At 39.1% G+C, this 115,343-nt stretch carries 115 protein-coding genes, 3 tRNA genes, 1 other RNA gene and 8 pseudogenes (2 of these 127 cut by a window edge); 104 read left to right on the plus strand and 23 right to left on the minus strand.

From position 1 onward, the window contains the following. The 7 genes from E3C75_RS05175 to E3C75_RS05205 form a co-directional block, all read left to right on the plus strand. Positions 1 to 263, plus strand: the 3' portion of a protein-coding gene (locus E3C75_RS05175) for a cysteine peptidase family C39 domain-containing protein (RefSeq protein ID WP_111679382.1). 1,762 nt of this gene lie to the left of the window's left edge; 263 of the gene's 2,025 nt are visible here — the last part of the coding sequence; the start codon falls outside the window, past its left edge; the stop codon is at positions 261 to 263. Between the two features lie 53 nt (positions 264 to 316). Beyond that, positions 317 to 1,225 (plus strand): ABC transporter ATP-binding protein, encoded by a 909-nt coding sequence (locus E3C75_RS05180; protein ID WP_111679384.1) that lies wholly within the window; start codon positions 317 to 319, stop codon positions 1,223 to 1,225. 1 nt (position 1,226) lies between these two features. Continuing rightward, positions 1,227 to 1,982 carry an ABC transporter permease gene (locus E3C75_RS05185; RefSeq protein ID WP_111679386.1) on the plus strand — a complete coding sequence of 252 codons (756 nt, stop codon included), beginning with the start codon at positions 1,227 to 1,229 and terminating at the stop codon, positions 1,980 to 1,982. Next, on the plus strand, positions 1,979 to 2,713 hold the full coding sequence (locus E3C75_RS05190) for an ABC transporter permease (RefSeq protein WP_111679388.1): 735 nt from the start codon (positions 1,979 to 1,981) through the stop codon (positions 2,711 to 2,713). The genes E3C75_RS05185 and E3C75_RS05190 overlap by 4 nt, the downstream gene beginning before the upstream one ends. A gap of 515 nt (positions 2,714 to 3,228) precedes the next feature. Then, positions 3,229 to 3,453, plus strand: coding sequence for a helix-turn-helix domain-containing protein (locus E3C75_RS05195; RefSeq protein WP_111679390.1), 225 nt, complete (start codon positions 3,229 to 3,231; stop codon positions 3,451 to 3,453). Positions 3,454 to 3,724: 271 nt separating this feature from the next. Further along, a complete protein-coding gene (locus E3C75_RS05200) occupies positions 3,725 to 3,973 on the plus strand; it encodes a DUF3173 family protein (RefSeq protein ID WP_000860228.1) in 249 nt (82 codons plus the stop codon). A gap of 2 nt (positions 3,974 to 3,975) precedes the next feature. Next, entirely contained in the window at positions 3,976 to 5,181 is a 1,206-nt protein-coding gene (locus tag E3C75_RS05205; RefSeq protein WP_111679392.1) for a tyrosine-type recombinase/integrase, read from the plus strand. 224 nt (positions 5,182 to 5,405) lie between these two features. Here E3C75_RS05205 and E3C75_RS05210 read toward each other — a convergent pair whose 3' ends face one another. The 4 genes and pseudogenes from E3C75_RS05210 to E3C75_RS05225 form a co-directional block, all read right to left on the minus strand. Beyond that, the gene (locus E3C75_RS05210) at positions 5,406 to 6,662 is read right to left on the minus strand and encodes an ISL3 family transposase (RefSeq protein WP_172451562.1); all 1,257 of its coding nucleotides are present in this window, start codon (positions 6,660 to 6,662) and stop codon (positions 5,406 to 5,408) included. A gap of 451 nt (positions 6,663 to 7,113) precedes the next feature. Beyond that, positions 7,114 to 7,449, minus strand: a pseudogene (locus tag E3C75_RS05215) (integrase core domain-containing protein); the annotation flags it as partial. A 62-nt stretch (positions 7,450 to 7,511) separates the two neighbouring features. Further along, positions 7,512 to 8,186, minus strand: a complete 675-nt coding sequence (locus E3C75_RS05220; RefSeq protein WP_011681376.1) for an ABC transporter ATP-binding protein — start codon at positions 8,184 to 8,186, stop codon at positions 7,512 to 7,514. A 4-nt stretch (positions 8,187 to 8,190) separates the two neighbouring features. Then, a complete protein-coding gene (locus E3C75_RS05225) occupies positions 8,191 to 9,237 on the minus strand; it encodes an FtsX-like permease family protein (protein WP_038694561.1) in 1,047 nt (348 codons plus the stop codon). A 689-nt stretch (positions 9,238 to 9,926) separates the two neighbouring features. Between E3C75_RS05225 and E3C75_RS05230 the strand changes: the two genes are divergently transcribed. The 5 genes and pseudogenes from E3C75_RS05230 (at position 9,927) to E3C75_RS05255 (ending at position 19,322) form a co-directional block, all read left to right on the plus strand. Beyond that, positions 9,927 to 10,214 (plus strand): hypothetical protein, encoded by a 288-nt coding sequence (locus E3C75_RS05230; RefSeq protein ID WP_011680866.1) that lies wholly within the window; start codon positions 9,927 to 9,929, stop codon positions 10,212 to 10,214. 39 nt (positions 10,215 to 10,253) lie between these two features. Beyond that, positions 10,254 to 11,406, plus strand: a pseudogene (locus E3C75_RS05235) (MucBP domain-containing protein); the annotation flags it as partial. A gap of 394 nt (positions 11,407 to 11,800) precedes the next feature. Then, positions 11,801 to 14,740 (plus strand): mucin-binding protein, encoded by a 2,940-nt coding sequence (locus E3C75_RS05245; RefSeq protein WP_111679398.1) that lies wholly within the window; start codon positions 11,801 to 11,803, stop codon positions 14,738 to 14,740. A gap of 1,045 nt (positions 14,741 to 15,785) precedes the next feature. Further along, a complete protein-coding gene (locus E3C75_RS05250; RefSeq protein ID WP_064355459.1) occupies positions 15,786 to 17,522 on the plus strand; it encodes an ABC transporter ATP-binding protein in 1,737 nt (578 codons plus the stop codon). A 12-nt stretch (positions 17,523 to 17,534) separates the two neighbouring features. After that, entirely contained in the window at positions 17,535 to 19,322 is a 1,788-nt protein-coding gene (locus E3C75_RS05255) for an ABC transporter ATP-binding protein (RefSeq protein ID WP_011680872.1), read from the plus strand. A 97-nt stretch (positions 19,323 to 19,419) separates the two neighbouring features. On the opposite strand, the gene queA is transcribed toward E3C75_RS05255, so the two are convergent. Then, positions 19,420 to 20,463: a tRNA preQ1(34) S-adenosylmethionine ribosyltransferase-isomerase QueA gene (gene queA, locus E3C75_RS05260; RefSeq protein ID WP_011680873.1), complete on the minus strand. Its 1,044-nt coding sequence runs from the start codon at positions 20,461 to 20,463 to the stop codon at positions 19,420 to 19,422. A 149-nt stretch (positions 20,464 to 20,612) separates the two neighbouring features. Here queA and E3C75_RS05265 point away from each other — a divergent pair, with 149 nt between their 5' ends. Beyond that, the gene (locus E3C75_RS05265) at positions 20,613 to 21,314 is read left to right on the plus strand and encodes a glucosamine-6-phosphate deaminase (protein ID WP_024704019.1); all 702 of its coding nucleotides are present in this window, start codon (positions 20,613 to 20,615) and stop codon (positions 21,312 to 21,314) included. A gap of 165 nt (positions 21,315 to 21,479) precedes the next feature. Here the strand turns inward: E3C75_RS05265 and E3C75_RS05270 are convergent, their stop codons facing one another. Together E3C75_RS05270 and E3C75_RS05275 are read right to left on the minus strand one after the other, a co-directional pair. Further along, positions 21,480 to 22,775: a sensor histidine kinase gene (locus tag E3C75_RS05270; RefSeq protein WP_024704020.1), complete on the minus strand. Its 1,296-nt coding sequence runs from the start codon at positions 22,773 to 22,775 to the stop codon at positions 21,480 to 21,482. Next, positions 22,775 to 23,485 carry a LytR/AlgR family response regulator transcription factor gene (locus E3C75_RS05275; protein ID WP_064355462.1) on the minus strand — a complete coding sequence of 237 codons (711 nt, stop codon included), beginning with the start codon at positions 23,483 to 23,485 and terminating at the stop codon, positions 22,775 to 22,777. Before E3C75_RS05275 ends, E3C75_RS05270 begins: the two co-directional genes overlap by 1 nt. A 332-nt stretch (positions 23,486 to 23,817) precedes the next feature. Here E3C75_RS05275 and E3C75_RS05280 point away from each other — a divergent pair. The 13 genes and pseudogenes from E3C75_RS05280 to E3C75_RS05340 all read left to right on the plus strand — a co-directional run bounded on the left by E3C75_RS05280 (position 23,818) and on the right by E3C75_RS05340 (position 35,302). Next, a pseudogene (locus E3C75_RS05280) lies at positions 23,818 to 24,950 on the plus strand (ThiF family adenylyltransferase). Further along, on the plus strand, positions 24,947 to 25,858 hold the full coding sequence (locus E3C75_RS05285; protein WP_002950066.1) for an ABC transporter ATP-binding protein: 912 nt from the start codon (positions 24,947 to 24,949) through the stop codon (positions 25,856 to 25,858). Before E3C75_RS05280 ends, E3C75_RS05285 begins: the two are co-directional and overlap by 4 nt. Before the next feature lies 1 nt (position 25,859). Next, positions 25,860 to 26,582 carry an ABC transporter permease gene (locus E3C75_RS05290; protein ID WP_002952657.1) on the plus strand — a complete coding sequence of 241 codons (723 nt, stop codon included), beginning with the start codon at positions 25,860 to 25,862 and terminating at the stop codon, positions 26,580 to 26,582. A 189-nt stretch (positions 26,583 to 26,771) separates the two neighbouring features. Continuing rightward, positions 26,772 to 27,755: an oxygen-dependent tRNA uridine(34) hydroxylase TrhO gene (gene trhO / locus E3C75_RS05295; RefSeq protein ID WP_100273111.1), complete on the plus strand. Its 984-nt coding sequence runs from the start codon at positions 26,772 to 26,774 to the stop codon at positions 27,753 to 27,755. A 178-nt stretch (positions 27,756 to 27,933) separates the two neighbouring features. Then, positions 27,934 to 28,131: a helix-turn-helix transcriptional regulator gene (locus E3C75_RS05300; RefSeq protein ID WP_022096951.1), complete on the plus strand. Its 198-nt coding sequence runs from the start codon at positions 27,934 to 27,936 to the stop codon at positions 28,129 to 28,131. 13 nt (positions 28,132 to 28,144) lie between these two features. After that, entirely contained in the window at positions 28,145 to 28,600 is a 456-nt protein-coding gene (locus E3C75_RS05305) for a DUF6773 family protein (RefSeq protein ID WP_111679400.1), read from the plus strand. 120 nt (positions 28,601 to 28,720) lie between these two features. Further along, positions 28,721 to 29,491, plus strand: a complete 771-nt coding sequence (locus tag E3C75_RS05310; RefSeq protein WP_111679402.1) for a nucleoside phosphorylase — start codon at positions 28,721 to 28,723, stop codon at positions 29,489 to 29,491. Between the two features lie 84 nt (positions 29,492 to 29,575). Next, a complete protein-coding gene (locus E3C75_RS05315) occupies positions 29,576 to 30,265 on the plus strand; it encodes a VIT1/CCC1 transporter family protein (RefSeq protein ID WP_167740658.1) in 690 nt (229 codons plus the stop codon). Between the two features lie 79 nt (positions 30,266 to 30,344). Further along, complete coding sequence (locus E3C75_RS05320; RefSeq protein ID WP_011680884.1) at positions 30,345 to 31,064, plus strand: 16S rRNA pseudouridine(516) synthase; 720 nt, start codon at positions 30,345 to 30,347, stop codon at positions 31,062 to 31,064. A gap of 235 nt (positions 31,065 to 31,299) precedes the next feature. Beyond that, on the plus strand, positions 31,300 to 32,445 hold the full coding sequence (locus tag E3C75_RS05325) for an amidohydrolase (RefSeq protein ID WP_111679404.1): 1,146 nt from the start codon (positions 31,300 to 31,302) through the stop codon (positions 32,443 to 32,445). Positions 32,446 to 32,877: 432 nt separating this feature from the next. After that, positions 32,878 to 33,015, plus strand: coding sequence for an alanine dehydrogenase (locus E3C75_RS05330; RefSeq protein WP_002950088.1), 138 nt, complete (start codon positions 32,878 to 32,880; stop codon positions 33,013 to 33,015). Beyond that, positions 32,984 to 33,328: pseudogene (locus tag E3C75_RS05335) on the plus strand (alanine dehydrogenase); the annotation flags it as partial. The gene E3C75_RS05330 and the pseudogene E3C75_RS05335, both read left to right, overlap by 32 nt. Positions 33,329 to 33,985: 657 nt before the next feature. After that, the gene (locus E3C75_RS05340; RefSeq protein ID WP_111679406.1) at positions 33,986 to 35,302 is read left to right on the plus strand and encodes an FAD-containing oxidoreductase; all 1,317 of its coding nucleotides are present in this window, start codon (positions 33,986 to 33,988) and stop codon (positions 35,300 to 35,302) included. A gap of 268 nt (positions 35,303 to 35,570) precedes the next feature. Here the strand turns inward: E3C75_RS05340 and E3C75_RS05345 are convergent, their stop codons facing one another. Further along, positions 35,571 to 36,134: a nucleotidyltransferase family protein gene (locus E3C75_RS05345; protein WP_014608096.1), complete on the minus strand. Its 564-nt coding sequence runs from the start codon at positions 36,132 to 36,134 to the stop codon at positions 35,571 to 35,573. Between the two features lie 262 nt (positions 36,135 to 36,396). On the opposite strand from E3C75_RS05345, the gene mvk reads away from it, so the two are divergent. The 18 genes and pseudogenes from mvk (at position 36,397) to E3C75_RS05435 (ending at position 52,533) form a co-directional block, all read left to right on the plus strand. Beyond that, on the plus strand, positions 36,397 to 37,275 hold the full coding sequence (gene mvk / locus E3C75_RS05350) for a mevalonate kinase (protein WP_084825837.1): 879 nt from the start codon (positions 36,397 to 36,399) through the stop codon (positions 37,273 to 37,275). Further along, on the plus strand, positions 37,257 to 38,201 hold the full coding sequence (gene mvaD / locus E3C75_RS05355) for a diphosphomevalonate decarboxylase (RefSeq protein WP_100262200.1): 945 nt from the start codon (positions 37,257 to 37,259) through the stop codon (positions 38,199 to 38,201). The genes mvk and mvaD overlap by 19 nt, the downstream gene beginning before the upstream one ends. Continuing rightward, the gene (locus E3C75_RS05360) at positions 38,194 to 39,189 is read left to right on the plus strand and encodes a phosphomevalonate kinase (RefSeq protein WP_100262199.1); all 996 of its coding nucleotides are present in this window, start codon (positions 38,194 to 38,196) and stop codon (positions 39,187 to 39,189) included. The genes mvaD and E3C75_RS05360 overlap by 8 nt, the downstream gene beginning before the upstream one ends. A gap of 49 nt (positions 39,190 to 39,238) precedes the next feature. Next, entirely contained in the window at positions 39,239 to 40,243 is a 1,005-nt protein-coding gene (gene fni / locus E3C75_RS05365) for a type 2 isopentenyl-diphosphate Delta-isomerase (RefSeq protein WP_100262198.1), read from the plus strand. Positions 40,244 to 40,512: 269 nt separating this feature from the next. Further along, on the plus strand, positions 40,513 to 41,895 hold the full coding sequence (gene glmU / locus E3C75_RS05370; protein ID WP_100262197.1) for a bifunctional UDP-N-acetylglucosamine diphosphorylase/glucosamine-1-phosphate N-acetyltransferase GlmU: 1,383 nt from the start codon (positions 40,513 to 40,515) through the stop codon (positions 41,893 to 41,895). A gap of 75 nt (positions 41,896 to 41,970) precedes the next feature. After that, positions 41,971 to 42,519, plus strand: a complete 549-nt coding sequence (locus E3C75_RS05375; protein WP_002947978.1) for an NUDIX domain-containing protein — start codon at positions 41,971 to 41,973, stop codon at positions 42,517 to 42,519. Positions 42,520 to 42,522: 3 nt separating this feature from the next. Further along, entirely contained in the window at positions 42,523 to 42,783 is a 261-nt protein-coding gene (macP, locus tag E3C75_RS05380) for a cell wall synthase accessory phosphoprotein MacP (RefSeq protein WP_011226984.1), read from the plus strand. Positions 42,784 to 42,849: 66 nt separating this feature from the next. Further along, positions 42,850 to 43,542, plus strand: a complete 693-nt coding sequence (locus E3C75_RS05385) for a 5'-methylthioadenosine/adenosylhomocysteine nucleosidase (RefSeq protein WP_002947976.1) — start codon at positions 42,850 to 42,852, stop codon at positions 43,540 to 43,542. A 495-nt stretch (positions 43,543 to 44,037) separates the two neighbouring features. Continuing rightward, positions 44,038 to 44,346, plus strand: a complete 309-nt coding sequence (locus tag E3C75_RS05390) for a hypothetical protein (protein ID WP_100262196.1) — start codon at positions 44,038 to 44,040, stop codon at positions 44,344 to 44,346. Positions 44,347 to 44,460: 114 nt separating this feature from the next. After that, positions 44,461 to 44,931 carry a Spy0128 family protein gene (locus E3C75_RS05395; RefSeq protein ID WP_100262195.1) on the plus strand — a complete coding sequence of 157 codons (471 nt, stop codon included), beginning with the start codon at positions 44,461 to 44,463 and terminating at the stop codon, positions 44,929 to 44,931. Further along, positions 44,891 to 45,352 (plus strand): LPXTG cell wall anchor domain-containing protein, encoded by a 462-nt coding sequence (locus E3C75_RS11590; RefSeq protein ID WP_232693708.1) that lies wholly within the window; start codon positions 44,891 to 44,893, stop codon positions 45,350 to 45,352. The genes E3C75_RS05395 and E3C75_RS11590 overlap by 41 nt, the downstream gene beginning before the upstream one ends. A gap of 130 nt (positions 45,353 to 45,482) precedes the next feature. Next, positions 45,483 to 46,481 carry an LTA glycolipid anchor biosynthesis glycosyltransferase, IagA/BgsA family gene (locus E3C75_RS05405; RefSeq protein WP_198506948.1) on the plus strand — a complete coding sequence of 333 codons (999 nt, stop codon included), beginning with the start codon at positions 45,483 to 45,485 and terminating at the stop codon, positions 46,479 to 46,481. Further along, a complete protein-coding gene (locus E3C75_RS05410) occupies positions 46,482 to 47,804 on the plus strand; it encodes a glycosyltransferase family 4 protein (protein ID WP_100262194.1) in 1,323 nt (440 codons plus the stop codon). Positions 47,805 to 48,135: 331 nt separating this feature from the next. Further along, a complete protein-coding gene (locus E3C75_RS05415) occupies positions 48,136 to 48,459 on the plus strand; it encodes a MazG-like protein (RefSeq protein ID WP_014608106.1) in 324 nt (107 codons plus the stop codon). A 55-nt stretch (positions 48,460 to 48,514) separates the two neighbouring features. Continuing rightward, a complete protein-coding gene (gene thrS, locus E3C75_RS05420; protein WP_002950123.1) occupies positions 48,515 to 50,461 on the plus strand; it encodes a threonine--tRNA ligase in 1,947 nt (648 codons plus the stop codon). A gap of 49 nt (positions 50,462 to 50,510) precedes the next feature. Beyond that, a pseudogene (locus E3C75_RS05425) lies at positions 50,511 to 51,453 on the plus strand (alpha/beta fold hydrolase). Positions 51,454 to 51,472: 19 nt separating this feature from the next. Further along, entirely contained in the window at positions 51,473 to 52,339 is an 867-nt protein-coding gene (locus E3C75_RS05430) for a DUF3114 domain-containing protein (RefSeq protein WP_111679410.1), read from the plus strand. An 11-nt stretch (positions 52,340 to 52,350) separates the two neighbouring features. Beyond that, positions 52,351 to 52,533, plus strand: a complete 183-nt coding sequence (locus tag E3C75_RS05435) for a hypothetical protein (RefSeq protein ID WP_111679412.1) — start codon at positions 52,351 to 52,353, stop codon at positions 52,531 to 52,533. A 91-nt stretch (positions 52,534 to 52,624) separates the two neighbouring features. Here the strand turns inward: E3C75_RS05435 and E3C75_RS12125 are convergent, their stop codons facing one another. The 5 genes and pseudogenes from E3C75_RS12125 to E3C75_RS05460 all read right to left on the minus strand — a co-directional run bounded on the left by E3C75_RS12125 (position 52,625) and on the right by E3C75_RS05460 (position 56,575). Continuing rightward, a complete protein-coding gene (locus E3C75_RS12125; protein WP_370869445.1) occupies positions 52,625 to 52,813 on the minus strand; it encodes a PspC domain-containing protein in 189 nt (62 codons plus the stop codon). A gap of 30 nt (positions 52,814 to 52,843) precedes the next feature. After that, positions 52,844 to 53,521 (minus strand): PAQR family membrane homeostasis protein TrhA, encoded by a 678-nt coding sequence (gene trhA, locus E3C75_RS05445; RefSeq protein ID WP_011680900.1) that lies wholly within the window; start codon positions 53,519 to 53,521, stop codon positions 52,844 to 52,846. After that, positions 53,514 to 53,962, minus strand: a pseudogene (locus E3C75_RS05450) (DUF1836 domain-containing protein). The gene trhA and the pseudogene E3C75_RS05450 overlap by 8 nt, the downstream one beginning before the upstream one ends. 173 nt (positions 53,963 to 54,135) lie before the next feature. Then, positions 54,136 to 55,407 carry a hydroxymethylglutaryl-CoA reductase, degradative gene (locus E3C75_RS05455; protein WP_011680901.1) on the minus strand — a complete coding sequence of 424 codons (1,272 nt, stop codon included), beginning with the start codon at positions 55,405 to 55,407 and terminating at the stop codon, positions 54,136 to 54,138. After that, positions 55,400 to 56,575, minus strand: coding sequence for a hydroxymethylglutaryl-CoA synthase (locus tag E3C75_RS05460; RefSeq protein ID WP_111679414.1), 1,176 nt, complete (start codon positions 56,573 to 56,575; stop codon positions 55,400 to 55,402). The genes E3C75_RS05455 and E3C75_RS05460 overlap by 8 nt, the downstream gene beginning before the upstream one ends. 321 nt (positions 56,576 to 56,896) lie before the next feature. Here E3C75_RS05460 and E3C75_RS05465 point away from each other — a divergent pair, with 321 nt between their 5' ends. The 9 genes from E3C75_RS05465 (at position 56,897) to E3C75_RS05500 (ending at position 63,662) form a co-directional block, all read left to right on the plus strand. Beyond that, positions 56,897 to 57,757, plus strand: coding sequence for a thymidylate synthase (locus E3C75_RS05465; protein WP_084828582.1), 861 nt, complete (start codon positions 56,897 to 56,899; stop codon positions 57,755 to 57,757). Positions 57,758 to 57,864: 107 nt separating this feature from the next. Then, complete coding sequence (locus E3C75_RS05470) at positions 57,865 to 58,368, plus strand: dihydrofolate reductase (RefSeq protein WP_011680903.1); 504 nt, start codon at positions 57,865 to 57,867, stop codon at positions 58,366 to 58,368. Between the two features lie 4 nt (positions 58,369 to 58,372). Next, positions 58,373 to 58,543, plus strand: coding sequence for a hypothetical protein (locus E3C75_RS11120; protein ID WP_002886174.1), 171 nt, complete (start codon positions 58,373 to 58,375; stop codon positions 58,541 to 58,543). 17 nt (positions 58,544 to 58,560) lie between these two features. Then, a complete protein-coding gene (clpX, locus tag E3C75_RS05475; RefSeq protein WP_084828584.1) occupies positions 58,561 to 59,787 on the plus strand; it encodes an ATP-dependent Clp protease ATP-binding subunit ClpX in 1,227 nt (408 codons plus the stop codon). A gap of 9 nt (positions 59,788 to 59,796) precedes the next feature. Then, entirely contained in the window at positions 59,797 to 60,396 is a 600-nt protein-coding gene (yihA, locus tag E3C75_RS05480) for a ribosome biogenesis GTP-binding protein YihA/YsxC (RefSeq protein WP_002950154.1), read from the plus strand. Positions 60,397 to 60,525: 129 nt separating this feature from the next. Continuing rightward, complete coding sequence (locus tag E3C75_RS05485) at positions 60,526 to 61,902, plus strand: amino acid permease (protein ID WP_100273543.1); 1,377 nt, start codon at positions 60,526 to 60,528, stop codon at positions 61,900 to 61,902. Between the two features lie 11 nt (positions 61,903 to 61,913). Beyond that, positions 61,914 to 62,864 (plus strand): homocysteine S-methyltransferase, encoded by a 951-nt coding sequence (gene mmuM, locus E3C75_RS05490; protein ID WP_100273104.1) that lies wholly within the window; start codon positions 61,914 to 61,916, stop codon positions 62,862 to 62,864. A 112-nt stretch (positions 62,865 to 62,976) separates the two neighbouring features. Then, complete coding sequence (locus tag E3C75_RS05495) at positions 62,977 to 63,231, plus strand: DUF1912 family protein (protein ID WP_002950164.1); 255 nt, start codon at positions 62,977 to 62,979, stop codon at positions 63,229 to 63,231. A gap of 71 nt (positions 63,232 to 63,302) precedes the next feature. Beyond that, the gene (locus E3C75_RS05500) at positions 63,303 to 63,662 is read left to right on the plus strand and encodes a helix-hairpin-helix domain-containing protein (protein WP_084828587.1); all 360 of its coding nucleotides are present in this window, start codon (positions 63,303 to 63,305) and stop codon (positions 63,660 to 63,662) included. Positions 63,663 to 63,779: 117 nt separating this feature from the next. Here the strand turns inward: E3C75_RS05500 and plsY are convergent, their stop codons facing one another. Next, entirely contained in the window at positions 63,780 to 64,421 is a 642-nt protein-coding gene (gene plsY / locus E3C75_RS05505; protein ID WP_084828588.1) for a glycerol-3-phosphate 1-O-acyltransferase PlsY, read from the minus strand. 137 nt (positions 64,422 to 64,558) lie between these two features. Here plsY and parE point away from each other — a divergent pair, with 137 nt between their 5' ends. The 13 genes and pseudogenes from parE (at position 64,559) to E3C75_RS05570 (ending at position 77,216) form a co-directional block, all read left to right on the plus strand. Beyond that, on the plus strand, positions 64,559 to 66,508 hold the full coding sequence (gene parE / locus E3C75_RS05510) for a DNA topoisomerase IV subunit B (RefSeq protein WP_011680910.1): 1,950 nt from the start codon (positions 64,559 to 64,561) through the stop codon (positions 66,506 to 66,508). 635 nt (positions 66,509 to 67,143) lie between these two features. Beyond that, positions 67,144 to 69,600 (plus strand): DNA topoisomerase IV subunit A, encoded by a 2,457-nt coding sequence (parC, locus tag E3C75_RS05515; RefSeq protein WP_100262190.1) that lies wholly within the window; start codon positions 67,144 to 67,146, stop codon positions 69,598 to 69,600. A 164-nt stretch (positions 69,601 to 69,764) separates the two neighbouring features. After that, on the plus strand, positions 69,765 to 70,787 hold the full coding sequence (locus E3C75_RS05520) for a branched-chain amino acid aminotransferase (RefSeq protein WP_100262189.1): 1,023 nt from the start codon (positions 69,765 to 69,767) through the stop codon (positions 70,785 to 70,787). A gap of 118 nt (positions 70,788 to 70,905) precedes the next feature. Further along, a complete protein-coding gene (locus E3C75_RS05525) occupies positions 70,906 to 71,136 on the plus strand; it encodes a DUF2969 domain-containing protein (protein WP_002950172.1) in 231 nt (76 codons plus the stop codon). Between the two features lie 60 nt (positions 71,137 to 71,196). Beyond that, a tRNA-Tyr gene (locus tag E3C75_RS05530) sits at positions 71,197 to 71,277 on the plus strand. A 68-nt stretch (positions 71,278 to 71,345) separates the two neighbouring features. Further along, a tRNA-Gln gene (locus E3C75_RS05535) sits at positions 71,346 to 71,417 on the plus strand. A gap of 120 nt (positions 71,418 to 71,537) precedes the next feature. Beyond that, entirely contained in the window at positions 71,538 to 72,740 is a 1,203-nt protein-coding gene (gene rpsA, locus E3C75_RS05540; protein ID WP_084828591.1) for a 30S ribosomal protein S1, read from the plus strand. A gap of 68 nt (positions 72,741 to 72,808) precedes the next feature. Next, positions 72,809 to 72,880, plus strand: a tRNA-Arg gene (locus tag E3C75_RS05545). 294 nt (positions 72,881 to 73,174) lie between these two features. Further along, positions 73,175 to 73,524, plus strand: a transfer-messenger RNA (tmRNA) gene (ssrA, locus tag E3C75_RS05550). 43 nt (positions 73,525 to 73,567) lie between these two features. Next, a complete protein-coding gene (locus E3C75_RS05555) occupies positions 73,568 to 74,188 on the plus strand; it encodes a DUF3862 domain-containing protein (RefSeq protein WP_014621341.1) in 621 nt (206 codons plus the stop codon). Positions 74,189 to 74,451: 263 nt separating this feature from the next. After that, entirely contained in the window at positions 74,452 to 74,943 is a 492-nt protein-coding gene (locus E3C75_RS05560) for a TVP38/TMEM64 family protein (RefSeq protein WP_014727379.1), read from the plus strand. Continuing rightward, positions 74,921 to 76,156, plus strand: a complete 1,236-nt coding sequence (locus E3C75_RS05565; RefSeq protein ID WP_084825857.1) for an aminoacyltransferase — start codon at positions 74,921 to 74,923, stop codon at positions 76,154 to 76,156. Before E3C75_RS05560 ends, E3C75_RS05565 begins: the two co-directional genes overlap by 23 nt. A 98-nt stretch (positions 76,157 to 76,254) precedes the next feature. Next, positions 76,255 to 77,216, plus strand: a pseudogene (locus tag E3C75_RS05570) (Gfo/Idh/MocA family protein). 40 nt (positions 77,217 to 77,256) lie between these two features. Here the strand turns inward: E3C75_RS05570 and E3C75_RS05575 are convergent. The 3 genes from E3C75_RS05575 to E3C75_RS05585 all read right to left on the minus strand — a co-directional run bounded on the left by E3C75_RS05575 (position 77,257) and on the right by E3C75_RS05585 (position 80,428). Next, positions 77,257 to 77,559 carry a DUF1827 family protein gene (locus E3C75_RS05575; protein WP_084825858.1) on the minus strand — a complete coding sequence of 101 codons (303 nt, stop codon included), beginning with the start codon at positions 77,557 to 77,559 and terminating at the stop codon, positions 77,257 to 77,259. Positions 77,560 to 77,568: 9 nt separating this feature from the next. Continuing rightward, positions 77,569 to 78,027 (minus strand): NUDIX hydrolase, encoded by a 459-nt coding sequence (locus E3C75_RS05580; RefSeq protein ID WP_002950198.1) that lies wholly within the window; start codon positions 78,025 to 78,027, stop codon positions 77,569 to 77,571. Between the two features lie 142 nt (positions 78,028 to 78,169). Continuing rightward, complete coding sequence (locus E3C75_RS05585) at positions 78,170 to 80,428, minus strand: ATP-dependent Clp protease ATP-binding subunit (RefSeq protein WP_084828592.1); 2,259 nt, start codon at positions 80,426 to 80,428, stop codon at positions 78,170 to 78,172. 240 nt (positions 80,429 to 80,668) lie between these two features. On the opposite strand from E3C75_RS05585, the gene argF reads away from it, so the two are divergent. From argF to E3C75_RS05720, 26 genes and pseudogenes are all read left to right on the plus strand, one after another. Further along, positions 80,669 to 81,649: an ornithine carbamoyltransferase gene (gene argF / locus E3C75_RS05590; protein WP_100262187.1), complete on the plus strand. Its 981-nt coding sequence runs from the start codon at positions 80,669 to 80,671 to the stop codon at positions 81,647 to 81,649. A 68-nt stretch (positions 81,650 to 81,717) separates the two neighbouring features. After that, positions 81,718 to 81,948, plus strand: coding sequence for a DUF1797 family protein (locus tag E3C75_RS05595; RefSeq protein ID WP_011225686.1), 231 nt, complete (start codon positions 81,718 to 81,720; stop codon positions 81,946 to 81,948). Positions 81,949 to 82,217: 269 nt separating this feature from the next. Next, positions 82,218 to 82,898, plus strand: a complete 681-nt coding sequence (locus tag E3C75_RS05600; protein WP_014608117.1) for an amino acid ABC transporter permease — start codon at positions 82,218 to 82,220, stop codon at positions 82,896 to 82,898. Further along, positions 82,898 to 83,632 carry an amino acid ABC transporter ATP-binding protein gene (locus tag E3C75_RS05605; RefSeq protein WP_002950207.1) on the plus strand — a complete coding sequence of 245 codons (735 nt, stop codon included), beginning with the start codon at positions 82,898 to 82,900 and terminating at the stop codon, positions 83,630 to 83,632. The genes E3C75_RS05600 and E3C75_RS05605 overlap by 1 nt, the downstream gene beginning before the upstream one ends. A 173-nt stretch (positions 83,633 to 83,805) precedes the next feature. Continuing rightward, positions 83,806 to 84,282 carry a ferrous iron transport protein A gene (locus E3C75_RS05610; RefSeq protein ID WP_084828595.1) on the plus strand — a complete coding sequence of 159 codons (477 nt, stop codon included), beginning with the start codon at positions 83,806 to 83,808 and terminating at the stop codon, positions 84,280 to 84,282. Then, positions 84,279 to 86,417 carry a ferrous iron transport protein B gene (gene feoB, locus E3C75_RS05615; RefSeq protein WP_084828596.1) on the plus strand — a complete coding sequence of 713 codons (2,139 nt, stop codon included), beginning with the start codon at positions 84,279 to 84,281 and terminating at the stop codon, positions 86,415 to 86,417. Before E3C75_RS05610 ends, feoB begins: the two co-directional genes overlap by 4 nt. 11 nt (positions 86,418 to 86,428) lie before the next feature. Beyond that, positions 86,429 to 86,569, plus strand: coding sequence for a FeoB-associated Cys-rich membrane protein (locus tag E3C75_RS05620; RefSeq protein WP_002950212.1), 141 nt, complete (start codon positions 86,429 to 86,431; stop codon positions 86,567 to 86,569). 246 nt (positions 86,570 to 86,815) lie between these two features. Beyond that, positions 86,816 to 87,028 carry an alpha/beta fold hydrolase gene (locus E3C75_RS05625; protein WP_084828597.1) on the plus strand — a complete coding sequence of 71 codons (213 nt, stop codon included), beginning with the start codon at positions 86,816 to 86,818 and terminating at the stop codon, positions 87,026 to 87,028. Positions 87,029 to 87,276: 248 nt separating this feature from the next. After that, positions 87,277 to 87,468, plus strand: coding sequence for an alpha/beta fold hydrolase (locus E3C75_RS05630; protein ID WP_002950214.1), 192 nt, complete (start codon positions 87,277 to 87,279; stop codon positions 87,466 to 87,468). A gap of 173 nt (positions 87,469 to 87,641) precedes the next feature. Further along, positions 87,642 to 88,496, plus strand: coding sequence for a bifunctional methylenetetrahydrofolate dehydrogenase/methenyltetrahydrofolate cyclohydrolase (locus tag E3C75_RS05635; RefSeq protein WP_111679416.1), 855 nt, complete (start codon positions 87,642 to 87,644; stop codon positions 88,494 to 88,496). A 3-nt stretch (positions 88,497 to 88,499) separates the two neighbouring features. Next, the gene (locus E3C75_RS05640) at positions 88,500 to 89,336 is read left to right on the plus strand and encodes an NAD(P)H-hydrate dehydratase (protein WP_111679418.1); all 837 of its coding nucleotides are present in this window, start codon (positions 88,500 to 88,502) and stop codon (positions 89,334 to 89,336) included. A 121-nt stretch (positions 89,337 to 89,457) separates the two neighbouring features. Continuing rightward, positions 89,458 to 91,572 carry a penicillin-binding protein PBP2B gene (gene pbp2b, locus E3C75_RS05645; protein ID WP_111679420.1) on the plus strand — a complete coding sequence of 705 codons (2,115 nt, stop codon included), beginning with the start codon at positions 89,458 to 89,460 and terminating at the stop codon, positions 91,570 to 91,572. A 109-nt stretch (positions 91,573 to 91,681) separates the two neighbouring features. Beyond that, positions 91,682 to 92,278 (plus strand): recombination mediator RecR, encoded by a 597-nt coding sequence (gene recR, locus E3C75_RS05650; RefSeq protein WP_011225694.1) that lies wholly within the window; start codon positions 91,682 to 91,684, stop codon positions 92,276 to 92,278. A 141-nt stretch (positions 92,279 to 92,419) separates the two neighbouring features. Continuing rightward, a pseudogene (locus E3C75_RS11125) lies at positions 92,420 to 93,219 on the plus strand (PRD domain-containing protein). 219 nt (positions 93,220 to 93,438) lie between these two features. Further along, positions 93,439 to 93,936 carry an rRNA maturation RNase YbeY gene (ybeY, locus tag E3C75_RS05665; RefSeq protein ID WP_100262183.1) on the plus strand — a complete coding sequence of 166 codons (498 nt, stop codon included), beginning with the start codon at positions 93,439 to 93,441 and terminating at the stop codon, positions 93,934 to 93,936. Then, positions 93,917 to 94,321, plus strand: a complete 405-nt coding sequence (locus tag E3C75_RS05670; protein ID WP_002946201.1) for a diacylglycerol kinase family protein — start codon at positions 93,917 to 93,919, stop codon at positions 94,319 to 94,321. The genes ybeY and E3C75_RS05670 overlap by 20 nt, the downstream gene beginning before the upstream one ends. Positions 94,322 to 94,339: 18 nt before the next feature. Beyond that, a complete protein-coding gene (era, locus tag E3C75_RS05675) occupies positions 94,340 to 95,239 on the plus strand; it encodes a GTPase Era (RefSeq protein ID WP_002950226.1) in 900 nt (299 codons plus the stop codon). A 46-nt stretch (positions 95,240 to 95,285) separates the two neighbouring features. Beyond that, positions 95,286 to 96,107, plus strand: coding sequence for a DNA-formamidopyrimidine glycosylase (mutM, locus tag E3C75_RS05680; RefSeq protein WP_024009805.1), 822 nt, complete (start codon positions 95,286 to 95,288; stop codon positions 96,105 to 96,107). Then, positions 96,104 to 96,697: a dephospho-CoA kinase gene (gene coaE, locus E3C75_RS05685; protein ID WP_014621355.1), complete on the plus strand. Its 594-nt coding sequence runs from the start codon at positions 96,104 to 96,106 to the stop codon at positions 96,695 to 96,697. Before mutM ends, coaE begins: the two co-directional genes overlap by 4 nt. 50 nt (positions 96,698 to 96,747) lie before the next feature. After that, on the plus strand, positions 96,748 to 97,971 hold the full coding sequence (locus tag E3C75_RS05690) for a multidrug efflux MFS transporter (RefSeq protein ID WP_084825862.1): 1,224 nt from the start codon (positions 96,748 to 96,750) through the stop codon (positions 97,969 to 97,971). Further along, positions 97,961 to 98,107, plus strand: coding sequence for a 50S ribosomal protein L33 (gene rpmG / locus E3C75_RS05695; protein WP_084828600.1), 147 nt, complete (start codon positions 97,961 to 97,963; stop codon positions 98,105 to 98,107). Before E3C75_RS05690 ends, rpmG begins: the two co-directional genes overlap by 11 nt. 45 nt (positions 98,108 to 98,152) lie before the next feature. Next, the gene (secG, locus tag E3C75_RS05700) at positions 98,153 to 98,389 is read left to right on the plus strand and encodes a preprotein translocase subunit SecG (RefSeq protein ID WP_011680932.1); all 237 of its coding nucleotides are present in this window, start codon (positions 98,153 to 98,155) and stop codon (positions 98,387 to 98,389) included. A 58-nt stretch (positions 98,390 to 98,447) separates the two neighbouring features. Then, positions 98,448 to 100,901, plus strand: coding sequence for a ribonuclease R (gene rnr, locus E3C75_RS05705; RefSeq protein WP_111679422.1), 2,454 nt, complete (start codon positions 98,448 to 98,450; stop codon positions 100,899 to 100,901). Positions 100,902 to 100,922: 21 nt separating this feature from the next. Further along, positions 100,923 to 101,387, plus strand: coding sequence for an SsrA-binding protein SmpB (smpB, locus tag E3C75_RS05710; RefSeq protein ID WP_002950240.1), 465 nt, complete (start codon positions 100,923 to 100,925; stop codon positions 101,385 to 101,387). 154 nt (positions 101,388 to 101,541) lie between these two features. After that, the gene (locus E3C75_RS05715) at positions 101,542 to 102,948 is read left to right on the plus strand and encodes a Cof-type HAD-IIB family hydrolase (protein WP_002950242.1); all 1,407 of its coding nucleotides are present in this window, start codon (positions 101,542 to 101,544) and stop codon (positions 102,946 to 102,948) included. A 1-nt stretch (position 102,949) separates the two neighbouring features. Then, positions 102,950 to 103,315 carry a S1 RNA-binding domain-containing protein gene (locus tag E3C75_RS05720; RefSeq protein ID WP_002950243.1) on the plus strand — a complete coding sequence of 122 codons (366 nt, stop codon included), beginning with the start codon at positions 102,950 to 102,952 and terminating at the stop codon, positions 103,313 to 103,315. Between the two features lie 102 nt (positions 103,316 to 103,417). Here E3C75_RS05720 and E3C75_RS05725 read toward each other — a convergent pair whose 3' ends face one another. Next, positions 103,418 to 104,503 (minus strand): M24 family metallopeptidase, encoded by a 1,086-nt coding sequence (locus E3C75_RS05725; RefSeq protein WP_100273096.1) that lies wholly within the window; start codon positions 104,501 to 104,503, stop codon positions 103,418 to 103,420. 313 nt (positions 104,504 to 104,816) lie between these two features. On the opposite strand from E3C75_RS05725, the gene ccpA reads away from it, so the two are divergent. From ccpA to E3C75_RS05745, 5 genes are all read left to right on the plus strand, one after another. Next, positions 104,817 to 105,818: a catabolite control protein A gene (ccpA, locus tag E3C75_RS05730; RefSeq protein ID WP_111679424.1), complete on the plus strand. Its 1,002-nt coding sequence runs from the start codon at positions 104,817 to 104,819 to the stop codon at positions 105,816 to 105,818. Between the two features lie 58 nt (positions 105,819 to 105,876). Next, complete coding sequence (locus tag E3C75_RS05735) at positions 105,877 to 106,074, plus strand: MmcQ family protein (protein WP_084828604.1); 198 nt, start codon at positions 105,877 to 105,879, stop codon at positions 106,072 to 106,074. Between the two features lie 105 nt (positions 106,075 to 106,179). Beyond that, the gene (locus E3C75_RS11600; protein ID WP_223899607.1) at positions 106,180 to 106,488 is read left to right on the plus strand and encodes an MmcQ/YjbR family DNA-binding protein; all 309 of its coding nucleotides are present in this window, start codon (positions 106,180 to 106,182) and stop codon (positions 106,486 to 106,488) included. 183 nt (positions 106,489 to 106,671) lie between these two features. Continuing rightward, complete coding sequence (locus tag E3C75_RS11605; protein ID WP_223899608.1) at positions 106,672 to 106,947, plus strand: hypothetical protein; 276 nt, start codon at positions 106,672 to 106,674, stop codon at positions 106,945 to 106,947. Between the two features lie 12 nt (positions 106,948 to 106,959). Continuing rightward, entirely contained in the window at positions 106,960 to 108,075 is a 1,116-nt protein-coding gene (locus E3C75_RS05745) for a glycerate kinase (protein ID WP_022096976.1), read from the plus strand. 38 nt (positions 108,076 to 108,113) lie between these two features. Here the strand turns inward: E3C75_RS05745 and E3C75_RS05750 are convergent, their stop codons facing one another. Then, complete coding sequence (locus E3C75_RS05750; RefSeq protein ID WP_084825864.1) at positions 108,114 to 108,569, minus strand: YueI family protein; 456 nt, start codon at positions 108,567 to 108,569, stop codon at positions 108,114 to 108,116. A 208-nt stretch (positions 108,570 to 108,777) separates the two neighbouring features. On the opposite strand from E3C75_RS05750, the gene eno reads away from it, so the two are divergent. Next, positions 108,778 to 110,082, plus strand: a complete 1,305-nt coding sequence (gene eno, locus E3C75_RS05755; RefSeq protein ID WP_100262180.1) for a surface-displayed alpha-enolase — start codon at positions 108,778 to 108,780, stop codon at positions 110,080 to 110,082. 59 nt (positions 110,083 to 110,141) lie between these two features. On the opposite strand, the gene E3C75_RS05760 is transcribed toward eno, so the two are convergent. The 4 genes from E3C75_RS05760 to E3C75_RS05775 form a co-directional block, all read right to left on the minus strand. After that, positions 110,142 to 111,311, minus strand: coding sequence for a tyrosine-type recombinase/integrase (locus tag E3C75_RS05760; RefSeq protein ID WP_111679427.1), 1,170 nt, complete (start codon positions 111,309 to 111,311; stop codon positions 110,142 to 110,144). Positions 111,312 to 111,452: 141 nt separating this feature from the next. After that, a complete protein-coding gene (locus E3C75_RS05765; protein ID WP_084828607.1) occupies positions 111,453 to 111,881 on the minus strand; it encodes an Ltp family lipoprotein in 429 nt (142 codons plus the stop codon). A 79-nt stretch (positions 111,882 to 111,960) separates the two neighbouring features. Further along, entirely contained in the window at positions 111,961 to 112,329 is a 369-nt protein-coding gene (locus tag E3C75_RS05770; RefSeq protein ID WP_111679429.1) for an ImmA/IrrE family metallo-endopeptidase, read from the minus strand. A gap of 6 nt (positions 112,330 to 112,335) precedes the next feature. Further along, the gene (locus E3C75_RS05775) at positions 112,336 to 112,686 is read right to left on the minus strand and encodes a helix-turn-helix domain-containing protein (RefSeq protein WP_111679772.1); all 351 of its coding nucleotides are present in this window, start codon (positions 112,684 to 112,686) and stop codon (positions 112,336 to 112,338) included. Positions 112,687 to 112,871: 185 nt separating this feature from the next. On the opposite strand from E3C75_RS05775, the gene E3C75_RS05780 reads away from it, so the two are divergent. The 6 genes from E3C75_RS05780 to E3C75_RS05805 form a co-directional block, all read left to right on the plus strand. After that, on the plus strand, positions 112,872 to 113,099 hold the full coding sequence (locus E3C75_RS05780) for a helix-turn-helix domain-containing protein (protein ID WP_111679431.1): 228 nt from the start codon (positions 112,872 to 112,874) through the stop codon (positions 113,097 to 113,099). Positions 113,100 to 113,116: 17 nt separating this feature from the next. Continuing rightward, complete coding sequence (locus tag E3C75_RS05785) at positions 113,117 to 114,019, plus strand: DUF3102 domain-containing protein (RefSeq protein ID WP_111679433.1); 903 nt, start codon at positions 113,117 to 113,119, stop codon at positions 114,017 to 114,019. Continuing rightward, positions 114,012 to 114,560 carry an ORF6C domain-containing protein gene (locus E3C75_RS05790; protein WP_111679435.1) on the plus strand — a complete coding sequence of 183 codons (549 nt, stop codon included), beginning with the start codon at positions 114,012 to 114,014 and terminating at the stop codon, positions 114,558 to 114,560. Before E3C75_RS05785 ends, E3C75_RS05790 begins: the two co-directional genes overlap by 8 nt. A gap of 5 nt (positions 114,561 to 114,565) precedes the next feature. Next, a complete protein-coding gene (locus E3C75_RS05795) occupies positions 114,566 to 114,835 on the plus strand; it encodes an excisionase (protein WP_111679437.1) in 270 nt (89 codons plus the stop codon). After that, a complete protein-coding gene (locus E3C75_RS05800; protein WP_111679439.1) occupies positions 114,813 to 115,121 on the plus strand; it encodes a hypothetical protein in 309 nt (102 codons plus the stop codon). Before E3C75_RS05795 ends, E3C75_RS05800 begins: the two co-directional genes overlap by 23 nt. Before the next feature lie 137 nt (positions 115,122 to 115,258). Continuing rightward, a protein-coding gene (locus tag E3C75_RS05805) for a hypothetical protein (RefSeq protein WP_111679441.1) crosses the window boundary here: on the plus strand, positions 115,259 to 115,343 show its 5' portion. The gene runs 179 nt beyond the window's last position; the window shows 85 of its 264 coding nt (coding positions 1–85); it begins with the start codon at positions 115,259 to 115,261; its stop codon lies beyond the right edge, outside the window.

Consider the following 115,343-nt stretch of genomic DNA (forward strand, 5'->3'; position numbering starts at 1 on the left):
GTGAAAAAATTATTTTTTGGGATGAAGCTTTTAGTAATTTGGACGAAGTGAGTAAAGATAAGATTTATGAAAATGTATTATTGGGAGATTTCTATAAGGAGCAAACAATGTTAATTGTAAGTCACCACTTGGATATTGTGAACTATGTTGGTAGTGTTATCTTTATAAATGATGAAACAGGTGAGGTCATTAAATCAACTCACGAGGATTTAAAAAAGAATAACTTGGACTACAAGAAATTTATTTGTAATAAAAGTGTCTAGTACTTTAGTGTTGGCATTAACAAAAATTTAAAACGAAAGGTATGGATTATACAATGACAGAAGTAATAAAACTAAAAAAATTGAAGAAAATTTTTAAAGGAGTAGCATCAGTTGATATAGAAAGACTTACAGTTAGAAAAGGGGAAATTTATGGTTTCCTTGGTCCTAATGGTGCAGGAAAAACTACGACAATGAAGATGATTCTATCATTAATTGAACCTACTTCTGGTTCAATTGAAGTAATGAACGCTCCAATTAACAAATCAAACGATTACCTAAAATATATAGGGTCAATGATTGAAGAACCTTCATACTATCCAAATTTAACAGGTTATGAAAATCTATTAGTTTTTCAAAAAATGTTAGGTTTTAAAGAAGAGAATATTTTAAAAACACTTGAACTTGTGGGATTATCAGAAGAAAAAAATAGAAAAAAATTAGTAAAAGCCTACTCTTTGGGTATGAAACAGCGTTTAGCCCTAGCATTTGCTTTAGTAAAAGAACCTCAGATATTATTATTGGATGAACCAACAAATGGATTAGATCCCTCTGGTATTCATGAGATACGTGAATTGATTATTCGTTTGGCTAAAGAGGAAGGACTAACAATTTTCATTTCTAGTCATATTCTATCTGAAATTGAGCTGATTGCTGATAGAGTTGGAATTATAAATCATGGGAGATTAGTATACGAGGGAGAAATTGAAAAAATAAATGCTAATAATTGGGTAGAGATTGAAGGAAAATTTGACATTGAAAAATTAAAAAATCTTTTTGGTGATAGTTTTAGTAATAGAAAAGTAGAATATACTGCAAAACTTATTAAAATCTGGAATGCTAATAACGAGCAAATCGCTAATATAGTCCGTTCCTTGGTTGAACTAGACTTTCCAATTTTTCGTGTAGAACATAGAAAAGAAAATCTCGAAGATATATTTTTAGAATTAACTAAGGAGTTATAAAATGGTTAATGCTTTACAAATAGAATTATTGAAAAGTCGTAGGACAAAATCGTTTATTATTACAATATTCCTCATGTTAATTGGATTCTTGTGGAATACAGTTAGTACTGGTAGTGAAATTAATTCAGTAAGTTATGACGGAGTTAGTGTGCTATTTAATAATCAAACAATGAATAGCTTTTTTCTTCCCATAGCTATTAGTATTTTCACTAGCCGTATAGTTTCTAATGAACTTGAAGGACAGACATTTAAGCTACAGGAATCAAACGGAATTACATTAACTCAAATTTTTTACAGTAAATTAATTTTATCAACTGTTTTCTTTTTGATATTGGCTATTTTAGAAACAGTTGCAACGAATGTATTTGCAATGGTTAACGGAGTAAGTGTCCCTCTAACAATCACTATTCTTCAAATTTTAGGACAACTATTGTCAAGTTTCAGTCTCATTTGCCTTTATTTAACTTTCGCAATGTTTACTGATAAACAAGGCTTATTGTTATCATCAGGTTTTATAGGTGGCTTTATAGGTTTAATATTAGCATCCAAATCTACAATATTGTGGACATTCGCTATACCGTGGGTTGGCTGTTCTTATTTGTCTCCTTACAAATTTACTCTAATAAATAATTCAAGCTATCTTTATAAATTTGACCAATCAATATACTTTAGACTTTTAATATATCTAATTTATTGTTTACTGTTATATCTTCTTGTAAGAGGTATATTTTTGAAGAAAGAGAGACAAAGAAAATGAGACATTATATTTCAGCTGAATGGAAAAAGCTGAATAAAATTCAGCTTTTAATAATTGGTGTTGTTTTTGTAGCATTATCAAGTTTTATTGGCTTAGGTACCTATTTTGCTAATCAATCAGTTTTAATTGATGGTACACAGGATAAAGTGATGTGGGGACAATTAACTTTCTATTATACTCAAATTCTTTATCCTCCAATGCTCGCAATTTTTATAGCAATATCTTTAATTCAAGAGTTTGAAAGAAAAAATTTGGAAATGTTACGTTCAAATGCAGTATCTATCAAAAAGTTACTGATAAGCAAGCTATTTACCGTTACTGCATTAGTCATTCCAATTCAATTCCTCGTACTAATTGTTTATATTGTAGCTTTAAAAGTAGCTAATGTTGAACTCTCTTCTTTTGTCCTATTAACTTTAAAATGGACACTTTTATCTATTTTGAGCTCTTTATCAATTTTATGCATACAAGCGTTTGCCTATGCTAAAACTAGAAGTTTTGGTCAATCAATTGGCATTTCAGCTTTAGGCGCTATGGGCGGGTTCGTCTTATTGTTTTTGAATGTAAACTTAAATAAATTTTACCCATATTCTCAACCTATGATAGCATTGAGAAGTAGAGCTTTAGAAGATTTTTCACTATTAGAACTTACTATTTTTATCTTTGTTAATCTTCTGTTTAGTGTGATTTTTTACAGATTAACATGTTATGAACTAGAAAAAAGAGGATGATGTAATTATGTAACTGCCTTAAATTAGACCAATTAATTGATAAATAAAATTTAGTATCTAATTGTTGTTATCTAACAATATACATGTTGCTCGCATGATAGTTAATGCTAGTCGAAAGAGCATTCCTTGTGCGATAACGTTTTAACCGATATAAGCTTTACTAATTCTCAGTCTTACTATCAGTATAAATAAGAATTGTTTCAGTTTTCTCGCTGTATCAATTACAATAAGGCGTTTTCTACTTCGTGAGTTTATTATTTTCTATTACTTTGCTAAATCGGTTTACGTTTTTTCAATTGCGGTCTAGATATTATTGTTTTGTCATTTAGATTGCCTCTAGTTTTTTGTAGTGTAATCAAGTAGTTATAGGATGTTATGAATATATGTTCTAAAATGAATCAATATTTTATAGTCATTAGTTCGCGATAAATAATTTAAAGTGATGTTGTCATATTATGACAATTTTCGAGATTTTTTCTCAAAGTGACATATACTTTTTCTTAGGAGAAAGCTAGATGTACCAACGGATAATAGATTTGAGGGAAGATCATGATTTCACTCATAAGTTTGTTGCAAATTTACTTTCCTTTTCTCATACAAATTATGCAAAAATTGAGAGAGGAGAGGTTGCCTTAACGGCAGATGTTCTTGTGCAGCTTTCTAAACTCTATAACGTTAGTACAGATTACCTATTAGGGTTAACAGATTGTCCAGATAGGATAAAACATAAAATAAAATAGTCTCTCCTTGATTTGTTCATTGACAACTGAATAAACCGAGGTGGGACTTTCTTATTTGTCGAGCAATTTAGTGCGATTCGCTGTGATAGGAGCGATAACAATCAGCTATAAAATAGAGTGGTTCTCTATCTGCCATGACATATCAAATGAGGACAATGATACTTCTGAACGTTCAGGCTGCCAGCGTAAAAGGACAGTGGGTGAGACGCCCATGAGTGATTTAACCAATCATACCTACTGAGGAAATAATTTTTTTGACAGGAGTGGAGGTATGAAAACAGTAACATATAAAAACTTGATGAATATTGGTTTTCCTGAACATACGGCAAGAAACATCATTAGAGAAGCAAAAAGAATAGCAGTAAAAAAGTTTGAAGAAGCTCGCAAAGTTGACCATAATGCGGTACAATTAAGTAAATCGCCCTTTGACAATAGAAGACTTGGTATTGCTCCTAAAGATATAGTAGAAGAGTTAATCGGAATTTCACTCTCTGAAGACAATTTAGAAAGTGAGAATTAAAGATGGCTACAAAAAATCAAAAAAAGTATAAAGGTGTTTATTGTGATAAGAATGGCAAGATATTTTATCAGGCTGATCTTGGTGTTGATCCAGTAACAGGTAAACGAGTTCAAAAGAAAGCTAGAAAGAATCAGTATGGTAAGCCATTTACTACAATGAAAGAAGCGTATGATGAACTGGTTCGAATTAGGTATGAGTTTATTAATAACCTTAGTATTGAAAATTATAATATAACATTTGAAAGTTATATGAATACCATTTATCTAAGAGCTTATAAGCAAAAGGTACAAGCTGTAACTTATAAAACTGCTTTGCCACATCATAAGTTATTTATTCAGTATTTTGGCTCTAAACCTTTAAAAGGCATAACAGCTAGAGATTGTGAATCTTTTAGATTGCACATCATTGAGCATTATTCTGAAAATTATGCAAAGAATTTATGGTCACGATTTAAGGCTTGTATGGGATATGCTGAGAGATTAGGATATATTTCATCTATGCCATGCAAGGCGTTAGATAACCCTAGAGGCAAGCACCCTGATACTCCATTTTGGACTTATATTGAGTTTCAGAACTTTATTAAATCATTTGATTTACAAGATTACGAAGATTTACAAAGATTCACAACTATTTGGTTATATTATATGACAGGTGTTCGTGTAAGTGAAGGTTTATCGTTATGGTGGGAAGATGTCGATTTTGAACATAAATTCTTGAAAGTTCATACAACCTTAGAGAAGGATGAAAATGGAAATTGGTATCGTAAAGACCAAACCAAAACACCTGCTGGAGAACGCCTCATTGAACTGGATGATGTGACAATATCAGTATTGGAAAATTGGCGAAAAAATCAAGTTGCCAATCAAGATACAGATTTCATTATTTCACGATTTGGTGAACCGTTTTGTAAATCAACGATCTGTCGAATCATTAAGAGAAAAGCTAAAGAAGTTGGAGTACCAGTGATAACAGGAAAAGGATTGCGGCACAGTCATGCTTCCTATCTCATAAATGTTTTGCAGAAAGATATTTTATATGTGGCAAGACGAATGGGACATGCTGATAAGTCTACAACCTTAAATACATATAGTCACTGGTTTAATGCATTAGATAAAACAGTATCAGAAGAAATCACCCAAAATGTAATTAGTGCAGGACTGGATTCCATTTTATGCCAAAATTCCTGCCAAACTCTGAGTAAAGGCTAAAAAGCCAATTATACCGCCAACAGAGTAACGTGTGTTATTGTTACTCTTAAATAATAGAGTATCGCAATTTGATTGCGGAAGCCTATTAAATCAAGGTTTTAGAATTGCTTAGAGCGATAAAAAATCGGGGGAATGTTATTATTCCCCACCAACCCCCCCAAGATTTAATCTTGGTGGGGTTTGTTTATAAGGCTCTTTGTCAACTGTAGTGGGTAGATTAAAAGCTAACACCTAGAGAGGACGAACTTCGTCCTCTCTTTCTTTATGTTCAATGCAATCAAAATCCGTTTTTTAAAGTTTTCAAAGTTCCTGAAACCAAAGGCATTTCTCATAATGACTTTGATGAGATTATTGGTAGCTTCCAGTTTGGCGTAGGAATAAGGCAATTCCATGGCGTTTAAAACCTTGTCTTTATCCTTTAAAAATGTCTTAAATACCATCTGGAAAATAGGATTAACAGTGGCTATTTCCTGTTCGATGAGACTGAAGAAATGATCTGAGTTTTTCTCTTGGAAATGGAACAAGAGAAATTGATAGAGTTCATAGTGCTGTCTGAGTTCATCTGAGTAGGATAGGAGTTTTTCGAGTATTTCCTTGTTAGTCAAATGCATTCGAAACATAGGACGATAAAATCGTTTATCGCTGAGTTTACGGCTATCTTGTTGTATCAATTTCCAGTAACGTTTCAAGGCTCGGTATTCCTGCGATTTTCTGTCGAATTGATTCATAATTTGAATACGGACACGGTTCATAGCGCGACTAAGGTGTTGCACGATATGAAAGTGATCGAGTACAATTTTTGCATTCGGAAAAAGCTGTTTAGCAAGTTGATAATAGGGACTAAACATATCCATGGTAATCACTTTGACCCGATTTCTAACTTTTCTAGGATAGCGTAGAAAGTGGTTTCGGATGGTTGCTTGGGTTCTTCCGTCGAGAATGGCGATGACATTTAGGGAGTCGAAATCTTGAGCGATGAAGCTCATTTTCCCCTTCTTGAAGGCATACTCGTCCCAACTCATCACCTCAGGTAGGGCATTCCAATCCGTTTCAAACTTGAACTCATTTAGCTCTCTCATAACTGACGATGTTGAGATAGATAGCCTGTGTGCAATATGTTTCATTGCTTGATTTTCGATGAGTAATTGTGCGATTTTCTGGTTAACAGCGACAGAGATTTGGTGGTTCTTCTTGACAAGAGGAGTTTCAGCGACCGCCATTTTTCCGCAATCTTTACACTTGAAACGACGCTTTCGAAGACGGATAAGTAAAGGGTAGCCAGCAGTTTCTAAGTAGGGGATTTTAGAAGTTTTCTGGTAGTCGTACTTAGCCATTTGTCCCTTGCATTTTGGGCATTTAGGGGCTGTGTGATCCAAGTGACCGTGGAGTTCTAAGTGAGTTCCCATATCATATTCATCAGTGATAGTGATATTTTTGTCTTTAATTCTGAGAAAATTTGTGATAAGATTTAGTTGTTCCATATGAGTCTTTCTAAAATGATAGTTTGAGCACTTTTTATTATAGGTCATATGGGACTTTTTGTATATACTCAAAAAGGCTCCATAATTTCCATGGTGGATTTACCCACTACAGAAATTATAGAGCCGTTTATAACCATCAAGGATTAGATTGCGAAGTAAACTAATTTGCAACAATGAAAAGAGGAAATCAGTGTATTTCTGCCACTTCTTTTTATATGATAGTTTTGTCATTGTCAATTAAAAGTATCAAAGAGAAGATTCTGAAATAATTATTTTTCTTCATCAAACTGAATTATAAATATTGTCTTGTGTTAAAATAATCATAAATAATGCTTAGATAAAATCCTAACTTTTATTATAGTTATAGGAGGGTGATAGAGTGGAATTAAGTTATCGTGGTAGTGGTTCTGTCCTGGTCAAGCATTTTTGTAACACCATTGACTAAATAAAATTATTTCAATCGTTTTTCTAGAGGTGTTAGGTGGTTATTATAAGAATGAGGTCTAATTTGATTATACCAAACATAGGCAAAGTCGTTTATAGCTTGGTCCAGTTCCTCGATGGTATCATACCGATGTTGATAAACTTCTTCAGCTTTTAATGTATTGTAATAACGTTCCATTGGAGCATTATCATACGGAGTACCCGCACGACTCATACTTTGAGAAATGCCCAATGATGAACAAAATCTCGTAAATTCTAGTGAGGTGAATTGTACACCTAGATCTGAATGAAGTATCAGTTTAGATGGATTACAATGCTGAGCATGAATTGCTTTATTAAGGGTTAGTTAATAATATATTCCTTAGTCATAATTATATTTTTGCTGATTTTTAGTCATAAATTAAATTACTTCTCCAGGATTGTCATTTTACCGTCAATTATCTGATAAACTTTGTCTGCCATATCTTTTAACCTTAAGTCATGAGTAACTACAATAATAATTTTATTTCTTTTGTGCGCTAAATCTCTGAGTAACTCGATTACTTTCATGGATCTATCTGTATCTAATGCGGCTGTGGGTTCATCTGCTAAAATATAGTCAGGATCAGTGTATAATGCTCTAGCAATTGCCACACGCTGCTTTTGTCCACCAGAAAGTTGATTAGGATATTTTTTTAGCAGTTCTAAAAGTCCTAAATCAGAAAGAAGCTCATGCAATTTTTGTTCAGTCAAATTTTGTTTTTTTAGTTTATCTACGAATTTAAACTGTTCTTCGACCGTTAAAAATGGGACTAAGTTATAAGATTGTAAAATAAATCCTATTTTTTCCAATCTTAATTTTGTTTGTTGTTTTTTGGACAAACTGTTAATTGTACTGTCATTTATTTTTACGTCACCATTAGTTGGTGTCTGTAGTCCGCCTGCTATAGTCAAAAATGTAGTTTTTCCTGATCCTGATGGCCCTACAACTAAAATAAGCTGACCGCTTTCTGCTTCGAAATTAATATTTTCTAGTGCTACGTACTTACTACCCCCCTCACCAAAAATTTTTGTGACTGAGTCGAAAATGAGATTTGACATGAAATTAACCTCCAATAATTTTGTAAGGATCAACTTTGGCAATTTGGCGAATTGGTATCAACGCACCCAACAAGGACATAATAATAATACCGATTCCAGTTACAATAATATTACTTTTATCGATGACAATGGGTACCTCGCTGGGTAACGTAATAGCTGTTATTTCACCTAATATAATGGCTATAATAACGCCAATAACTGACATAATAAATGATTGAAATAACGTACTCAAAACAAGATATTGCGTTGAGACTCCTTGCGCCTTCAAGACACCTAAGTTAGGTAATTTTTGAACGGTCAGAATATACAAGAAAATTGAAATAACAATTAGAATAATAATATACAAAAAACCAATCATGAAGTTGAATGTGAGTTGTTGTGCACTATATCCGGGTAATTTATTAATAAATGAGTCAATGCTTAACTGAATAGTCCCTTTTGGTATTTTTGAATTATTTAACGTATTCTTGAATACCACAGCATTTGTTACACCTTTATTCAGTGATTGAATAGTGTCTGGTGAAATATAAACCACGGGAAGAGCACTTAAAGTTGCCCTGGGTGTAAAACCTGTAATTTTAATCCTCAATGATGAATTAGCAACTAACAAGTGGTCACCGATTTTGAATCCATCACGTTTGAATTTATCCGATACGACGCCGGCATTGTTTCGGACATTTTTACTACCACTTGTTATTTTCAATTTTTTAAATATGAACGATTTGGAATCAAGAGCTACTAATTGAGTATTCTCTTTTAATCCATTTTCTGATTTTACAAGTGTACTATACTGTGAAATTCTGGTTCCATTATTGGGTAAACTAGCAACCTGATCCTGTGAAAGAAAAGATTGTTGTAAACGTCCTTCAGAATCACTATTTAAGACAATACTTGAAGCATCCCACTCGTTAATTGCCGCTTTGTTTAGGTTAGCTAAACCAGTGGCTAAACCAGTAAGAATAATCAAAAGATAACTTACTAAAAATATAAGTGCCACTATTAGGCTATAACGCAATTTTTCATGTAGCATCTCTTTAATAGCTAAAAACATAATAATCTCCTGTCATTAATTCTATTTATTATTAGTGTATCACTTAATGTGTTGAAAAGGTTTTTAATAGTACTAGTAATTTTTATTGGGGTGTCACATATACTCTTTTTGATAAATCAACGAAGTTATTTTTCATTAATTTTGTGCTGATTTACTATTTTGGAATGAGAAAGAATTTGACTTTTAAGGAAGTAGTCAGGAGAAACAGTTTTAAAACATATATTTGGGATGTGTTTTTCATTTTATCTATAATTATGGTAATATATTTATTATCAAATAATATTAGAATTATTATATAACAATAGGGGCAAATCAATGAATTACGTTATTTTTACTTATTCTATTATTTTATTGCTTTCAACTTACTTTGGACGTAAGAAGAAGCTGGGAGTATCAACTGTTTCAGTGGTCTTAGTTTTTATTTTATGTTTCTAAGCGTTGTTTGGATTATCTTATTCGAATATTTTTCTAAAGCTATCGATATCAATAATTTTGTTATTAGTTTCGGTTAGCTTTTTCTCTGATAGAAAGAAAAGTGAAAAGAAAATTCATTATACTCACCATTGTGTCCGATTTCTTATTCATTTATTAATGATTAGGTGTCTATTTTTATAGTTTTAAAAATTTATGAATGCCATTTTATCTTTTTTCTTTACCTATAAAAAATAGCCAAGTAGGAATATTATAAAATGACAATTATTATTTGTGGCAAACTAAACTTTAAATTTTGCCCCGAATTGGCCACACTTTTAAAAGAACCAATAGGAACAATGAAGATTTCTTGCTATATAATGAGTTTGGATAAAACCTTATATTTGGCGTTTTTAGATACATTGGGAATCTTGATGCATAAATTGGCTATGCTCAGCAAGCTAAGCTTTTTAATGTTCGTCCGTCTTGAATGTGTAGTCGAACAATTTTTTGTCGTGTTTCGTCTGGATAGTGTTTCATGTTATGTCTCCTATTCTAATGAATAGTTTAACTTATTAGGTAGGAGAGTGTTACAAATTTACTATACCAGAACATACACACCAACAGTTACACCAGTAACACCAGAAGGAACACCTGCAGAATCTGAAGGACCTAAAGGACAACCACAAACAGGGACACCAGTCTTCATCCTAGGAAATCCAAATGTACCAATTGATGAAACTGTTAAACGAACATTTGACGATGGAACAACTGAGAAGAAAGTACCAGACGAAGGTATATATACAATCGATGAAAACAGTAAAGTAACCTTCACACCAGAACCTGACTTCGTAGGTAAAGCAACAGGAGTAACAGTTAAACGTGTAGGTAAGAACGGAATGCCAGTAACAGCTACTTACACACCAAAAGTTCATCCTGATACTTCATTCGTTGATAAAGAGGGTAACTCACTTTCACCAACAGAAGATGGAACTAAACCTACTAAAGATATCCCAGGATACAAGATTGTTAAAACTGAAGTAGACGAAAAAGGAAATACAAGACATATCTATGAAAAAGTCATAACAACTTACAAAGATAAAGATGGCAATGTAATTCCAGGAACAACTACTAAGGAAGGTACAACTCCTAAGAAAGATATTCCAGGTTACCGCTTTGTAGAAACTAAGACACTTCCAAACGGAGATACAGAGCACGTCTACGAAAAAGTTAAGGCAAGTTATAAGGATAAAGATGGTAACGAAATTCCAAACTATCCAACAGAAGACGGCGAACAACCTAAGAAAGATATCCCAGGCTACCGCTTTGTAGAAACTAAGACCCTTCCAAATGGCGACATCGAACACGTTTATGAGAAAGTTTCAACACCAGCTCCAACAACCTTCACCTTTTCCTCAACCAACTCCAGGTAAGCAAAGTACAACTACTTGGGCTGATGACAATGGAAATCCATTGAAACCAACTGAACCAGGCTCTAAAGAACCGGGAACAGTTTCAGGTTACGAATATGTGAAGACTGTGACTTATCCAAATGGAAATATCAAACATATCTTCAAAAATGTTGAAATGCCGACTCCAAGACCGGTTGAACCAAGTCAACCAGCAACACCAAAATATGTTGAAGGTCAAAAAGAGTTGCCAAATACAGGTACAGAAGACAATGCTAGCCTAGCAGCACTTGGACTTCTTGGAGTATTGAGTGGATTTGGTCTTGTAGCTCGTAAGAAGGAAGATTAATTAAATCTTTCTGATAAACGAATATAATAGAAAACCAATGATGTAAAAATCATTGGTTTTTTGAAATTTACAAATGTTTTCTGAAAATGAGTTGGCTAACTTTTTATAAAATGGTAAAAATTATTTTAATATTACAAAAAAAGGTAGATACTTAAAAACAAAAATATAATTACTACTATAAATAATTTTTGAAAAATAAAATTTAGTTATTATAGTCTAAATTTTAAATGGAAAATTTGCTTATAATACGGAAGTGTGATACGATTAAATTATTTTCAAAGTATATAGTTTCGGCATAAAAACATTGTTACATTAAATGTTAAAATTACCGTTTTTTTTTTAAAAATTAAGTATTTTGAAAAATAAAACAATTTATAAGGGGGTTATTACTCATATGCGAGGGAAACAACAAGATTTTCGAACAGAGAAGTACATTCGTTACGGTATTCGTAAGTTCAGCTTTGGAGCAGCATCAGTAGCAATTGCTGTTGGTTTAATGTTCTTAGGTAATGGCGTAGTATCAGCGACGGAAGTACAATCAGCTGAAACAGCTATTACAACATCTGCTTCTAGTCAAGGTGACAAGGAGACGGAAAAGGCTGAGCCTAAAGCAGAAACAGTAGAAACTGTGAAGCCAGAAACTGTGAGTCCAGAGACTATAAAGCCAGAAACTGTGAATCCAGAGACTGTGAAGCCAGAAACTGTGAATCCAGAGACTGTGAATTCAGAGACTATGAAGCCAGAAACTGTGAATCCAGAAACTGAAAAAGCTACAGAAGTGAAATCAGAAGTTGCAGCTACAAAGGCAGCAACTAAAGCAACTCTAGCGAATACAGATGCTAGTCAAGCCGATGTAGATGCACAAGCAGAAACTGTATCAGCTTTGAGCACAGCTGTAACTGAATCAAATACTGCTGAAAAGAAATTAAGACCAACTGAAATTTATACAACTAATGGTACTCCAGGTACCGCCGGCACTGCAGTTAAGACAAATGCAAAGTATGCAAATTCTGTGGAAACAGTGGATAATAACAAGCGTGGTAATAGAGAGAATACAGATTCTATTAACCAAAGACGAAGAGTCAAAAGAAGTGCAATAGATACAACTAAGTTTGCTCAAAACTACGATAGAAAGGTATTGTCAGGTTCAGTTACCAATACGGGTTTCTCAGTTAGTGATCCAGATTATCCATCTGGAATGTGGATTGATCCAGATAAATCTCATTACAGTTATGAATGGGTGCAAACAAAATATCATGGAAACCAGATTGTTCTTTCAACTAATCGAACGGGCGATGGAATTGTTTATGTAACGGAATTATCGCCATCAAATAAAGTTTTAAAACAATACACTTTAAATCAAAATACTAAGGTACCATCTGCTGTATTTGATAGCACTACCTACTATAATGATACTTATTATGCGATGGTTGAAAGTTTAAGAGATCCTCTTGCTGTTAAATATATTGCTAGTAAATATGATACTGGCTACTACAATAAACTATCCTATATGGTACCCAAATTGATCACACAAACAACCTATTTTGTTGATAAAGATGGCAAGCAAATCACCGACAGTAATGGTAATCCGGTTGTTCCTTATACACAAAAAGGGTTAGTCGGCCAAAAATATACGACGAGTCCCATACTTATAAATGGTTACTATGCTACTGCATCTTCTAATTCAAATGGCACTATGTCACCATACGGAGAGATTGGTGCTAGTTATGTTAAAGACTTTCATGATGGAATAGTTGTTACTTACACTCAGACTGGTTCAGATGGAACAATGTCTGCTTCAATTGCACAAAATGGAAAAGTTCTCGAAACATATACAAATATAAAGCCCTCAGATCCTGTGATAAAGTATCAAGTAGGTTATACGACAGTCGCAATTAAAAATCCATATATTCCACAAACCTCTGATGTTAAGTATGTTTACAGAAAGCTCGGCAACTGGGTCGTCTCTAATCCTGATGGCTCGACAAAATCAATTATTTATCCCAATGATCCTATTGACCCTACTAAGATTGCTGATTCATCTGTGCCTGGTTACCCGGTTATTGATTTTCTTCCTGGCTATACACCTAAAGACCATATGGGGACTCCTTTGGTGCCAGTTGATCCCGATGACCGTACTAAGGGCTATATTCCGCCAATACCTTCTGATATTGGTAAAGATACAACGATCACCTATACAGCAGATACTCAAAAAGCAACAGTAACTTATGTTGTAGAAGGAACAGGAACAGTACTTCACACAGATAACCTAGAAGGTAAATCTGGAGAACCAATTGATTACTCAACAGTAGCTAAGCTTGCTGAACTTAAAGCTCTAGGGTATGACCTCGTAACTGATGGATTCACAACAGCTACAGATAAGAACTTCGATAAAGATACGAAAGTAGATCAAAGCTTTGTAGTAACGGTTAAACCACACGTTGAACCAATCAAACCAGTAGATCCAGAAAATCCAAATGATCCAAATAAACCAAAACCAGGTGATCCAATCGATCCTAACAACCCTGATGGACCAAAATGGACAGAAGATCTCATTAAACAGATTGATACAACTCGCCACGTGAACCGTACAATCACATCCGTTAACGAAAAAGGTGAGGAAGTAGCTCAGAAAGTAACAGATAAAGTTACATTCACTCGTGAAGGTAAGATTAATTCTGTAACAGGTGAAATCACTTACGGCAACTGGACAGCTAAAGATGGAGATACAACATTCGATAAAGTTGAATCACCAGTAGTTCAAGGCTACATCCTGAAAGATGCTAAACAAAAAGAAGTAGCAGCTACAACAGGATTAACGGTAGACTCTAAAGATGAAAATATCGAAGTTGTCTACACTAAACTTGGTTCATGGGTACCAAAAGTACCAGAAGGATTCGAGGAACCAAAACTTGATAAACCTCAATATCCAAACGATCCAACAGATCCAACAAAACCAGGAACACCAACAACAGTGATTCCTCAAGTGCCAGGAACAACTCCAAAAGATTCAAATGGAAACCCACTGAAACCAGTAGATCCAAACGATCCAAGTAAAGGATATGTTCCACCAACACCTGAAAACCCAACAGAAGATACACCAATCAACTATGTTCCAGTACCACAACCTGTAAGACCTACAGATAATGGAGATAATAATGGAACTCCAACAACTGCAGCTCAACCAGCATCACCTTCTACACCTCAATATATGGATGGCAAACGTGAACTTCCAAATACAGGTACAGAAGATAATGCTAGCCTAGCAGCACTTGGACTTCTCGGAGTATTGAGTGGATTTGGTCTTGTAGCTCGTAAGAAGAAAGAAGATTAATCTTTCTAATTGATACGATTTGTTTGCAATGAACATATCTTCCTTAAAACTGATGAATCGAATGATTCATCAGTTTTTTTACTTTATCTATGAAAGGAATATGTGCACATTGAACTAAAGGAAGTATATGTAATTTAATTGAAATAAAATTATACTAATTTATTCTTGGTAAAAATACAAAAATATATAATCTCTTCAGGAAACTAAACTGAAAATTGAATTCTTAATTTATTATAATAAATATCATATATTGAGTGTAATTGGGATGGCTATAAACCTTATAAAAAGCTTCTCAACGCCTATGAAACACTTTAAAAAGTTGAATATGGAAATTAGTATTCTAAGTAGCAAGCAAATATGGTTGCTGGATTGCGTAAAATTGATTTAGACGATGTAACTTTAGAAGTATTAACTAATTGGCGTGAGTTCAAGTGTAAAATGACGAAGATGATTATGTTTTAGCTCGATTTGGCAATCCCTTATTTAAATCAATTATTTGCCGTATTATTAAACGACAGGCTGAGATTGTGGATGTTTAAAGGAATCCTAGAAAAGGCTTGAGTTATAGTCATTCATATTATCTTCTTAATGTTCCTAAGATATGTCCCCTATATGTTTCACATAGACTAGGTCACACTGATAAATCAGTGACTTAAAATGCTTATAGTCTTTGGTATCATAATGATGTAATCGGGATTCTGGAAAGATCACTCAAAATATTTTACAATCAAATATTCTTTAGTATCCTTCCAAAAAATTGTCAAAATATAAATTCATTAAATAAATTCAGCAATATCAGTAATTAGAATCAGTCTGCTTCAGTTACTCTTAAAATAATAAGGTGACGACTCAAGTCGCTTAATAGAAAAAAACAGGGTGTAAGTCCTGCTTTTTTCTATTGCTTTTAATATTTTCATTTGTTAGAATGTAGGAAATGTGCGTGCTTGTCACGCCCTTTTTCTGTGTCTTTTACGGCTTTAGTGGTTGTAAATAACTATAAAAATCTTAAAGGCATGGTAAATGCTAAAAAGAAAAGGAGAAATTTATGGCTTATATTTGGTCTTATCTCAGACGTTATCCTAAGTGGCTAGCAATGAATTTTACGGCAGCCATTTTATTTGTTATTGCTAACTTGGGCTTGCCGACTGTTCTTGCCAGAATGATTGATGAGGGAATAAACCGTGGTGATGTTGATAAGCTTTACGCTTATGCTTGGGTCATGTTTGGTGTAGTTTTGACTGGGATTGTTGGTCGTATACTTCTGTCCTATGCGGTTGGTAAGTTGACCACTACTATGGTGCAAGTCATGCGTAATGACATTTATGCTAAGCTTCAGGAGTATTCTCACCACGAGTATGAGCAGATAGGGGTATCCTCTTTGGTGACTCGTATCACGTCGGATGCTTTTGTGCTTATGCAGTTTGCGGATCAGGTTCTTAAGCTAGGGGTTATCACTCCTTTGATGATGGTTTCCAGTGTCTTCTTGATTTTGACGACAAGTCCATCTTTGGCTTGGATTGTGGCAATCTCCTTGCCTTTCCTAGCCGTAGTTGTCTGGTATGTGGCGGTAAAAACGCGTCCGCTTTCTGAAAAACAACAGGCAACTCTCGACAAGATTAACCAGTATGCTCGTGAAAATCTGACTGGACTTCGTGTCATCCGAGCTTTCGCTAGAGAAGATTTTCAAGAGAAGAAGTTCGCTTCTGAAAATGCTGTCTATGCGGATAATTCAAGCAAACTTTTCAAATTGACTGGTTTGACCGAGCCACTTTTTGTACAAATCATTATCGCTATGATTGTGGCTATTGTTTGGTTTGCTCTTGAGCCATTAGGTTCTGGGACTTTAGCAATCGGTGACTTGGTTGCCTTTATTGAGTACAGCTTCCATGCACTATTGTCCTTCCTTTTCCTAGCCAATCTCTTTACCATGTATCCTCGTACGGCGGTGTCTAGTGAACGTCTGCAGGAAATTATGGACATGCCGATTTCTATCAATCCAAATGAAGATGGCGTGACAGAAACCGAGACTAGGGGATATTTGGAATTTGACAATGTGACCTTTGCCTATCCCGGTGAAACTGAAAGTCCTGTCCTACACAACATTTCTTTCAAGGCTAGACCAGGTGAAACCATTGCCTTTATCGGATCTACGGGTTCAGGAAAATCATCACTTGTACAGTTGATTCCACGCTTTTATGATGTAACACTTGGACGCATTCTTGTTGATGGTGTAGATGTCCGTGACTACAATCTTAAGGCTCTTCGTCGTAAGATTGGCTTTATCCCACAAAAAGCCCTACTCTTTACAGGGACTATCGGTGAAAATATCCGTTATGGTAAGGAAAATGCCAGTCATGAAGAATTGAATCAAGCCACTGATGTGGCTCAAGCCAAGGAATTTATCGAAAGTAAGGAAGAACGCTATGATTCTCACTTGGCTGAGGGTGGTAGCAACCTTTCTGGTGGACAGAAGCAGCGTTTGTCAATTGCACGTGCTGTGGTTAAACGTCCTGACCTTTACATCTTTGATGATTCCTTCTCTGCCTTGGACTACAAGACTGATGCGACCTTGCGCCGTCGTCTAAAAGAAGTGACCCAGGATGCGACAGTCTTGATTGTGGCTCAACGTGTGGGAACCATTATGGATGCAGATCAGATTATCGTTCTTGATAAGGGTGAAATTGTTGGTCGTGGCCGTCACGAAGAGCTCATGGAAAGTAATGAGATTTACCGTGAGATTGCTAATTCACAATTTAATCAAAAGAGTCTTACGGAAGACTAGAAGGAGGTGAAAATGAAGGATAATAAAAAGAAAACAACTCATTCCTCAAGTTTTGGCCGCCTTTGGTCATACTTGCAGGTTTATCGTTTCCCACTTTACTTAGCTATTTTCCTGAAAATTATTAGTGTCATCATGAGTGTTATTGAGCCGGTGGTCATTGGTTTAGCCATTACGGAACTGACTAAAAATACACTGGACATCATTAAGGGGGTAGCAGGTGCTCATATCAACGTGTCCTACGTTGGTTTAGTTTTGGTCTTTTACCTCTTGCGTGGTCTCATCTATGAGTTGGCTTCTTACTATTCCAACTATTTTATGACCAATGCTGTGCAAGCAACGGTTCAGGATATGCGAAATGAGATGATTGAGAAAATCAATCGTACCTCAGTGTCATACTTTGATAAGCAACAATTTGGAGACCTTTTGGGTCGCTTTACTAGTGACGTCGAGACAGTTTCAAATGCCTTGCAGCAGTCATTCTTGCAGGTTGTCAACGCCATCTTTACTCTAGCCTTGGTTATTGGGACAGTGCTTTACCTTAATCTTCAGTTGGGAGCTGTGTTTGTTATCACTATTCCGATTTCTTACTTTGGTGCTCGCTTCATTATGAGTAAGTCTCAACCTTACTTTAAGCAGCAGGCTGATGCCCTAGGTACTCTTAACGGTTTTGTTCAGGAAAATCTGACTGGTTTCAATGTGATTAAACTTTTTGGGCGTGAGGGTAGATCATTAGACGACTTTAAAGAAATTACGGAAGACCTTCAAAAGGTAGGTTTTAAGGCCAATTTCATTTCAGGCCTCATGATGCCTTTCCTTAATGGTTTATCTGACTTGACCTATCTAATTGTTGCCGTCCTAGGTGGTTTGCAAGTCTTGGCTGGTCGCTTGACGATTGGTAATATGCAGGCTTTCGTTCAGTACGTTTGGCAGATTAATCAACCTATTCAGAACTTGACTCAGCTGGCTGGACAATTGCAGAGTGCTAAATCTTCCTTGGACCGTATTTTCCAACTGATGAATGAACCAGACGAGGCTAATGATGCTACTGAGGTGCTTGAAGGAGATTTAACTGGTCAAGTTATCTTTAATCATGTGGACTTCCAGTATGTAGCTGATAAACCTTTGATTCGTGACTTTAATCTTGAGGTTAATCCTGGTGAAATGGTGGCTATTGTCGGTCCTACCGGTGCTGGAAAATCAACTATTATCAATCTTCTCATGCGTTTCTATGATGTTACTGCAGGTTCTATCTCGGTTGATGGTCATGATATACGCAACTTGTCGCGTAAAGATTATCGTAAACAGTTTGGTATGGTGCTTCAGGATGCTTGGCTCTTTGAAGGAACTATCAAGGAAAATCTTCGTTTTGGTAATCTTGAGGCAACTGATGAAGAAATTGTTGAAGCAGCGAAGGCTGCCAATGTGGATCACTTTATCCGTACGCTGCCTGGTGGCTACAACATGGAAATAAACCAGGAATCAAGTAACATTTCACTGGGACAAAAGCAACTTTTGACCATAGCCCGTGCACTTTTGGCTGACCCTAAAATCTTGATTTTGGACGAGGCAACCTCATCAGTTGATACCCGTCTGGAACTCTTGATTCAAAAAGCCATGAAGACACTTATGCAAGGTCGAACAAGTTTTGTCATCGCTCACCGTTTATCAACAATCCAAGAAGCAGACAAGATTTTGGTCCTTAAAGATGGACAAATCATCGAACAAGGGAACCATGAATCCCTCCTTGCAGATAAAGGTTTCTATTACGATTTGTATAATAGTCAATTTGCAGAGAAATAAACAAAAAAATCCACCAGTTCATAACTGGTGGATTTTTTCTGAATGTGATGTGCAGTAAGAGAGACTTCCCCTGTAAGAGAAGTCTCAACATCACTATTTATTTTTCCGAAGGTCGTGTTACGAACATGGCATCTCCGAAACTGAAGAAGCGGTAGCGTTCTTGGACGGCGTGTTTGTAGGCCTCTAGGACGAATTCACGACCAGCAAAGGCTGAAACCAACATCACCAAGGTTGACTTTGGAAGGTGGAAGTTGGTTGAAAAGGCATCTACGACTGTGAATTGATAACCTGGTTTGATAAAGATATTGGTCCAGCCCGAGTCGGCTTGGAGTTGGCCATCATATTTATTTCCAATTGTTTCCAGTGTTCGGATTGAGGTTGTCCCTACTGCAACAATGCGACCTCCAGCAGCTTTGACACTATTGAGGGTATCGGCCGCTTCTTGGCTGAGGGTGTAAAATTCTGAGTGCATTTCATGCTCGTCGACATTATCGACAGAAACAGGTCGGAAGGTTCCTAGTCCAACGTGGAGGGTGAGGTAGACCAATTTTACGCCTTTAGCTTCAATTTTTTGAAGTAACTCAGGTGTGAAATGGAGTCCAGCTGTTGGAGCAGCGGCAGAGCCATTTTCCTTGGCATAGACCGTTTGATAACGATCGCGGTCTTCCAATTTTTCATGGATATAAGGTGGCAGTGGCATCTCGCCTAAGCTTTCCAAAACCTCAAGGAAGATACCGTCGTAGCTAAATTCTACGATACGTCCGCCGTGATCCAGTTCCTTAGTGACAGTGGCAGTCAAGCGACCATCACCAAAACTGACTTTAGCACCTACTTTAAGGCGTTTGGCTGGTTTGGCCAAAACTTCCCATTGGTCACCTTGGGTATTTTTCAAAAGGAGAAATTCTACATGGCCGTGTGTATCAGTTTTTTCACCGTAGAGGCGGGCAGGAAGCACGCGCGTATTGTTCATGACCAAGGCATCTCCAGGGTTAAGCTGATCAATGATGTGGTCGAAGTGGGTATCAGTCATTTCCCTAGTTACAGGATCAATGACTAAGAGTTTAGAGGCGTCACGTTGTTCCAATGGGGTTTGGGCAATTAGTTCTTCTGGTAGTTCAAAATCAAAATCGTTTGTATTCATTTGTTTCCTCGTTTAAAAATTTTCAGCCTTTTTATTATAGCACGATATAGGGCGACAGTCATTAAACTTATCAAGTGAAAACGCTTGACAGGAAGGTTAAAAAAGAGATAATAAAGAAAATGGTATATACCAATATTGAGGTGAATAGAATGAAAAAGATTTTAGTTAAGAATCAAGTTGAGGGAGGCAAAGTTGCCTTTGAACTTCTAAAAGAGAGCCTTACAGCGGGTGCTCAAACATTGGGATTGGCGACAGGTAGTTCCCCTATCGCCCTTTACCAAGAGATGGTTGAGAGTGACGTGGATTTTTCGGAACTTTACAGCGTCAATTTGGATGAATACGTCGGACTATCACCAGAGCATGAGCAGAGCTATCATGCCTTTATGAAGGCTCAACTCTTTGATGCCAAGCCATTTAAGGAAAGCTTCTTACCTGACGGTATGGCTGAAGATTTGGAGAAGGCGGCTAAGGATTACGATGACGTCTTGGCACAACATGTCATTGATCTGCAAATCTTAGGAATCGGAAGTAATGGGCATATTGGTTTTAATGAGCCAGGTACGCCTTTTGATAGTCAAACCCATGTGGTCGACTTGACGGATAGCACCATTGAAGCAAATAGCCGTTTCTTTGCCAGTCGTGACCAAGTCCCTACAAAGGCTATTTCAATGGGAATTGCTTCTATTATGGCTGCTAAGAAGATTATCTTGTTTGCCTATGGTGACAAGAAGGCAGATGCCATTTTCAAGATGGTCAAGGGGCCAGTGACAGAGGAAGTGCCAGCTAGTGTCTTGCAACATCATCCAGACGTGACTCTTATCTTAGATGAGGCTGCTGCTGCGAAATTGTAGGAGAAAACATGAGTCGAGCAGATGCGAGTTAGGTAATCAGAAAGTTATAGAAAAAAACAGGTTGAGCTAGTGCTACTCAACCTGTTTATTAATGAATAAACATAATATAGATTTTGACTTCAAATATTTACGTTACCTAATTATTACTCATTTTTCATCAATTACCTAAAATTCTTTAGTCGGAATAGTCCCTATTTTTATTGGTAATAAAATCTCTATTTGATATTGTCCATCTTTTATAAAGTGTTTGATATTACCTTGATATTCTTGAACAAGAGCATCAATATTTCGCAACCCCCAGCCATCTTTTTGACGGGATTTACGAGTAGATTTTTCTTTCTCATCAAAATTATTTCTAATATTGATAAAAAGATTTTGTTGAAAGTATCGGATATTAAGTGATAAGTTTCTTTCTTTATTTGGTAGTCTGAGACAAGCTGCAATACTATTGTCTAGGCAGTTTCCTAATATAACAGCTAAAATATCTGGTTGAATAGATAATTCTTGTGGTACAAAGCAATCAATTTCCATTTCTATCTCATCTTTTAAATGATGTAGTTTTTGATTAAGTAAAAAATTAATAGTTTGATTTTTAGAGTAGAAAGTTTGTTCACCTACTATACTATCTGTTAATGAATAAAGATAATCTTTTGCCTCTTCAGGATTTTTCTCTAAAAGCGATAAAAGAGTTAAATGTTTATTTTTTAAGTCATGCCGAAGGCTTTGGAGACGTTGATATTCTTCTTGAGATTGTTGTATTTCTCGAACTTGGAACTGTAATTGTTCTTTTTCCAATTGGTTTTGGTAATATTGCTGCTGTTGACGAGCAAGGTACAGATTAAAATAAAGAGAGGAGAGAGTTAATACAATGAGAGATGAGAGAGAAATGATTGACAGGTAATCTGCTCCAAATACCCCTCCTTGAATGGCAGATATTGTAAAAGCAAAGAAAATAGATAAAAGAGGCACGATAAACTGATAAAGCCAGTTTCCCTTAGAAGTAGCAATACGAAGCCTTTGATGGGATAGGAGAAGCTTTCGTAAGATAAGAGTTATTCCTGTAGATAAGAAGAAACTTATTCCGAGATACAAACTAATAGCTTCTAAATTTTTTGATAGTTCCCCTAAAGGTAAAATTAGTTGGATTCCTTGGTTTAGGACAGCTCCTGCTAACAAACTTAGACTAGTTTGTAAAAGAATCCAAAAGGAAGACTGGCGAATAGGATAATCAAAATTGAGACCGATTAGATAGTATTCTAAAATGTTTAGAAGGAGATTACTGACCAAAAAAATACGACTTTCAGAGAATAGGAACACGAGTTCCCCATGAAAAATCAATATGAAAAAAAGGGCTACTAAAGGCTTCTTTTTCATATTGATTTTAGACAATGGTCTATAAAATAACATACTTGCTAGAAATAAATCGTACAAGATACTGATTATTCGTAATCCTACTAACATTAAAAATGCCTTTCACTTAGATAGCTGTAATACTTTTCTTTAAAAGAAAACTGAAACTTTCTACTAATTGGGAGTAGGTGTTCTTCAGTCCCATTTAGTAAAATAGTAACTGTTTTTGAATCAAAGTCTTTGATGTATTTGGGGTTTAAAATATAGGAAGCATGAATTTGAATAAAATAATTAGGGAGTTTTTCCAAAATCTCTTTTGTTTTTAGTAGAGACTTGTAGGTACCTGTCTTTGTGTATATAAATACTGAACGTTTATCTTTCTCAAAAAATACAATATCGCTCGAAGGGACAGAATAATTGTGTTTACCAAATGAGAAGGTAAAAAGTGCTTGGCCTATATCCAAAAAACGCAAAATACGATCCAATACTTTCATTAACTTTTGAGGTTCTATCGGTTTTACGATATAGTCAAAAGTCTGAACTTCGAAGACTTGTTCCATATAATCACGATAACTTGTCACAAAAATAATAGGAATGAAAGGATTAAATTTTCTAATCTTTTGTGCTACGTCAATTCCATTGATTCCTGGCATATTGATATCCAAAAAGACACAGTGGATGTCTGGCGTCAGCTGATTTAAGAGTTTTTGTGGATTTGTATAAAGTTTTGTTTCTAGAGGAAATTTATCATAAGAAAGTAAATAATGTTCTAATTGGCTAGCATCTCTATCAGAGTCATCACAAATAGCAACTTTTAACATTGAAAACCTCCTCACTCATTTCTGTATGTTAGTTATAACGTTAAAATGGTCAATTATGACATAATTGTAAGAAAAATGTAAGTTTAGTATACAATATTCTTATTAAAGATGAAAGGAGAATTCCAAATGAAAAACATTCAAGTACGTAAGGCCGTAGCTCAAACCGAAATTAGCTGGGGTATTATTTAATTGCTTAAAAATGTTAAATAAACATATAAGCAAATGTTACCTTCGATTCTATCACGGAAAATTTTTGATAGAATTACTACAATAAGGCAAGGGGAAATTATAGAATCACCTCGTCTTTCTTTTTGAAAAATAGTGAGGAAAAAATGAAATTCCATTGTCCAAGAATAAAAGAAATATATCCTATTTATAAACTTCACGATAATTTGTTTAGGGTAGGCTCCCAAATTGGTATAACTACTGAAATCAGTGATGAGGACGATAAAATGTGGAGTTTAGTTAATATTTTAGATGGAAGGACTATTAATGACGTTGTAGATATTATTTAACTAAGTATCCAGATTTGACGGAACAAGATATAATAGGTGCTATTGAACTATTGGATAAGGAGGGGGTTATTGAAGAAGGTGCTACAATAAATTGTATTAAGGAAAGATATCATTCAAATATCTACTATTTTAGTCGCTATTTAAATAGTTTTAAAGATAGTATAGATATTCAAAAGAGACTTAATGAAACGACAGTTCTTTTATTAGGACTTGGCGGAGGAGGGTCCAATATACTAACTTTGCTATCTGGTCTAGGACCTAAAAAAATAAAAATTGTGGACTTTGATATCATTGAAAAAAGTAATCTAGGTAGGCAATTTTTATATAAGGAGGAAGACGTAGGGGCTCTTAAAACACAGATTGCCCATCAAGAAGTGTCAAAAATGAATTCTGATATCGAAGTTGAAACTCATAATTTACGTATAACATGTGTAAACGACTTGTTGCCATTATTAGACAATGTTGACATTGTTATTTGTGTTATTGATGAACCACAATATGATATTCAGCGTATTGTAAATAAAGCTGTAGTTACAAAAAATATTCCGTGTGTTTTTGGTGCAAGTCAAGTTAGTCGCGGACGTGTTTATTCTGTAGTACCCCATCAAACAGGATGTTTTGATTGTTTAAACATTCATTACACGAAAATTGATAGTCTATTCTTGGAACAATTTCGGGGTATTCGTACTGTTACTAAGAAAATTCCTACAATTGCTTATGGTCCGGCTATGTTTCAATTGACATCTGCTATTGTTGATGAGGCTGTTCGATTAATAACTAAATATGCAGAACCAATGAGTCTTAATCGCCAATACGAGATTAATTATGAAAACGGAGCGTCGTTCACACACAAACCTTGGGGACATTATCCTGATGAGTGTCCTACATGTGGTAACGGTAAGGAGGAAAATTGGGAAATCTTTTCTCAATACGGAGAAATAAAATTATGACTTTTGAAACGCTCACCATTGAAAATTTAACAAAATCATTTGATAAACAACATTTTGCTAATAACCATATCTTCTTAGAGCTAGAAGCTGCAAAAATCACAGCTCTTATAGGACATAATGGTGCTGGTAAATCAACTCTTTTAAAGCAAATGATTGGTTTTATTAAGCCTGATCAGGGAGATGTTCACTACGGAGATATTTCTTTTATACATAACCGTAAACAAGCTCGAACAATGATGAGTTATATGTCACAACAGTATGCACCTCTTGAAAAGTTAACTGTTGAGCAAAATTTAGAGATGATTGGAAGAATGAGAGGGTTAAGTACCTCAGAACTCCAAAAAGAAATTGAGCACCTTCTAGCAGATCTGGAAATAGTAGAATACCGTGATAAAAAAGGGAAGAATCTTTCAGGAGGCTTAAAACGGCTTACATCTTTTGCCATGGCATTAATTGGCTCTGCTGATATCATGCTTCTTGACGAACCAACCAACGATGTTGATCCTGTACGTCGTGAAAAACAGTGGCGATTATTACAAAAACTGGCTTATAAAGGACACACTATTATCATTGTTACCCACAATCTACTAGAAGTTGAAAAATATGCGGATAATTTTGCTCTTTTTAACCATGGTAAATTATTAAAATCTGGTCCAGTACACCAAATGTCTTATAAAAATCATTATCAAATTTCTTTCAATTTTGTTAGTAAAGAATTTTTAAGTCTATTCGAACATTTTACGATGGTCAATGGTTGTGTTTGTCAGATGGAAATTGAAGAAAGTGAATTAACACGAATACTCATTCAAGTTAAGGAAGGTATAGAAAAAGGGCTTATTTCAAACCTTTCAGTTAAGATGAAAACATTATCTATTTCCGATCTTTATAAAGAGGAGCTTGTTAACTGATATGACTCAATTTTTTTACTTACTTCGTTGGAACTATCTTCGACAAAAAAATCTATTCATTCTATTCACACTAGCTCAAGTGCTTTTGTCCGTTTCACTTCTTTTTGGGTATCCGTTGGTAATTGGTAAGATGGACACAACAACTGCTTACTATCTTGCCTCTGGATCAGTTTTAATGGGAGTTATTTCTATTGGCTGTACGATTTCATCTCCTGTTATAGCCAATGCCAAGTCAGAAGGTCATGTGGACTATATTCGAGCTTTACCTATTCCTAGAATTCTAATTTCTTTAGCTGACCTATGTATATGGTTAATTGCTATTTTACCAGGTGTATTCTTCACTTTTTTATTAGGCTGTCTTCGCTTTTCTGTCCAATTAAATTTGTCAATTTTGTCTGTTTTTGTGATGTTACTTATTTGCCTAACAATGATTAGTCTAGGATTTTCAATTGCTTATATATTTTCCCAAAATATTGTCACGCTAATGTCTCAGCTTATTTTAATGATTGGTCTTATGTTTTCACCAATCATGTATCCGGCAGGTCGTCTTCCAGATTGGTTAGATCAACTTTATTTTCTACTTCCATTTGTCCCTTCTGCGAATCTTCTTAGAGCTAGCTTTTATAGACATGGAACTGTTTCGCTTGTAGATATAGGAGTTCTTATTTTCTGGATTTTTCTGACACAACTGCTTATCTTAGGGACACTACAGAAAGAGTTGTAATACTATCTTGTGAAAAAATAATCCCATAAAACTTAGGTTGAGGCATTTGGCACTTAGCCTTTTTCTGTTGTGAAAATTCTTCTCCAAACAAATCAATTGCCTAGTCCTCTTTGATAACGGTATAATAGTTAAGTTGATTTTATTATCAAACAACAAATATAGATATTTCATAAAGAAAGAGGAAGTACAATGGCAAAACCTATTCGAGTATTGCTTTATTATAAATACGTTCCCATCGAAAACGCTGAGCAATTTGCGGCTGACCACTTGGCTTTTTGTAAGTCAATCGGTCTAAAAGGTCGTATCTTGGTCGCTGACGAGGGGATTAATGGAACGGTTTCTGGAGACTATGAAACCACTCAAAAATATATGGACTACGTCCACAGCCTTCCAGGGATGGAGGACCTTTGGTTCAAGATTGATGAGGAAGAAGAGCAAGCCTTCAAGAAGATGTTTGTGCGTTACAAGAAGGAAATCGTTCACCTTGGTTTAGAGGACGATAACTTTGATAGCGACATCAATCCACTTGAAACTACAGGTGCTTACTTGTCACCCAAAGAGTTTAAAGACGCTCTTTTGGATGAGGATACTGTTGTCCTTGATACACGTAACGACTATGAATATGACCTTGGTCACTTCCGTGGAGCCATTCGTCCTGACATTCGCAACTTCCGTGAATTGCCACAATGGGTTCGCGACCATAAGGAAGAGTTCATGGACAAGCGCGTGGTTGTTTACTGTACTGGTGGTGTCCGCTGTGAGAAATTCTCAGGTTGGATGGTCCGTGAAGGCTACAAAGATGTTGGCCAATTGCACGGTGGTATCGCAACTTACGGAAAAGATCCAGAGGTTCAAGGGGAGCTTTGGGATGGTAAGATGTATGTCTTTGACGAGCGTATTGCTGTTGATATCAACCATGTAGACCCTATCGTTGTCGGTAAGGACTGGTTCGATGGCACGCCTTGCGAACGCTATGTCAACTGTGGTAACCCATTCTGTAACCGTCGTATCCTTGCTTCAGAGGAAAATGAAGACAAATACCTCCGTGGCTGCTCACATGAATGTCGTGTTCACCCACGTAACCGTTATGTCTCTGAAAATGATTTGAGCCAAGAAGAGGTTGTTGAACGCCTTGCGGCAATTGGTGAGAGCTTGGATGTAACACCTGCCTAAGTTTAAATATTGAAGAAGCTGGGAGAAATCTCGGCTTTTTATTTTGCAAATTATTTCTAAAATAATGTCAGATTTATATTGCAAATAGAAACATATAGTGTGTAATATCAATGAAAAGAGATGGTAATCATAATCGATTTCGGAGAGAATATCAGATATGCTGAGAAGGAGGGGGCATGTGGCAAAGAATTTACGCTTAAAAGTAGCACAAGCAGAGCATGATATGACTCAGGGTGACTTGGCTGAAGCGGTAGGTTCAATAAGACAAACCATCGGATTGATTGAAGCTGGAAAGTACAATCCCAGCCTAGCCTTATGCATTGCTATTTGTAAAACACTGGATAGGACTTTGGATCAACTGTTTTGGGAGATTTAGAAAAGAAGTAAATATGATGAAATTTAAATCGGTTGCTAATAAGGTTACAGACGAACGCGACGAAGCAGTTCTAAATAATAAGGTTGCTGCCGAATGTTTTTACATAATGATTGCAGGGACGCTTGTATGCTTAGTTTATGGCTCCCTCTTTAACAATGGTGTCATCTCTGCTGATTACTTACTTTATCCATTGTTGATAAGTAGTATTTGGTCTATTTATAGAGCTGAACGTCTTGATGTAAATGCTTTTGGTAGTTCGAGTATAACAGTCTTAGGTTGTTTACTAGTGACTGGGCTTATCACCCTTATGATAATGTCAGCTAACTATCGGTACAACCATGATGTCTATCATAATAATCCCTTGGATCCTAGATATCTCATGGCTTGGCCAATTACTTATACCATATATGTTTCCTTTGTCTTTTTGGTGAATTGGGCTCTTGCTGCATTGGGAAGATTTGAGAGATGACGTCTTGAAAAATAACTAGACGATTTGGGAAATGAAGAATAAATAGGAGTAGAATCAGACCATTCTTTTTGGTCTGATTTTTTTGTGTTATAATGGTTCCTAAAACTAAGGAGGTCACGTATGCTACTAACTGAATTTGATGCGAATAGACAAGCGATTATCAATCCCGAGGACAAGAATGAGCCTCTTGAGGGGTTTCCTAAAATAGCTGTGTCCTGTTTTTCTCGTTCGACCTTTCAACGAATGCTTGAGATGTTTCCCCATGAACTTATCTATGAGACGTCCATGGCGAATGTGGCTATTCCGATTTATAAGCTTGTTATTGATGATAATGAGTTGGCCATTTTTAATGCACCTGTAGGCGCCTCTGCCTGTGTGGGTATTTTAGAGGATATTTTTGCCTTGGGAGCTGATAAACTTGTACTTTTTGGTACTTGTGGGGTGCTTGATGAAGATATTAAAGAGACTTCTATTATTATTCCTAGTCATGCCCTTAGAGATGAAGGGACGAGTTTTCACTATGTGGAAGCCAGCGATGAGATTGCGGTAAATGTGGGTGTTTTAGACCATTTTCGTTCCTATCTCAATGAACGTCAGATTTCTCATAAGGAAGGCAAGGTTTGGACAACTGATGGCATTTACCGTGAGACGAATGGTAAACTCAAAGCTAGAAAGTCAGCAGGAGCCATTTGTGTGGATATGGAGTGTTCTGCTGTTGCAGCTTTAGCAAAGTTTAGAGGTGTTGACATCTGCCACTTCTTCTATGCTGCGGACCACCTTTCTGAAGGTAATTGGGATGCCCGTAACTTGATGAATCATATGGACTTGGATGAAAAGGACAAGGTAGCTTTATTAGCTTTAGAGTTTGCGTGTGATTGGAGCAGAAATTAAAAACCTTACTTTTTAAAGTTTATTATTTGTAATCATTCTAAATAACTGTTATAATATTATTTAGAATGATTCTAAATAAGGAGTATGAAATTGGAAGATAAGAATTTTGCAGAACGTTTAAATATTTTGAGAGCAGGAGTGTTGGGGGCCAATGACGGCATCATTTCCATTGCGGGAGTGGTTATCGGTGTGGCCAGTGCGACATCAAACATCTGGTTCATCTTGATTTCTGCCTTATCAGCGATTTTTACCGGTGCCTTTTCGATGGCAGGTGGTGAATATGTCAGTGTGTCAACGCAAAAAGATACCGAAGAAGCGGCTGTCGCTAAGGAACAAGCCCTTTTGGATCGCTCACCTGAGTCAGCTAGAGAAAGTTTATATCAAACCTTCCTCAGTCAAGGGGATTGCGAAACAGAAGCGGAAGTTAAGGTCAATCAAGCCTTCAGTAAAAATCCTATCAAGGTCTTAGTTGAGGAAAAATATGGGGTGGATATGGAAGAAATCACCAATCCATGGCATGCTGCCGTATCTAGTTTTCTGTCCTTTTCAGTGGGATCTTTGCCTCCAACGCTAACTATCCTGCTTTTCCCAGACCCTTACCGTATTCCTATAACAGCGGTTGTGGTTGCACTGACCTTAATCTTGATTGGTTATGTTAGTGCTAAACTTGGGAAAGCACCTGTTAAACAAGCGATGTTGCGAAACTTGGCAGTAGGACTCTTGACCATGCTCGTGACCTATGTAGTTGGGCAAGTCTTCCATGTGAATGTGTAATTGTTAGTAGTATGAGTCTACCTTTTAGGTAGGCTTTTTTTGTCTACTAGACCAGACTTATCCATGGTACAATAGGGCTATGCGTTTAGATAAATTATTAGGACAGTCGGGCTATGGTTCTCGCAATCAGGTCAAGAATCTCATTCGTAGTCGTCAGGTATATGTAGATGGTGTCCTGGCGGATCGAGATAATCTTAATGTGGATGCTAGTCTTCAAACCATCATGGTTTCTGGTAAGGAACTGGAGCATGCGCCAGAAGTCTACTACCTTATGAATAAGCCGTCAGGAGTGGTGTCAGCTAGAAAGGACAAGGAACACCAAACAGTTATTGATTTGATTAGGCCTGAGGATCAGCGAGAGGGCCTTTATCCTGTGGGACGTTTGGATAGAGATACGGAAGGTTTGGTGTTGATTACCAATAATGGTCCCTTGGGCTTTGCCATGCTTCACCCACGCTATCATGTGGCTAAGACATATTATGTTGAGGTTAATGATATTCTGGGGCCTGATGCACCTGCATTTTTTGAGTCTGGTGTAGTTTTTGAAGATGGTACTGTTTGTCAATCAGCTCAGCTGGAAATTTTAAGTTCTGCGAGTGACAAGAGCTGTGCTCGAATTACGATTTCGGAAGGTAAGTTTCATCAAGTAAAAAAGATGTTTTTGGCTTATGGGGTCAAGGTGACCTATCTCAAGCGTATCTCTTTCGGAGAGTTTAAACTTGATGAAGGGATGGCAGTAGGTTCCTACCGAACCTTGACTGAAGCGGAAAAAACAATCTTGCGTACTTATTTGGGTTAGTAGCTAAGGTGCGATAGGAACTTTCAATCAGCTGATAAGACTATCTTATCACTAGTCTTAATACGACAACACCTATAATGACAGTATTTTTTAGAGGTATAAGAAATACTTATGGAATACTATAAATATTTTTTATTTCTCAAGTATCGCTTCTGGTGGTATGATGAAATCAATTCGATTGAGAGTTTCACAAATAGATTGACAATCCAAAACTGATCAGAGAGGGAGGTTCATTATGACAGAAGTATTTTACGATCATTTAGCAAAGACGCGTCATCAGATTCACCAACATCCAGAGGTTTCTGGGGAGGAGCATGAGACGACAGTCTTTTTGAAAGCTTATTTGAAAAATCTAGGTGTTGAGCCTTTAAATTATCCCTTGAAGACAGGACTCATCGCTGAGATTGGGTCAGGTCATCCTATTATTGCCTTGCGTGCTGATATTGATGCCCTACCGATTAAGGAAAAGACAGGTCTTCCTTATGCTAGCGACAATGGTGCCATGCATGCTTGTGGTCATGATTTTCACCAGACCTCTCTGCTTGGTGCTGCTCAGCTTTTAAAAGAAAGAGAAGCAGAGCTTAAGGGGACTGTTCGATTAATTTTTCAACCGGCTGAGGAAAATTTCCAAGGGGCCTATCAGGTCATTGAAGCGGGCGGTATTGAGGGTGTGTCAGCTATCATCGGTTACCACAATAATCCTCACTTGAAACCTGGTCAGATTGGCCTTCGTTCAGGTGCTATTTTGGCAGGCGTGGAGCAGTTTAGGGTTGATGTCAAAGGTGTTTCGTCCCATGCAGCCCGTCCTGATTTGGGTGTGGATACGGTCTTGGTTACTACGACTATCATTAATAATTTACAGCAAATTGTGGCTCGGACGGTATCTCCCTTTGAGTCAGCTGTATTGTCAGTTACTCATATCGAAGTTGGAAATACCTGGAATGTTCTTCCAGCAGCCGGCTTCTTCGAAGGAACGATTCGGACTTTCGAGCCTAAGGTTCGGGAAGATGTCATTGCTCGCTTTGAAAAAGTTGTTCAGGCGACAGCGGATCAGTTTGGTGCTCAAGTTGACATTACTTGGGGTAATTCACCTTACGTGACCAACAATGACCAGACTCTCACACCGCTCATCTTTGAAAATTCTAAAGCCTTCGCAGAAGTGATTGAAACGCTACCATCAACAGGCGGAGAAGACTTTGCGGCTTATCAAAAGGAAATACCAGGAGTCTTTGCCTTTGTCGGCACTAATGGTGAGGAGGATGCCCCAGGCTGGCATCATGATGATTTCCTTGTGAAAGATGAAGCCTTGCCTGTAGCCGTTAATTACTATGTGGAAAACGCTCTTTTCCTCCTTGATTATTTTAAGGAGCAAGACGACTGACTATTCCCTTAATTGAAATCACTAGTAATGCAAAAACTGTTGCGGAAAGAAGTCCAATTATCCAGAGTTTCTCTTGGGTCATAAGCAATTAGCAGACCAAGGACTCTTTGATTATTTTATTAAGAGTTTTCCATGAAGCTTAAGGATTTTAAATTGGTGCTGTTTTTGAAAATAAAAAGGAGGATGTGCATAAGAAAAAATACTCTTTTGATCATTTAGTTTACAACTTAAGAGCCCAGCCGATTGGTTGGGTTCTTTTGTGAATTGTTTAGATAGTTAGGGGAGTATGATTCTAAGGTCTTAAAATAGCGGAGATTTTTTTCTCTTGATTTTAGTTAAAATGAAAGCGCTATTATTACAGGGAGATAGATAGGAAGTGGTTAAGCGATTTGCACAATCCTTTACCTTATGACCTCCGAATGAGGAGAAAATATGTTAATTGGTATTCCAAAAGAAATCAAAAACAACGAAAACCGTGTAGCTCTTACACCTGCAGGTGTCCAAAGTCTTTTGGCTAAGGGACACGTAGTATTAATCGAAACAAATGCGTCCAAGTTCTGTTATTGTTAACGTTGCCGTTGACCAAGGTGGGGTTGTTGAGACTGTGAATCGTGTGACAAGTCACGATAAGCCTGTTTATGAAACACACGGTGTCCTTCACTATGCTGTTGCTAATATTCCAGTTGCAGTAGCACGTACATCAACCATTGCTCTTACCAATGTTACCCTTCCTTATATCGAAGCTCTTGCAGGAGTAGGCTTTAAACAGGCTATTGAAAATGACGAAGGCCTTCGCCAAGGTGTAACGACTTATCAAGGTCACATTACTAGCCAACCTGTTCCAGAAGGATTGAATAGAAGCTGTACAGCTATTGACGAGTGACTATAAGTTTATAATTTTATCAGAATGAAAGAGAAGTCGCGCCATGAATTGGTGTGACTTTTTTTAGTTAGGATAAGAGGTAATCGTGTGTTTAGTAGTTGATTGTCAAGTGTCTATAAAGCTTAAATCTGCTTATTTTTTTCTAATCTAGGTATTGTTTTATGCTATAATGAGCAGACATCTTAACATTAGTAATGAGTACCTATGACTCTTTCTGTTTTTACTTAAAAAATGCGCTCATAAAGAGGTTTTACCATGGCCAATCATATTCGTGTTCTCACAGAAATTATTTTCTCTTAGCTTGTCGTCTTTTATTTTGGTGTAAAAATCGATGTATCATTGACCAAGTTTCTAATTACAATAGGTGTGGCAGCGCTGCTTGAAATGATTTACCATGTGATACTTGCTCGAAGATAGGAGCAAATATTTCTTTCGAAGCTTTTTGGAGAAACTGTGGACAACTCTTTAGAAAAAATGTTGTGTTCTTCGTTTTTTTTAGTTTTTTACCACATAATTTTCAAAGGGTGCATATATCTCCATTAACATAAGATATGAAATCGGTTACATAAAAAGCTGTAGCTTTTTTATTTTCCAGTTCAGATATTGGTAGTCTGAAAAATTAAATGATACAATGGCAGAATATAGGAGGATGCAGAAATGGTAAACTATGATTTGATTGTTATCGGTTTTGGTAAAGCCGGTAAAACGTTGGCTGCTAAGATGAATGCGGCTGGTAAGAAAGTTGCTGTCATCGAGCGCAGTAAAGCTATGTATGGTGGTACTTGCATTAATATTGCGTGTATCCCAACTAAGACTATGATTGTTGCGGCTGAGAAGGGCTGGTCATTTGACGACACCATGAAAGAACGTGGTGCAGTGACTAGTCGTCTTAATGCTAAGAATTATAAAATGTTGGCAGACAATGGCGTTGATGTCATTGATGCAGAAGCACATTTTGTGTCAAATAAGGTCATTGAAGTGGTGGCTGGTGATGACCGTCAAGAGCTTACAGCTGAGACTATTGTTATCAATACAGGCGCTGTGTCTAATATCTTGCCTATTCCTGGCTTGACAACAACTAAGCATGTTTACGACTCAACTGGCATTCAAACTCTTGAAGCTTTGCCAAAACGCTTGGGTATCCTAGGTGGTGGTAATATCGGTCTTGAATTTGCTGGCCTTTATAACCGTTTGGGTAGTCAAGTGACTGTCTTGGATGCAGCGACTAGCTTCTTGCCACGTGTAGAGCCATCTATTGCTAAGCTGGCCAAGCAATACATGGAAGAGGACGGCATTGTCTTTGAGCAAGGTGTTAAAACTTCCGAAGTAAAAAATGACGGTGATGAAGTTGTCGTTGTTACTGACAAAGGTGAGTTTCATTTTGATGCTCTCCTCTATGCGACAGGACGCAAGCCTAATATCGAACCTCTTCACTTGGAAAATACAGATATTGCCTTGACAGAACGTGGCGGTATTCAGGTTAATAAGCATTTGGAAACAAGCGTTCCTGGTGTATTTGCAGTGGGTGATGTTAATGGTGGACTTCAATTCACTTATATTTCATTAGATGATTTCCGTATTGTCTTTAATTACTTGACAGGGGATGGTAGCTATAACCTTGAAACACGTGGAGCAGTTCCAACTGCCATGTTCCTCAACCCACCTTTGGCACAGGTTGGCCTTACTGAAGACCAAGCCAGAGCAGCAGGTGGACCAGTTGCTGTCAAGGAACTTCCAGTTGCTGGCATGCCTCGTGGTCATGTTAACGGTGATTTGCGCGGTGCTTTCAAAGCTGTGGTAAATCCTGAAACTAAGGAAATCTTGGGTGTGACCCTCTTTGGTCAAGAATCTCATGAAATTATCAATCTAATTACCCTTGCTATGAACCATCATATTCCATACACAGATTTGGCTAACCAAATCTTCACTCACCCAACTATGGCTGAGAACCTAAACGACTTGTTTGCGATTTAAAATGAAAAGAGCCGTGAGGCTCTTTTTTAATATAGAAGAAAAATTTTTTAAGACTTTCCTTAGGTGATTTCGGTCGTCAGCGACCTTCTTCGAAGTTCCATGACTAATTTTTGAGCCCCTTCACTTTTTAATTTCTAGGCTCAGGCTAAAACAGTTTCCCGAACTGTTTTACTCTCAAAAATTCCGAGTTCCTGAAACTATTATGCTTCAGGAACTTTTCTCACAGCGGAAAGTCTTGTAAAAAGCAAATCACAAATCATAGGTTAATCTATTTGATAAATTCTATAGAAATGTTTGGCCAGAATATGTTCCAATTTTTCTTTTTTACTCTCTCGTTATAGATCATTTGTCGGTCCTTGTCTGAAAAGTAATGCGGTGTGGGTGATACTCTGAAGTTAATCAAATCGTTTGTTCCAAAAGGAATAAATACTTCTAGTTCCTGATTGTCATTTAGTCTAGCAGCTATGGCAGTACATTTTTCGGGAAATTTTGAAACAGCATCGGTAGAGCTGACATACTTTTCAGTATTAGGACTATGTATATTCATATAATACTGATTTTTTATTTCCCAATTGTATTCAGGATATTTTTTCTTTATTTGATTTTCTATTTCAACAGTTTGCTCATATGATATGTTTTTATCAAAGAAAATGACATCGATATCTGAGAAATTGATATTTGAAGATGTACTTCCGGTGCTTAAGTAGTCCCAAATATAATTGCGTAAAGTTCCAGCACAAAGCCAACAGTCATTAAGTTGGAAAGAGTGGATAATCTTTAATAGTGCCATTAGTTCGGAGTTCTGTTTAATTAGTTTTTCGACATCAATCATTTTTTAACCTCATTGGTATTGTACTAGTTTAAGATAGAAATATCAATTTAGGACCATGTCTCTAATGCAAAGCGACACTCTAGGTTAGATATCGCTTTTTTTGCGCTTTGATGATAAGATAGAAGTGACATAGGAAAATTCCTTAGATTGGGGCTCTTAATCCACTCAGGGAGGTTTATTGACCTTGAGTCACCACTAGAATCTGTATGAAAAATATAGAAAGACACTCGCCTGAAAATTTGTCTGTGAGTGTGTGTAATTTATGACTAAGAAAGTAGGAGTGGGCAAGGCTCACAGTAAGATTATTTTGATGGGGGAGCACTCGGTCGTTTATGGTCATCCTGCCCTTGCTCTCCCTCTTAAGGATATTGAGGTTGTCTGTCAGATTCAGGCGGCTGAGACTCCTTTGACGCTCAAGGCTCAAGATCCCTTGACGACGGCGATTTTTTCAGCGCTTAATTATCTGAAAATCAAGAATCGGCCTATCAGCTATGCTATTAAGTCAAGTGTTCCTGAAAAGCGTGGCATGGGGTCGTCTGCGGCTGTAGCCATTGCGGCAATTCGAGCGGTCTTTGATTATTTCGATCAAGAGCTTAGCCGGGAGACCTTGGAAATGCTGGTTCATCAGGCGGAGACCATAGCACATAGTAAACCGAGTGGTCTGGATGCTAAGACATGCTTGAGTGACAAAGCCATTAGCTTTACGCGTAATATCGGTTTCAAGGAAATCGAGGTCAATTTAGGTGCTTATCTGGTCATTGCTGATACGGGTATCCATGGAAACACCCGTGAAGCTGTGGAAAAGGTTGAAGCTAATGGTTTAGATGCCTTGTCAGACCTCAACCAATTGGGTGAATTAAGTCAGAAGGCAGAACGGGCCCTCAAAGCCAAGGATCAAAAGCTTCTTGGACAGCTCATGTCTCAAGCCCATAATCATCTTAAATCTTTAGGCGTGTCTTGTGCCTTGTCGGACCTTCTAGTAGCAACTGCTCTGGACCACGGTGCACTGGGAGCAAAGATGTCAGGTGGAGGACTGGGTGGATGTATTATTGCCCTAACAAGTACCAAGGATCAAGCCCAAATAATTGCTAAAAAACTTCAAGAAAAAGGAGCCGTAAACACGTGGATAGAAAGCCTGTAAGTGTCAAATCGTACGCAAATATTGCTATTATCAAATACTGGGGTAAGGCGGATGCCAAGCGTATGATTCCTTCAACCAGTAGTATCTCACTGACTTTGGAAAATATGTATACGGAAACCAAGTTGTCTTTTCTGCCTGAGGATGCGACCAGTGATGTCATGTATATCGGTGACGAGCTCCAAGGGGAAAAAGAAACAACCAAGGCCAGCAAGGTTTTAGATATCTTCCGTACTGATCCAAATCAGCCTGTCAAAATCGAAACATGGAACAATATGCCAACAGCAGCAGGCCTATCATCAAGTTCCTCAGGCCTTTCAGCTTTGGTCAAGGCCGCTAACGAGCTCTTCCAAGTAGGAAAAACGCAGTCTGAATTGGCTCAGATTGCCAAGTTTGCTTCAGGATCATCATCACGTTCTTTCTTTGGGCCACTGGCAGCTTGGGATAAGGATAGTGGTGAGGTTTATCCAGTTGAAACAGATCTCAAATTGGCCATGGTTATGCTGGTATTAACAGATCAAAAGAAACCTGTATCAAGCCGAGACGGTATGAAATTGTGTACCGAAACATCGACTTCTTTCCCTGAGTGGATTAAACAGTCTGAGCTGGATTATAAGGATATGTTAGGCTACCTCAAGGCTAATGATTTCCAAGCGGTGGGTGAGCTCACTGAAGCCAATGCCCTTCGTATGCACCAAACCACAAGTACGGCCAACCCTCCATTTTCATATCTAACGGAAGCCTCATACCAGGCAATGGACAAGGTTAAGGCCCTCCGTGCCTCTGGTGAGCAATGTTATTTCACTATGGATGCTGGACCAAATGTTAAGGTGCTCTGTCTGGAAGAAGACTTAGACCGCCTAGCAGACCACTTCCGTAAGGATTATCAGGTCATCGTTTCACGCACCAAGGAGTTGCCAGATGCCTAAGCAGTCGGTCAATCAGGTCACAGTAAAAACAGGTGGGAAACTCTACATTGCTGGAGAATATTCAGTCTTAACACCGGGGCAGACAGCCCTAATTCAATTTATTCCTATTTTTATGTCAGCAGAGATCAAGAAAGCCCAAACTACCCAGTTGACCTCAGACATGTTTGACTACAGTGTGGACCGTGAGCCAGACGTAAATTACGCCCTCATTCAAGAGGCCTTGAATACTTTTGAGGCCTATTGTGGTGAGAACTTGCCTACTCTGGACCTTTCAATCACTGGAAAGTTGGAACGAGATGGGGTTAAATTTGGCATTGGCTCATCAGGTTCAGTTGTAGTATTGACCCTTAAGGCATTGGCAGCATCGCTTCAGAAAGACTTATCCAAAGACATTCTCTTTAAATTAGCTAGTTACACCCTCCTCAAACAAGGAGACAATGGTTCTATGGGAGATTTAGCTTGTATCGTATACGAGGATCTGGTTTCCTATCGCTCCTTTGACCGTGTAAAAATGGCAGAGCTTATAGATCAAATGACTCTATCCGAACTTTTGGAAATAGACTGGGGTTACCGTATCAGTCCAGTAGTGTCAGTACTAAAAGCTCGCTTCTTAGTGGGGTGGACCAAGCAAGCTGCTATCTCAAAAGACATGGTTAAAATGGTCAAATCTCGCATATCAAGCAAGTATTTAAGTGAAACAGAAGTTGCCGTCCAAGATGCCATCAAGGCACTGGAAACAGGAAATAAGAATTTGCTTAAGAGAAGCCTTCAAACAGTAAGCGACCAGTTAGAATCATTGAGTCCAGATATCTATGTGGACAAGTTGAAAAAACTCAAAGAAGCTGAACAACGGCTTGATGCTATTGCCAAGTCCTCTGGAGCTGGAGGTGGGGACTGCGGTATCGCCTTTACCTTTGATCAAGCTAGCAGAGATACCCTAGTTGAGCGCTGGCAACAGGCAGGCATAGAGCTCTTGTATGAGATTTAGGGTCAGCTTAGTAGAATATAATCCACGCAAGAAAGTAAAGAAATAACCTATGACAAATCGTAAAGACGATCACATCCGTTATGCCCTCAAGTACCAGTCGCCCTACAATAGTTTTGACGATATGGAACTTATCCACAAGTCCCTACCGACTTATGATTTAGATCAGATTGACTTGTCCACACATTTTGCGGGACGAGATTGGGATTTTCCCTTTTATATCAATGCCATGACAGGTGGTTCTGCCAAGGGTGGGGCTGTCAATCGAAAACTAGCTGAGGTGGCCAGTCGAACAGGTATTCTCATGGTGACAGGTTCCTACAGTGCTGCTCTAAAGGGGGAAGTACCAGAATCCTTTGACTATCGCCAAGAGTTTCCAGACTTAGACCTAGCGACTAATATCGGTGTGGATAAGTCTGTGGACCTGGGCATTAAGACGGTGGAAGCGATGAACCCAGTCTTTTTACAGCTCCATGTTAATCTTATGCAGGAGCTTCTCATGCCTGAGGGAGAGCGTATTTTCCACACTTGGAAGGAAAATGTGGCGGCTTATGCACAGAAAATAGAGGTTCCTCTTGTGCTTAAGGAGGTCGGCTTTGGTATGGATGTGGAAACCATTCGTTATGCCATGTCTCAGGACATCAAAACTGTGGATATCTCAGGTCGTGGTGGGACTAGCTTCGCCTATATTGAAAATAGTCGAGGTGGCAACCGAGATTACCTCAATGACTGGGGACAAAGCACCGTTCAGACCCTCCTGCAAGCCCAAGACCTTCGTGAAGATGTGGAAATCTTAGCCTCTGGTGGCGTGCGCAATCCACTTGATATGGTTAAATGTCTGGTCTTAGGAGCAAAAGGTGTAGGCCTCTCACGAACAGTTCTTGAATTGGTGGAACGTTATCCTGTGGATAAGGTTGTGGCTATTGTCAATGGCTGGAAGGATGACCTTCGTCTCATCATGTGTGCCCTTGATTGTTGCACTGTTGATGAGCTCAAATCTGTAGATTACATCTTACACGGTAAGCTACAAGGGACTTACGTCAAACAAGAGAAGTAGGAAAGAGCTAAATGCTCTTTTTTCATTACCTTTCATTCTGCCAAAACCTTTTCATTTATGGTATAATAGGGCGATTATAGATAATCAGAGGCCCTAAAAAACGTCAGTTATGAGGACATATTTTCTAAGAAATAAGAGACTTGTTTTCAAGGCCCCTCTCTTTCGTAGGCTATCCCAGTGGGAGGATAAGGTCCTGAGAATTGGGACTCAAGGTTAAGATCGTCACGAAAGAAATCATTACAAAAAAATATTAAGAAGGAAAAAAGAAAATGAGTAATTACGCTATTATCCTTGCTGCGGGTAAAGGAACTCGCATGAAATCAGATCTTCCAAAAGTATTACACAAGGTTTCAGGCATCACTATGCTTGAGCATGTTTTCCGTGCAGTTTCAGTTATCGAACCAGCTAAAAATGTTACTGTTATTGGTCATAAGGCTGAGCTTGTTCGTGAGGTTTTGGATGGTCAATCTGCCTTCACTATGCAAACAGAGCAATTGGGGACAGGTCACGCAGTAATGATGGCTGAAGAAGAGTTGGCTGGACTTGAAGGACGAACGCTTGTTATCGCTGGGGATACACCTTTGATTACCGGTGAAAGCCTTAAAAACCTTATTGATTTCCACGTTAATCACAAAAATGTTGCCACTATCTTGACTGCAACTGCCGATAATTCATTTGGGTATGGCCGTATCATCCGTAATGAAAATGGTGAAGTCACTAAGATTGTTGAGCAAAAAGATGCAAATGAGTTTGAACAACAGGTTAAAGAAATTAATACAGGGACTTATGTCTTTGACAATAAACGTCTCTTCGAAGCGCTTAAAAATATTAATACTAACAATGCTCAAGGGGAATACTATTTGACAGATGTCATCTCTATTTTCCGTGAAAATGGTGAAAAGGTAGGTGCGTATACCCTTCGTGACTTTGAAGAAAGTCTTGGAGTTAACGACCGTGTTGCCCTAGCTACGGCAGAAGATGTTATGCGTCGTCGTATTAACAAGACTCACATGATTAATGGTGTTACTTTCCAAAATCCAAATGCGACATACATTGATGTAGATGTGGAAATTGCACCGGACGTTGTGATTGAAGCTAATGTTACTCTTAAAGGACAAACTAAAGTCGGAGCAGAGTCAGTGCTTACTAATGGAACTTATATTGTTGATTCAACTATCGGTGCCAATACTGTTATCACTAACTCAATGATTGAGCATTCAGTGGTTGAAAAAGGCGCTACAGTTGGTCCATTTGCCCATATTCGTCCGGATTCAATGCTCAAAGAAGGCGTTCATATTGGTAACTTCGTCGAGGTTAAGGGTTCTACTATCGGTGAAAATACTAAGGCCGGTCACTTGACCTACATTGGTAATGCGGAAGTTGGTTCTGACGTTAACTTTGGTGCAGGGACGATCACTGTAAACTATGATGGCCAACATAAATTCAAGACCCAAATTGCTAACAACGCCTTTATCGGAAGCAATTCAACCTTGATTGCACCGCTTGAAATTGGGGACAATGCACTTACAGCAGCTGGTTCAACCATTACGGATAATGTCCCAGCTGACAGCGTAGCCATTGGACGCAGCCGTCAGGTCAATAAAGAAGGCTACGCTATTAAGAAACCTCACCACCCAAGCCAACAAAAGTAGGCTTAAGCTCATCTAAGTCTTGGTTCTATTGAGGAGATGAATTAGATTGGGCTTATAGATTGAAGGAGTCAAGTCATGGAGTTTGAAGAAAAAACACTCAAACGTGAGTTAAAATTTAAGGGACATATTTTTGAAGTTGCAGTGGATGAAGTTCTCTTACCAGACGGTAAGACAGCTGGCCGTGAACTGATTTTCCACAAGGGAGCAGTGGCCGTTTTAGCTATTACCCCTGAAGGGAAAATTATTATTGTCAAGCAATACCGTAAGGCTATTGAGGCGGTTTCCTACGAGATTCCTGCGGGTAAACTGGAAGTCGGTGAGGCTGGCGATGAGATGGCTGCAGCAGCGCGTGAACTTGAAGAGGAAACTCAGTATAGGGGCGAACTTAAATTGATTCATGAGTTTTACACATCCATTGGTTTCTGTAATGAAAAAATTAAACTCTATGTGGCTACAAACCTCCAGCCTGTTGAAAATCCACGTCCACTTGACGAAGATGAGTTTCTTGAAATCTATGAGTTGACTTATGAGGAGTGTATGGAACTCGTAGCTTCAGGTGCTATTCAGGATGCTAAAACCATCATTGCTCTCCAGTACTATGCACTTCATTTTGGAGGAAAATAAGTTATGAGTAAGCCACTTTTGACTGACGATGTCATTGAGCAAGCCAAGCGTGGGGAAATTGACTTAGAGGATCATCCTTATTATCAGGATTACGAGGAAGAGTTCTATGATGAGGACTATGAGGCTAATTATCAGCCCTCTGCATACAAGAGCCGCCGGATTGAGAATGCTAAACGTAATCAATTTCAGCACAAGCTTAATCGCATTCTCTTTTGGATTGTCGTCCTCTTAATTATTCTCATTGTTGCTGTCTTTTATTTCTAAAAAGTCTGGAGTTGGATGGATGTATTTGCTGATCTCTGTTAAGATTACAAGTAAAAAAGGAACTATATGAAAATCGGAATTATCGCTGCCATGGAGCAGGAATTAGTGCTTCTAGTGGAGCAATTGGAAAATAAGGTTGAAGAAATTGTTTTAGGCAATATCTACTATACAGGACGATTGGGTAAACATGATGTTGTTTTGGTGCAATCAGGTGTAGGGAAGGTTATGTCAGCCATGTCTGTGGCTGTTCTGGCAGACCACTTTGAGGTTGATGCCCTAATTAACACTGGCTCTGCAGGAGCCGTAGCGCCTGAACTTAAGATTGGGGACGTGGTTGTGGCATCAAGATTAGTCTACCACGATGTTGATTTGACAGCTTTTGGCTATGATTATGGTCAAATGTCTATGCAGCCGCTTTACTTTGAAAGTGACCCTAGCTTTGTAGAGACTTTTGAAAAGGTTTTGGCTCAAGCCTCTATCGACTCTAAAATTGGTCTTATTGCGACTGGTGATAGTTTTATTGCAGGTCAGGATAAGATTGATGCTATTAAAGGGCACTTTCCAGAAGTCTTAGCCGTGGAAATGGAAGGAGCAGCCATTGCTCAAGCTGCACAAAGTGTGAAGAAGCCTTTCATCGTTGTCCGTGCTATGAGTGATACAGCAGCTCATGACGCTAATATTACCTTTGACGAATTTATTATTCAGGCGGGTAAACAATCAGCTGCGATCCTAGTGGAGTTTCTCAAAGAACTTGCTTAAGTAGTATAAATGAGTGTTAAGGTCCACCTTCTTAATAAGGTTAAAAGCTACTGTCATTCTTAAGAGGATGGCAGTTTTTTTCTACTATACATTCATATAATCTTCCAATCTTTGAAAGCAATAACTTGAATTTCGGCATTTTTAAAATAGAATCACAATTAAAATTATGGCAAAAAATGAGGAAGTGAAACAATGTTAAAAGAGGGGTCTGACCATAAAGTCTATAATATAAGTTTTTTTAGATTGCACTATCTATTTACTTGCAAAGTTCTGAAAATAGCGTGTAACTCTTGTTGAAAAGGATTACAAAAATAGGAAGATAGAATTATGAATAATCTATTCTGTGATTTAAGGCTGCGTTTCCCTACTAGCTACGATATCAATGTCTATAATCCTAAAAATGAAATTGTGGGTCTTGAATAGATAAATCCTGAAAAGAATCGTATCACAACGACTTTTAATAATTATTTCAAGATCCATTTAAACAATAAGCTTATGATTTGGGAGTTGGATACCTTATATTCTGATGAAGTAGAAGAAAGGGAGCATATTACTCTTGATTTTGTGGGACGTATCATTCAAGTTACAGTGGGTAAAGTGCAGTCACCTCCTCCATGGGAAGAGGTCATCTCTAAATGGGGAAGCCAAGACAAGCAGAGTCTAACTCTACTAAATTGGCAAATGTGTCTTAACGACTCACGTCTTGTCCATAACAACTTGAGATTGATTGACACTTGGTCTGACAATCAACGGTTTTTGGACGGTTCTCTACAGCTTCGCTACATTGATTTAGCAGATCCTTGAATTGACAAGGGATCTGCTATAGACCTGATTAAGAGTTTCTCTTATGACGACTCCCATTTTGATCTTAAACTTAATCAGTTAGACCGCATGGTCTATGTTTGATATCAAACCCGTTTGACACAACCTGTTGAAGAATCACACAACCCTGTTAACCGTATTAAGCTTCATGCTGATGTTATTTCTAATTCTTATAAGTCAACCATTCACTTGGATGGAGGTCGTGGAGATGCCATCGGGGATAACCTTACTCATTTCAATTTTGAACTTGAAAAGGAATTAACAGGTAGAGACCTCAAAGATAGAGAGTTTACATTCAAACTCCTTGATGTTACTGATGGTGCCAATCCTGTTGAGTTAGGGGAAACCACTAATGATGCCAAGAGTAAAATTGTCGTTTCAGATTTCTCACTTAGCAAGCCAAGCATCTATCATTATTGCGTGACTGAAGTTCCAGGAAATGATGAAGATGTGGTATATGATAAGCTAGAAGCCGATATCACTATTCAGCTTGTTCGTGAAACTGTCGATAACCAAGTTAAATTGGTTGCCAAGGTTTCCTACCCAGAAGACGGTAGGTATCTTTAACAATAAGTTTGCGACTCCAGCTAAAGCTACTATTCAGTTCAGCAAGGAATTGACTAAGACAGGTGTTATGCAAGATCTAAAAGCAGATCAATTCCAATTTGTCCCTAAAGACCGTTTTAGAAAAGTCCAAGTGACTGTTACTAAGACTGTGGGTGAAAAGGATAATCTGCTTGTAGCAGCGGTTCTCCTTCCTTTGAATATGAAATTCAACAATAGTTTCATTCTACTAAAACCTCGAACAACACCAACTCCGCCTACTCCACCGGTGACACCAAAATCAGCTAAGCCAGTTGTATCCTCTGAGAAATCAGGTCCTCAACTTCCAGAGACTAATCAAACTAATGATACTGCTTGGCTCTCACTAGGAGTGGTAGCAGTCATGGGTGTAGCATATAGCCATCGTCGCCGTAAAAACGTTTAAGACGATGACCTAAAATATCGAGAGTACTCGATCTTTTTTGTGCTTTTCTACCCTATCTCATTAAATGAGAAATCAAGATAAAGTTAACTGCAAGATGAAATTTGGTGCAAATTAAGATATAATTATGAGTATGAAAGTTCTACTTTATCTTGAAGGAAAATCGATTCTTGAAAAATCAGGAATCGGACGGGCTCTTCACCATCAGATGCGTGCCTTGGACTTGGCGGGGATTCCCTATACAACAGACATCTTGGGTGATTATGATGTTGTTCATATCAATACTTATGGACCACACAGTTTGATGTTGTTGCATGCAGCAAAACGTCGTGGTAAGAAGGTCATCATGCATGGTCATTCGACACGTGAAGACTTTGAAAATTCATTCATTGGTTCTAACTTCATGGCGTCACTTTTTGGGAAATATTTGACCCATATGTATCAAAAGGCTGATTACGTGATTACGCCATCTGAGTATTCTAAAAAATTGATTCAATCTTATGGGGTGACCACACCAATCATTGCTGTTTCAAATGGGATTGATCTGAAAAAATACGGCAAGGACCCACGCAAGGAAGAAGTTTTCCGAGATTACTTTGGTATCGAGGAAGAACAACCAGTGGTTATTTGTGCGGGTCTTTACTTCCAACGTAAGGGAATTGAAGATTTTGTCAAGGTTGCTGAGAAGATGCCACATGTTCGTTTCATTTGGCTAGGCAGTATTAGTAAATGGCTAATTCCTAAAAAGATTCGAGACATTGTCAATGGTAAGCATCCTGATAATGTCAGCTTCCCAGGTTATTTCACGGGAGATGTCTTCCAGGGAGCTATGAGTGGTGCCAACGCCTTCTTTTTCCCATCTTATGAAGAGACAGAAGGAATTGTAGTACTTGAAGCCCTTGCTAGTCACCAACATGTAGTCTTACGTGATATCCCTGTTTATGAGGGTTGGATTGATGAGAAATCTGCTTCATTTGGTCACAATGTGGATGAATTTGTAGTGGCCTTACAAGATATTATCGATGGTAAAGTGGACAAGCGTGAAGCAGGATACAAGGTTGCGGAAAGTCGCTCGATTGATGATGTCGCCCAAAAACTTGCTAAAGCCTACAAAGAAGTATTGGAGATTTAAATGCGTATCGGATTGTTTACGGATACCTATTTTCCACAGGTATCTGGTGTTGCGACTAGTATTCGCACACTGAAGACGCAGTTGGAAAAAATGGGGCATAATGTCTTTATTTTTACTACGACTGATAGAGATGTTGATCGCTATGAAGACTGGCAGATTATTCGTATTCCTAGTATGCCCTTCTTTGCTTTTAAGGATCGTCGAGTGGCTTATCGTGGCTTTTCTAAGGCTTTAGAGATTGCAAAACAGTACAAGCTAGATATTATTCATACGCAGACAGAGTTCTCCTTGGGGCTTCTAGGGATTGCCATTGCGCGTGAACTTAAGATACCTGTTGTACACACCTATCACACCCAGTATGAAGACTATGTCCGCTATATTGCCAAAGGTATGGTTATTCGACCGAGTATGGTTAAGTACATTGTTCGTGGTTTTATGAGTGACTTGGATGGGGTTATCTGCCCGAGTGAGATTGTTTATGACCTTTTGCTCAAGTATAAGGTTGCTGCTGAGAAAAGGGTCATTCCAACAGGTATTGAACTTGAGAAATTCCAGCGTCCAGAGATTACTGAGGAAGATGTGTCGGACTTGAGAGCCAAGCTTGGTATTTCCTCAGATGAAACCATGTTGTTGAGCTTGTCTCGTGTCTCTTATGAGAAAAATATCCAAGCAGTTATGGCGGCTCTACCTTCGGTTTTAGAGGAAGAGGACAAAGTTCGGTTAGTTGTTGCTGGCGATGGACCTTATCTACCACACTTGAAGTCCCAAGCTAAGAAACTTGGTATTGAGGATAAGGTGGTTTTCACTGGTATGATTGCACCTGGCGAAACAGCTCTTTACTATAAGGCTGCTGATTTCTTTATCTCGGCATCAACCAGTGAGACTCAAGGGTTGACTTATTTGGAGGCCTTGGCAAGCGGTACACCTATCATTGCTCATGGAAATACTTATTTGGACAATGTCATCACTGACAAGATGTTTGGAATACTGTATTATCATGATAATGATTTAGCAGGGGCAATTTTGGAAGCGGCTATAGTAACGCCAGAAAAAGATGAAACTAAGTGGGCTGAGAAGCTCTATGAAATTTCTGCGGAAAACTTTGGAAAACGTGTCTATGAGTATTACTTGGACCTTACGATTTCTAAGGATTTCCATAATGATCTTAATGGTGAAGATAGCACTATGAAACGATTGACCCGTATGGTGACTCATTTGCCAACTAAGGCTATTACCTTGCCTGTCAATGGCTCTGTTCGGATTATCAAAGGATCTGCCAAACAGGTCAAGAAAATCAGAAATATCAAAAAATTTTTGGATTAGGAAAGCTATCACATTTTCCTAGTCAGATAAAATCTTAGATTGATTAATAAAAGAGAAAATTAGCTTGAAAAATTACTGTTTCATGCTATAATAACGCATAGAGACATATCAGTCATGGGAAATCTTTCAGAGAGCGTGCGGTGCTGGAAATCACGCAGAGGACATGGTTGGGACTACTCGATTAACTTTTTATGCAAACATAAAACGGTGGCCACGTTAGAGCCAATCAGAGGTGTAAGACAGACTTATTTTTTGTCGTACACGAACTAAGGTGGAACCACGTTGCGACGTCCTTTTTGGATGTTGCAATTTTTTTGTGAGGAGACTAACTATGGACTTGCAAGAATTAGTGGACCGTAGTTGGGCAATCCGACAAGCTTATCACAATTTGGAAGTTAAGTATCATGATTCCAAGTGGACGGTAGAAGAGGACCTCTTGGCTTTATCTAATGATATTGGAAATTTCCTACGACTAGTGATGAGAAAGCAAGGACGCTACTATGATGAAATACCCCACACACTGGAACAAAAACTTTCAGAAAATATCTGGTGGCTAATAGAACTTTCTCAACGTTTGGATGTAGATATTCTGACGGAAATGGAAAACTTCCTCTCTGATAAAGAAAAGCAGTTGAACATTAAGACTAGGAGGTAGTCTGATAGTCAAAAGTCAATGCTTAGAAACTATGAAATAATAAAAGGAGAAAATTATGATTAACATTACTTTCCCAGATGGCGCTGTTCGTGAATTCGAATCTGGCGTGACAACCTTTGAAATTGCACAATCTATCAGTAATTCTTTGGCGAAAAAAGCTCTTGCTGGTAAATTTAACGGTAAATTGATTGACACAACTCGTGTAATCACTGAAGATGGAAGCATCGAAATCGTGACACCAGATCACGAAGATGCCCTTCCAATCTTGCGTCACTCAGCGGCACACTTGTTTGCTCAAGCAGCTCGCCGTCTCTTCCCAGATATTCATTTGGGTGTAGGTCCAGCTATCGAAGATGGATTCTACTACGATACAGACAATCAAGCTGGCCAAATCTCTAACGAAGACCTTCCTCGTATCGAAGAAGAAATGAAGAAAATCGTTAAAGAAAACTTCCCATCAATCCGTGAAGAAGTGACTAAAGACGAGGCACGTGAAATCTTCAAGAACGATCCATATAAATTGGAATTGATTGAAGAACACTCAGAAGATGATGGTGGTTTGACTATTTATCGTCAAGGCGAATACGTTGACCTTTGTCGTGGTCCGCACGTGCCATCAACTGGTCGTATCCAAATCTTCCATCTTTTGAATGTTGCTGGTGCTTACTGGCGTGGAAATAGTGATAATGCGATGATGCAACGTATCTATGGTACAGCCTGGTTCGATAAAAAAGATCTCAAGGCTTACCTTAAACGCCTTGAAGAAGCTAAAGAACGTGACCACCGTAAACTTGGTAAAGAACTTGATTTGTTCATGATTTCTCAAGAAGTCGGTCAAGGGCTTCCCTTCTGGTTGCCAAATGGTGCCACAATCCGTCGTGAGTTGGAACGCTACATTGTAGACAAGGAAGTCGCTGCGGGCTACCAGCACGTTTACACTCCACCAATTGCGTCAGTTGAACTTTATAAAACTTCAGGTCACTGGGATCACTACCGTGAAGACATGTTCCCTCCAATGGATATGGGAGATGGGGAAGAATTTGTCCTTCGTCCAATGAACTGTCCACACCATATCGAAGTCTACAAACACCATGTTCACTCTTATCGTGAATTGCCAATACGTATCGCTGAGATCGGTATGATGCACCGTTACGAAAAATCAGGTGCCCTTACAGGTCTTCAACGTGTACGTGAAATGTCACTGAACGATGGACATACTTTCGTTGCTCCAGAACAAATCGAAGAAGAATTCAAGAAAATTCTTCAATTGATCATTGATGTTTATGAAGATTTCAACTTGACTGATTACCGTTTCCGTTTGTCTTATCGTGACCCTGCAGATAAGCACAAGTACTTTGACAATGATGAAATGTGGGAAAATGCTCAACGCATGTTGAAAGCAGCTGTTGATGACATGGGTGTTGAATACTACGAAGCTGAAGGTGAAGCAGCCTTTTATGGACCAAAATTGGATATCCAAGTTAAGACTGCTCTTGGTAAGGAAGAAACTCTTTCTACCATCCAGTTGGACTTCTTGCTTCCAGAACGTTTTGACCTTCACTACATCGGAGCTGACGGTGAAGAACACCGTCCAGTGATGATTCACCGTGGGGTTATCTCAACTATGGAACGCTTTACTGCGATCTTGATTGAGAACTACAAGGGGGCCTTCCCAACATGGCTTGCCCCTCACCAAGTAACCCTTATCCCAGTATCTAACGAAAAACACGTGGACTACGCATGGGAAGTGGCTAAGAAACTTCGTGATCGTGGTGTTCGTGCCGAAGTTGATGAACGTAATGAAAAAATGCAGTTTAAGATTCGTGCTTCTCAAACGCAAAAAATTCCTTACCAATTGATTGTTGGTGACAAGGAAATGAAAGACGGAACTGTTAACGTTCGTCGTTATGGTCAAAAACAAACACACACTGAGACTGTGTCAGAATTTGTAGAAAATATCCTTGCTGATATCGCTCGCAAATCACGCCCAGATGCCGAATAAATCAGAAAGTCGGTTAGCTAAGCTAGCTGACTTTTTAGTAGGATAAACCATGCATGTTTTTATAAAGAGACTTTTATTTCTGCTGGGAATAGTTCTAGTCTTGTTACTGGCTAGCTTTACTTATCATAGGTTAGCCTTGCAAAGAGAAAATGCTTCTCTTAACCCTGTAGGGCAAATGGTAGATGTCAATGGATACAAAATTAGCGTCTTTGTAAAGGGTCAGGGGTCACAAACCCTAGTTTTTCTCTCTGGTGCTGGAACGGCTTCACCAATCCTAGATTTTAAAGATGTGTATGATGGGTTCTCAAAGGAGTACAAAATAGTTGTTGTTGAAAGAGCTGACTATGGTTACAGTGTGAAGACACGTCTAAGTCAAGAGATGTATCTGTGATCCTTTCAGAGATACGTCAATCCCTAGCCAAGTCACAAGTATCAGGTACATATATTATTCTTTCTCATTCGATGGTCTCCTTAGAGACGCTTCTTTGGCAAGAAAACTACCCAAGTGAAGTGAAAGCTGTGGTTTGTCTTGATTGGGCATTTCCAGAAAGTTATTTCCAGTTGAAGAGGCACCTCAGATGTTACGTCTAGATCGTTGGGAAAGTCAATTAGGTCTGTTAAGATTACTGCCGAGACAATTATATATGCCCAATGAGAACCTAAGCGATAGTGACCGCCGTCTTTATCAAGAAATAGCTTACAGACAACTCTTGTCGCAAGCTATGTTAAATGAGAGCCTATGTGCGAAAGAGAATGATAAAAAGGTGAACTCTACTAGTATTAAATCTCAAATGCCCGTGCTACTCATGGTGTCTAATGGAAAAGGGACAGGTTTCGGTCAGGAGCAGTGGCGACATTATGCGACTAGTTTTGCGAAGGGTCAGAAAAATATGGAAGTCACTTATTATGATTCTCCTCATTATTTCTATCACTATCAGACCAAAGAGGTGATTAGAAGCATAGAGGAATTCATACAAGAGACAACTGATTAAATGATTGAGGAGAGATGAGATGCTCATAGGATCAAAAGCCTTTTCTAGCTTATGGAAGGAATGGCAAAAGGAATACCAGCCATTGCAGGTACTGAAGTTATTGCTTGCTTATATAGAGATGCCAGAGGATCTATCTGGGGAGCTTGAGCAAACTCAGCGGTTATTATCCTATTTTGACCTTGATTTGGCGCCTCATGATGTCTTCTGGAAGGATATTGTCAGCTTGGTAGATTTAGCTTTTCCTGGTGATAGCTTGTCTCAGGAAGGCCTTGTAGAGCGACAAATCCATCAGCTACGTTACCTGATTTCGAGTCAACAGGCCCAGTATGTGAGGACACATTATAAAAGAACAGGGATGACAGACAAGGAAGCTTTAGCTGTCTATCTCAGATGGAAACCTTTCTCCATGTTTGATCAGGGACGTCTGCACCAAAAGATTGCTATCCGTGATGGCAAGGTGATTTATCCAGATGGAACTCCCAGTGTTAATCTTAAGATTCTCCTTTATAATCGTATAGAGTTTATTTTGGATAGTCAGGGAAATTTTCTCAATGAGGTCGATGCGGAGAAGGTAACTGAGAGTGGTGTGATAAATGGTGCTAGTTTCAACTATGGTAATTTCAAGCGCCATTGGCAACTGGATGTGGAGCCAGTCCAACTAAACGATCCGGCCTTTCGTAATCGGATGACTAAGGGGTTTCGATCACCCAACAAATTGAGGAGGAAGTGGGGCCAAAAAGAGCCTGAGCATTTTGACAAGTCTTTTTACAATCCAAATGGTATCTATGCCCAGTCCCATAGATCTTTGGCTAATGATGTCAAACGCCAAGCCATAGCTTTTCTCGCCATGGTTTATGGTGTCAAGCCGTTTTATACAAAGCAATAAAAGAGGTTTATATGTCTAATCAACCACAAAACAACAAAGAAGGAACAGCGGTTCTAGGATCGCTAGTCTTTATGGCCTTATATGCCCTAGGTATTTGGCACAATGCTGTCCGAGGAAATATCCCTTTCCTCATTCTTTGGAGTGTTTTACTACTTGTTAATGTCAGATATTTGATTTTCCGTTTGAAAAAATAAAGAAAGAGCCAGATCTGTAAGAAATTCAGGTCTGGCTTATTTTTTTATATTCAATTATAACTTACCACTCGCTTTCTTCTGGGATAACAATCTAACAAATGATGTAGAATGGAAAACCTATTCCCAATAAGAAAATCGCTACAGCCCAGATAAGGCGAATAATGACAGGGTCAATGTCAAGATAATTGGCGATACCAGAACAAACACCGGCGATGATTTTGTTGTTTGAATCTCGTCTGAGTTCTTTTTTATATGATTTACCTCCGTATTTCCTTATTATACCATAACACCTTGAAGTCTAGTATGGGCTTTAAGGAAGCATGAAGTAGACAATCCCCATATATTGGAGAGTTGAAGCCAGCATGATGAAGAGGTGCCAAATCATGTGGAAGTATGTTTTTTTCTTAGCATAAAAAGCTGCCCCAACCGTGTATGACAATCCTCCAGCAAGCATGAGTCCCCAAAAGGCAGGCCCTGTCTTAGTGACGATAGCTGGAATAATGAAGATAACCAACCATCCCATCATCAGATAGAGGAAGAGGGAGAATTTTTCATTGATTTTTTTAGCAAAGATTTTATAGAGAATCCCAAAAATCGTTGTTCCCCATTGGAGGATGATGATGCTATAGCCTAGCCATCCGCCAACCAGTGAGAGTGCAACAGGGGTGTAGCTTCCAGCAATGGCGATATAAATCATACTGTGATCAATAATTCTCAAAACCATCTTGTGAGGTGAGTTGTAATCCATAGCATGATAGATAGCTGAGCTCAAGAACATGAGGAAGAGGCTGATGACAAAAACGGACATACCGACAGCAGCAGTCATGCCGTAGCCGTTGTTAGCATGAACGGCAGTAATTGGCAATAAGACCAGCATGGCAATGGCGCCGACAGCGTGTGTCACGCTGTTTGCCACTTCCTCACCAAAGCTAAGTTTTTTACTGAGTTTGAGGTTTTGAGAAGTGTTAAAAGTAGCAGTATTAGACATTGTTTCCTCCTTCAAGGTCGTTTAAAAGTTGATGGGTAGCTCGGTAGCATTGAAGCGTCTGACAGAATGAGAGTATGACTTGCGGAACTTCTTGGGGAAACTGACCATTCATACAGGCTATAAAGTCATTGTAGTAGCTCTTTTGACTTTCGGCATCTGGTCGTAGGATTTCTAAGGTTTTGGCAATCTCTGAAATCTCAAAGACGGTCTTCAGACTAGTAATGACAATGAGTCTGGCTACCTGAGCAGCATTATATTTTTCTTGATAGATTTTGCGATATGGCCATGTTTGACATAATTATTGACCATAGAGGCAGTTAGCCCCTTTTCGTTTGGTCCCAGAGTGCTTTGGGTGACCTGATTGACATAGAGCAAAACCTGATCCAAATAGAGTTCAATCTCTGGTAATTCTTCCCAGAGAGGGTATTGTTGTGTTGTCAAATTACAAAAACCTCTTTATCTAGTTTTCATAACTAGATTATAACATTATAGAAATTCAAGTAAAGTCAGAACTTAAAAGACAAGAAAAAAGATGACGGAATAAGAGGTTCCAACATCTTTTTTTTTTAGTCTTAAAAAGGTAAGTAATATTTTAAACTGCTACGGTATTCTTTTTAAGGATTTCTGAGTTTTTCCAAAATCGCTTGGGCAGTTTCCTGATTCATATGTTTGGCCTTGAGAAGCTCAGACAAAACGTGAGGCATCTCTTCTGGATTAGCACCAGCTAGTAGAGCTAGAGATTTAGCCTGAAGTTTCATATGTCCTGCTTGGATACCTGTTGAGGTAAGCGCTTTAAGAGCAGCAAGATTTTGTACCAAACCAAGAGAGACGATGATACCTGCTAGGGTTCTAGCATCTGGATGGTTGAGCAAGTCGTGGGCGATTGATACACTCGGATTAAGTCCAATAGAACCACCTCGGGTCGCGATTGGCATTGGTAGGGTTAATTCTCCCACCAGTTCCTTAGTTTCTTGATTATAGGTCCATGTCGATAGGCCACGATAGCTTCCGTCTTTGCTAGCATAGGCGTGGCACCCAGCCTCAACTGCTCGCCAATCATTGCCAGTCGCGATAACTAGGGCGTCGATACCATTGAAAATTCCCTTATTATGGGTAGCTGCTCGGTAAGGGTCGACCTGGGCCAATTGGCTAGCCAGTTCCATTTTTTTAGCAAAATTATGGGCCTCTGCCTTGTTACGACTGAGAAAGCGTGTGTTAAGACGACAGGTAGCTGTGACAAGACTTTCGGTAGCTAGGTTTGAGAGAATGGCCATGAGGCTTTGACCTTCCGAGAGATTTTCTAATTCTGGTACCAGGGCTTCCATCATGGTGTTGACCATATTGGCACCCATGGCTTCTTGAGTATCAACTGCCAAGTAGACAATGAGGAAATCTCCCTTGGTTTCAGTCCAGAGCTTGCGAGGACCACCCCCACGCTTAACAATAGAAGGGTAAGCTTCTTTGGCGATATCTATAAGTTTCTGACTAGCTGCTTGAATCTTACTTGCCGCAGTGGCTTTATCAGGGACATCAAAGAGGGCTACTTGCCCAATCATCTGCCGGTCATGAATCTTGGTTGTAAAGCCACCAGAACGCTTGATGAGCTTGCTAGCATAGGAAGCAGCAGCCACAACTGAAGGTTCCTCGGTAACCATGGGAACCTGATAGGTAACGCCATCTACCAATACATCTGGGCAAATGGCGAAGGGAAGTGTAAAGCGACCAATGACATTTTCAGCCATTTGATTAGCTGTTTCAAGAGTAAGCTGTTGGTCATTATCCAGAAGGTCTTGATTTTCCTGAGACAAAAGAGCATTATTTTTCAAATGCTCTTTGCGTTCTTGCAATGTCTTCTTGGAAAAACCAGTCCAAGAGAGTTTAGTCATTTTGATTTCCTTTATAGATACGTTGATGTTCAGAGATTTCAGTCAAACGGAAAGGTCCAGTTTGATAAGTATTGAATTGGGTTGAGCCAGTGTCATCCAATTGAACCTCTTCATAGAAAAGTTGCTCATAGTCAGCAACGCTCAAGTTATGGCGTTGGGCAAAGATATCTAGACGATCAGAACGAAGCATGTCTTTGTAGCCTTCCACTAAACGACCGGAGAAAATTTCAGAGACGGCTCCAGAACCATAAGAAAAGAAGCCTATCTTATCTCCTGTTTTAAGATTTTGTGACTGTTCAAGCAAAGAAAGAAGTCCAAGATAAAGTGATCCTGTATAGATATTTCCGATTTGTCGACTATAGGTAATAGAAGCTTCGAAGTTACTTGTGAGACGCTCTTTATTCTCTGGATTCAAATCTTTGGGAATAATCTTATTAAGTCCCTTAAGAGCCAATTTAGGATAAGGAAGGTGAAGGCAAAAAGCTGCAAAATCAGCAAAATCGACTTGATGACGTTCTTGATAAGCTACCCAAGTTGTCTTCAAACTATCAAGGTACTGCTTGTTTGAATAGATGCCTTGAACAAATGGCGTTGAACTATAGTTTGGACGCCAGAAGTCCATGACATCACGGGTTTGTGCCACATTGTCATCCGCAAGCTCTAAAATACGTGGATTCTGACTGACTAGCATGGCTACGGCACCAGCTCCCTGAGTAGATTCACCTGAGGATCCTACACCATAGCGGGCGATATCACTAGCGATAACCAGAACCTTGCTATTCGGGTGAGCTGCTACGTGCAATTTAGCGTAGTTAAGACCAGCAGTTGCTGCATAGCAAGCTTCCTTCATTTCAAAAGAACGGGCAAATGGTTGAATGTTGAGAAGACTATGGACATAAACTGCAGCAGCCTTTGATTGGTCAATGGAAGACTCAGTAGCTACAATGACCATATCAATGGCCTTCTTGTCGTCGTCAGTTAAAATGTCAGCGGCTGCGTCAGATGCAAGTGTCACGATATCTTCTGTAATTGGTGTAATGCTGGTTGCATCAAGCATCAGCCCCTTGCTGAATTTTTCAGGATCCACCCCTCGAGCAAGAGCAAGATCCGCCATGTTTAGAACATATTGACTGGTCGCAAACCCAATCTTGTCAATTCCAATAGACATATGATGTTTCCTTTTATTCTTCATTGTAAAGTATCCAGAGGATACTAATATATAGTGATTTTACCATAAAAAAGAGCTTTCGCCTTGAAAAAAACTCTGATAGTTAGTAACACTTTATTTTTTGATATGAACTAGAGGATTTCAAAAGATGTAGTTTTGGTAATCCCATAGCTTTTAGTTCTCATTTGCACCAGAATAAGGTAAAATAAAAATGAAAAGCAACATTATTTACAGCTATAATTAGATAAGCAAAGTTATTTCCATCTATATGTTACGAGTATTAAGTGAGACTTTGTTTTCAATGGAATAAAGAGGAAAATCATGACGAAAGCAGACACTATTTTTAAAGAAAATATCACTAAAATCATGGAAGAGGGAGTTTGGTCAGAGCAAGCACGTCCTAAATACAAGGATGGCACAACAGCCAATTCCAAATACATCACAGGGTCTTTTGCAGAATATGATTTGAGCAAGGGAGAGTTTCCAATTACGACTCTGCGTCCCATTGCTATCAAATCTGCCATCAAAGAAGTGTTCTGGATCTATCAAGACCAGACAAATAGCCTAGATGTGCTTGAAGATAAGTATAATGTTCATTATTGGAATGACTGGGAAGTTGAAGGCGTCCCTGCTAATAATGGGGACAAGCGTTCAATCGGTCAGCGTTATGGGGCAGTCGTTAAGAAGCACGATATTATTAATCGTTTGTTAGCACAGTTAGAAGCCAATCCTTGGAATCGCCGTAATGTCATTTCCCTTTGGGATTACGAGGCCTTCGAGGAGACAGCTGGACTTCAGCCTTGCGCCTTCCAGACCATGTTTGATGTTCGTCGTGTGGGTGAGGACGTTTATTTGGATGCCACTTTGACGCAGCGCTCAAACGATATGTTGGTGGCCCATCACATTAATGCTATGCAGTATGTGGCACTTCAGATGATGATTGCCAAGCATTTTGGTTGGAAAGTTGGTAAATTCTTTTATTTCATCAACAACCTCCATATCTATGACAATCAATTTGAACAAGCTGAGGAACTCCTCAAGCGTCAGCCGTCTGATTGTCAACCACGCTTGGTCCTCAATGTTCCTGATGAAACTAATTTCTTTGATATCAAACCAGAAGATTTTGAATTGGTGGACTATTATCCTGTTAAACCTCAACTCAAATTTGACTTAGCAATTTAATAAATGCTTATGATTTAAGCCCATAAAGAGCTGGCAAAGTTTTTCCAAGCTCTTTTTGTCTTTTTTTGTTAGAATGGATTGTAAACTTATAAAGAAAAGGAAATACCGTGTCTAAACAAATCATTGCTATTTGGGCGGAAGCTCGTAACCATGTTATTGGGAAGAATCACACCATGCCGTGGCACTTGCCTGCTGAACTGGCACATTTCAAGAAAACGACCATGGGTTCAGCAATTCTTATGGGACGTGTGACCTTTGATGGCATGAACCGTCGTTGCCTCCCAGGACGTGAAACCTTAATTCTAACACGAGACAAGGACTTCGACTGTGAGGAAGTAACGACCGTTACGAGTGTTGAGGAAGCTCTAGCTTGGTTTGAACAGCAAGATAAGGATCTCTATATTGCTGGTGGTGCTAGTGTCTACAAGGCTTTTGATGGACATTATGATATGCTCATCAAAACAACTATTGAGGCTGATTTAGAGGGAGACACATATTTTCCACAACTAGATACGACGGCATTTAAAGAGGTATCGCGTGACCGCGTGCCCAAGAATGAAAAAAATGCCTATGACTTTAGTATAAGTCGCTATGAAAAAGAAGGGGACTAGGTTCATGCAACGTAGTGTTTTTGGATTATTTACTGCATTATTGGGAGTGCTTTGTGTGCTTTCCGCAATTCCTGCCTTTCGTAAGAAACGTTATGGGTTAGCAGTTTTTCTCTTTTTAAATGCTTTTACTAACCTTGTCAATACTATTCATGCCTTCTATGGCACCCTATTTTAGAAAAGAGTGAGGAATAAATGGCTGGAAATCGTAATGAAGAGATGGTTTATTGTTCATTTTGTGGCAAAAACCAAGAAGAAGTGAAGAAAATTATCGCCGGTAATGGCGTCTTTATCTGTAACGAATGTGTGGCCTTGTCACAAGAAATTATTCGTGAGGAAACGGCTGAAGAAGTTTTAGCTGACTTGGCTGAAACGCCAAAGCCAAAAGAACTTTTAGATATTTTGAACAACTATGTCGTGGGGCAAGATCGTGTCAAACGTGCCTTGGCAGTAGCTGTTTACAACCACTATAAACGTATCAACTTCACAGAAAGTCGTGAAGATCATGATGTGGACTTGCAAAAATCAAATATCCTCATGATTGGACCAACAGGGTCAGGGAAAACTTACTTAGCTCAGACTTTGGCTCGTAGTTTGAATGTTCCTTTCGCGATTGCGGATGCGACATCATTGACAGAGGCAGGTTATGTGGGTGAGGATGTGGAAAATATCCTCCTCAAACTAATCCAAGCGGCAGACTTTAATATTGAACGTGCGGAACGTGGGATTATCTACGTGGACGAGATTGATAAGATTGCCAAAAAAGGTGAGAATGTTTCAATCACTCGTGATGTTTCAGGTGAAGGGGTTCAACAAGCTCTCTTGAAGATTATTGAGGGAACAGTGGCTAGCGTTCCACCTCAAGGTGGTCGTAAACACCCTAATCAAGAGATGATTCAAATTGATACTAAGAATATTCTCTTTATCGTGGGTGGTGCTTTTGATGGTATCGAAGATATCGTTAAGCAACGTCTTGGTGAGAAAATCATTGGGTTTGGTCAAAATAATAAAGCAATTGATGACGAATCATCATACATGAAAGAAATTGTGGCTGAAGATATCCAAAAATTTGGACTTATCCCTGAATTTATCGGACGTTTGCCAGTTCTTGCGGCCCTTGAACAGTTAACGGTTGACGACTTGGTGCGTATTTTGACAGAGCCTAGGAATGCCTTGGTGAAGCAGTATCAAACCCTCTTGTCTTATGATGGGGTTGAACTTGAGTTTGACCAGGATGCCCTTGAGGCTATTGCAAGTAAGGCAATTGAACGTAAGACTGGTGCGCGTGGGCTTCGCTCTATCATTGAAGAAGTCATGATGGATGTTATGTTTGAAATCCCTAGTCAGGAAGATGTCACTAAGGTTCGTATCACCAAAGAAGCTGTTGATGGGAAAGCTGCTCCAGTATTGGAAACAGCATAAGGAGGACCTATGACTGAAGAACAAGTCCTAAATACGCACAATGCTGAGATTTTACTCAGTGCGGCAAATAAGAGTCACTACCCACAAGATGACCTACCTGAAGTTGCCCTAGCAGGACGATCGAATGTTGGTAAGTCAAGCTTTATCAATACACTTCTTGGTCGTAAAAATCTAGCACGTACTTCTGGTAAACCAGGAAAAACACAATTGCTCAATTTCTATAATATTGACGACAAGTTACGCTTTGTGGATGTTCCAGGTTATGGTTATGCCCGTGTTTCCAAAAAAGAACGTGCTAAATGGGGGAAAATGATTGAGGAGTACCTTGTGACTCGAGATAATCTTCGTGTCGTTGTTAGCTTGGTTGACCTCCGACATGAGCCAACTCAGGACGATATTCAAATGTATGAATTTCTAAAGTATTATGAAATTCCAGTTATTGTTGTAGCGACTAAGGCTGATAAGATTCCTCGTGGAAAATGGAACAAGCACGAATCGATCATTAAGAAAAAACTCAATTTCGACAAAAATGACCATTTCATCGTTTTTTCATCTGTCACACGTGATGGCTATGACGAGGCATGGGATACTATTTTGGCAGAATTGTAAGAAAAGCTCGGTGAAATCCGAGTTTTTTTCTTGTGATAGTTTTTCTCTATCTCTTTGATAGTTTCAACCTATTATCCAAAGATCTTTTATTGTGATAAGCTTGTTTTATTACATCTATTGGAGGAATCTATGGAAAAACATAATTATGAAAATGAGGGTCAGTTTCAACGGAAGATGACCTCACGCCACCTCTTTATGCTCTCGCTGGGTGGTGTTATCGGCACTGGTCTTTTCTTGAGCTCGGGCTATACGATTGCACAAGCAGGTCCCCTTGGTGCTATCCTCTCTTATCTTGTGGGAGCTGTTGTCGTTTACTTGGTTATGCTTTCGTTGGGGGAGTTAGCAGTAGCTATGCCAGTAACGGGATCCTTTCACACCTATGCCACTAAGTTTATCAGTCCTGGAACAGGTTTTACTGTAGCCTGGCTTTATTGGATTTGTTGGACGGTTGCCTTGGGGACAGAATTCCTAGGTGCGGCCATGCTGATGCAACGCTGGTTTCCGTCAGTTCCGGCTTGGATTTTTGCAACCTTCTTTGCCTTAGTAATTTTGGGGATTAATGCTTTGAGTGTGAGATCTTTTGCGGAAGCAGAATCCGTCTTCTCGTCAATCAAAGTCATCGCCATCTTGGTTTTCATCATACTAGGTCTAGGAGCTATGTTTGGTTTGGTGCGTTTTGAAGGTCACCATGAAGCTATTATGTTTAAGCATTTGACGGCCAATGGTCTCTTTCCCAATGGAGGTCTTGCCATTGTGTCAGTTATGTTGGCGGTTAATTATGCCTTTTCGGGAACAGAATTAATCGGTATTGCAGCTGGTGAAACAGATAATCCCAAAGAGGCTGTTCCACGTGCTATTAAAACAACCATTGGACGTTTGGTTATCTTCTTCGTCTTGACTATTGTGGTATTGGCTTCGCTTCTTCCAATGAAAGAAGCAGGGGTATCCTCAGCCCCTTTCGTTGATGTCTTTGACAAGATGGGGATTCCAGTTGCGGCAGACATTATGAATTTTGTTATCCTGACAGCTATTCTTTCGGCTGGGAATTCGGGGCTCTATGCTTCAAGCCGTATGCTTTGGTCTTTGGCCAATGAGGGAATGCTCAATAAAAAACTAGTGACAATCAATAAGCATGGCGTTCCAATGACAGCCCTTTTGATTTCCATGGCTGGGGCAGTTTTATCGCTCTTCTCAAGTATCTATGCAGCGGATACGGTTTATCTAGCTCTAGTATCAATTGCTGGTTTTGCAGTTGTTGTTGTTTGGCTTTCTATTCCTATGGCACAGATTAATTTCCGAAAACAGTGGAAGCTAGAACATTCCGAAGACGAACTGGACTATAAGACACCGTTTAATCCAATCCTCCCTTATATCACAATTGTTCTGTTGGCTATTTCTGTGCTTGGGATTGCTTGGGATAGTTCACAACGTGCGGGACTCTATTTCGGTATTCCTTTCATGATTTTCTGTTACCTTTATCACTACCTTTGCTTTAACAAATGGTAAGGAGGAGTTTTATGGCAACATTTAAAGATTATTTGGAAAATAATTCTCCCCTCATTCTTCATGGGGCTCTAGGAACAGAGATGGAAGCCCTGAGGTATGATATTTCAGGTAAGCTCTGGTCAGCTAAGTACCTTCTTGAGAAGTCAGAAGTTATTCAAGAACTTCACGAAACTTATGTGGCTGCTGGGGCTGACTTGATTACCACGTCATCTTATCAGGCGACCTTACCTGGATTGGTAGAGGCAGGACTTACCGAGAAAGCAGCGGAGCAGATTATTGCCCTGACGGTCCGGTTAGCAAAGGCTGCACGTGATAAGGTATGGGGAGCATTAGATGAGACTGAGAAAGCAAAACGACCATATCCTTTGATTTCTGGAGATGTTGGTCCGTACGCGGCTTATTTGGCTAATGGTTCTGAGTATAGTGGTGATTATGGTCAAATTACTATCAAGGAGCTTAAGGATTTTCATCGCCCTAGGATTCAAATTCTCCTAGATCAAGGTGTGGATTTGTTGGCTTTGGAAACCATTCCAAATCGTTTGGAAACACAAGCCTTGATTGAACTTCTAGCTGAAGAGTTTCCAGAAGCAGAAGCTTATATGAGTTTTACAGTCCAGATTCCAGATGCTATCAGTGATGGGACTTCTCTAGCTGAAATGGCCAAGCTTGTTTCTCAGTCAAATCAAATCTTGGCTGTAGGCATCAACTGTAGTTCACCTCTTCTGTATAACCAGGCTCTAGCTTTTCTTAAGAATGCTGGCAAGGCGCTCATTACTTATCCCAATTCAGGTGAAGTTTATGATGGCGACAGTCAGACTTGGAAACCCAAAGATAAAGACGCTTTAACCCTAGTTGAACATAGCAAGTATTGGCATGCTCATTTTGGCGTGAAAATTTTGGGTGGTTGCTGTCGAACACGTCCAAATGACATTAAAGCCTTATATCAAGAATTTAGAACCTAGTCAAATTTCTAATTATTTGTTATAATAAGAAATTGTAAGGCTATTAGCTCTACACACTATTAGTAGAAAATGAAGCCAGCATTAAGCTGGTTTTTAAAATGAAGAGGAAAACATGACCTACGAACAAGAATTTCTAAAAGACTTTGAGGAATGGGTTGTTACCCAAGTTAAAGTAAACGAAACGGCTTTGGCTGCTAGCAAGAAAATCTGGGAAGAAGATGGCGATGAGCGTGCACGTGATGCAAGTTTCCGTTATGAGGCTAAATTAGATGCCTACAATTTCCTAATTGGTAAGTTTACCAATTATCGTGCGGGTAAAGGTTTCCATGATATGCCAGATGGCCTGTTCGGAGAACGTCACTATTAATAGAGAATGAAAAAAATGACAACCGTGCTTTATAAGAAAAAGTCGTTTGTCAAAATAGGAGAAAACTAGACATGGCTAAAGTAAAAAATAAAAAGAAAGCTTTTAAACACCGTTTGAAAAAACAAGGACTTTTCAATAATCTTAAAGCCCCTGTTCCACCGGTGCCACCAGTAGCACCACAACCTCTTGCTGAATCTAAGACAGTTGCTAAGGAAGAAGTGGTAACTACAGATCTTAGTCTTGAATCCTTTGCAGAAGTTCCAGAAGTTGACGGTCTTCGTTCGAACCTTGTAGAGACCCTCTACAATGAAGGTTTGACGTCAGTAGCGGCTTTTGCTACTGTGACTGAAGAAGAAGTCCTAGCGCTCAAGGGGGTAGGACCTGCGACAGTTAAAAAATTAAAAGAAAATGGTGTCAGCTTTAAAGCTTAAGCCTAAAAAGATCCGAGGTAGAGACTTTGGATCTTTATTATTTGTTTTGAGGCCGTCAGTTGGTTAGCAGAACAAGAAAACCACTAGCTTGGCTAGTGGTCAATAGTAATAAATTATTTATTTCTTTGGATTTTGTTTAGTTAAATTAAGTCCAAAGGGGACCAGGTTTTCTCGATGGTTACGGATACGAGCTATATTTTCAGTGTGACGGAAAATAATCACTAAAACTATGATGATAAGAACAGCACTAAAGATTGGGTCATAGCCATCTAGCAAGAAGTGGATGGCTGGAAAAGTAGCCAAGGTGATCAGTCCAACAACTGCAGCAGTGATACTTGAAAATGAAATCATGCTGGTTAAATAGAGCGTTAAAGCAAAGACCAGGAGTAGGAAGACAAAGTAGAGGGGAACAAAACCAAGAAGCACCCCAGCACTTGTCGCAACGGCTTTTCCACCCTTAAATCCCGTAAAGAATGGAAAAATATGCCCGATAATTGCAAAGAAACCAATGATTAGGGGTGACACTTCCGTGATACCCAGCCAAATAGGTAAGAGCACTGCCAAAGTTCCTTTAAGCATGTCCACTAAGAAAGTGATTGTGCCAGCAGTCTTACCAAGAACACGGAAGGTATTGGTTGTTCCAGTATTTCCAGATCCATGCTCTCGAAGATTAGTGTGAAAGAAAACTTTTCCAATCCAGAGACCAGTCTGAATGGAACCTAGCAAGTAGGCGATAAGGATTAATAATAAGATTTTCATGAGATAATTATAGCATACAGCCTAGTAATTGACAAAGCTAGTCAGCATAAAGATACCCTGTGAGCTTTCTCAATTTCCTTTGCAAATTCTTTTGAAAACTTATAAAATAATAAGGATGAAAATTTTGGAGGTCACTCTTGGCTAAAAAAGAAATAAATGTAAATAATTATAATGATGATGCCATTCAGGTACTGGAAGGGTTAGATGCTGTTCGCAAACGCCCAGGGATGTACATTGGCTCAACAGATGGGACAGGTCTTCATCACTTGGTTTGGGAGATTGTCGACAATGCGGTCGATGAAGCTCTCTCAGGCTTTGGTGATGTCATTGCTGTCACCTTAAATAAGGATGGTTCTGTTTCCGTTTCTGACTCTGGACGTGGGATGCCGACAGGTATGCATGCCATGGGTAAACCAACGGTAGAAGTTATTTTCACAGTCCTCCACGCAGGTGGTAAATTTGGACAAGGTGGTTATAAGACTTCTGGTGGTCTTCACGGTGTAGGATCATCAGTTGTAAATGCACTTTCTAGCTGGCTTGAGGTAGAGATTACCCGTGATGGTAGTGTTTATCGCCAGCGTTTTGAAAATGGTGGTCACCCTGTTACAGGGCTCGAAAAGATTGGCAAGGCACCTAAGTCTAAGACAGGGACAAAAGTAACCTTCATGCCTGATGCTAGCATCTTTTCAACGACAGACTTCAAATTTAATACTATCTCAGAGCGTCTCAAAGAATCAGCCTTCCTTCTTAAGAATGTTACCATGACATTGACAGACTTGCGTGGTGAAGAAGAAGTACGCGAAGAATTCCATTATGAAAATGGAGTCCAAGACTTTGTGTCTTACTTGAATGAAGACAAGGAAACGCTGACGCCAGTCATCTATATTGATGGAGATCAGCAAGATTTTCACTTGGAATTAGCCCTTCAGTACAATGATGGTTACTCTGATAATATCCTTTCCTTTGTTAATAATGTCCGAACTAAGGACGGAGGTACTCACGAGACGGGCTTCAAATCTGCTATTACCAAGGCCTTTAACGATTATGCACGTAAGACTGGCTTACTCAAAGAAAAGGATAAGAACCTTGAAGGGTCGGATTACCGTGAGGGCTTGTCAGCGGTTATCTCGCTCTTAGTTCCTGAAGAGCACCTTCAGTTTGAGGGGCAAACCAAGGATAAGTTGGGGTCACCACTTGCTCGCCCTATTGTTGATGGTATTGTTTCAGAGTATCTGACTTATTTCCTTATGGAAAATGGAGATCTGGCTTCTAACTTGGTGCGTAAGGCCATCAAGGCCCGTGATGCCCGTGAAGCTGCCAGAAAAGCTCGTGATGCTAGCCGAAATGGAAAGAAAAATAAAAAAGACAAGGGACTCTTGTCAGGGAAACTGACGCCAGCCCAGTCTAAAAATGCCAAGAAAAATGAGCTCTATCTGGTCGAAGGGGACTCTGCTGGTGGATCAGCCAAACAAGGCCGTGATCGTAAATTCCAGGCAATTCTGCCCTTACGAGGTAAGGTCCTAAATACAGAGAAAGCCAAAATGGCAGATATTCTCAAAAATGAAGAAATCAATACCATGATTTACACTATTGGTGCAGGTGTTGGAGCTGATTTTAACCTTGACGATATCAACTATGACAAGATTATCATCATGACCGATGCTGATACCGATGGAGCTCACATCCAGACCTTGTTGCTTACTTTCTTCTATCGTTATATGCGTCCATTGGTTGAAACAGGGCACGTTTATATTGCTTTGCCCCCTCTTTATAAGATGTCTAAAGGTAAAGGCAAGAAGGAAGTTGTCGAATATGCTTGGACCGATGGGGAACTTGAAGAACTTCGTCAAAAGTTTGGTAGAGGTGCGCTTCTCCAACGTTACAAAGGACTTGGTGAAATGAATGCTGACCAGCTTTGGGAAACAACCATGAATCCAGAGACCAGAACGCTTATCCGAGTGACTATTGACGATTTAGCGCGTGCCGAACGCCGCGTCTCAGTGCTAATGGGAGATAAGGCAGCTCCTCGCCGTCAATGGATTGAGGATAATGTTAAATTTACCTTGGAAGAAACGACAGCGTTTTAAGGAGTGTGAATAATGGATCTATACTTAGGTTTTCTTTTATTAGTTTTTTGTCCTCAATTTTTCTTGTAATCATCATGAATCGTCGACAAATTAGACTTTTAGGATTGTATACACCGATAGTATTTCGTCTATGCATACTTAAGGTAATTGAATCTAAATTTGGAGACCCTGAAAGTTTTTTAGAGGTAAGGCTTCTCATGATGATTTTACAGGTAAGTATGATTGGCTAAAAAGATGGAGTTTGCCTACAATCATAAAGAGAATGAGAGATGACGGCTTATGCTGAGGAGGAACTCTCTAATCACTGATTCAATAATCTATTTTAAACACTTTAAACTACAGAAAGGATTGTTCGGTTACTTGCAGTAACTAAATTCCTTTTTCTATAGAAAACCACTCAACATTCTTTGAAAGGAGTTGAACACGCCCTAAATACTGTGTGAAAATTCCTTCTCCACCATTTAACAACGTATTTTAAACTTTACAGAAAGGGTCGTTTGGTTACTGAATGTAACTGAACACGGGACTAATTTCTTAGGAAAAGTAGATAAATCGCCTTGGCTTCATCAACCTTGCATCGGTTTCCTATTTTTCTACAGAGATTTTCGGCAAGCCGAATCGTCCCTTTGTATCTTATGTCTAACATTCAAAACATGTCCCTTGAGGACATCATGGGAGAGCGTTTTGGACGCTACTCCAAATACATCATTCAGGAGCGTGCGCTTCCTGACATTCGTGACGGTCTGAAACCCGTTCAACGTCGTATTCTTTATTCCATGAATAAGGATGGCAATACCTATGACAAAGGCTATCGTAAATCGGCTAAGTCTGTTGGTAACATCATGGGTAATTTCCACCCACATGGTGATAGCTCTATTTACGATGCCATGGTGCGTATGTCCCAGGACTGGAAGAATCGTGAAATCCTAGTTGAGATGCACGGTAACAATGGTTCTATGGACGGTGATCCACCAGCGGCTATGCGTTATACCGAGGCACGCTTGTCAGAGATTGCTGGGTACCTTCTTCAAGATATCGATAAAAACACTGTTCCTTGGGCTTGGAACTTTGATGATACAGAGAAGGAACCAACCGTTTTACCTGCAGCCTTTCCAAACCTTTTGGTCAATGGTGCGACAGGGATTTCTGCTGGTTATGCTACAGACATTCCGCCACATAATCTGGCAGAAGTCATCGATGCCGTTGTTTATATGATTGACCATCCATCTGCTAAACTGGATAAGTTGATGGAATTCTTGCCTGGACCAGATTTCCCGACAGGTGCTATTATTCAGGGGAAAGATGAGATTCGTAAGGCTTACGAAACTGGTAAGGGCCGAGTAGTCGTGCGTTCGCGTACTGAAATTGAACAACTCAAAGGTGGCAAGAAACAGATTATTGTTACTGAAATTCCTTACGATGTTAATAAGGCAGTTCTTGTTAAAAAAATTGATGATATTCGAGTCAATAACAAGGTTCCAGGCATTGCAGAAGTTCGTGATGAGTCTGACCGTTCAGGCTTGCGTATTGCTATCGAACTTAAGAAGGATGCTGACAGCCAAACCATTCTTAACTACCTTTTGAAATATACGGATCTGCAGGTCAACTACAATTTCAATATGGTGGCTATTGATCATTTCACCCCACGTCAAGTGGGCTTACAAAAGATTTTGTCTAGCTACATTGCTCACCGTCGCGATATTATCGTTGCTCGTTCAAAATTTGATAAGGAAAAGGCTGAAAAACGCCTTCATATTGTTGAAGGGTTGATTCGTGTTATCTCAATTTTGGATGAGGTTATTTCCCTTATCAGAGCTTCTGAAAATAAGGCAGATGCCAAGGAAAATCTTAAAGTCAGCTATGATTTTTCAGAAGAACAAGCCGAAGCTATCGTGACCTTGCAACTTTATCGTTTAACAAATACGGATATCGTCGCTCTCCAAAATGAGGAAGCCAATTTACGTGAACAGATTGCGACCTTGGCTGCCATCATTGGTGATGAGCGTACCATGTTTAATGTCATGAAACGTGAACTTCGTGATATTAAGAAGAAATTTGGAAATGACCGTCGTTCAGAGTTGCAAGCAGAAACCAAGACTATTGAAATTGATACCGCAAGTCTGATTGTTGAAGAAGAAACCTATGTCAGCATCACTCGTGGTGGTTATGTCAAACGTACTAGCCCACGATCTTTCAATGCTTCGATGATTGAAGAAGTTGGAAAACGTGATGATGATGATTTGATTCTGGTTCAGCAGGCTAAGACGACACAGCATCTCTTGATTTTTACCAATCAGGCCAATGTGATTTATCGTCCAATACATGAGTTACCAGATATTCGTTGGAAGGATCTAGGAGAGCATTTATCACAAACTATAACTAATTTTTCGAAAGATGAAGAAGTGCTTTATGCAGAAATCCTGGATGATTTTGAAACTGGTACTTACCTGGCAACCACTAAGCTTGGTCAAATTAAACGTTTCGAACGTAAGGAATTTACGCCATGGCGTACCTACAAGTCTAAGTCGGTTAAATATGGTAAACTCAAGGATGAAAGTGATGTGATCGTCACAGTAACTCCAATTCAATTGGATGATATCATGATTATCACTCAAAAAGGATATGCCCTTCGTTTCAATGCGGATGAAGTTCCAGTGGTTGGTGCTAAGGCAGTAGGTGTTAAGGCAATCAATCTTAAGGATGACGACAAGGTTCAGGCCGTTTTTGTGGCAAATACGCAAAGTTTCTACTTACTTACACAACGAGCTAGTCTCAAACGTGTGGCGACGTCCGATATTCCACGGACTAAGCGAGCTGGTCGAGGTCTCCAGGTTCTTCGTGAGCTTAAGACCAAGCCTCACTGTGTCTTCACAGCTGGCCCAGTCTTTACAGAAAATGCTGGAGCTGAGATAGATCTTCTAGCAACACCAGTAGAAGAGACTCCTCAGATCTTGTTTGTAATAGCTACGACAGGTGAAACTGCAGAGGTTGATTTATCACTTCTTAATCTGTCAGAGCGTACTAGCAACGGAAGTTTCATTGAAGGACTAGCAGATAAGGAAGTCTTCTCAGCCAAAATTCTTAAAAAATAGAGTTAAGAAAGCTTTGTTCTCTTACTAGAGGGCAGAGTTTTTTTCTTTGGCTGACAAAATAACTCTTATAAAATAATTGTCAGAATTTTGCAACATAACATTGAAATTTTCAATGAAAAGGACTATACTAGAAAGCACATAGTAACAGAAAAGAGGACATACACATGACGGTTGATTTAGACTGGGAAAATATAGGATTTAATTACCGTAAACTTCCATTCCGTTATATTTCATATTACAAAGATGGTAAATGGGATGAGGGGCAATTGACTGAGGATGCAACCTTGCACATTTCAGAATCGTCTCCAGCCCTTCACTATGGTCAAGAAGCTTTTGAAGGTCTCAAAGCTTACCGCACTAAAGATGGCTCTATTCAATTGTTCCGTCCAGATGAAAATGCCAGACGTCTACAACGTACTGCTGATCGTCTTTTGATGCCACAAGTTCCAGTGGAAAAATTTGTAGATGCTTGTAAAAAAGTAGTCCGTGCTAATGAAGAATACGTCCCACCATATGGTACTGGCGCAACACTTTATCTTCGTCCACTCTTGATTGGGGTTGGAGACATTATTGGTGTTCACCCGGCAGATGAGTATATCTTTACAATTTTCGCTATGCCAGTAGGGAGCTACTTCAAAGGCGGATTGGCTCCAACGAATTTCCTTATCCAGGACGAATATGACCGTGCAGCACCACATGGTACAGGTGCTGCTAAGGTTGGTGGTAACTACGCGGCAAGTATGTTGCCAGGGAAAATTGCCCATGATTCTAATTTCTCTGATGTTATCTACCTTGACCCAGCAACCCACACTAAGATTGAAGAAGTCGGTTCTGCAAACTTCTTTGGGATTACAGCAGATAATGAGTTCATTACTCCGCTTAGCCCATCTATCTTGCCATCAATTACGAAATTCTCATTGCTTTACCTGGCTGAAAATCGTTTTGGTATGAAAGCTATTCAAGGTGATGTTAAGATTGCCGAGTTGGATAAATTTGTCGAAGCCGGTGCCTGTGGTACAGCTGCTGTTATCACACCAATTGGTGGTGTACAACACGGTGATGACTTCCATGTCTTCTATTCAGAAACAGAAGTCGGACCTGTAACACGGAAACTTTATGATGAGTTAACAGGTATCCAATTTGGTGACGTTGAGGCCCCAGAAGGATGGATTGTCAAAGTTGACTAATTCCAAGTAAATAAATGATTATTTTAAAGCTTGCCCTTGCAAGCTTTTCTCTTTTTCGGTAAAATTAAGGACATACACTAAGAAAGGATGGCTCGAATTAGGTATCGGGTATAGATCTATGAGTAAAAAAGACAAAAAAATTGAAATCCAAATCAAAGATGCCAAAGTCATTGTAAACAAAGCAACCATTGAAGGTTTTGAGCTTCTTGTTGGAAAGAAAGTCATCGGACAAATTGTAGAAATCGATGGAAAGTTTGCCGTTGTTGATAAAGAAAATGTAGCAGGTTTCCACAAGAAAATGGATGATGCAATAGCTGCCATTATCGAAGCCTACAATCTTAATCATTAAAATCCAAAGTAAAGGCTTGCTTTGATCAAGAAACTGTGTTATACTGTTTCTTGTTCTTAAGGAGAGATAGCGAAGAGGCTAAACGCGGCGGACTGTAAATCCGCTCCTTCGGGTTCGGGGGTTCGAATCCCTCTCTCTCCATGTCTAAGAAACTGAATCGGAATATACGATATCAAGTGCTTAGATGTTTTTTTATAGCATTTTGTTATTGGGGTATAGCCAAGCGGTAAGGCAAGGGACTTTGACTCCCTCATGCGTTGGTTCGAATCCAGCTACCCCAGTCAATGGTATCGGGTGCATTGGCACCGTCTATGTTAATAATTGTCTTTGCGGGTACCTTGAAAAATATATTGTTATCAAGGGTCAGAATTGGCTGGCTCTTGTTGGAGGATTTTTTTAGAATGAACGAATTTGAAGAATTGCTAAATAGTGTTAGCGAAGTTAGCACAGGTGACGTTGTAACAGCTGAAGTTATCTCAGTAGATAATGATCAAGCAAATGTTGTTATCGAAGGAACAGGTATCGAAGGTGTTTTGACACGTCGTGAATTGACAAATGAACGTGACGCAAACGTTGCCGACCTTGTTAAAGATGGTGAAACACTTGAAGTGCTTGTTCTTCGTCAAGTTGTTGGTAAAGATACTGATACTGTAACTTACCTTGTATCTAAAAAACGCTTGGAGGCTCGCAAAGCTTGGGATAAACTTGTTGGTCGTGAAGAAGAAGTTGTTACTGTTAAAGTAACACGTGCTGTTAAAGGTGGACTTTCAGTTGAATTTGAAGGACTCCGTGGATTTATTCCAGCCTCAATGATTGATACTCGTTTTGTTCGTAACACTGAAAAATTCGTAGGTCAAGAATTTGACGCTAAAATTAAAGAAGTTGATCCAGCTGAAAACCGTTTCATCCTTTCACGTCGTGAAGTTGTTGAAGCAGAAGCTATAGAAGCTCGTAAAGAAGTCTTCTCTAAACTTGAAGTTGGTTCAGTAGTAACTGGTAAAGTTGCTCGTTTGACAAGCTTCGGTGCTTTCATTGACCTTGGTGGTGTAGACGGACTTGTTCACGTGACTGAATTGTCTCACGAACGTAACGTTTCACCTAAATCAGTTGTATCTGTTGGTGATGAAGTTGAAGTTAAAGTTCTTGCTATCGACGAAGAAGCAGGACGTGTATCACTCTCACTTAAAGCAACAACACCTGGACCATGGGATGGTGTTGAACAAAAACTTGCTGCTGGTGATGTAATCGAAGGTAAAGTTAAGCGTTTGACTGACTTTGGTGGTTTCGTTGAAGTATTACCAGGAATCGATGGACTTGTTCACATCTCACAAATTTCACACAAACGTGTTGAAAATCCAAAAGATGTTCTTTCAGTAGGTCAAGACGTTACTGTTAAAGTTCTTGAAGTAAACGCTGATGCAGAACGTGTATCACTTTCTATCAAAGCTCTTGAAGAACGTCCAGCTAACGCTGAAGGGGAAAACAACGAAAAGCGTCAATCTCGTCCACGCCGTCCAAAACGTCAAGAAAAACGTGACTACGAACTTCCAGAAACTCAATCTGGATTCTCAATGGCGGATCTTTTCGGAGATATCGAATTGTAAGATAATAAAGAGACATGGAAACATGTCTTTTTTTATATTATATAGTATGCTATAATAGTATACTGTTAGCACCCTTAGTGTAATGGATATCACGTAAGATTCCGGTTCTTGAGATAGGGGTTCGATTCCCTTAGGGTGCAAAGTGGAAACGTTGAGAGCGTAGTGCTTTCAGCGTTTTTTAGTTGTTAAATCTATCAAGAGTGCTCTTTAAATTCAGGGAATGTTAGAAAAGGTAACTGATATATAGTATCTTTAGAGTTTAGGGAGAAAGTCAATGAATAGTAATTTGTAATAATAACCGAATTATCTATTTCTGTAAATTGGGTAGAAAGCTAGATGCTAATAAATTGTACATAGTCTATACTTTTGTGTATATCTTGGTAATTTTTTGCTATTTATTAAAAATTTTGCTATAATAATCAATATCTCATATTGGGGTCGTTACGGATTCGACAGGCATTATGAGGCATATTCTGCGACTCGTGTGGCGACGTTAACGCTCAGTTAAATATAACTGCAAAAAATACTAATTCTTACGCTGTAGCAGCCTAAACACCTGCTCGCGTGACTTCTAGCAGATTGCTTATGTTTGTTTAGAAGTTTTATTGATTTATAAGCTACGTTCGATCATTGCCTAGCTGGTCGAAAAGAGATTTATAGGCTCGCATATAGAAGGCTTGAGTTATGTGTCGCCTATCTGTTAAATGAAAGACATAACCTATGGTCGTAGACGAATATGTTGGCAGATGCTTGGACGTGGGTTCGACTCCCACCGGCTCCATAAAAACTTGAGGCGTCAGCCTTTTATTTGTGTATAGTAACTTATTATGAAAAAATTTTTGTCTTTGACCGTTTTAGGTGTCTCACTTGTTTCCTTAGCTGCTTGCGGAAATTCTTCGTCTAAGACTGAGACGAAAGGTTCTTTGGATAATGAAGCATCAAAGGTTTTAACTGTTAAGCATGGAAATGTTCGTCAGAACTTTGATAAGATTATCATGGCAAATGCTTCTCAGGAGTTTTCTGGGGGATCAAATCTTGATAGTTTGAAGGGGTGGTTTGGTGAGCCAACATCAACTAGTCATGAGCAGGCAGGAGACGCCACGCTTGATGTCTATAATTGGCAGTATGATAATGTTGTTGTTACAGCAAAACTTTTTAACAATAGTACCGTTGTTAAGTCAATTTCAACTTTTTCTTACGTTCGGGATTCTAAAATCACTTTGAAAATGTATGAAGATCTTAAAAATGGAACTAGCTATGATAATGCGGTCAAAACACTTGGGGTACCAGATGTTTATTCTATCGCTGTTTCTTCTGATGCGACAATGACACAAGCACTTTGGTCATCTAACCTTGTAACTAAGAAAGGGAAAACAGGTAGCCTTACTCTTAACTTTAAAAATGGTACCTTGGAAAACAAGTCTCAAGAAAATTTGATTAACAAGTAATCACAGTAAAAGATGCCTTTCTAAATCAATGAAGGTATTTTTTTGTTATAATAAAAGGAGTGATTAAATTTGTGAAAATGTAATGACTAAAAAGGGTATTTTTTATAGGGATAGCAGGTTTAATTCTGGTAATCTTATGGCTTCTTTTAAATAACTTTATCCCCAAAATCAAGAAATAGAGGAATGCTAATCATGATCAAACCTTTTTAAAATTGGTTTTTAAGCAGGCAAATTTTTTAAATGCACTTGTTCTTATTAGTCTCATGATTCTGTCATTAGCTATTTTTGGAGTTTCAAGTTCTATTTTTTGTATTTTTGTTGGGCTACTTTATGCCCCTTTGCTTTCAATTCCCTTGAATATTATAGGTAATACTTTTGATAATTTGACTAGAATTGAAATTTTAAGAAGACTTGATAAGTCTAAACGTATGGAGAAACTCCTAAACTATGATGAGTACTTTAAACATCGCTTTATTGGTATTTTCCTAGCATTCTCTATTCCTTTTATCCCATCAGCTTTGGTCAATTACGCTTATGTTCAGATGAAATTACCCACAAGGACAAGGATTTTAGCGCCACTAATTGGGATGACCCCACTCTCCGTTATTTATGCTGTCAGTGGGGATTTGTTGCTTAATTGTCGTCCAATCCGACTACCGTTAGTGGCAATACTTGTTCTCTTGCTGTTTATCTCACTAGTAATTTACTGTATCCATTTTAGGAAGGAAAAAAATGAGCTTTATTCAAGTAACTAAAGAAGAATTTAATACACATGCTCAACAGGTTTCTGAGCGTTCTTTTATGCAAACTGAAGAAATGGCTAAGCTTCTTGAGAAACGTGGATTTAGCATTAGCTATGTTGCCTGGAAAGAAGGTAACCAAATAGAAGTTTCAGCGATTGTCTATAGTATGCCTATGACCGGTGGGCTTCGTATGGAGGTGAATTGTGGACCAATTCACTCAAGTGTGGCTCATCTAAGTGACTTTTACCAATGTTTGAAGGACTATGCTAAGGCAAATGGTGCTCTTGAACTGGTAATCAAACCTTATGATACTTATCAAATCTTTGATAGTAATGGTGAACCAATAAGTAGTGAGCAGAAGCAATTGATTAGTCAATTGACTGACCTAGGTTATAGTTTTGATGGTTTGCAGACAGGGTATCCTGGTGGTGAGCCCGATTGGCACTATGTTAAAGAATTGTCTGGGATTGAAGAAAAAGATCTCATCAAATCATTCAGTAAAAAAGGGAAACCTCTTGTAAAAAAAGCCAAAACATTCGGTATTAAACTGAAGAAATTGAAACGCGATGAGTTATCTATTTTTAAAGAAATCACTTCAGCGACCTCTGATCGTCGTGAGTATAGTGACAAATCTTTAGATTATTATCAAGATTTTTATGATGCTTTTGGTGATAATGCTGATTTTATGGTAGCTACCCTGAATTTTCAAGATTACTTTGATCATTTAGAGAGTAATCAGGCAAAGTTGAGAGCTAGAATTGTCAAATTACAAGCTGATTTAGAGACCAATCCAAAATCTGAGAAAAAACAAAACCAATTGAGGGAGCTATTAAGTCAGTTTGAGACTTTTGATGTTCGCAAGGGCGAAGCAACTGCCTTTATTGACAAGTATGGTCAGGAAGACATTGTTCTAGCCGGAAGTCTTTTCGTTTACACACCTCAAGAGGCAGTCTATCTTTTCAGTGGCTCTTACCCTGAATTTAATAAGTTTTATGCACCTGCACTCTTGCAGGAGTATGTGATGACACAGGCTATTAAACGTGGTATTGGTTTCTATAATTTCCTTGGTATCATGGGCATCTTTGATGGTTCTGATGGGGTTTTGCGATTTAAACAAAACTTTAATGGTTATATCGTTCGTAAGATGGGAACTTTCCGTTATTATCCACAACCGCTAAAATATAAAGCCATTCAAGGAGTTAAGAAACTGCTTGGACGTAACTAAGTCTCGGAGGGCTTCTATGGGAGTCCTCTTTCATTATAGTTGTGTTTATGGAATTACTCCATGTATAAAAGCGTTTAGAGAAAGAAGGAGGTAGTTTAATGAAACTCGCACTATTAGGTACAGGAATGATTGTTACAGAGGTCCTTCCTGTGTTAACGACTATTGAGGACATTGAGCTGAAGGCTATAATGTCGACACCACAATCACTTGATAAGGCTGAAACTTTAGCCAAACAATATGGTCTAACTCAGGCGACAAGTGATTATGAAGCCATCTTGTCCAATCCAGATGTTGACACCATTTATGTTGGAACACCTAATCATACTCACTATGATTATGCCAAGCAAGCACTTCTGGCTGGCAAGCATGTCATCTGTGAGAGACCTTTTACCCTGCATTTGGAAGAGTTCGAAGAGCTGATTAAGCTTGCTTAAGAAAAAGAGCTTCTCTTGATAGAAGCAATAACAAATCAATATTTGGAAAATTTTAAAGTTATCAAGTACTCCTTATCTGAAATTGGTGATATCAAAATTGTCAACATCAATTATTCCCAATATTCGTCACGTTACGATGCCTTTAAGCGATGAGAAATTGCTCCTGCCTTCAATCCTGAAATTGGTGGTGGAGCGCTTAGAGATCTTAATATCTATAATATTCATCTTCTTGTTGGTCTTTTTGGAAATCCTAATCGTGTGGAATATCTACCGAATGTAGAGCGAGGAGTAGATACTTCAGGAATTTTAGTTTTGGACTATGGTAACTTTAAGGCTGTTGCCATTGGAGCAAAGGACTGTAGTGCTGAAATTCGCTCAACTATTCAAGGTGATAAGGGAGCTATTACCATTTTTGGTGCAACCAACACCCTTCCTGAAATTGGTCTTACTCTTAATGGTCAAGAAGAGATTGTGACTAATCTTAATAACTTAAACCATCGTATGTATGATAAATTTGTAGCTTTTGAAAAATGATTGCGACAATGGATTTTGAAAGTGTTGCCAAGCAGTTGAAGCATAGCCGCCAGGTTATGGAAGTCTTGGACCAAGCTTCTAAAGTCTTATAAAAAAGAAGCTGTGGCGGTTGGCTACGGCTTCTTTTTGAATTTATACAGTTGTTGGGAATGAGATCTCAATTAATTTATCTGTGTGTACTGTTCTTAGTTTGTCCATCAAAACGATGTCTTTGTCAATTTTTCGTTTGAGGAAGAATTCACGGATAACTTCTAATTCGTTGTCCTTAACAGCACGGTGTTTATTTGAAATCAGAAGTTCGTAATGTTTCGGTGCTTGTGTAAAGACAACATCTGTATTTCCAGCAGAGTATGTCTCTACAAGAAAGGCATCTGTATTATCGAGTTGATTGTTTACTAGTTCTTGATGGGTCCGGGTTGTATTAATGAGTTTCATAGTTTCCTCCTAGGATTTGGCAGTTAGTGTATTGCTTGCTTTCCATTGTTCGATTCCCCATTTATGGCTACCACGTTTTAGCTTGGCAATTGCTTCATCAATTGGAAACCATGCCAGGTTGTTGAAATCTTCAAGGGGCTTTCCAATCTCTGAAAAATCTACAACTTCATAAATGTAGGCTGGATTGTAGTAGTATGTGTCACGATGGCTTGAATAAAAGTATTCGTCAGCTTGTCCATAGTACTGACCTAAAGTGGCTGTGTACCCAATTTCTTCAATTAACTCGCGTTTTAAGGCACTAAAGTGATCCTCACCTGCTTCGATTTCTCCGCCTGGGAGAAACCAAGCTTCATTAGGAGCCTGCACTAAAATGATCTTTGTCTTGTCTTGGTTAGGAATTACAGCATAAACACCGTAACGTGTTTGATAATGAGCTTCCTCAACCTTGTCACCAAATGTTGGATTCATGAGTTGCTCCTTAGGTTTATTTTCCTACATTATACTAAAAAACTCCTCATTTTCCTATTGATTTAGGCAGAATTAGGGATAATTTTACAAAGAGAAAATGTAAAAGTATAAAAAACCAAGTCATTCGACTTGGTTTCTTTCCTTAGTTGACTTCTTTTAATGCTTCAGTTTTCTGAGAAGTTTTTTCAGTTTTTTGAGCAGATTTAATGGTGATGTGTCCCTTTGAAGTCATTACAGCCTTGAGATCTTTTTCATTTGGATTTTTAAGGTAGAAGTCTGTAATGGCATCTTCGATGTGGTCTTGGATTGTACGACGCAATGGTCGAGCACCCATCTTAGGATCATAACCAAGGTCAACCAGTTTTTCCTTAACTTTATCAGTTACACTGAGGTGGATACCGTTGTTTGCCAAGCGTTGGTTGACGCCATCAAGCATAAGGTCCACGATAGTAAGGAGATTTTCCTTGCTTAGGGCAGAGAACTCGATAATACCGTCAAAACGGTTCATGAATTCAGGACTGAAGAAATCTCCGAGGTGGTTGATAACAGAATTGGTACGATTCTCACGAGCAGCTCCAAAACCTACACTTGCTTCCACTTTACCAGTACCAGCATTTGAAGTCATGATGATGATGGTATCTTTGAAACTTACAGTTCTCCCTTGACCATCAGTCAGACGACCATCATCAAGTATCTGAAGGAACATGTGAAGCACATCTGGGTGAGCTTTTTCAACCTCATCAAGGAGAATGAGTGAATAAGGGTTACGGCGGACCTTTTCAGTTAATTGCCCAGCTTCGTCGTAACCAACATAGCCTGGAGGAGCACCGACCAATTTAGCAACAGCGTGTTTTTCCATGTATTCTGACATGTCAAAACGAATCATACTATCAGATGAACCAAAGAGCTCGATGGCTAACTGTTTGGAGAGTTCAGTTTTACCGACTCCTGTAGGGCCTACAAATAGGAAGCTACCAATTGGGCGGTTTGGTGCACCAAGTCCAACACGATTACGGCGGATAGCTTTGGCAATCTTATCAACTGCGGCATCTTGGCCAATAACATGCGCCTTAAGGTCATCGGCGAGGTTGAGAAGTTGAGATTGTTCTTTTTCTTTTAAATCACCGATAGGAATATTGGTTTTTTGCTCGACAATGGCTTCGATATGTTTTTCAGTAATGATAGGCATATCTTGGTCTTTGATGGTTTGCTGTTGCATTTCCTTGTATTTAGCAATTTGGTCACGGAAATAAGCAGCTTTTTCAAAGTCTTCGTCACGAGTAGCCTGAGCTTTAAGATTCTCAGCTTCAATCAAACGTTTATCGAGGTCCTTAGGATCGATAAAATTGAGGGTTAAATTCATCTTAGAGCCAGATTCATCGAGAAGATCGATGGCCTTGTCTGGCAAGAAACGGTCCTGAATGTAGCGGTTGGATAATTCTGCAGCTGCAGTAATGGCTTCATCAGTGTATTTGACATGGTGGTAGTCTTGATATTTAGGCTGGATACCACGCAAAATTGTGATTGTTTCCTCAACTGTTGGCTCATCTACCTTAACAGGTTGCATACGACGTTCGAGTGCCGCATCTTTCTCAATGATACGGTATTCGTTGAGTGTTGTTGCTCCAACAAGTTGAAGCTCTCCACGGGCAAGTGCAGGTTTTAAGATGTTTCCAGCATCCATATTGCCGTCCCCAGTATTACCAGCTCCTACAATTTCATGGATTTCATCAATAAAGAGGATAACATCCTGACGTTGGCGGATTTCCTCCATGAGCTTTTGCATGCGTTCTTCGAACTGGCCGCGGATACCAGTCCCTTGAACTAGGCTTACAACATCAAGACGGATAACTTGCTTGCTTTGGAGTTTTTGTGGCACATCTCCATCAACGATTTTTTGGGCAAGTCCTTCGACTACTGCGGTCTTACCAACACCAGGTTCACCGATAAGAACAGGATTGTTCTTGGTACGGCGGTTCAGAATTTCGATGACGCGAATGATTTCTTCGTCACGACCAATGACAGGATCAATGTCTCCACGACGAGCAATATCTGTGATATTAATTCCAAATTCTTCGAGAAGGCCTTGAGGTTGTTGAGGGGCTTGTTGACGTGGTCCTCCAGGACGGCCTGGACCACCGTTTCCACGGTTACCTCCCTCTTGTGTTGGAGGTGTATTAGGAAGGTCTCCGTTAGAAGAACGGAAGTTGTTTAGGTCACTGAAGAAATCGTCGAAGAAGTTGGAACCTCCTGCTTGATTGAATTGGTTAAGGGGGTTCTCTGGATCAGATTTCATGATTTTATAACAATGTTGACAGAGGTCAACTTGTTGCTGATTACCATTTACGTTGGTATACAAATGGATACTAGCTTCATTAAGGTTACAGTTTTGGCAGAGCATATCAGTACCTCTTTCTATCTGAGTTGGGAAAGACCTTTATTTGAAAATATATTGGTCAAAAAAGGTCAAATCTATGATTCTATTATAGCATGCATTAGTTATATTGCAAGTAAAAAGAATCTATTTTTGGCAATTGAGGAACAAGATTGCTAAAAATGAGTTTTAATACAAAATTACTTGTTGAAAATACATAAATATAATATAATATTTTATATTATTCAGAATGAAAGAGAGATACCTATGACACAAACTAAATCCTTCTTGAAAGAAATCGACTTTACTAAACAGGAACTAGAGGAGTTGATTGATTTATCTATAAAATTTAAACAGTTAAAGAAAAATAGAATTCCGCATAAATATTTAGATAGTTTAAATATTGCATTGATTTTTGAAAAAACATCGACAAGAACCCGTTCAGCCTTCACTGTGGCTGGTCAGGATCTAGGAATGAATGTAACCTATCTTGGTGCTGGAGACATTCAGCTGGGTAAGAAGGAATCGGTTGTTGATACGGCCAAGGTCCTTGGTTCTATGTTTGATGGAATCGAGTACCGTGGTTTTAAACAAGAGGATGTTGAGGACTTGGCTAAGTACTCTGGTGTTCCGGTTTGGAACGGTTTGACAGATACTTGGCATCCAACTCAGATGATTGCGGATTTCATGACCTTGAAGGAGCACTTTGGTAGTCTAGAGGACTTGACCATTGCTTATATTGGAGATGGTCGTAACAATATTGCTAATTCTCTCTTGGTGACATCGGCTATCTTGGGCGTTAATGTTAAGATTATTTCGCCAGAAATACTTCAGCCAGAGGCTGATATTGTAGAGCTAGCTCAGAAACATAATAATGGGGCTGACATAACCATTACAGATGATATCTCAGAGGTTAAAGGAGTGGATATTCTCTATACTGATGTCTGGGTTTCTATGGGCGAAGAGGTAGATTTTAAATCAAGGATAGATTTACTATTGCCTTATCAAATTAACGTAGGCTTACTTGCTAAGGTCGAAAATCCAGATATCATCGTTATGCATTGTCTCCCAGCATTTCATGATCTTAATACTCAAATCGGACAAGAAATTTATGAAAAATATTGTCTGGCTGAGTTAGAAATTACAGATGAAGTATTTCATAAATACAGTGAAATCATCTTCCAAGAAGCTGAGAATCGTATGCATTCAATCAAGGCTATTATGTACAATTCCTTGAAAAATATTTAAAATTCCCCCATTTTTCCCGTAAGTGTGATAAAATAAGTAGGAAATACACAATTTATAGGAGAGATAACATGGAATCACATTTGGTGAGAATCATTAACCGTCTGGAAATGATGGCGGCTGATGGTGGTAATTCGAAACGTAATTTTGAACGTGAAGGAGTAGTTGTTGCTGAAGTATCATTTAGTAACGATCCTGAAAATGGTCCAGTGTACATATTGCGTGACGTTGAAGCTCGCGAGTCATACTCGTTTGATAGCATCGACTTGATTGCAATGGAAATCTACGATTTGCTTTACTAATAATTAATTTGGATCCTCAGATAGGGGTCCAAAAATTCAAAATGCCTGGGACTCAATAGTTTCAGGTGTTTTTTTAGGGCGAGAGTTTCGGTTTATGCTTGTTTTAATTGCAAAAAAAATGGAGTCACTTCAAAAGTTTTCGTAGAGTTTTTGATTGCTATGTCAATCATTATTTTTTTATACCGAAATATCGCATTTATAAGAAAAATACTTTATTATTATACAGTCTTCTGATATAATATTGAAGAATATTAGTAAGGAGTATCTTGATGAATTTTTCATTTCTACCACAGTTTTGGTCTTACTTTAACTATGGTGTCTTAGTAACAATTATGATTTCAGTCTGCGTGGTCTTCTTTGGAACCATCCTTGGTGTCTTGGTATCCTTGGCCAAACGTTCTGGAATCAAACCATTGGAGTGGTTAGTAAGCCTTTATGTTTGGGTTTTCCGTGGAACACCTATGGTTGTACAGATTATGATTGCTTTTAACCTTATCCATATGAATCTTCCAACTGTTCAGTTTGGGATTTTGAATCTTGATTTGTCACGTATCGTTCCAGGTATTATCGTCCTTTCTTTGAACAGTGGTGCTTATATTTCTGAGAGTGTGCGTGCAGGTATTGAGTCTATTCCTAAAGGTCAGATTGAAGCAGCTTACTCACTTGGTATCCGACCATGGAATACCATGCGTTATGTGGTCTTGCCTCAAGCTATTAAAAATATCTTGCCTGCCTTGGGTAACGAGTTTGTCACTATTATCAAGGATAGTTCACTCTTGCAAACTATCGGGGTTATGGAGTTGTGGAATGGTGCACAAACTGTTGCAACGACAACCTACTTGACTTTGACACCACTCTTGTTCGCAGCCTTCTATTATTTGATTGTGACAACGGCTATGACTGCACTTTTGAAACAAATGGAAAAACGACTTGGGAAGGGACGTAAATAATGGCAGAAACAATTATTGAGATTAAAAATCTCCACAAGTATTTTGGTAAAAACAAAGTTCTCAAAGGGATTGATTTAGATATTAAAAAAGGTGAAGTAGTGGTTATCATTGGTCCTTCAGGATCTGGTAAATCAACTTTCCTACGCTCAATGAACTTACTTGAAACGCCTACAAAAGGGGTGATTTCCTTTGAAGGTGTAGATATTACAGACAAGAGCAACGATATTTTCAAAATGCGTGAAAAGATGGGAATGGTTTTCCAACAGTTCAACCTCTTCCCGAATATGACGGTTAAAGAAAACATCACTTTGTCACCGATTAAAACTAAGGGTGTTTCTAAAGCTGATGCTGAAGCTAAGGCTATGGAGCTTTTAGAAAAGGTTGGGTTGAAAGATAAGGCAGATGCCTACCCAACGAGTCTATCAGGTGGTCAGCAACAACGTATTGCGATTGCTCGTGGTTTGGCTATGGATCCAGACGTTCTCTTGTTTGACGAACCCACATCAGCCCTTGACCCAGAAATGGTTGGTGAAGTTCTTGCAGTTATGAAAGACCTCGCTAAATCAGGGATGACAATGGCAATCGTTACCCACGAAATGGGCTTTGCCTATGAGGTAGCTGACCGTGTCATCTTTATGGATGGCGGTGTTATTGTCGAAGAAGGCACGCCACGAGAAATTTTCGACAATACCAAGGAAGAGCGTACTAAGGATTTCTTGAGTAAGGTTTTGTAAGATATCTATTAAGCATATAAACATTGTCTGTGAAGACTGGAAGCTTTCCAGTCTTTTTCTGTTTGTGTTTTTTCTTTTCTAGAATCATTCTTGTTTAGGATAATATTACGGAAAAGATGGATAAATATGCTATAATGATGTCATATCAAAACTAATTAAGTAGGTAAAGAAAGATGCTCATATATGATGCGGTCTTAAAAACACCTTACCGAATTCTTGGCATTAACCTCCCTAAGGATAGTCTTTTGCATTTATCTAACCTAGGGCTGGCTGCTGGTGAAACTATTGAGGTGGTAACTAAGACCAAGAACAGCGCTATTATTATTGTTAAAGGTAGTCGCTTAGCCTTTGATGCTTCGATTCTGGATAAAATTGATTTGGCTCCTGCAGAGGAGGACCAGAAAAAAATCCCTCTTTCTGAACTACCAGTCGGACATTCTGCCATAGTTACGGATATCTTCTCAGCAAATGAAACCAAACGACGTCTTATGGATATGGGAATTACAAAGCGTACACGTGTTTTGTTGCGTAAAGTAGCACCTTTGGGAGACCCCCTAGAGATTAGTTTGAGAGGATATGAATTAACCTTACGCAAGTCAGAAGCGCAAATGATTAGTGTGGTCATGTTGGACGAGGGAGAGGAAAAATGACAGAAATTGCATTAATAGGTAATCCTAATAGTGGTAAAACCAGTTTATTCAACCTAATAACAGGACATAATCAGCGTGTTGGGAACTGGCCAGGGGTTACTGTTGAGCGAAAGAGTGGTCTGGTCAAAAAGAATAAGGATTTAGAAATCCAAGATTTGCCAGGAATTTACTCAATGTCACCCTACAGTCCTGAAGAAAAGGTGGCGCGTGATTATTTGTTAAGCCAAAGGGCTGACAGCATTTTAAATGTGGTTGATGCGACAAATTTGGAGCGTAACCTTTATCTTACAACGCAGTTAATTGAGACAGGTATTCCAGTCACTATTGCCCTCAATATGATTGACGTTTTGGATGGTCAGGGAAAAAAGATTAATGTAGATAAATTGTCTTACCATCTAGGTGTGCCAGTAGTGGCCACCAGTGCCCTCAAACAAACTGGTGTGGATCAGGTAGTGAAAAAGGCAGCTCATACAACGACTTCTACGGTTGGTGACCTTGCCTTTCCAATATACGATGATAGGTTGGAAGCTGCCATTTCGCAAATTTTAGAAGTCTTGGGAAATTCGGTGCCACAAAGGTCTGCGCGTTTTTATGCCATTAAACTCTTTGAACAGGATTCTTTAGTTGAGGCTGAGCTAGACTTGTCCCAATTCCAACGAAAAGAAATCGAAGATATCATTCGTATCACTGAAGAAATTTTCACAGAAGATGCGGAGTCAATTGTCATTAACGAGCGCTATGCTTTTATCGAGCGTGTTTGTCAGATGGCTGAGAGTCATACAGAAGATTTCGCTTTAACCTTGTCGGATAAGATTGATAGGATTGTTACCAATCGTATTTTGGCTTTGCCAATTTTTGCAGTAGTCATGTATTTGGTCTACTTCTTATCTATCCAGACCGTTGGAACCATGTGGACAGACTGGGCTAATGATGTCCTCTTTGGTAAGTATGTTCCTGATTTGGTATCTTCTGGTCTTGATTATCTCCAAGTTCAGGATTGGCTTAAGTCTCTGATTGTTGATGGTATTGTAGCTGGGATTGGGACGGTACTTGGTTTCCTTCCTCAAATCTTCGTGCTATTTATCTGTTTAGGTGTGCTTGAAGATATTGGTTATATGAGTCGTATAGCCTTTGTTATGGATCGTATTTTCCGTCGTTTTGGACTATCTGGAAAATCCTTTATTCCCATGCTGATTTCAACAGGATGCGGTGTTCCAGCAGTTATGTCTAGCCGGACTATTGAAAATGAAAGGGATCGTCGGATTACCATTATGACAGCAACCTTCATGCCTTGTTCGGCCAAGTTGGAAATTATTGCTTTAATTGCAGGGGCCTTCTTCCCTGGTAATTCTTTTGTGGCACCAAGTACCTATTTTATTGGGATAGCTACCATCATCTTATCAGGTATCGCTCTCAAAAAGACTAGTTTTTTAGGTGGTTTGACAAGTCCTTTTATCATGGAATTACCTGCTTACCACTGGCCAAAAGTTCTATCAGTCTTACGTTATGCTTTTGGTAAGGCCATGAGTTTTGTTAAACGTGCGGGAACAATTATTTTCAGTTTGACTGTCCTGATTTGGTTCATGTCCAACTACAACTTTATGTTACAGAACGTTGATACGGAAGTGAGTATCTTAGCAACTTTGGGTAAAGACTTGTCCTGGATTTTTGAGCCTCTTGGCTTTGGGAATTGGCAGGCAACAGTTGCTGCTCTCACAGGTTTAGCAGCCAAGGAGACAGTTGTTGCCACCTTCGGGATTCTCTATCATAACAGTAGTGAAGCTGGTTTGGCTACGGCTCTGCAAGCAGATTATTCAGCTCTAGCTGCTTATTCTTTCTTGATTTTTAACTTACTTTGTGCACCGTGTTTTGCAGCTATTGGGGCTATTAAGCGTGAAATGGCTAATCTGAGATGGACGGTTGGAGCTATTGTTTTTCAAACAGGTTTGGCTTATTGTGTCAGCTTGATTTTATATCAATTTGGTCAAGTTCTCCTTTATGGTAATCCAATATCGCTTTGGACACTTGTAGCAGTCTTGTTTTTAGTGACTATGATTTACTTCGTTGTTCGTAAACCTCGTCAAATTAAGGATAAGATTATTACCTTGGAAAATCTTCAAGAAGCTAATAGTTAGGAGAAGTTGTTATGTCTACATTTATCATTGCTTTTATTATTTTCGCTTTGACTGGTTTAGGTATTCGTTACTATATTAAAGGAAAAGGATCTTGTGGAGATTGTGAGTGCTCTTGCCCGGTCAAAGAAGAAATGCATAAAGCTAATCACTAATGGAATATAAGAAAATGATCTCTAATTTGGATAAGGGGTCATTTTTTCTTACAATTGTGAGGAATGTATAAAGGTTGCCTAAGAGAAAGTATGATATGATGACATTGAAAGAATCTAGCGTGACTTAATAAAGGCGAAATGAAAGAAATGGGTTTAAACAGAGAGATTGTCCTAATTCATGAGACCTGATGTGCTGGTAATATCTAGAGAGAATTTGCGACAGGTCTCCGTCAGATGGAGTATACGGTGCATACACCTAGCTTTCGTTACCATGACTTACCATATCAAGACTGTCTGAATAAAGTTGGTGCCGTAACTTTGCAGGATTATCGAGATGATTTGGTGGCTTTGATTGAAAGTTTAAATCAGCCACCGCTTCTTTTGGGACACTCTTTAGGTTTTCTAGTGGCACAAATGGCTGCTAAAAAGACAGAGATTGCTGGTATGATTTTCATGTGACCAGCTCTGACAGCTAATATTTTTGCCTTTTATCCAACCATGCTAGCTTGTTTCGGCAAACACTTTTTACGTTGTTTTTTTTTGGAAAAAAGACATTCCGCCTTATAAAAAAGAATTTTTTCAAGTATTGTATGAATGAGCAAGAGGAGTCTTTGAAAGAAGAAGTCTTTGCGACACTAGTGTTTGAGTCAGGTAAAGTTTACACTCAGATGGCCCTTCATTGATTTGATAAGACAAAGGCGGCTTACGTGGATTTTAGTAACACTTCATGTCTTGTTCTTGTGATTGCGGGGGCTAAGAATAAGATGACTCATCCTAATATTGCTAGAAGAACAGCTAAGAACTACCGTGATTCAGTTCTTGTTTCACTAACGGGTGCAGATCACATGTATGAAAGTGGTAAATTCCAGCAAAAGACCTTAAGAGTTATTGAGGGGTAGAGTCAGCAAAATGGTTTTGTAAATTAATTATGAAGAATAATCAGACGAAGTTGGGACAAGTTCCCAGCTTTTTGTGTTTCATTTTAAATGTCTTTTTGAAAATTTTGAAAATTAAGTCACAAAGAGGCCTTCCTATGGTATAATTGAAAAAAAAGTATGTATTGGAGAACACCATGGCGATTATAATGGACGGTAAGGCCCTAGCTGTTAACATGCAGGAGCAATTGCAAGAAAAGGTAGCACGTCTAAAAGAAAAGGAATGGATTGTTCCAGGACTAGTGGTAATTATGGTTGGAGAAAACCCTGCCAGTCAAGTTTATGTGCGTAATAAGGAACGAGCTGCTAAAAAAGCTGGCTTCCATAGTAAGACGGTCAATCTTTCTGAGAGTATCAGCGAGGAAGAACTGATTGAGGTCATTGAAAAGTACAATCAGGATCCGCTTTTCCATGGGATTTTGGTTCAATTGCCATTGCCAAATCATATTAATGAAATGCGTATCCTTTTGGCTATTGATCCTAAAAAGGATGTGGATGGTTTCCATCCTATGAATACAGGGAACCTCTGGAATGGACGTCCTCAAATGGTGCCTTGTACACCAGCGGGAATTATGGAAATTCTCCGTGAGTACAATGTTGAATTGGAAGGTAAGACAGCAGTTATCATTGGACGCAGTAATATTGTAGGTAAGCCTATGGCACAGCTTCTCTTGGATAAAAATGCCACAGTTACTTTGACCCACTCACGCACGCCACATTTGGCTAAAGTTTGTAACAAGGCCGACGTTTTGATAGTGGCTATTGGCCGTGCAAAATTTGTAACAGAAGAATTTGTCAAAGAGGGTGCTGTTGTCATTGATGTGGGAATCAACCGCGATGAAGAAGGTAAACTCTGTGGTGATGTTGATTTTGATCAAGTGAAAGAGAAGGTTAGCATGATCACGCCTGTCCCAGGAGGTGTAGGACCTATGACTATTACCATGCTGATGGAACAGACCTATCAAGCTGCTCTTCGTAGTTTGAAAGGATAGCTTATGAAAGTTGATGATGACTTAGTTAGGCAAGTGATAAGACCTAGATTGAGAGAGTCTCACAAGGGCTCTTATGGTCGAGTGCTTTTGGTTGGTGGACTTTATCCTTATGGTGGCGCCATCATTATGGCTGCTATTGCCTGTGTCAACAGTGGTGCGGGCTTGGTTACAGTTGCTACAGATCGTGAAAATATCATAGCTCTTCATGCTCACCTTCCTGAAGCTATGGCCTTTGACCTAAGGGAGACTGAAAGATTTCTTGATAACCTTAGAGCAGCAGATGTTATTTTAATCGGCCCTGGTCTAGGTGAGGAGGAGACAGCTGATTGGGCCTTGGAGTTGGTCTTGGCAAATATTAGGTCAAACCAGAACTTGGTTGTTGATGGTTCTGCTCTTAACCTTTTGGCAAAGAAAAATCAGAGCAGCTTGCCAAAGTGTCACCTTATACTCACTCCCCATCAAAAGGAATGGGAAAGACTGTCTGGTTTAGCTATTTCAGAGCAGTCGGTTTCCAATACTCAAAGAGCCTTAGAGGAGTTCCAAAGTGGAACAATTCTAGTTGTCAAGAGCCATAAGACAGCTGTTTATCAGGGAGCAGAAGTAGCCCATTTAGAGGTCGGTGGACCCTATCAGGCAACGGGTGGAATGGGAGATACCTTGGCTGGTATGGTTGCTGGATTTCTTGCCCAATTTGCCTCAACTGACTCTTACAAGGCGGTCATCATTGCGACCTGGCTCCACTCAGCTATTGCGGATAATATCGCTGAAAATGCTTATGTGGTTTTGCCGACTCGCATCAGCAAGGCTATTCCTAGCTGGATGAAAAAATTGTCATTATAAATCTGAAAACATGTCTCAAATTGAGGCAAGTTTTTTTAAATTTCGATATTTTTTTAAGCTTGCTGAAGATGATTTGTGATAAAATATAATAAAATTCTTATAAGAACATAGAGGAGACAAAGTGACATCATTTTGGGAAAAAAATAGTCAAAAATGGAAAAAATGGCGTCAGAAGAGAAAAGAAAAACGAGCGAATAAACCTAGAAAGCCAGTAAACATCTCGCGTCGTGTTTACTTGCTTTTTGGTGTCGTCTTTGTTCTTTTTTTGTTACTTTTTGCGCGTTTGACCTATATGCAGGTTTATAACAAATCTTTTTATACTAAAAAATTAGAGGATAACTCCAAGTATACGGTTAGGATTGCAAGCGAACGTGGGCAAATCTTTGATGCCAAGGGGATTGCTCTTACGACCAATCAGAGTAAGGATGTTATCACCTTTACGCGTAGTAATCTAGTGTCATCAGATACCATGAAGAGTGTTGCGGAAAGATTGGCAACTTTGGTGACACTGACAGAGACTAAGGTGACAGATCGCCAGAAACGTGAATTTTATTTAGCTGATTCTGCTAACTATAAGCGTGTGGTTAATGATCTTCCTAATGACAAGAAAACAGATAAATTTGGTAATAAATTAGCAGAAGCTACTATCTACAATAATGCTATTAATGCGGTTCCTGATGAAGCTGTTGATTATTCTGAGGACGAGCTAAAGATAGTCTACATTTATTCTCAGATGAATGCTGTTTCTAATTTCTCAACAGTCATACTGAAGACGGCGGACTTGACTCCTGATCAGATTGCGATTGTGGCAGCTAAGCAGAAGGAACTAAATGGAATTAGAGTTGCTAAGGATTGGGAACGTCACACGTCTGATTCGTCCTTGTCCCCTCTTATCGGTAGGGTTTCAAGTTCAGAAGCAGGACTGCCTCAGGAGGATGCTAAGGATTATCTAAAAAAAGGGTATGCCCTAAATGACCGTGTAGGTACCTCTTATTTGGAAAAAGAGTACGAAGAGGAGCTCCAAGGAAAACATACTGTTCGTGAGATTACTGTGGACAAGGAAGGTAAGGTTGATAGTGATAAAATCATTCAGAAAGGTAGCAAGGGGAACAACCTGCAGTTGACCATCGACCTTGATTTCCAAAAGGGAGTTGAAGATATCCTTGGCCAACAACTATCTTCAGAGATTTCAGAGAATAAAGCGACCTATTCTGAAGGTATGTACGCAGTAGTTATGAATGCGGATACTGGTGCTGTCCTTGCTATGGCAGGACAAAAACACGAGCAAGGGGCACAGGATTTTAAGGCTGATGCCTTAGGAACCATCACCGATGTCTTCACTCCAGGTTCTGTAGTTAAGGGGGCTACTTTAACCGCAGGTTGGCGCTCGGGTGCTATCTATGGGGACCAGGTATTAACTGACCAACCTATTAATATTGCTGGTTCGCCCCCAATTACCTCTTGGTTTACAGATAAAGGTAGTCGTGCCATTACCGCAACTCAGGCCTTAGAATATTCCTCAAATACCTATATGGTTCAGATTGCTATCAAACTTCTTGGGCAACAGTATGTTCCAGGAATGTCCTTGTCGACTGATAATATGGAAAAGGCGATGACGACGTTTCGTGATACTTATGCTGAGTTTGGTATGGGTGTGTCTACGGGACTTGATTTACCAGGAGAATCAGAAGGTTACATTCCCAAGAATTATAATATAGCCAATGTCTTGACAGAGGCTTTTGGACAATATGACTCTTATACAACTATCCAGTTGGCTCAGTATGTTGCCTCAATCGCAAATGGTGGAAAACGTGTAGCACCTCACATCGTCGGAGGTATCTATGATGCTGGTGAAAATGGTAGTCTAGGAACTTTATCTTCAACTGTAGACACGCGCGTCCTTAACAAGCTATCCTTAGATTCTGAGCAATTAGGGATTATCCAACAAGGGTTTCATGACGTGGTCAACTCAGGTTCTAGTCTTGCAACAGGTAAAGCCATGGCAAGTTCTATTATTCCAATTAGTGGTAAAACAGGGACAGCCGAAACCTATGCAACAGATGGTTCAGGAAATTCAGTAACGACAGTTAACCTTAATGCTGTTGCCTATGCGACAGCCAAAGATGGTACTAAGTTGGCGGTTGGGATTATGTACCCACATGCTTTAGACTGGAAGAGTAAGGCCCATCAAAATGCCATTAAAGCTATCATGGAACTTTATCAAAATACTCACTAATATTATAAAATCTCTTGTGCCTTGCATGAGAGATTTTTCTGTGATATAGTGTTTGAGTATTTGTTCTTTAAGATATGAGTTGAGAAATATAAAAGAAATGGAGGACCTCATGCTTTATCCTACTCCAATTGCTAAACTGATTGATAGTTTTTCAAAACTTCCAGGAATTGGGGCTAAGACGGCGACACGTCTGGCTTTCTATACCATCAGCATGTCTGATGAAGATGTTAATGATTTTGCAAAAAATCTTTTAGCAGCAAAACGTGAGTTGACCTATTGTTCAGTTTGTGGTCGCTTGACTGATGATGACCCATGTATTATTTGTACGGATGAAACTAGAGACCGTACTAAGATTTTGGTTGTTGAGGACTCCAAAGATGTTTCTGCTATGGAAAAGATTCAGGAATATCGTGGTCTCTACCATGTGCTTCAAGGGCTTATCTCCCCTATGAATGGTGTTGGACCAGATGATATTAATTTAAAAAGTTTGATTACCCGTCTTATGGATAGCGAGGTTGACGAGGTCATCATCGCAACTAATGCAACGGCCGATGGTGAGGCAACCTCTATGTATATTTCACGGGTCCTCAAACCTGCAGGTATTAAGGTGACCCGCCTAGCACGTGGGCTGGCTGTTGGTTCTGACATCGAGTACGCTGATGAAGTAACCTTGCTAAGAGCCATCGAGAATCGAACAGAACTATAGAAAAAGTGTTGGTATAGCCAACCCTTTTTGTTTATTGTTATTAGGTTTCTCATTAAAAACTTTGTAAAATAAAAAAAGGCTTAAATGATGAGGGATCATGATGTAAATTGAAAAAAATTAAATAACAATGTTGTCCAAGCCATGGATAATGACGTAGAATACATCGTTATGGGTAAGGGACTTGGCTTTCAAAAAAAGATCGGAGAGACGGTTAATAAAGAGAAGATTGAAAAGACCTTTGTCTTGGAAAATCCGGAGACAGTGGCCAAATGGACTCGTGTTTATGTAGATTTGCCTGATGGTGAAATGCAGGTCTTTTTGAATATCATCACTTTTGCTGAAGCTGTTCTGCAAACCAAGTTTGATCCCTCTTTTTTATTGCTCTTGCAGACCATCTTCATTATGCTATTGAACGCAGTAGAGAAGAAATATCCCTACAAAACCCTTTGTCTTGGGAAGTTAGAAAATTTTACCCTCGGGAGTATGAAATTGGAAAACAAGCCCTTCGTTTGATTGCCAATGATTTAGAAGTGGAATTGGTAGATGATGAGGCAGCCTCAGTCGCTTTGCACTTTGTCAATGCACAAAAGGATGCGGGTCTCCATGAAAAAGACCGACAGATGAGTCAAATTGTGGTTTGCATTAGTGAGATTGTCCGTCTTCATTTTGCTTGTGACTTTGAGCAAGATAGTTTTTCTTTTAACCGTTTTATTACTCATCTTCGGTACTTAGCGCAACGTATTGTGAGTGGGGTTAGTGGTGGTAAAAACGATGCTTTTCTATATGAACAAGCCAAGACTAACTACCCAAAATCTTTTATCTGTACCCAAAAGATCGTCACCTATATCAAGTCAAGTTATGCTTTTGAACTTAGTTTAGACGAACAGGTCTATTTGACCATTCATATCCAACAACGCTTTAGAGATAATATCGATAAGTAAGCGATTCTCATAGATATTATATAAAAAGCAGACAATTAGGCTCAGGTCTGCTTTTTCTGTGTCCTTGTGATATAATGAATTGATTAATATTGTACTGAAATTATTCGGTGAAAGTATTGAATACAATTTAGTATTCGTCATAAAAAGCTAATTTGTTAATGAAAGGAAGGGAGCAGCTCTGTCCTTTAAGTAGGCTCAACTATTCCGAAAAAGCATGCTATGTACGTTGAAATGATTGATGAGACTGGACAAGTTTCAGAAGAAATAAAAAAACAAACCTTGGAATTACTTGATTTTGCAGCGCAAAAACTTGGCAAGAAAGACAAGGAAATGGCGGTTACTTTTGTAACTAACGAACGTAGTCACGAATTGAATTTGGAGTATCGTGATACGGATCGTCCAACCGATGTTATTAGTTTGGAGTATAAGCCGGAGTTAGATATTACCTTTGATGAAGAAGATTTGGCTGAAAATCCTGAATTGGCTGAAATGATGGGGGAATTTGATAGTTATATCGGCGAACTCTTTATTTCTATTGATAAGGCTCGCAAACAAGCTGAGGAATATGGGCATAGCTACGAGCGTGAGATGGGCTTTTTAGCTGTTCACGGATTTCTTCATATCAACGGGTATGATCATTACACCCCAGAAGAAGAAGCGGAAATGTTTGGATTACAGGAAGAAATTTTGACTGCTTATGGACTTACGCGACAATAACCCACAAAAAAAGTGGAAAAACAGAGAATTTACGACCAGTTTCGAGTTTGCTCTGACAGGGATAATAACGGCTGTTAAAGAAGAACGCAACATGCGTAAACATTTGGTATCGGCTATCTTAGTGGTGTTGGCTGGCTTGGTTTTTCGTGTGTCAGCGATAGAATGGATTTTTCTCCTGCAGGCAGTTTTTCTAGTAATTGCCCTAGAGATTGTTAATTCTGCCATGGAAAATGTTGTTGATTTAGCCAGTAATTATCACTTTTCCATGCTAGCTAAAAATGCTAAGGATATGGCTGCAGGAGCGGTTCTGGTTGTCTCTTGTTACGCACTCATTACTGGTATGATTGTTTTCATACCTAAAATTTGGGATTTGATTTTTAACTAAAAAATAGAAAGAAGATATATGACTTTTAAATCAGGATTTGTGGCCATTCTTGGTCGACCTAATGTAGGAAAATCAACTTTTTTGAACCATGTTATGGGGCAAAAAATTGCTATCATGAGTGATAAGGCTCAAACAACCCGTAACAAAATTATGGGGATTTACACAACAGATAAAGAACAGATTGTTTTTATTGATACACCGGGTATTCACAAGCCCAAGACAGCACTTGGAGATTTCATGGTGGAATCTGCTTATTCAACCCTTCGTGAAGTGGATACAGTCCTCTTCATGGTTCCAGCCGATGAACCGCGTGGCAAGGGCGATGATATGATTATCGAACGTCTTAAGCAAGCCAAGGTTCCGGTTATATTGGTGGTTAATAAGATTGATAAGGTCCATCCAGACCAGCTCCTTGAGCAGATTGATGATTTCCGTAAACAAATGGATTTCAAGGAGATTATCCCAATCTCAGCTCTTCAAGGAAATAATGTTTCCCACCTTGTAGATGTTTTAAGTGATAATCTTGAGGAAGGTTTCCAGTATTTCCCATCGGATCAAATCACAGACCATCCAGAGCGTTTCTTGGTATCTGAGATGATTCGTGAAAAAGTCCTACAGTTGACGCGTGAAGAAATTCCGCACTCAGTTGCTGTTGTCATTGATTCTATGAAGCGTGATGAAGAGACTGATACGGTTCACATTCGTGCGACCATCATGGTTGAGCGTGATAGCCAAAAAGGTATTGTCATCGGTAAAAAAGGTGCTATGCTTAAGAAAATTGGTACTCTTGCTCGTAAAGATATTGAGCTCATGCTTGGGGACAAGGTCTTCCTTGAAACTTGGGTGAAGGTTAAGAAAAATTGGAGGGATAAAAAACTTGATTTGGCCGATTTTGGTTATAATGAAAAAGAATATTAAGAAAAGCTGGGCACTTGCTCGGCTTTCTTTCTAGAAGGAGGGGCAGATGCCTGAGTTACCTGAGGTAGAAACAGTTAGACGAGGTTTAGAAAAGCTGTTACTAGGAAGGACTATTTTGTCACTTGAAGTTAAGGTCCCTAAAATGATCAAGACATCATACGATAGTTTTTTGCATGATTTGCCTGGTCAAACGATTCAAGCCATGCGACGTAGGGGAAAATATCTCATTTTTGATTTCGGTCAGTTGATAATAATTTCTCACTTGCGCATGGAGGGAAAATATCTGCTGTTCACAGACCAGGTTCCTGACAACAAACATTTTCACCTCTTTTTTAAGCTAGATGATGGCTCAACCCTGGTTTATCAGGATGTACGCAAGTTTGGGACTTTTGATTTATTGGATAGGAAACAAGAAGAGGCCTATTTTACAAGGAAAAAACTTGGCCCTGAGCCTACCAAGAAGACCTTAAAATATGTACCGTTTGAGAGAGCCTTAATGCATTCTGGCAAGTCTATTAAGCCCTTACTCTTGGAGCAGAAGTTAGTGGCCGGTCTAGGAAATATCTACGTTGATGAGGTGCTTTGGGCAGCCAAGGTTCATCCTGAGACACCAGCAAATAAACTTAGCAAGGCAGCCATGAAACGGGTTCACGATCAAACGATTGCCATTTTACAGCTGGGGATTGCTAAGGGTGGTTCCACTATAAGGACCTATCGTAACGCCCTTGGTGAGGATGGGACCATGCAGAATTATCTACAGGTTTATGGAAAGACAGGTCAACCTTGTCCACGTTGCGCAAGCATGATTGTGAAAATCAAGTTAGGGGGAAGAGGAACACATTTGTGTCCTCATTGTCAAAAACGATGATTATAGGATTAACAGGAGGCATTGCTTCAGGGAAATCAACCGTAGTTGAAATAATTAAAGATGCAGGTTATAAGGTCATTGATGCTGATCAACTGGTGCACGACATGCAGGTCAAAGGGGGAAGATTGTATCAAGCCTTGCTTGATTGGTTGGGAGATGGGATTCTTCTTCCTAATGGGGAATTGAACCGTCCTAAGTTAGGGCAACTGATTTTTTCAAGTGAAGAAATGCGATATCAATCTGCTGAAATTCAGGGAAAGATTATTCGAGAAGAACTGGCAGCAAAAAGAGACTGCTTGGCCAAAGAAGAGGACGTCTTTTTTATGGATATTCCTTTACTTTTTGAAAATGATTATCAGGATTGGTTCGATCAGATTTGGTTGGTGGCGGTGTCACCTCAAGTACAAGGACAACGCTTGATGAAACGGAATCACTTAAGTGCTGAGGAAGCAGGCATGCGTATTGCTAGTCAAATGCCTTTAGCCGAAAAACTGCCCTATGCTAGTTTAGTTATCGACAACAATGGGAACATCGATGATTTGAAGAAGAAGGTGAAGGGTGCCATAAAAGATTTAGCTAACCTCGTATAGTTAGTCATTGTGTTATAATGGATAGTGAATTTTAGAAAGAAGATGATTATTTGCGCCAAAAAGAGCTTGAAACCGCTGATTGGCAACGAAATCTTAAAATTGCTTGGATAGGAACTTTTTTTACTGGGGCTAGTTTTTCTATTGTCATGCCCTTCATGGCTCTCTATGTAGAAGAACTAGGGGTTAAAGGTGCTATGGTAGAATGGTATGCTGGTTTATCTGTTGCCCTATCTGCTTTAGCTTCAGCCTTGGTTTCACCAGTTTGGGGACACTTGGCGGACCGTTATGGTCGAAAGCCCATGATGATTAGAGCCAGTATGGTCATGACCTTTACAATGGGAGGCTTAGCCTTTGTGCCTAATGTCTTCTGGATGCTTTTTTTGAGAATCTTGAATGGATTGTTTGCAGGTTATGTGCCAAATGCAATAGCTTTGATTGCCAGTCAGGCTCCTCAGCAACGTTCTGGCTATGCCTTGGGCACATTATCAACTGGTCTCACAGCTGGTGTTTTGATTGGCCCTTTGCTAGGTGGTGCCATATCTGAGGCCTTTGGTATGCGAGGGACCTTTCTATTAGTTGGGGTGATTTTGTTTATCTGTTGTCTCTTGACTATCTTTGGTTTGCGAGAGGACTTCCAATTGATTGAAAAGGGAGAGATAATGAGTTTTTCGCAAGTATTTGCTAAAATTCCTAGCAAATCGCTTTTAATTGGCCTCTTTGTGACTAGTATGATTATCCAGATTTCTGCCCAATCAATTGCTCCAATCTTGGCGCTTTATATTCGTTATTTGGGTCAAAGTGATAATATCCTTTTTTACTCAGGGCTAATTGTGTCCGCTATGGGCTTTTCAAGTCTTTTAAGCACTCCTTATTTAGGACGACTTGGTGATCGCATTGGGAATCATCGTTTGCTCTTAATGGGCTTATTCTATAGTTTCCTCTTGTATTTCCTTTGTGGTTTTGCAGGTTCAGCCTTGCAACTTGGCCTTTTACGCTTTGCCTATGGTTTTGGTGTAGGTGCCTTGACGCCTAGTGTCAATTCCTTATTGACCAAGATGACCCCAAAAGAAGGAATTTCAAGAATCTTTAGCCTTAATCAAAGTTTTTCATACATTGGACAAGTTTTAGGACCCTTTGTGGGTTCAGCTGTTGCAACAGGATTAGGCTATCGTTGGGTTTTCTTTGTGACAGCAGCCATCGTCTTTGGAAATTTTGTTTGTTCCTTAATCATCTTTAGAAAATCGCTAGGAGTTAAGAATATAGGTGAGAGTTAAAATCAATTTAAAGTGTAGTGAATGTGGGAGCCTCAACTATCTCACAAGTAAAAATAAACAGAATCATCCTGAGAAAATTCAGGTACCTAAATTCTGCCCCAAGGATAGAAAAGTAACCTTACATGTTGAATTTTAAGGGGTTCTATGGTAGAATTAAAGGGACTTTTTCGGAGGAATAACTATGTACAACTTATTATTAACGCTGCTCTTGGTTATGTCAGCTATTATTGTGATTGCGGTATTCATGCAGCCACAAAAAAATCCAAGTAGCAATGTCTTTGATGGTGGTGGGTCAGAAGCACTATTTGAACGTAGTAAACCACGTGGTTTTGAAGCCTTTATGCAACGCTTTACAGGAATCATGGTTTTTCTATGGATTGTAGATGCAATCGTCCTTTCCATTCTCTCAAGTAAGTAATGAGTTGACTGAGGTTGACTCATTTTTTGCGTTATAGTCAATAAAAGTAAAGGAAATTATGAAAGAATCTATTATAAATTATTTGAAAGAGCATGGGAAATCCAGTGTAAATGACATTGCCCACGCTCTTAATCACGCTGGCGGTGAAAAGTTCCCACAGCTTATCAAAGTCATATCAGCTATGGAAAGGAAGAGACAGTTGCGCTTTAATCGAGACGGCTCTGTATCCTTACGTCCTAAGAAAGAACATCCCAATCAGGTTGCTGTAGAGGGTGTTTTTCATGCCAATAAGAATGGTTTTGGTTTCTTACATGTCGATGACAGTGAGATTGACATGTTTATTGGCCGTAATGACGTTGGCCATGCCATTGATGGTGACACTGTTGCCGCAGTTATTAAGAAGCCAGCAGATCGTTTGCGTGGGACAGCGGCTGAAGCGAGAGTTGTTGAAATTGTCGAACGCTCTCTTAAAACGGTTGTCGGGAAATTTATCCTCAATGACGAGAAAGAACCTTATGTAGGTTACATTAAGTCTAAGAATCAAAAAATTCAGCAACCAATCTATATCAAGAAAGGACCAGTTGCTCTTGAGGGGACTGAGATTATTAAGGTTGATATTGAAAAATACCCTAACCGCCATCACGATTATTTTGTAGGAAGTGTTCGAGATATTATTGGTCATCAAGGAGATGCTGGTATTGATGTCTTGGAAGTTTTGGAATCAATGGATATTGTTTCGGAGTTTCCAGAAGATGTTATGGCTGAAGCAGAGGCTGTGCCGGATGTACCTAGTCAAGAAGATCTAATTGGTCGTGTTGACCTTCGTCAAGAAGTGACCTTCACCATTGATGGAGCTGATGCCAAGGACTTGGATGATGCAGTTCATATTAAACGTTTACCAAATGGTAACTATGAGCTAGGTGTCCACATTGCAGATGTGTCTTATTATGTCACAGAGGGTTCTGCCCTCAACCGTGAGGCTGCAGCGCGTGGGACTTCTGTTTATGTGACAGACCGCGTGGTTCCAATGTTGCCTGAGCGTCTTTCAAATGGTATTTGTTCTCTAAATCCCAATGTTGACCGCTTGACTCTGTCAGCTATTATGGAGATTACTCCAAAAGGCAAGGTGATTAATCATAAGATTTGCCAATCTGTAATTAAGACAACCTTCCGTATGACCTATAGTGATGTCAATGAAATGTTGGCTGGAAATCCAGAAAAGATTGAACAGTTTAAGCCTATCATGGATTCTGTGTCAGCTATGGCAGAACTTCATAAGATTTTAGAAGATATGCGCGAACGTCGTGGCGCCCTTAACTTTGATACATCTGAAGCTCGTATCTTGGTTAATGATAAGGGAATGCCAGTTGATATCGTGGTGCGTGAACGTGGGACGGCTGAGCGAATGATTGAGTCCTTTATGTTGGCTGCCAATGAATGTGTGGCAGAGCATTTCGCTAAGGCTAAGTTGCCATTTATTTACCGTATTCACGAAGAGCCTAAAGCGGAAAAATTGCAACGCTTTATGGATTATGCTTCTATCTTTGGTATTCAAATCAAAGGAACAGCTAATAAGATGGATCAGCTAGACTTACAAGATTTCATGGCACGAGTTCAAGGCAAACCTGGAGCAGAAGTCATGAATATGATGTTGCTTCGTTCAATGCAACAAGCTCGTTATTCAGAACACAATCATGGGCACTATGGACTTGCGGCTCAGTATTATACTCACTTCACCAGTCCGATCCGTCGTTACCCAGACCTTTTGGTTCACCGAATGATTCGTGAGTACACCAACAATATGTCTCAAGAAACGCGTGAACACTTTGAAGAGGTTATTCCAGAGTTAGCTACTTCATCTTCAACCCTTGAGCGTCGTGCTATTGACGCTGAACGTGTCGTTGAAGCCATGAAAAAAGCAGAGTACATGGAAGAGTTTGTTGGTCAAGAATTCGATGGTATTGTCGGAAGTGTGGTTAAATTCGGTATGTTTGTGGAATTGCCAAATACCGTTGAAGGTTTGGTTCATATCACAACACTTCCAGAATTCTACAATTACAATGAACGCACCATGACCCTTCAGGGTGAAAAATCTGGTAAGACTTTCCGTGTTGGCCAACCTATTCGAGTTAAGTTAATTCGTGCAGATAAGGAGACTGGAGACATTGATTTCCAATACCTTCCAAGTGAGTACGATATCACTGAAAAAGTAGATCACAAGGCTCGTCAGGAACGTGAAGAGAAGGCTAAGTCCTTCCGTAATAGAGGACCACGCCGCGATCGTCAAAATGGTGATTTCGAAAGTCGTGGTAAACATGTAAATAAGCGTAGCGGTCAAGATAGTAGTGGTTACAAAGGCTCTTATGATGAAAAGCGTAAGTCATCTAAGAAACCAGACAAGCGTAAGAATCAAAACCGTCCTCATAATGATAATAAGGGACGTGAGAGTGGTCGTCGTAAGAAAAAAGAAAACAAACCTTTCTACAAGGACGTTGCTAAAAAACAAAAATAGGATGAGAATGGAGGGACTGCTATGCCAAAAGGTGAAGGCAATGTTGTTGCTCAGAATAAAAAGGCGAGACATGACTATAGTATTGTAGATACCATTGAAGCGGGTATCGTGCTGACAGGGACAGAGATTAAGTCTGTTCGTGCGGCTCGCATCCAGCTAAAGGATGGTTACGCCCAAATAAAAAACGGGGAAGCTTGGTTAATCAATGTTCATATTGCTCCTTTTGAGCAAGGGAACATCTGGAATCAAGATCCAGAACGTACTCGGAAATTATTGCTCAAGAAAAAGCAAATCACCAAACTTCAAAATGATCTTAAAGGAACAGGGATGACCTTAGTCCCACTTAAGGTTTACCTAAAAAATGGTTTTGCCAAGGTTCTACTGGGTATCGCCAAAGGGAAGCACGATTACGATAAACGTGAGTCAATCAAACGTCGCGAACAAGAGCGTGACATTAAACGTATTATCAAGAGTGTTAACCGTTAAAACACCTATCATCTAAGACTGACCTGGTATTAGATGATTTTTTTTGCTTTTTAGCTTTAAGAAATGATATAATGGAAACATCGTATGATCTTTCGTTAGGGCTGTCTTGAATAGTACCTAGCGCTAGATTTTGATACTGTAAAGGAGATTTACGATGCCAGTAGATGCAAAAACAAAATATAAGGCTAAGAAGATTAAGATTGTTTTCTTTGATATTGATGACACCCTTCGTGTCAAAAAAACAGGTTATATTCCAGAGTCTATTAAGGCTGTTTTCAAAGGACTTAAAGAAAAAGGAATCTTGACAGGGATCGCTACAGGACGTGGCTACTATGGTGTAGTTGAGGAAATTCTGGACCTAGAACCTGATTATTTTGTAACAATCAATGGAACTTATGTCATTAACCGAAAAGGGGAAGAAATTTATAATCAGCCCCTTGCTCGTGAAGTTACTGAAGCTTTTGTTGCTTGGTGCAAAGAGATTGGGATTGCTTGGGGCTTCGCTGGTAAGGATAAGCCAGTTGTCTCAGAACGTTCAGAATTGATTGATGATGCTATAGTGCCTATCTATGGTATTTGTGACGTTGAGCCAGATTTCCATTTGACTAATGATGTTTATCAGATGTGGACTTTTGCAGAAAATGATGGTGACCTTAAGTTGCCGGAGGAACTCGCAGCCCACGTTCGCTTGGTGCCATGGCACGAACACTCATCTGATGTGGTAGCAACTGGTATCTCAAAGGCTTCAGGTGTCGGTCATGTCTTGGAGCATGAGAATCTTACACCAGTCAATGCTATGATGTTTGGTGATGGGCCAAATGATATGGAAATTTTTGACTATGTTGGTCTTAAAATTGCCATGGGGAACGCCACACCAGAACTTAAAGCCAAAGCTGATTATGTAACTGGAACAGTAGAAGAAGATGGCATTTTCAATGCCTTGGAGGAACTCGGATTGGTAGAAAAAGAACTTCATTTCCCACAACTTGACTTGGATACAGTAGAAGGTCCAGTCGCAACGATTAAAACAAATCATGGTGATTTGGTCATCAAGCTTTTCCCTGACCATGCGCCATTGGCTGTCACTAACTTTGTCAATTTGGCCAAGAGCGGCTATTATGATGGTGTGATTTTCCACCGTATTATCAAGGACTTTATGATTCAAGGTGGTGACCCAACTGGTACTGGTATGGGTGGTGAATCAAGCTTTGGTGGTAGCTTCCAGGACGAGTTTTCTGAAGAACTCTATAACCTCCGTGGTGCACTTTCAATGGCAAATGCTGGACCAGATACTAATGGTAGCCAGTTCTTCATTGTTCAAGCACCTGAGATTCCTTATGCTAAAAAGGAACTTGAACGTGGTGGCTGGCCAGCACCAATTGCAGAAGCTTATGCTGAAAATGGTGGCACACCTCACCTAGATCGTCGTCACACTGTTTTTGGTCATTTGGTAGATGAAGCCTCTTACAAGGTGCTCGATGAGATTGCCAATGTTGAGGTTGGAACTCAAGATAAGCCGCTTGAGGAAGTTGTTATTGAAACGATTGAGGTAACAGACTAAGATGAAAATTGGAGACAAGCTTAGGGGGGTTATCACGGGCATCAAGCCTTACGGTGCCTTTGTTTCATTGGATAATGGTACCACAGGCTTGATTCATATCTCGGAGATTAAGACAGGTTATATCGACAACATCTACAATACACTAAAGGTAGGCCAGGAAGTCTTGGTTCAGGTAGTTGATTTTGATGAATTTACTCAAAAGGCCAGTCTTTCTTTGAGGACACTTGAGGAAGAAAAAAATAAAATCCCTCACCGTCATCGTTTCTCAGATAGTCGTTTAAACTATGGCTTTAAACCTTTGGCAGAAGCGTTGCCAGGATGGATTGAAGAAGGGCTTGACTATCTTAGACAAGAGCATGAAGGATAAATAGCAAAAGCTGACACATGATGGGTCAGCTTTTTAAATGTCATTTGAATTTGAGTGCAAACGAAATGGTCCTCAACTTAATTGAAGGCCATTCTGGATTAATTAAACATCAAAATAGAGAAGTTCTTTTGGTGTATGTGTAAAGACTTCGAAGCCATCTTTTGTAACGTAGCCACAGTCTTCGATACGAACACCAACTTTTTCAGGAATGTAAATTCCTGGTTCAACAGAGAAGCACATACCTTCTTCGATAATCAAGTCATTTCCTTCCATGATTGACGGAAACTCATGGACATCCATACCAAGACCATGTCCCAAACGGTGGTTGAAGTATTCGCCGTAACCAGCCTTTTCAATAACATTACGAGCTGCAGCATCAACTTCACTGGCTGTTACGCCTGGTTTGATAAAATCAAGGGCAGTGAGTTGAGCTTCCAAACAGATATTGTAGATATCTTTCTTGAATTGGTCAGGTTGACCAACAGCTACGGTACGTGTCATATCTGAAACATAGCCTTGACTAACAACACCCAAGTCGAAGAGGAGGAGGCTATCATTTTCAATGCGGTTAGTTCCTGGAATACCATGTGGGTTTGCGGCATTGTTGCCTGTGAGAACCATAGTTTCAAAGGACATTTGATTGATACCGATTTTCTTCATGCCAAATTCGATTTGAGCAATGATGTCTGTTTCAGTAACGTCGAGAGATATATTGTCAAAACCGATATTGACAGCTTTATCAGCATAATCACCGGCAACAATCATTTTTTGAATTTCATCAGCTGACTTGATAACTCGCATTTTGTGGATGAATGGTGTCAGGTTCTCGAAGCGACCTTCAAAGACCGTTTGCAATCCTTGGAATTTAGTTACATTGAGATTATCAAACTCTGCATAAATAATAGGGATGTCTGTACTTGCTAGACCAGCTTTGATTTTTTGCCATGGATTTTCAGAGTCCATATAACCGAAGACTGGGAAATCGAGAACAGAAGAGGCACGTGCAACCTCAAGAGCAGGAACAAAGAGGGCAGGCTCACGATTTTCGTAGACGAAGAGGAACATTTGGCGTTCATGTGGGTCACAATCAAAACCAGTAAGATAATTGACAGTTACAGGATCTGAAACAATAGCTAGCCCTGATTTATTTTCATTTAAAAAATGACGAATGCGATCAAGTTTAGACATAGAAAAAACTCCTTTTTATTTCTTACATTCATTCTGTCACTTTTATAGGGAAAATGCAAGCTGTTTTTGGATTTTCATTAAATCATTTGCTTTCATTGAGTTTTTTTAATCTTATAGGTTGTAAGCGATGAATAATCATGAAAATGCGAAATGATAGCCAAATATTTGAAACGTCTTTCTTTACCTTAGCTATCGAAAGAGGATACTTTTCATTTTTTGTAAAGGATTAGTCAAAACATTTGAAAGTGTTTTCAAATTTTGCTATAATTATTGTGAAAAAGTGTGCATTAAATTTAGAAAGGAAGTATTTCTTATGAATACTGATGAAACAATCACAATTTATGATGTAGCGCGTGAAGCTGGAGTATCGATGGCAACTGTTTCTCGTGTTGTAAATGGTAACAAAAACGTAAAAGAAAACACCCGAAAAAAAGTGCTCGAAGTCATTGATCGTTTGGATTACCGTCCAAATGCGGTTGCGCGTGGCTTGGCAAGTAAAAAAACAACTACTGTAGGAGTTGTCATTCCAAATATTGTAAATAGCTATTTTGCTACTCTAGCTAAAGGTATTGATGACATTGCAACCATGTATAAGTATAATATTGTTCTTGCTTCCAGTGATGATAATGAGGATCATGAAGTTACAGTCATTCATTCTCTAATTTCTAAACAAGTTGATGGTATTATTTTTATGGGACACCATCTGACAGAAAAAATCCGTGCAGAATTCTCTCGTACCCGTACACCGATTGTTCTAGCAGGAACAGTTGATCTCGAACACCAAATACCAAGTGTTAACATCGACTATAAAGCTGCCGTTGAGGATTGTGTAACGCAACTTGCTAAAAATAATGAAAAGGTTGCCTTTGTATCAGGACCACTAATTGATGATATTAATGGCAAACTACGTTTGGCTGGGTATAAGTCTGGACTTGAAAAGAATAATTTGAGCTACAACGAAGGACTTGTCTTTGAAGCTAAATATAGCTATAAAGACGGCTTTGAGTTAGCACAACGTGTCTTGAACTCTGGTGCCACTGCTGCCTATGTTGGGGAAGATGAATTGGCTGCAGGTCTCTTGAATGGCCTCTTTGCTGCAGGCAAATCAGTTCCAGAAGATTTCGAAATCATCACAAGCAATGATTCACCGGTTACAAGCTACACACGTCCAAACCTTTCTAGTATAAACCATCCTCTCTATGATTTAGGGGCAGTTAGCATGCGTATGTTGACTAAAATTATGCATAAGGAAGAACTTGAAGATAAAGACGTTATTCTTAATCATGGTCTAACTTTACGCCAGTCAACAAAATAAAAAGGAGTTGGGACATCAGTTTGTCTCAACTTCTCTTTTTTAGAAAAAGGGAGAATGAATGACTTTTGAGGATGCTTATTTTAAACAGAAAGTCCTAAAACATGATAGCCTGGAGCCTTTTGGTTTTATAACTAGTGAGAAAGGCTACGAGCTCAGAAAACCACTAATGGCTGAAGGATTTGAGGATCGACTATTCATTGATTTAGAAGGTAAGTTGACAGGGCAGGTTGTTGATATTGATTTTGACGAGTCTTAAGACACTTTCCGAAGCCCTCACGCAACTGGAACCTACGTTGGTCAAGTCAGAGAAGCTTATGGAGATCTCCTGTCGCAAGTAGCTGAGTTTTGTTATGATGATCAATTGTTTTCATCCCCGCCAGATAATCGTCTGGCTAATTTTATAGTTAAGGAATTTTCAGACCAAGCTGACCATCCTTTTGAGAAATATCCAGACTATCTTTCCTTTCGGGTTGATGGTAAGTGGTATGCCCTATTTTTCCCTCTCAAGGGTGAGAAACTAGCACTTAGTGGAGAAAAGGCGAATTTAGTCTATGATGTGGTTAACATCAAGGTCGATCCAAGGCAGATGGATAAGCTCTTAGACTTAGATGGAATTTATCCTAGTTACCATATGTCCAAGAAGAACTTGGATAAGCCTTGTTTTAGATGAGACAATTCCAGACCAAACGATTTTTGAGCTCATTAGAGGGAGTCGTTCTCTGGTTGCTCCTAAACATCTTGGGAAGGCTTCAGAGCCACACTACTGGATCATTCCAGTAAAAATCTAAAATACTACGATATCGGGGAGGAGTTCTCAGCAAGTGAGGATATTCTTTGGACTCAGAAAGCCAGTATGCAAAAAGGGGACTTCGTTGCAATCTATATTACGGCACCTACCAAGGCCATCCGTTATCTCTGTCAGGTTTTAGAAGCTAATATAGCTAATCAAGGTTATCGTGATGAAGAGAGTATTAAGGAATTGATGCGAATTAAACCTTTATACAGCTTTAATGATAGTGATTTTGATAGTGAAAGGCTAAAGTGCTTTGGTATCAAAACTGTCCGAGGTCCACAACATATGACAGATGACTTGGTTCAGGCCCTGTCCCCTTACTTGAAAGGAAAATAAAAGGAGTAAATGATGCGAATTCTGATTGCACCTGATTCGTTTAAGGAAAGTTTGTCTGCAAAAGAGGTTGCCCTAGCTCTTAAATCGGGCCTTGAAAAGGCCTTACCAGACGCTGATTTTGACCTCATGCCAATAGGCGATGGTGGCGAAGGTACCTTAGATGCTCTTGCTGAAAATCTAAATCTTGAGAAGAAAACTGTTAAGATTCCACATGCTTATACAGGTGATGGATCTGTCCCCTATGCTAGTAATGGGCAGACTGCCATTTTTGAAATGGCTGCGGTTTGTGGCTTGGAGCAGGTACCTAAGGATAAACGCAACCCCCTTTGTATAACAACCCAGGGAGTCGGTGAACTGATTGTTCACTTGGTTAAATCTGGTATTAGTGATTTTATTATAGGTGTAGGTGGATCAGCTACTAATGATGGCGGAATTGGTATGGCTTATGGATTAGGTTATCGTTTTTATGATTCTGAGGGGCGGGAGCTTGAGCCAATAGGTGCCAATCTTGGTCACGTTAAAAAGGTGTCTTCTAAAAATAAACTTGATCTATCTAATGTAACTATTCGTCTTATCACCGATGTGGATAATCCTTTGTGTGGTTTAAATGGGGCAACCTATATTTTTGGTGGTCAAAAGGGCTTGGCACCTTCACAAGTTAAAAAGGTTGACCAAAACATGGCTCAATTCTACCAAGGATTTGCTCCTGAGGTTCCAAAACTAGCTGGTTCAGGTGCTGGAGGGGGAATGGCAGCAGGAATGGTAGCCTTTGCAGGAGCAGAAATTAAGTCGGGGATTGATTTTGTACTGGATTGTGTCGATTTTGACCAGCGTGTAAAAACAGCTGATTTGGTTATTGTTGGGGAAGGACGTATGGATAATCAGTCCTTATCTGGTAAAGCACCAGTAGGTGTAGCTAAACGAACACCATCGGCTATCTCAGTTATCGCTATTTGTGGCAGTTTGAAGAATGACTTACCTGATTTTCCAGTAGGTGGCATTTCAGCCGCTTTTCCAATCATTGGTCAATTAGGTGACTTAGATCAAATTCTGTCTTCGGCTAAGGAAAATCTCTATCGAACAGGACTCAATATTGGAAACCTCATCAAGTTGAGTCAGTCATTGTGAAACAAGAAAAAGCTGACCAGGGGCCAGCTCAGATGTTATTATTTTCCAAATAGCTTAGTAAAAAATCCCCTTTTTTCAACGATTTGCTCAGTTTGCTTGGGAGCAAGAATATCAGGATAGAGCTCTGAGAATAGTATCTTATCAAGGTTTTCGGCCTTATCACTATGCACAACAATACCATACGGTGAGTGTGCTTTTGCTTCATCCACAATAGTTGCAGAAATATTCAGTGTTTGAGCGTCCTTGATATAGGTGAACTGTGTCTGATCAGATAGGTTAGGTGAAAGCTTTAGACTATGGTTGGGGTAAACTGCTAATAACTTCTTTAAAATCAGTGGAAAGTGTTCTATTACGATTTTCTTTTCAGCATCTTCCAATAAAACAGCTAGGACTACACGTTCTGCATAGGTACCAAAATACTGACGAAGTTCATCGGGATTCAGGCGTTTTTCGCCACTGGCGCATTGGAACACTTTATCTTCAAGTGAAGTCATAGGGAATCTCCTGTCTCTTTTCTATTTACCATTATACAATATTTTGAATTCCTTTTCATTTGCCTTATTTTTTCTGAGATTTTCAAAAATAATTGAAATATTAAAAAATAGATAATCGCAAGAAAATTCTGGTTTTAATTTGCTTAACCCTTGATATTATGGTAATATAAATGTGTAAAAAATTTTAACTCATAAGGAGAGTATTGTAATGTCAATTATTACTGATGTCTACGCACGTGAAGTCCTTGACTCACGCGGTAACCCAACACTTGAAGTAGAAGTTTACACTGAATCTGGTGCATTCGGTCGCGGTATGGTTCCTTCAGGAGCATCAACTGGTGAACACGAAGCAGTAGAACTTCGTGATGGTGACAAAGCTCGTTACGGTGGTCTTGGTACTCAAAAAGCAGTTGATAACGTAAACAACGTTATTGCTGAGCACATCATCGGATTCGACGTACGTGATCAACAAGGTATTGACCGCGCAATGATCGCTCTTGACGGTACTCCAAACAAAGGTAAACTTGGTGCCAACGCTATTCTTGGTGTGTCTATCGCTGTAGCACGCGCAGCTGCTGACTACCTTGAAGTTCCACTTTACAGCTACCTTGGCGGATTCAACACTAAAGTTCTTCCAACTCCAATGATGAACATCATCAACGGTGGTTCTCACTCAGACGCTCCAATCGCTTTCCAAGAATTTATGATTGTACCTGCTGGTGCACCAACATTCAAAGAAGCGCTTCGTTGGGGTGCTGAAATCTTCCACGCGCTTAAGAAAATCCTTAAAGAACGTGGACTTGAAACAGCCGTAGGTGACGAAGGTGGTTTCGCACCTCGTTTCGACGGAACTGAAGATGGTGTTGAAACTATCATCAAAGCTATCGAAGCTGCTGGATATGTACCAGGTAAAGACGTATTTATCGGACTTGACTGTGCATCATCTGAATTCTACGATGCAGAACGTAAAGTTTACGACTACACTAAATTTGAAGGTGAAGGCGCTGCTGTTCGTACTGCTGCAGAACAAATCGACTACCTTGAAGAATTGGTTAACAAATACCCAATCATCACTATCGAAGATGGTATGGACGAAAACGACTGGGACGGTTGGAAATCTCTTACTGAACGTCTTGGTGGTAAAGTTCAATTGGTTGGTGACGACTTCTTCGTAACTAACACTGCTTACCTTGAAAAAGGTATTGCAGAACACGCTGCTAACTCAATCCTTATCAAAGTTAACCAAATCGGTACTTTGACTGAAACTTTTGACGCTATCGAAATGGCGAAAGAAGCTGGATACACAGCAGTAGTATCACACCGTTCAGGTGAAACTGAAGATTCAACAATCGCTGATATTGCAGTTGCAACTAACGCTGGTCAAATTAAGACAGGTTCATTGTCACGTACTGACCGTATTGCTAAATACAACCAATTGCTTCGTATCGAAGACCAACTTGGTGAAGTTGCAGAATACCGTGGTTTGAAATCATTCTACAACTTGAAAAAATAAAACGTTTATTTGACAACGTTTCTGAGAACTCTAGGTTGAACCTAGGGTTCTTTTTTATACTAAAGGGGCAAGGAAGGGGCAAAATTATTTGTTATGACATTATCTAAAATATTGACGGCTTGGTCTTTCATGTTTCTTGTGACGTGAGTATAGATGCTAGTAGTGACTTCCGAGTCAGCATGACCAACCCTATCCATGATAGTTTTTAGTGGAACATTGTTCTCAGCCAGTATGCTTATGGTGGTATGCCTGAAAATGTGAGGGGATAGATGCTTATCGATAGGTTTTTCCAATCTGGCATTAGCCCGTTGGAGTGATGCACTCAAAATAGTGCTGTGGATAGGTTTGCCAGTATTTGTCGTGAAAATCTTATCGCTATGATACCAATCTGGATTGGTTGTTTCACTTAACTCTTTTAACTCTAGCATCTGGTCAATGATTTCCATTTCTCGATTAGTTAGGTATGTAGTTCGGTAACTAGCGACTGTTTTTGTTCCTTCATTCTCTGGTATGTATCTGTTGAAAGAGGTGTGTATATCCAAAGAACGTGTTTCCTTGTGATAGTCTGAAACAGTCAGACCAGCTAATTCGCCAATACGACAACCATTCAAGAGCATAAACTCGCACGCTAGAGCATATCTCAGTGTTATGTCTTTTCGGTAGAGCTCTCTCAGTAATCGACTGTATTCGTCTGGTTCTAAGTATTTATTCTTGGCGGCTTGCTTTTTCTCAAGTTTATTCTTTTTCTTTGGTAATCGTGCCTTTCTCGACGGATTATCGCTAATCAATTGTTGATCAATAGCATAATCGAAGAATGTATTTAATACCGTCTTGGCACGATATTTCTGTGAATCTGTCCAGTCTTCAGTGTCTAGCAAGGATTGGATAAGTCTGACATTGATATTTGATAGGATAGTTCCTTGTTCGATAGCGTCAGATATTCGCTTAACGGATGCTGCAAGGCTCTTGATTGAGCTTAACTTAATCTGTTTTTGATGAAATTCCCACCACTCGTTGAAAGCACTATGGAACGATACATTAGTAGTGCTTGATGACTCTATTTTCTGAGCTATCTTATCATCAAGCAAGCGTTGAGCTTCTTTCTTTGCTCGATTTGAGCAACTAGTAAGCGTTACAGATACTCTCTTCCATTTTTCAGTATAGGCGTCCTTGTATCTTTCGAAATATTTATATTTTCCATTTGGTAACTCTTCTACCCACATTGTCATATCTCCTTAATTTTGATAAAATGGGTACAGAAAAAGAAAAACATAACCTTATTGGTTTGTTTAACTATGATTGTGTTTTCTATTTTCTGTGATGCTAAGCTCTATAATCTAACTTTGGCGAGGGAGATTATAGGTCTTTTTTTATTTAAGATTAGCAACAGCGTAGTCAGCTTCTTCTTGAGTGAATTTGTCAAAATTTACCAATTGATCACGTATTGCGTCTGGGGACATGGCTAAAGTGTCTTGATATTGCTTCGCTTTTTCAAGAGCCTGTTTGTTATAGTCAATACCAGCGTTGTCTACAGCGTAGTCAGAAGCCTCTTGAGAGTACTTTTCAAAACTTACTAGTTGAGAACGCAACCCCTCCTTAGACATGGGAACAGTACTAGCGTACTGCTTAGCTTTGCTCACCGCCGTTCTGTACTCTTTAGGCACTTTGCTCTCACTTGATTGCTCGGTTTTAGCCTCTGACGTCTTGCTAGTCTGAGAAGACGTGCTTTTGGTTTGAGAACAAGCAGCAAGAGCAATAATAGAAAGGCTTAGTAAGCCAAAAGACAATAATTTTTTCATAAAATTTCCTCCCAGCTTTTAACGTGATTCAGTTTTTGCACGTAGTTTTAAACTTTATAAATATCTACGACCTGTTTATTCAGGTTTCTATTAACTTTAAGTATTCATTTTTTACAAAAGTCTCATCACAAATAGTGGTGAGATTGTATTTTTTCATGAAGTGTATATAGTTAAAATTGTCCAGATTTTCGTTTTTCAACAGTTCATGGATCATATTTCTATTTGCTTGAGCCTCATATTTCTCTCGCAGACGCTCATAGTGTTTAGGGTCGTGTTCTAAGTGCCCTAATTCGTGCAGTAGGACCTTTAAACGTCTTTCGGTTGGTAAATCCCTATTGATGTAGACCACACGGTTAATAGGGTCTAAAAACCCATCTCGTGGCCACTGGCTAGAGCTAAATTCACAAAGAGAAACGCCGAACTGCTCAAGCAATTCACTTTCATTCATAAAGCCTCACTTTTCCTTGCTACTCATATAACCTGCAATAATACCACGGATAGCACGTTTATCATCATCAGTCAGCGGTTTGCCATCGAACATCATGGCATTTGCTATTATTTCATCGATATCGGTTGGAGAAGTATCTTTCGGGCTAGGTTTCACATTCAAGAATTGTTCTGTTGTTAAACCTAAAGCGCGAGCGAAATCATCAGCTTTATTCAGCGGGAACACCCGACTACCTGAAAGATATCTTGATAAAGTCGATTTTGAAACCCCAGCTTTATTTGCTAATTCTGACATTGACATGGAACTGTTGTCTAAATAGCTTTTTATTAGTGAAATAATTTCATCGTTGTTTCTCATGCATTTTTTCCTTTATTTAATAGTATAAACATTATACAACAGTTCCCAAAAATAAACAATATGTTCCCAGAAATAAACTTTTTTTATATTTTTTTTATTTTTTTGTTGACAAACGGGAACACATTAGATATACTATAATTGTTCCAAGGAACAAGTAATAAAAATCAAAAGAAAGGAGATAACCTATGAAAGTTGATTTGCTTCGTGTGAAGGCCGAGCGGGTAGCAAAGGGATATACACAGGCACAGATGGCTGAACGAATGGGTTTAGCTCGTGACCAGTATAATAAGAGAGAAAATGGAAGAATCTCATTTTCTGCTGACGAACTTATTACACTAGCCAACCTTTTAGGATATAACAAAGATGAAATTGGTATTTTTTTTAAACAAATCGTTCCCGAAACGCAACAATAATATTAGAAAGGAACTAGATGAACGAAATAGCATTATCAAATAATCTTTCTCAAATTGAGTTAGAGATAAAACACCATAAGCAAATTGCTGGGCAATCAATTTGGGAAATTGGGAGAAGATTACAACACGTCAAAGAAAATAATCTCGTTCACGGAGATTTCGGAAAATGGCTAGATGACATAAAAATTTCACACAGTGAAGCTAGAAAGATGATGACGATAGCGAAACAACTCTCTTCAAATCGTTCAACGTTGAACGATTTAGGGACATCAGCCCTCTACTTAATCGCAACACTTCCAGAGGAAGAGAAGCAAGAGCAAATTGAAAAGATTGAACAAGGAGAATCACCAACAGTCAGAGAATTGCAAGAGGTAAGACGTCGTCTCAAACTCAAAGACCAAGCACTGGAAGCGGTCAAGGGTGAATTGGAACGTGTCAAACGAACAAAGGTCACTGAAAAGGTAATTGAAAAGGAAATCATCCCACAAGATTACCAAGCTACGCAAGACCTCAACAAACAACTACTAGGCAAAAATAAAGACCTAGCGGACGAGCTTGATTCAGTCAAAAGGAGCTTACGACTTAAGGAAGCATCTTATGAAATGCTCGAAAAAGAAACATCAGAAGCATTAGCCTTGAAAGAGTCTATTGAGCACTTACGAGCTGATAAGGAAAAGCTAGAAAATAGCGTGACTAATATCTTTAATCTCAGTAAGCTTGTTACCAAGTTTGAAGACTTCTTTGACGAAGAAATGGCACCGCTCAGATTTAAAACGCTTATTCAAGGCATTGGAAAAGACGCTCAGATTGAAAAACTCAGAGATATCTTGACACTAACTGAAAATTGGCTAGACGAAATGAACAAGATTATCCCAGAGAATGGAAGAACAATTATAGAAGGAGAAATCATAAATGAGTAAGAAGAAAAGTAAGAAAGACAACGTTCTTATCGAGACAGTAAAAATGCAAGGCGAACAAGCTATGCAACTCGTCAAACAAGCGAAATTTAACCAAAACTTATTGGATGAAGTGATTGGTTTGAAAGACGAAATGGATAGAAATGTTAGAAAGACTAATCAAAAGCTAACTGACATTGAGTTGCTTGTCGAAGAAGTCAACAAGAAAGTCCATATTGATGACGGTGAAGCTACGAAAATCAAAAGCATTGTTTTCCGAAAAGCTGGCGTGTTTGCTGACTTCTACTTTGAAGAACAGAAAACACATCCAAGTGATAACTTGTTCGCATCTAAGAAGGGGCAATTTATTCGCTTGATGTACTCACGCTTGAAGAAAGCTTTTAACGTCACAAAATACACTAACATCAAGCACGTTGACGCTGAGAAGGCAGTTAAGTTTTTGGAAGATTTATCTTACGACGATTTTACAAAATTTGAAATTCGTGAGACACCAAAACAAAAAGAGCTTATCGCTCTAGAAAAAGGATTTAAAGAAATCGGGTAACGTTTATGGAAATTACTTACAAACCAGTCGGAGTTAACGAGACCGCTGAGTGGGGGGACTACGACCACCTCATGCAGCGGTGGGAAGGTCTAGGAAAGTCAATGGCAAAGAACCTCATTCGAGAAATGAGGGACAACAAAGACTTCAAAAACTATGTAGTAAACCCAACGCACAAACTGGTTTTCATCAACTATGAAGGGTTTAAGTCCTTCATAGAGTGGAAAACTAGAAACAGATTCAAGGAGAAAAAACATGGCAAACAATCATCATATTAGAAGTTTGGTAGCTTGTGCTATCCAATTCAAAAAAGATTTTGACAAGATGGAAGGTGGCATCCCTGCTCTCGACAATATTACGGAGTTAATCCTCTACATCAATCAGACGATGGTTTTGTCTGACAAAGTCAAGAGCAAACTCGATGACATCGACACAAAATGTCTGATTTACAGAGATGTCTGCAGAAAACCAGACATCTCAGACAGCAAACGCAGAGATCTATTTAAAGATGTAGCAATCGATTTTATTGCTACATCAAGAAAGCACAATATTTTAGATCTTTAGAAAAATATCCCTAACCGTAGCGATGGGCTAGTGAGGAACTTAAAAAGTACCAACGATTGACATTTATATACCTCCTTAACATATATAAAAGTCTCACTAGTCCATTGGTGCGGTTAGGGTAAGAGAAAGGAATTTAAATGGCAAATATTGAATACAAGAAAATTCAAACTGTTCTAGGGAATAACTGGCACGTCGTTGTCGACGACGACTGGTTGTTTTATC

Origin of the sequence: Streptococcus thermophilus, from assembly GCF_010120595.1 — a bacterium.
GTDB classification, from domain to species: Bacteria; Bacillota; Bacilli; order Lactobacillales; family Streptococcaceae; genus Streptococcus; species Streptococcus thermophilus.

Excerpts from the sequence above, each read along its gene's own strand:
- E3C75_RS05205 (WP_111679392.1), top strand. The coding sequence starts at position 3,976 with ATGGCTACAAAAAATCAAAAAAAGTATAAAGGTGTTTATTGTGATAAG.
- E3C75_RS05600 (WP_014608117.1), top strand. The coding sequence starts at position 82,218 with ATGAATTTTTCATTTCTACCACAGTTTTGGTCTTACTTTAACTATGGT.
- E3C75_RS05760 (WP_111679427.1), bottom strand. The coding sequence starts at position 111,311 with ATGACAATGTGGGTAGAAGAGTTACCAAATGGAAAATATAAATATTTC.
- smpB (WP_002950240.1), top strand. The coding sequence starts at position 100,923 with ATGCCAAAAGGTGAAGGCAATGTTGTTGCTCAGAATAAAAAGGCGAGA.
- E3C75_RS05595 (WP_011225686.1), top strand. The coding sequence starts at position 81,718 with ATGGAATCACATTTGGTGAGAATCATTAACCGTCTGGAAATGATGGCG.
- yihA (WP_002950154.1), top strand. The coding sequence starts at position 59,797 with ATGACTGAAGAACAAGTCCTAAATACGCACAATGCTGAGATTTTACTC.
- E3C75_RS05720 (WP_002950243.1), top strand. The coding sequence starts at position 102,950 with ATGAAAATTGGAGACAAGCTTAGGGGGGTTATCACGGGCATCAAGCCT.
- E3C75_RS05330 (WP_002950088.1), top strand. The coding sequence starts at position 32,878 with ATGTTAATTGGTATTCCAAAAGAAATCAAAAACAACGAAAACCGTGTA.
- E3C75_RS05520 (WP_100262189.1), top strand. The coding sequence starts at position 69,765 with ATGACGGTTGATTTAGACTGGGAAAATATAGGATTTAATTACCGTAAA.
- clpX (WP_084828584.1), top strand. The coding sequence starts at position 58,561 with ATGGCTGGAAATCGTAATGAAGAGATGGTTTATTGTTCATTTTGTGGC.
- E3C75_RS05775 (WP_111679772.1), bottom strand. The coding sequence starts at position 112,686 with ATGAGAAACAACGATGAAATTATTTCACTAATAAAAAGCTATTTAGAC.
- E3C75_RS05360 (WP_100262199.1), top strand. The coding sequence starts at position 38,194 with ATGCCTAAGCAGTCGGTCAATCAGGTCACAGTAAAAACAGGTGGGAAA.
- mvk (WP_084825837.1), top strand. The coding sequence starts at position 36,397 with ATGACTAAGAAAGTAGGAGTGGGCAAGGCTCACAGTAAGATTATTTTG.
- era (WP_002950226.1), top strand. The coding sequence starts at position 94,340 with ATGACTTTTAAATCAGGATTTGTGGCCATTCTTGGTCGACCTAATGTA.
- E3C75_RS05750 (WP_084825864.1), bottom strand. The coding sequence starts at position 108,569 with ATGACTTCACTTGAAGATAAAGTGTTCCAATGCGCCAGTGGCGAAAAA.
- E3C75_RS05785 (WP_111679433.1), top strand. The coding sequence starts at position 113,117 with ATGAACGAAATAGCATTATCAAATAATCTTTCTCAAATTGAGTTAGAG.
- E3C75_RS05500 (WP_084828587.1), top strand. The coding sequence starts at position 63,303 with ATGGCTAAAGTAAAAAATAAAAAGAAAGCTTTTAAACACCGTTTGAAA.
- ybeY (WP_100262183.1), top strand. The coding sequence starts at position 93,439 with ATGTACGTTGAAATGATTGATGAGACTGGACAAGTTTCAGAAGAAATA.
- E3C75_RS05770 (WP_111679429.1), bottom strand. The coding sequence starts at position 112,329 with ATGAATGAAAGTGAATTGCTTGAGCAGTTCGGCGTTTCTCTTTGTGAA.
- E3C75_RS05320 (WP_011680884.1), top strand. The coding sequence starts at position 30,345 with ATGCGTTTAGATAAATTATTAGGACAGTCGGGCTATGGTTCTCGCAAT.
- E3C75_RS05435 (WP_111679412.1), top strand. The coding sequence starts at position 52,351 with ATGTCTAATCAACCACAAAACAACAAAGAAGGAACAGCGGTTCTAGGA.
- E3C75_RS05245 (WP_111679398.1), top strand. The coding sequence starts at position 11,801 with ATGCGAGGGAAACAACAAGATTTTCGAACAGAGAAGTACATTCGTTAC.
- E3C75_RS05565 (WP_084825857.1), top strand. The coding sequence starts at position 74,921 with ATGAGCTTTATTCAAGTAACTAAAGAAGAATTTAATACACATGCTCAA.
- E3C75_RS11120 (WP_002886174.1), top strand. The coding sequence starts at position 58,373 with ATGCAACGTAGTGTTTTTGGATTATTTACTGCATTATTGGGAGTGCTT.
- E3C75_RS05800 (WP_111679439.1), top strand. The coding sequence starts at position 114,813 with ATGGCAAACAATCATCATATTAGAAGTTTGGTAGCTTGTGCTATCCAA.
- E3C75_RS05525 (WP_002950172.1), top strand. The coding sequence starts at position 70,906 with ATGAGTAAAAAAGACAAAAAAATTGAAATCCAAATCAAAGATGCCAAA.
- E3C75_RS05345 (WP_014608096.1), bottom strand. The coding sequence starts at position 36,134 with ATGATTGATGTCGAAAAACTAATTAAACAGAACTCCGAACTAATGGCA.
- E3C75_RS05180 (WP_111679384.1), top strand. The coding sequence starts at position 317 with ATGACAGAAGTAATAAAACTAAAAAAATTGAAGAAAATTTTTAAAGGA.
- E3C75_RS11605 (WP_223899608.1), top strand. The coding sequence starts at position 106,672 with ATGCAAAAAGGGGACTTCGTTGCAATCTATATTACGGCACCTACCAAG.
- E3C75_RS05610 (WP_084828595.1), top strand. The coding sequence starts at position 83,806 with ATGCTCATATATGATGCGGTCTTAAAAACACCTTACCGAATTCTTGGC.
- E3C75_RS05185 (WP_111679386.1), top strand. The coding sequence starts at position 1,227 with ATGGTTAATGCTTTACAAATAGAATTATTGAAAAGTCGTAGGACAAAA.
- E3C75_RS05485 (WP_100273543.1), top strand. The coding sequence starts at position 60,526 with ATGGAAAAACATAATTATGAAAATGAGGGTCAGTTTCAACGGAAGATG.
- E3C75_RS05415 (WP_014608106.1), top strand. The coding sequence starts at position 48,136 with ATGGACTTGCAAGAATTAGTGGACCGTAGTTGGGCAATCCGACAAGCT.
- feoB (WP_084828596.1), top strand. The coding sequence starts at position 84,279 with ATGACAGAAATTGCATTAATAGGTAATCCTAATAGTGGTAAAACCAGT.
- E3C75_RS05315 (WP_167740658.1), top strand. The coding sequence starts at position 29,576 with ATGAAATTGGAAGATAAGAATTTTGCAGAACGTTTAAATATTTTGAGA.
- mmuM (WP_100273104.1), top strand. The coding sequence starts at position 61,914 with ATGGCAACATTTAAAGATTATTTGGAAAATAATTCTCCCCTCATTCTT.
- E3C75_RS05735 (WP_084828604.1), top strand. The coding sequence starts at position 105,877 with ATGACTTTTGAGGATGCTTATTTTAAACAGAAAGTCCTAAAACATGAT.
- macP (WP_011226984.1), top strand. The coding sequence starts at position 42,523 with ATGAGTAAGCCACTTTTGACTGACGATGTCATTGAGCAAGCCAAGCGT.
- E3C75_RS05195 (WP_111679390.1), top strand. The coding sequence starts at position 3,229 with ATGTACCAACGGATAATAGATTTGAGGGAAGATCATGATTTCACTCAT.
- E3C75_RS05605 (WP_002950207.1), top strand. The coding sequence starts at position 82,898 with ATGGCAGAAACAATTATTGAGATTAAAAATCTCCACAAGTATTTTGGT.
- E3C75_RS05275 (WP_064355462.1), bottom strand. The coding sequence starts at position 23,485 with ATGTTAAAAGTTGCTATTTGTGATGACTCTGATAGAGATGCTAGCCAA.
- rnr (WP_111679422.1), top strand. The coding sequence starts at position 98,448 with ATGAAAGAATCTATTATAAATTATTTGAAAGAGCATGGGAAATCCAGT.
- ccpA (WP_111679424.1), top strand. The coding sequence starts at position 104,817 with ATGAATACTGATGAAACAATCACAATTTATGATGTAGCGCGTGAAGCT.
- E3C75_RS05270 (WP_024704020.1), bottom strand. The coding sequence starts at position 22,775 with ATGTTAGTAGGATTACGAATAATCAGTATCTTGTACGATTTATTTCTA.
- E3C75_RS05790 (WP_111679435.1), top strand. The coding sequence starts at position 114,012 with ATGAGTAAGAAGAAAAGTAAGAAAGACAACGTTCTTATCGAGACAGTA.
- parC (WP_100262190.1), top strand. The coding sequence starts at position 67,144 with ATGTCTAACATTCAAAACATGTCCCTTGAGGACATCATGGGAGAGCGT.
- E3C75_RS05410 (WP_100262194.1), top strand. The coding sequence starts at position 46,482 with ATGCGTATCGGATTGTTTACGGATACCTATTTTCCACAGGTATCTGGT.
- E3C75_RS05340 (WP_111679406.1), top strand. The coding sequence starts at position 33,986 with ATGGTAAACTATGATTTGATTGTTATCGGTTTTGGTAAAGCCGGTAAA.
- glmU (WP_100262197.1), top strand. The coding sequence starts at position 40,513 with ATGAGTAATTACGCTATTATCCTTGCTGCGGGTAAAGGAACTCGCATG.
- E3C75_RS05580 (WP_002950198.1), bottom strand. The coding sequence starts at position 78,027 with ATGAATCCAACATTTGGTGACAAGGTTGAGGAAGCTCATTATCAAACA.
- recR (WP_011225694.1), top strand. The coding sequence starts at position 91,682 with ATGCTTTATCCTACTCCAATTGCTAAACTGATTGATAGTTTTTCAAAA.
- E3C75_RS05225 (WP_038694561.1), bottom strand. The coding sequence starts at position 9,237 with ATGTTTTTAGCTATTAAAGAGATGCTACATGAAAAATTGCGTTATAGC.
- E3C75_RS05465 (WP_084828582.1), top strand. The coding sequence starts at position 56,897 with ATGACGAAAGCAGACACTATTTTTAAAGAAAATATCACTAAAATCATG.
- E3C75_RS05200 (WP_000860228.1), top strand. The coding sequence starts at position 3,725 with ATGAAAACAGTAACATATAAAAACTTGATGAATATTGGTTTTCCTGAA.
- mutM (WP_024009805.1), top strand. The coding sequence starts at position 95,286 with ATGCCTGAGTTACCTGAGGTAGAAACAGTTAGACGAGGTTTAGAAAAG.
- trhA (WP_011680900.1), bottom strand. The coding sequence starts at position 53,521 with ATGTCTAATACTGCTACTTTTAACACTTCTCAAAACCTCAAACTCAGT.
- E3C75_RS05310 (WP_111679402.1), top strand. The coding sequence starts at position 28,721 with ATGCTACTAACTGAATTTGATGCGAATAGACAAGCGATTATCAATCCC.
- E3C75_RS05220 (WP_011681376.1), bottom strand. The coding sequence starts at position 8,186 with ATGTCAAATCTCATTTTCGACTCAGTCACAAAAATTTTTGGTGAGGGG.
- E3C75_RS05460 (WP_111679414.1), bottom strand. The coding sequence starts at position 56,575 with ATGTCTATTGGAATTGACAAGATTGGGTTTGCGACCAGTCAATATGTT.
- E3C75_RS05555 (WP_014621341.1), top strand. The coding sequence starts at position 73,568 with ATGAAAAAATTTTTGTCTTTGACCGTTTTAGGTGTCTCACTTGTTTCC.
- E3C75_RS05560 (WP_014727379.1), top strand. The coding sequence starts at position 74,452 with ATGATTCTGTCATTAGCTATTTTTGGAGTTTCAAGTTCTATTTTTTGT.
- E3C75_RS05190 (WP_111679388.1), top strand. The coding sequence starts at position 1,979 with ATGAGACATTATATTTCAGCTGAATGGAAAAAGCTGAATAAAATTCAG.
- rpsA (WP_084828591.1), top strand. The coding sequence starts at position 71,538 with ATGAACGAATTTGAAGAATTGCTAAATAGTGTTAGCGAAGTTAGCACA.
- E3C75_RS05715 (WP_002950242.1), top strand. The coding sequence starts at position 101,542 with ATGCCAGTAGATGCAAAAACAAAATATAAGGCTAAGAAGATTAAGATT.
- eno (WP_100262180.1), top strand. The coding sequence starts at position 108,778 with ATGTCAATTATTACTGATGTCTACGCACGTGAAGTCCTTGACTCACGC.
- trhO (WP_100273111.1), top strand. The coding sequence starts at position 26,772 with ATGGCAAAACCTATTCGAGTATTGCTTTATTATAAATACGTTCCCATC.
- E3C75_RS05455 (WP_011680901.1), bottom strand. The coding sequence starts at position 55,407 with ATGACTAAACTCTCTTGGACTGGTTTTTCCAAGAAGACATTGCAAGAA.
- E3C75_RS05325 (WP_111679404.1), top strand. The coding sequence starts at position 31,300 with ATGACAGAAGTATTTTACGATCATTTAGCAAAGACGCGTCATCAGATT.
- E3C75_RS05725 (WP_100273096.1), bottom strand. The coding sequence starts at position 104,503 with ATGTCTAAACTTGATCGCATTCGTCATTTTTTAAATGAAAATAAATCA.
- E3C75_RS05210 (WP_172451562.1), bottom strand. The coding sequence starts at position 6,662 with ATGGAACAACTAAATCTTATCACAAATTTTCTCAGAATTAAAGACAAA.
- E3C75_RS05285 (WP_002950066.1), top strand. The coding sequence starts at position 24,947 with ATGACTTTTGAAACGCTCACCATTGAAAATTTAACAAAATCATTTGAT.
- E3C75_RS05385 (WP_002947976.1), top strand. The coding sequence starts at position 42,850 with ATGAAAATCGGAATTATCGCTGCCATGGAGCAGGAATTAGTGCTTCTA.
- E3C75_RS05495 (WP_002950164.1), top strand. The coding sequence starts at position 62,977 with ATGACCTACGAACAAGAATTTCTAAAAGACTTTGAGGAATGGGTTGTT.
- E3C75_RS05305 (WP_111679400.1), top strand. The coding sequence starts at position 28,145 with ATGATGAAATTTAAATCGGTTGCTAATAAGGTTACAGACGAACGCGAC.
- E3C75_RS05375 (WP_002947978.1), top strand. The coding sequence starts at position 41,971 with ATGGAGTTTGAAGAAAAAACACTCAAACGTGAGTTAAAATTTAAGGGA.
- E3C75_RS05765 (WP_084828607.1), bottom strand. The coding sequence starts at position 111,881 with ATGAAAAAATTATTGTCTTTTGGCTTACTAAGCCTTTCTATTATTGCT.
- E3C75_RS05745 (WP_022096976.1), top strand. The coding sequence starts at position 106,960 with ATGCGAATTCTGATTGCACCTGATTCGTTTAAGGAAAGTTTGTCTGCA.
- E3C75_RS05265 (WP_024704019.1), top strand. The coding sequence starts at position 20,613 with ATGAAAAAGATTTTAGTTAAGAATCAAGTTGAGGGAGGCAAAGTTGCC.
- E3C75_RS05250 (WP_064355459.1), top strand. The coding sequence starts at position 15,786 with ATGGCTTATATTTGGTCTTATCTCAGACGTTATCCTAAGTGGCTAGCA.
- E3C75_RS05795 (WP_111679437.1), top strand. The coding sequence starts at position 114,566 with ATGGAAATTACTTACAAACCAGTCGGAGTTAACGAGACCGCTGAGTGG.
- E3C75_RS05585 (WP_084828592.1), bottom strand. The coding sequence starts at position 80,428 with ATGCTCTGCCAAAACTGTAACCTTAATGAAGCTAGTATCCATTTGTAT.
- secG (WP_011680932.1), top strand. The coding sequence starts at position 98,153 with ATGTACAACTTATTATTAACGCTGCTCTTGGTTATGTCAGCTATTATT.
- E3C75_RS05430 (WP_111679410.1), top strand. The coding sequence starts at position 51,473 with ATGCTCATAGGATCAAAAGCCTTTTCTAGCTTATGGAAGGAATGGCAA.
- argF (WP_100262187.1), top strand. The coding sequence starts at position 80,669 with ATGACACAAACTAAATCCTTCTTGAAAGAAATCGACTTTACTAAACAG.
- thrS (WP_002950123.1), top strand. The coding sequence starts at position 48,515 with ATGATTAACATTACTTTCCCAGATGGCGCTGTTCGTGAATTCGAATCT.
- E3C75_RS05635 (WP_111679416.1), top strand. The coding sequence starts at position 87,642 with ATGGCGATTATAATGGACGGTAAGGCCCTAGCTGTTAACATGCAGGAG.
- E3C75_RS05780 (WP_111679431.1), top strand. The coding sequence starts at position 112,872 with ATGAAAGTTGATTTGCTTCGTGTGAAGGCCGAGCGGGTAGCAAAGGGA.
- E3C75_RS05405 (WP_198506948.1), top strand. The coding sequence starts at position 45,483 with ATGAAAGTTCTACTTTATCTTGAAGGAAAATCGATTCTTGAAAAATCA.
- E3C75_RS05575 (WP_084825858.1), bottom strand. The coding sequence starts at position 77,559 with ATGAAACTCATTAATACAACCCGGACCCATCAAGAACTAGTAAACAAT.
- E3C75_RS05640 (WP_111679418.1), top strand. The coding sequence starts at position 88,500 with ATGAAAGTTGATGATGACTTAGTTAGGCAAGTGATAAGACCTAGATTG.
- plsY (WP_084828588.1), bottom strand. The coding sequence starts at position 64,421 with ATGAAAATCTTATTATTAATCCTTATCGCCTACTTGCTAGGTTCCATT.
- E3C75_RS05230 (WP_011680866.1), top strand. The coding sequence starts at position 9,927 with ATGACAATTATTATTTGTGGCAAACTAAACTTTAAATTTTGCCCCGAA.
- E3C75_RS05620 (WP_002950212.1), top strand. The coding sequence starts at position 86,429 with ATGTCTACATTTATCATTGCTTTTATTATTTTCGCTTTGACTGGTTTA.
- E3C75_RS05670 (WP_002946201.1), top strand. The coding sequence starts at position 93,917 with ATGGACTTACGCGACAATAACCCACAAAAAAAGTGGAAAAACAGAGAA.
- E3C75_RS05390 (WP_100262196.1), top strand. The coding sequence starts at position 44,038 with ATGATTTGGGAGTTGGATACCTTATATTCTGATGAAGTAGAAGAAAGG.
- E3C75_RS05255 (WP_011680872.1), top strand. The coding sequence starts at position 17,535 with ATGAAGGATAATAAAAAGAAAACAACTCATTCCTCAAGTTTTGGCCGC.
- fni (WP_100262198.1), top strand. The coding sequence starts at position 39,239 with ATGACAAATCGTAAAGACGATCACATCCGTTATGCCCTCAAGTACCAG.
- E3C75_RS05290 (WP_002952657.1), top strand. The coding sequence starts at position 25,860 with ATGACTCAATTTTTTTACTTACTTCGTTGGAACTATCTTCGACAAAAA.
- queA (WP_011680873.1), bottom strand. The coding sequence starts at position 20,463 with ATGAATACAAACGATTTTGATTTTGAACTACCAGAAGAACTAATTGCC.
- coaE (WP_014621355.1), top strand. The coding sequence starts at position 96,104 with ATGATTATAGGATTAACAGGAGGCATTGCTTCAGGGAAATCAACCGTA.